Annotated in this window: 82 protein-coding genes, 4 tRNA genes, 1 rRNA gene, 7 pseudogenes and 2 riboswitches (2 of these 96 cut by a window edge); of the genes and pseudogenes, 30 read left to right on the forward strand and 64 right to left on the reverse strand. The window is 41.5% G+C overall.

The window, feature by feature from the left end; translation table 11 throughout:
- The 5 genes and pseudogenes from pulA to ACN6MY_RS01560 form a co-directional block, all read right to left on the reverse strand.
- Window positions 1-1,751 (reverse strand): annotated as a pseudogene (gene pulA / locus ACN6MY_RS01540) (type I pullulanase); its annotated part reaches 139 nt to the left of the window's first position; the annotation flags it as partial.
- A gap of 173 nt (window positions 1,752-1,924) precedes the next feature.
- Window positions 1,925-3,499 carry an MDR family MFS transporter gene (locus ACN6MY_RS01545; RefSeq protein WP_419882521.1) on the reverse strand — a complete coding sequence of 525 codons (1,575 nt, stop codon included), beginning with the start codon at window positions 3,497-3,499 and terminating at the stop codon, window positions 1,925-1,927.
- Between the two features lie 10 nt (window positions 3,500-3,509).
- Window positions 3,510-4,232 carry a hypothetical protein gene (locus tag ACN6MY_RS01550; RefSeq protein ID WP_419882522.1) on the reverse strand — a complete coding sequence of 241 codons (723 nt, stop codon included), beginning with the start codon at window positions 4,230-4,232 and terminating at the stop codon, window positions 3,510-3,512.
- Window positions 4,233-4,245: 13 nt separating this feature from the next.
- Window positions 4,246-4,989 (reverse strand): hypothetical protein, encoded by a 744-nt coding sequence (locus ACN6MY_RS01555; protein WP_419882523.1) that lies wholly within the window; start codon window positions 4,987-4,989, stop codon window positions 4,246-4,248.
- Entirely contained in the window at window positions 4,980-5,606 is a 627-nt protein-coding gene (locus ACN6MY_RS01560; RefSeq protein ID WP_419882524.1) for a YhbD family protein, read from the reverse strand. The genes ACN6MY_RS01555 and ACN6MY_RS01560 overlap by 10 nt, the downstream gene beginning before the upstream one ends.
- A gap of 187 nt (window positions 5,607-5,793) precedes the next feature.
- Here ACN6MY_RS01560 and ACN6MY_RS01565 point away from each other — a divergent pair, with 187 nt between their 5' ends.
- On the forward strand, window positions 5,794-5,913 hold the full coding sequence (locus ACN6MY_RS01565; protein WP_071352694.1) for a DUF4023 domain-containing protein: 120 nt from the start codon (window positions 5,794-5,796) through the stop codon (window positions 5,911-5,913).
- Between the two features lie 79 nt (window positions 5,914-5,992).
- Here ACN6MY_RS01565 and nagE read toward each other — a convergent pair whose 3' ends face one another.
- Both nagE and htpG read right to left on the reverse strand, forming a co-directional pair.
- On the reverse strand, window positions 5,993-7,462 hold the full coding sequence (gene nagE, locus ACN6MY_RS01570; RefSeq protein WP_419882525.1) for an N-acetylglucosamine-specific PTS transporter subunit IIBC: 1,470 nt from the start codon (window positions 7,460-7,462) through the stop codon (window positions 5,993-5,995).
- A 508-nt stretch (window positions 7,463-7,970) separates the two neighbouring features.
- The gene (htpG, locus tag ACN6MY_RS01575; protein ID WP_419882526.1) at window positions 7,971-9,851 is read right to left on the reverse strand and encodes a molecular chaperone HtpG; all 1,881 of its coding nucleotides are present in this window, start codon (window positions 9,849-9,851) and stop codon (window positions 7,971-7,973) included.
- A gap of 357 nt (window positions 9,852-10,208) precedes the next feature.
- Here htpG and ACN6MY_RS01580 point away from each other — a divergent pair.
- Window positions 10,209-10,575 (forward strand): annotated as a pseudogene (locus tag ACN6MY_RS01580) (NAD(P)H-dependent oxidoreductase); the annotation flags it as partial.
- A 62-nt stretch (window positions 10,576-10,637) separates the two neighbouring features.
- On the opposite strand, the gene ACN6MY_RS01585 reads toward ACN6MY_RS01580, so the two are convergent.
- On the reverse strand, window positions 10,638-10,943 hold the full coding sequence (locus tag ACN6MY_RS01585) for an ArsR/SmtB family transcription factor (protein WP_419882527.1): 306 nt from the start codon (window positions 10,941-10,943) through the stop codon (window positions 10,638-10,640).
- A gap of 23 nt (window positions 10,944-10,966) precedes the next feature.
- Window positions 10,967-11,731, reverse strand: a complete 765-nt coding sequence (locus ACN6MY_RS01590) for an SDR family NAD(P)-dependent oxidoreductase (protein ID WP_419882528.1) — start codon at window positions 11,729-11,731, stop codon at window positions 10,967-10,969.
- Between the two features lie 193 nt (window positions 11,732-11,924).
- On the opposite strand from ACN6MY_RS01590, the gene ACN6MY_RS01595 reads away from it, so the two are divergent.
- Together ACN6MY_RS01595 and ACN6MY_RS01600 are read left to right on the forward strand one after the other, a co-directional pair.
- Window positions 11,925-12,683: a TrmB family transcriptional regulator gene (locus ACN6MY_RS01595; RefSeq protein ID WP_419882529.1), complete on the forward strand. Its 759-nt coding sequence runs from the start codon at window positions 11,925-11,927 to the stop codon at window positions 12,681-12,683.
- A 127-nt stretch (window positions 12,684-12,810) separates the two neighbouring features.
- Entirely contained in the window at window positions 12,811-13,986 is a 1,176-nt protein-coding gene (locus ACN6MY_RS01600; RefSeq protein WP_419882530.1) for an MFS transporter, read from the forward strand.
- 61 nt (window positions 13,987-14,047) lie between these two features.
- On the opposite strand, the gene ACN6MY_RS01605 is transcribed toward ACN6MY_RS01600, so the two are convergent.
- Both ACN6MY_RS01605 and ACN6MY_RS01610 read right to left on the reverse strand, forming a co-directional pair.
- Window positions 14,048-14,893, reverse strand: coding sequence for a neutral zinc metallopeptidase (locus ACN6MY_RS01605; RefSeq protein ID WP_419882531.1), 846 nt, complete (start codon window positions 14,891-14,893; stop codon window positions 14,048-14,050).
- A gap of 264 nt (window positions 14,894-15,157) precedes the next feature.
- A complete protein-coding gene (locus tag ACN6MY_RS01610; protein WP_419882532.1) occupies window positions 15,158-16,504 on the reverse strand; it encodes an amino acid permease in 1,347 nt (448 codons plus the stop codon).
- Window positions 16,505-16,709: 205 nt separating this feature from the next.
- A riboswitch (glycine riboswitch) is annotated at window positions 16,710-16,789 on the reverse strand.
- Between the two features lie 529 nt (window positions 16,790-17,318).
- Here ACN6MY_RS01610 and ACN6MY_RS01615 point away from each other — a divergent pair.
- The gene (locus ACN6MY_RS01615; RefSeq protein WP_419882533.1) at window positions 17,319-18,470 is read left to right on the forward strand and encodes an amidohydrolase; all 1,152 of its coding nucleotides are present in this window, start codon (window positions 17,319-17,321) and stop codon (window positions 18,468-18,470) included.
- A 186-nt stretch (window positions 18,471-18,656) separates the two neighbouring features.
- Here the strand turns inward: ACN6MY_RS01615 and ACN6MY_RS01620 are convergent, their stop codons facing one another.
- A complete protein-coding gene (locus ACN6MY_RS01620) occupies window positions 18,657-19,025 on the reverse strand; it encodes a hypothetical protein (RefSeq protein ID WP_419882534.1) in 369 nt (122 codons plus the stop codon).
- A gap of 118 nt (window positions 19,026-19,143) precedes the next feature.
- Window positions 19,144-19,245, forward strand: a riboswitch (purine riboswitch).
- An 89-nt stretch (window positions 19,246-19,334) separates the two neighbouring features.
- On the opposite strand from ACN6MY_RS01620, the gene ade reads away from it, so the two are divergent.
- The 3 genes from ade (at window position 19,335) to ACN6MY_RS01635 (ending at window position 23,446) form a co-directional block, all read left to right on the forward strand.
- Entirely contained in the window at window positions 19,335-21,077 is a 1,743-nt protein-coding gene (gene ade, locus ACN6MY_RS01625; RefSeq protein WP_419882535.1) for an adenine deaminase, read from the forward strand.
- A 206-nt stretch (window positions 21,078-21,283) separates the two neighbouring features.
- The gene (locus tag ACN6MY_RS01630; protein WP_419882536.1) at window positions 21,284-22,015 is read left to right on the forward strand and encodes a GntR family transcriptional regulator; all 732 of its coding nucleotides are present in this window, start codon (window positions 21,284-21,286) and stop codon (window positions 22,013-22,015) included.
- A gap of 84 nt (window positions 22,016-22,099) precedes the next feature.
- Complete coding sequence (locus ACN6MY_RS01635) at window positions 22,100-23,446, forward strand: GntP family permease (protein ID WP_419882537.1); 1,347 nt, start codon at window positions 22,100-22,102, stop codon at window positions 23,444-23,446.
- A 48-nt stretch (window positions 23,447-23,494) separates the two neighbouring features.
- Here ACN6MY_RS01635 and ACN6MY_RS01640 read toward each other — a convergent pair whose 3' ends face one another.
- The 4 genes from ACN6MY_RS01640 to ACN6MY_RS01655 form a co-directional block, all read right to left on the reverse strand.
- Window positions 23,495-23,986: a methylated-DNA--[protein]-cysteine S-methyltransferase gene (locus tag ACN6MY_RS01640; protein ID WP_419882538.1), complete on the reverse strand. Its 492-nt coding sequence runs from the start codon at window positions 23,984-23,986 to the stop codon at window positions 23,495-23,497.
- Window positions 23,970-24,887: a DNA-3-methyladenine glycosylase family protein gene (locus ACN6MY_RS01645; RefSeq protein ID WP_419882539.1), complete on the reverse strand. Its 918-nt coding sequence runs from the start codon at window positions 24,885-24,887 to the stop codon at window positions 23,970-23,972. Before ACN6MY_RS01645 ends, ACN6MY_RS01640 begins: the two co-directional genes overlap by 17 nt.
- Window positions 24,868-25,443, reverse strand: coding sequence for a bifunctional transcriptional activator/DNA repair enzyme AdaA (locus ACN6MY_RS01650; protein WP_419882540.1), 576 nt, complete (start codon window positions 25,441-25,443; stop codon window positions 24,868-24,870). The genes ACN6MY_RS01645 and ACN6MY_RS01650 overlap by 20 nt, the downstream gene beginning before the upstream one ends.
- 756 nt (window positions 25,444-26,199) lie before the next feature.
- The gene (locus ACN6MY_RS01655; RefSeq protein WP_101591484.1) at window positions 26,200-27,069 is read right to left on the reverse strand and encodes a LysR family transcriptional regulator; all 870 of its coding nucleotides are present in this window, start codon (window positions 27,067-27,069) and stop codon (window positions 26,200-26,202) included.
- Window positions 27,070-27,191: 122 nt separating this feature from the next.
- Here ACN6MY_RS01655 and ACN6MY_RS01660 point away from each other — a divergent pair, with 122 nt between their 5' ends.
- Window positions 27,192-28,433, forward strand: coding sequence for a benzoate/H(+) symporter BenE family transporter (locus tag ACN6MY_RS01660; protein ID WP_419882541.1), 1,242 nt, complete (start codon window positions 27,192-27,194; stop codon window positions 28,431-28,433).
- Between the two features lie 410 nt (window positions 28,434-28,843).
- Here the strand turns inward: ACN6MY_RS01660 and ACN6MY_RS01665 are convergent.
- Window positions 28,844-29,056, reverse strand: a pseudogene (locus ACN6MY_RS01665) (glutathione-dependent formaldehyde dehydrogenase); the annotation flags it as partial.
- A gap of 717 nt (window positions 29,057-29,773) precedes the next feature.
- On the opposite strand from ACN6MY_RS01665, the gene ACN6MY_RS01670 reads away from it, so the two are divergent.
- From ACN6MY_RS01670 to ACN6MY_RS01695, 6 genes are all read left to right on the forward strand, one after another.
- Complete coding sequence (locus tag ACN6MY_RS01670) at window positions 29,774-30,097, forward strand: ArsR/SmtB family transcription factor (protein ID WP_419884043.1); 324 nt, start codon at window positions 29,774-29,776, stop codon at window positions 30,095-30,097.
- A gap of 20 nt (window positions 30,098-30,117) precedes the next feature.
- The gene (locus ACN6MY_RS01675; RefSeq protein ID WP_419882542.1) at window positions 30,118-31,083 is read left to right on the forward strand and encodes a TIGR03571 family LLM class oxidoreductase; all 966 of its coding nucleotides are present in this window, start codon (window positions 30,118-30,120) and stop codon (window positions 31,081-31,083) included.
- A gap of 25 nt (window positions 31,084-31,108) precedes the next feature.
- The gene (locus ACN6MY_RS01680) at window positions 31,109-32,116 is read left to right on the forward strand and encodes an LLM class flavin-dependent oxidoreductase (RefSeq protein ID WP_419882543.1); all 1,008 of its coding nucleotides are present in this window, start codon (window positions 31,109-31,111) and stop codon (window positions 32,114-32,116) included.
- A gap of 114 nt (window positions 32,117-32,230) precedes the next feature.
- On the forward strand, window positions 32,231-33,256 hold the full coding sequence (locus tag ACN6MY_RS01685) for an LLM class flavin-dependent oxidoreductase (protein ID WP_419882544.1): 1,026 nt from the start codon (window positions 32,231-32,233) through the stop codon (window positions 33,254-33,256).
- A gap of 164 nt (window positions 33,257-33,420) precedes the next feature.
- Window positions 33,421-34,542, forward strand: coding sequence for an NADH-dependent flavin oxidoreductase (locus ACN6MY_RS01690; RefSeq protein ID WP_419882545.1), 1,122 nt, complete (start codon window positions 33,421-33,423; stop codon window positions 34,540-34,542).
- A 269-nt stretch (window positions 34,543-34,811) separates the two neighbouring features.
- A complete protein-coding gene (locus tag ACN6MY_RS01695) occupies window positions 34,812-35,612 on the forward strand; it encodes an SDR family NAD(P)-dependent oxidoreductase (RefSeq protein ID WP_419882546.1) in 801 nt (266 codons plus the stop codon).
- A gap of 71 nt (window positions 35,613-35,683) precedes the next feature.
- Here ACN6MY_RS01695 and ACN6MY_RS01700 read toward each other — a convergent pair whose 3' ends face one another.
- The 10 genes and pseudogenes from ACN6MY_RS01700 to ACN6MY_RS01745 form a co-directional block, all read right to left on the reverse strand.
- Window positions 35,684-35,869, reverse strand: a complete 186-nt coding sequence (locus ACN6MY_RS01700) for a diguanylate cyclase domain-containing protein (protein ID WP_419884044.1) — start codon at window positions 35,867-35,869, stop codon at window positions 35,684-35,686.
- Window positions 35,870-35,951: 82 nt separating this feature from the next.
- Window positions 35,952-37,283, reverse strand: a complete 1,332-nt coding sequence (locus ACN6MY_RS01705; RefSeq protein WP_419884045.1) for an amino acid permease — start codon at window positions 37,281-37,283, stop codon at window positions 35,952-35,954.
- Window positions 37,284-37,831: 548 nt separating this feature from the next.
- Window positions 37,832-38,353 (reverse strand): DUF4386 domain-containing protein, encoded by a 522-nt coding sequence (locus ACN6MY_RS01710; RefSeq protein WP_419882547.1) that lies wholly within the window; start codon window positions 38,351-38,353, stop codon window positions 37,832-37,834.
- Window positions 38,354-38,583: 230 nt separating this feature from the next.
- Complete coding sequence (locus tag ACN6MY_RS01715) at window positions 38,584-39,030, reverse strand: hypothetical protein (protein ID WP_419882548.1); 447 nt, start codon at window positions 39,028-39,030, stop codon at window positions 38,584-38,586.
- A gap of 409 nt (window positions 39,031-39,439) precedes the next feature.
- Window positions 39,440-39,937, reverse strand: a complete 498-nt coding sequence (locus ACN6MY_RS01720; protein ID WP_419882549.1) for an LURP-one-related/scramblase family protein — start codon at window positions 39,935-39,937, stop codon at window positions 39,440-39,442.
- 199 nt (window positions 39,938-40,136) lie between these two features.
- Window positions 40,137-41,366, reverse strand: a complete 1,230-nt coding sequence (locus tag ACN6MY_RS01725) for a TerD family protein (RefSeq protein WP_419882550.1) — start codon at window positions 41,364-41,366, stop codon at window positions 40,137-40,139.
- A gap of 102 nt (window positions 41,367-41,468) precedes the next feature.
- Window positions 41,469-43,601, reverse strand: coding sequence for a DEAD/DEAH box helicase (locus tag ACN6MY_RS01730; protein WP_419882551.1), 2,133 nt, complete (start codon window positions 43,599-43,601; stop codon window positions 41,469-41,471).
- Between the two features lie 4 nt (window positions 43,602-43,605).
- Window positions 43,606-44,916, reverse strand: coding sequence for an ATP-binding protein (locus ACN6MY_RS01735; RefSeq protein WP_419882552.1), 1,311 nt, complete (start codon window positions 44,914-44,916; stop codon window positions 43,606-43,608).
- The gene (locus tag ACN6MY_RS01740; RefSeq protein WP_419882553.1) at window positions 44,906-46,036 is read right to left on the reverse strand and encodes a TerD family protein; all 1,131 of its coding nucleotides are present in this window, start codon (window positions 46,034-46,036) and stop codon (window positions 44,906-44,908) included. Before ACN6MY_RS01740 ends, ACN6MY_RS01735 begins: the two co-directional genes overlap by 11 nt.
- Before the next feature lie 277 nt (window positions 46,037-46,313).
- Window positions 46,314-46,400, reverse strand: a pseudogene (locus ACN6MY_RS01745) (LytTR family transcriptional regulator); the annotation flags it as partial.
- Window positions 46,401-46,525: 125 nt separating this feature from the next.
- On the opposite strand from ACN6MY_RS01745, the gene ACN6MY_RS01750 reads away from it, so the two are divergent.
- Both ACN6MY_RS01750 and ACN6MY_RS01755 read left to right on the forward strand, forming a co-directional pair.
- The gene (locus ACN6MY_RS01750) at window positions 46,526-47,554 is read left to right on the forward strand and encodes a zinc-binding alcohol dehydrogenase family protein (RefSeq protein ID WP_419882554.1); all 1,029 of its coding nucleotides are present in this window, start codon (window positions 46,526-46,528) and stop codon (window positions 47,552-47,554) included.
- Between the two features lie 455 nt (window positions 47,555-48,009).
- A complete protein-coding gene (locus ACN6MY_RS01755) occupies window positions 48,010-49,248 on the forward strand; it encodes an ATP-binding protein (protein ID WP_419882555.1) in 1,239 nt (412 codons plus the stop codon).
- A gap of 204 nt (window positions 49,249-49,452) precedes the next feature.
- Here ACN6MY_RS01755 and ACN6MY_RS01760 read toward each other — a convergent pair whose 3' ends face one another.
- The 3 genes and pseudogenes from ACN6MY_RS01760 to ACN6MY_RS01770 all read right to left on the reverse strand — a co-directional run.
- Window positions 49,453-51,843 (reverse strand): ABC transporter permease subunit, encoded by a 2,391-nt coding sequence (locus tag ACN6MY_RS01760; protein ID WP_419882556.1) that lies wholly within the window; start codon window positions 51,841-51,843, stop codon window positions 49,453-49,455.
- Between the two features lies 1 nt (window position 51,844).
- On the reverse strand, window positions 51,845-52,720 hold the full coding sequence (locus ACN6MY_RS01765) for an ABC transporter ATP-binding protein (protein WP_419882557.1): 876 nt from the start codon (window positions 52,718-52,720) through the stop codon (window positions 51,845-51,847).
- A gap of 382 nt (window positions 52,721-53,102) precedes the next feature.
- Window positions 53,103-53,189, reverse strand: a pseudogene (locus ACN6MY_RS01770) (LytTR family transcriptional regulator); the annotation flags it as partial.
- A 131-nt stretch (window positions 53,190-53,320) separates the two neighbouring features.
- Here ACN6MY_RS01770 and ACN6MY_RS01775 point away from each other — a divergent pair.
- From ACN6MY_RS01775 to ACN6MY_RS01785, 3 genes and pseudogenes are all read left to right on the forward strand, one after another.
- Window positions 53,321-54,349 carry a zinc-binding alcohol dehydrogenase family protein gene (locus ACN6MY_RS01775; RefSeq protein WP_419882558.1) on the forward strand — a complete coding sequence of 343 codons (1,029 nt, stop codon included), beginning with the start codon at window positions 53,321-53,323 and terminating at the stop codon, window positions 54,347-54,349.
- Window positions 54,350-54,680: 331 nt separating this feature from the next.
- Window positions 54,681-55,545, forward strand: a pseudogene (locus ACN6MY_RS01780) (helix-turn-helix domain-containing protein).
- A 52-nt stretch (window positions 55,546-55,597) separates the two neighbouring features.
- On the forward strand, window positions 55,598-55,975 hold the full coding sequence (locus ACN6MY_RS01785; protein WP_419882559.1) for a VOC family protein: 378 nt from the start codon (window positions 55,598-55,600) through the stop codon (window positions 55,973-55,975).
- A 106-nt stretch (window positions 55,976-56,081) separates the two neighbouring features.
- Here ACN6MY_RS01785 and rlmH read toward each other — a convergent pair whose 3' ends face one another.
- The 23 genes from rlmH to ACN6MY_RS01900 all read right to left on the reverse strand — a co-directional run bounded on the left by rlmH (window position 56,082) and on the right by ACN6MY_RS01900 (window position 75,548).
- Window positions 56,082-56,561 carry a 23S rRNA (pseudouridine(1915)-N(3))-methyltransferase RlmH gene (gene rlmH, locus ACN6MY_RS01790; RefSeq protein WP_419882560.1) on the reverse strand — a complete coding sequence of 160 codons (480 nt, stop codon included), beginning with the start codon at window positions 56,559-56,561 and terminating at the stop codon, window positions 56,082-56,084.
- A 105-nt stretch (window positions 56,562-56,666) separates the two neighbouring features.
- A complete protein-coding gene (locus ACN6MY_RS01795; protein ID WP_419882561.1) occupies window positions 56,667-56,825 on the reverse strand; it encodes a CxxH/CxxC protein in 159 nt (52 codons plus the stop codon).
- A gap of 204 nt (window positions 56,826-57,029) precedes the next feature.
- Window positions 57,030-58,244: a S1C family serine protease gene (locus ACN6MY_RS01800; protein ID WP_419882562.1), complete on the reverse strand. Its 1,215-nt coding sequence runs from the start codon at window positions 58,242-58,244 to the stop codon at window positions 57,030-57,032.
- Window positions 58,245-58,636: 392 nt separating this feature from the next.
- A complete protein-coding gene (locus tag ACN6MY_RS01805) occupies window positions 58,637-59,431 on the reverse strand; it encodes an MBL fold metallo-hydrolase (RefSeq protein WP_419882563.1) in 795 nt (264 codons plus the stop codon).
- A 5-nt stretch (window positions 59,432-59,436) separates the two neighbouring features.
- Complete coding sequence (locus ACN6MY_RS01810; RefSeq protein ID WP_419882564.1) at window positions 59,437-60,237, reverse strand: two-component system regulatory protein YycI; 801 nt, start codon at window positions 60,235-60,237, stop codon at window positions 59,437-59,439.
- 2 nt (window positions 60,238-60,239) lie between these two features.
- On the reverse strand, window positions 60,240-61,544 hold the full coding sequence (locus ACN6MY_RS01815) for a YycH family regulatory protein (protein WP_419882565.1): 1,305 nt from the start codon (window positions 61,542-61,544) through the stop codon (window positions 60,240-60,242).
- Entirely contained in the window at window positions 61,541-63,373 is a 1,833-nt protein-coding gene (gene walK / locus ACN6MY_RS01820) for a cell wall metabolism sensor histidine kinase WalK (RefSeq protein WP_419882566.1), read from the reverse strand. The genes ACN6MY_RS01815 and walK overlap by 4 nt, the downstream gene beginning before the upstream one ends.
- 5 nt (window positions 63,374-63,378) lie before the next feature.
- Complete coding sequence (yycF, locus tag ACN6MY_RS01825) at window positions 63,379-64,086, reverse strand: response regulator YycF (RefSeq protein WP_071349577.1); 708 nt, start codon at window positions 64,084-64,086, stop codon at window positions 63,379-63,381.
- A gap of 394 nt (window positions 64,087-64,480) precedes the next feature.
- Window positions 64,481-64,553, reverse strand: a tRNA-Phe gene (locus ACN6MY_RS01830).
- A gap of 5 nt (window positions 64,554-64,558) precedes the next feature.
- Window positions 64,559-64,634, reverse strand: a tRNA-Asp gene (locus ACN6MY_RS01835).
- An 82-nt stretch (window positions 64,635-64,716) separates the two neighbouring features.
- A tRNA-Glu gene (locus ACN6MY_RS01840) sits at window positions 64,717-64,788 on the reverse strand.
- 4 nt (window positions 64,789-64,792) lie between these two features.
- Window positions 64,793-64,868 (reverse strand) — tRNA-Lys (locus ACN6MY_RS01845).
- Window positions 64,869-65,103: 235 nt separating this feature from the next.
- Window positions 65,104-66,396: an adenylosuccinate synthase gene (locus tag ACN6MY_RS01850; RefSeq protein ID WP_419882567.1), complete on the reverse strand. Its 1,293-nt coding sequence runs from the start codon at window positions 66,394-66,396 to the stop codon at window positions 65,104-65,106.
- Between the two features lie 232 nt (window positions 66,397-66,628).
- Window positions 66,629-67,993, reverse strand: a complete 1,365-nt coding sequence (dnaB, locus tag ACN6MY_RS01855) for a replicative DNA helicase (RefSeq protein ID WP_419882568.1) — start codon at window positions 67,991-67,993, stop codon at window positions 66,629-66,631.
- A gap of 176 nt (window positions 67,994-68,169) precedes the next feature.
- The gene (gene rplI, locus ACN6MY_RS01860) at window positions 68,170-68,619 is read right to left on the reverse strand and encodes a 50S ribosomal protein L9 (protein WP_071349574.1); all 450 of its coding nucleotides are present in this window, start codon (window positions 68,617-68,619) and stop codon (window positions 68,170-68,172) included.
- Entirely contained in the window at window positions 68,616-70,586 is a 1,971-nt protein-coding gene (locus ACN6MY_RS01865; protein ID WP_419882569.1) for a DHH family phosphoesterase, read from the reverse strand. Before ACN6MY_RS01865 ends, rplI begins: the two co-directional genes overlap by 4 nt.
- A gap of 45 nt (window positions 70,587-70,631) precedes the next feature.
- The gene (locus tag ACN6MY_RS01870) at window positions 70,632-71,579 is read right to left on the reverse strand and encodes a YybS family protein (protein ID WP_419882570.1); all 948 of its coding nucleotides are present in this window, start codon (window positions 71,577-71,579) and stop codon (window positions 70,632-70,634) included.
- Window positions 71,580-71,882: 303 nt separating this feature from the next.
- Window positions 71,883-72,122, reverse strand: a complete 240-nt coding sequence (gene rpsR, locus ACN6MY_RS01875) for a 30S ribosomal protein S18 (RefSeq protein ID WP_071349572.1) — start codon at window positions 72,120-72,122, stop codon at window positions 71,883-71,885.
- Window positions 72,123-72,164: 42 nt separating this feature from the next.
- Window positions 72,165-72,689 carry a single-stranded DNA-binding protein gene (gene ssb / locus ACN6MY_RS01880; RefSeq protein ID WP_419882571.1) on the reverse strand — a complete coding sequence of 175 codons (525 nt, stop codon included), beginning with the start codon at window positions 72,687-72,689 and terminating at the stop codon, window positions 72,165-72,167.
- 60 nt (window positions 72,690-72,749) lie between these two features.
- Window positions 72,750-73,034, reverse strand: coding sequence for a 30S ribosomal protein S6 (gene rpsF, locus ACN6MY_RS01885; RefSeq protein ID WP_071349570.1), 285 nt, complete (start codon window positions 73,032-73,034; stop codon window positions 72,750-72,752).
- Between the two features lie 167 nt (window positions 73,035-73,201).
- On the reverse strand, window positions 73,202-74,302 hold the full coding sequence (gene ychF, locus ACN6MY_RS01890) for a redox-regulated ATPase YchF (RefSeq protein WP_419882572.1): 1,101 nt from the start codon (window positions 74,300-74,302) through the stop codon (window positions 73,202-73,204).
- A gap of 164 nt (window positions 74,303-74,466) precedes the next feature.
- Window positions 74,467-74,664 carry a DUF951 domain-containing protein gene (locus ACN6MY_RS01895; protein ID WP_071353230.1) on the reverse strand — a complete coding sequence of 66 codons (198 nt, stop codon included), beginning with the start codon at window positions 74,662-74,664 and terminating at the stop codon, window positions 74,467-74,469.
- A gap of 26 nt (window positions 74,665-74,690) precedes the next feature.
- Window positions 74,691-75,548 (reverse strand): mechanosensitive ion channel family protein, encoded by an 858-nt coding sequence (locus ACN6MY_RS01900; protein ID WP_419882573.1) that lies wholly within the window; start codon window positions 75,546-75,548, stop codon window positions 74,691-74,693.
- Window positions 75,549-75,877: 329 nt separating this feature from the next.
- Between ACN6MY_RS01900 and yyaC the strand changes: the two genes are divergently transcribed.
- Complete coding sequence (yyaC, locus tag ACN6MY_RS01905; protein ID WP_419882574.1) at window positions 75,878-76,504, forward strand: spore protease YyaC; 627 nt, start codon at window positions 75,878-75,880, stop codon at window positions 76,502-76,504.
- Between the two features lie 63 nt (window positions 76,505-76,567).
- Here the strand turns inward: yyaC and ACN6MY_RS01910 are convergent, their stop codons facing one another.
- The 11 genes and pseudogenes from ACN6MY_RS01910 to rpmH form a co-directional block, all read right to left on the reverse strand.
- Entirely contained in the window at window positions 76,568-77,281 is a 714-nt protein-coding gene (locus ACN6MY_RS01910) for a DUF554 domain-containing protein (RefSeq protein ID WP_419882575.1), read from the reverse strand.
- A gap of 101 nt (window positions 77,282-77,382) precedes the next feature.
- Window positions 77,383-78,242: pseudogene (locus ACN6MY_RS01915) on the reverse strand (ParB/RepB/Spo0J family partition protein).
- On the reverse strand, window positions 78,235-78,996 hold the full coding sequence (locus ACN6MY_RS01920) for a ParA family protein (RefSeq protein WP_419882576.1): 762 nt from the start codon (window positions 78,994-78,996) through the stop codon (window positions 78,235-78,237). Before ACN6MY_RS01920 ends, ACN6MY_RS01915 begins: the two are co-directional and overlap by 8 nt.
- A 355-nt stretch (window positions 78,997-79,351) precedes the next feature.
- Entirely contained in the window at window positions 79,352-80,209 is an 858-nt protein-coding gene (gene noc / locus ACN6MY_RS01925; protein WP_071353235.1) for a nucleoid occlusion protein, read from the reverse strand.
- Window positions 80,210-80,447: 238 nt separating this feature from the next.
- A complete protein-coding gene (gene rsmG, locus ACN6MY_RS01930; RefSeq protein ID WP_419882577.1) occupies window positions 80,448-81,164 on the reverse strand; it encodes a 16S rRNA (guanine(527)-N(7))-methyltransferase RsmG in 717 nt (238 codons plus the stop codon).
- Between the two features lie 29 nt (window positions 81,165-81,193).
- Window positions 81,194-83,080, reverse strand: coding sequence for a tRNA uridine-5-carboxymethylaminomethyl(34) synthesis enzyme MnmG (gene mnmG, locus ACN6MY_RS01935; protein WP_419882578.1), 1,887 nt, complete (start codon window positions 83,078-83,080; stop codon window positions 81,194-81,196).
- Between the two features lie 80 nt (window positions 83,081-83,160).
- Window positions 83,161-84,546, reverse strand: a complete 1,386-nt coding sequence (mnmE, locus tag ACN6MY_RS01940; protein ID WP_419882579.1) for a tRNA uridine-5-carboxymethylaminomethyl(34) synthesis GTPase MnmE — start codon at window positions 84,544-84,546, stop codon at window positions 83,161-83,163.
- Between the two features lie 290 nt (window positions 84,547-84,836).
- Window positions 84,837-85,457: an RNA-binding cell elongation regulator Jag/EloR gene (gene jag / locus ACN6MY_RS01945; protein ID WP_419882580.1), complete on the reverse strand. Its 621-nt coding sequence runs from the start codon at window positions 85,455-85,457 to the stop codon at window positions 84,837-84,839.
- Window positions 85,454-86,242, reverse strand: a complete 789-nt coding sequence (gene spoIIIJ / locus ACN6MY_RS01950; protein WP_419882581.1) for a YidC family membrane integrase SpoIIIJ — start codon at window positions 86,240-86,242, stop codon at window positions 85,454-85,456. Before spoIIIJ ends, jag begins: the two co-directional genes overlap by 4 nt.
- A gap of 159 nt (window positions 86,243-86,401) precedes the next feature.
- Window positions 86,402-86,770, reverse strand: a complete 369-nt coding sequence (gene rnpA / locus ACN6MY_RS01955; protein WP_419882582.1) for a ribonuclease P protein component — start codon at window positions 86,768-86,770, stop codon at window positions 86,402-86,404.
- Window positions 86,771-86,854: 84 nt separating this feature from the next.
- On the reverse strand, window positions 86,855-86,989 hold the full coding sequence (gene rpmH, locus ACN6MY_RS01960; RefSeq protein ID WP_083392281.1) for a 50S ribosomal protein L34: 135 nt from the start codon (window positions 86,987-86,989) through the stop codon (window positions 86,855-86,857).
- Between the two features lie 822 nt (window positions 86,990-87,811).
- Here rpmH and dnaA point away from each other — a divergent pair.
- The 9 genes from dnaA to ACN6MY_RS02005 all read left to right on the forward strand — a co-directional run.
- On the forward strand, window positions 87,812-89,161 hold the full coding sequence (gene dnaA, locus ACN6MY_RS01965; RefSeq protein WP_419882583.1) for a chromosomal replication initiator protein DnaA: 1,350 nt from the start codon (window positions 87,812-87,814) through the stop codon (window positions 89,159-89,161).
- A gap of 202 nt (window positions 89,162-89,363) precedes the next feature.
- Window positions 89,364-90,500 carry a DNA polymerase III subunit beta gene (gene dnaN / locus ACN6MY_RS01970; protein WP_090988423.1) on the forward strand — a complete coding sequence of 379 codons (1,137 nt, stop codon included), beginning with the start codon at window positions 89,364-89,366 and terminating at the stop codon, window positions 90,498-90,500.
- Between the two features lie 371 nt (window positions 90,501-90,871).
- Window positions 90,872-91,087, forward strand: a complete 216-nt coding sequence (gene yaaA / locus ACN6MY_RS01975) for a S4 domain-containing protein YaaA (protein WP_071353536.1) — start codon at window positions 90,872-90,874, stop codon at window positions 91,085-91,087.
- Window positions 91,088-91,103: 16 nt separating this feature from the next.
- Window positions 91,104-92,222: a DNA replication/repair protein RecF gene (recF, locus tag ACN6MY_RS01980; RefSeq protein WP_419882584.1), complete on the forward strand. Its 1,119-nt coding sequence runs from the start codon at window positions 91,104-91,106 to the stop codon at window positions 92,220-92,222.
- Window positions 92,223-92,234: 12 nt separating this feature from the next.
- Entirely contained in the window at window positions 92,235-92,483 is a 249-nt protein-coding gene (gene remB, locus ACN6MY_RS01985; RefSeq protein WP_419882585.1) for an extracellular matrix regulator RemB, read from the forward strand.
- Window positions 92,484-92,597: 114 nt separating this feature from the next.
- Window positions 92,598-94,517 (forward strand): DNA topoisomerase (ATP-hydrolyzing) subunit B, encoded by a 1,920-nt coding sequence (gene gyrB, locus ACN6MY_RS01990; RefSeq protein WP_419882586.1) that lies wholly within the window; start codon window positions 92,598-92,600, stop codon window positions 94,515-94,517.
- A gap of 148 nt (window positions 94,518-94,665) precedes the next feature.
- On the forward strand, window positions 94,666-97,224 hold the full coding sequence (gyrA, locus tag ACN6MY_RS01995) for a DNA gyrase subunit A (protein ID WP_419882587.1): 2,559 nt from the start codon (window positions 94,666-94,668) through the stop codon (window positions 97,222-97,224).
- A 129-nt stretch (window positions 97,225-97,353) separates the two neighbouring features.
- Entirely contained in the window at window positions 97,354-98,427 is a 1,074-nt protein-coding gene (locus tag ACN6MY_RS02000) for an HD-GYP domain-containing protein (RefSeq protein ID WP_419882588.1), read from the forward strand.
- A gap of 328 nt (window positions 98,428-98,755) precedes the next feature.
- Window positions 98,756-98,972: ribosomal RNA gene (locus ACN6MY_RS02005) — 16S ribosomal RNA — on the forward strand; it runs 1,334 nt beyond the window's last position.

Here is a 98,972-nt window from a genome sequence, read left to right on the forward strand (position 1 = left end):
AATTCAATACTCACTTCATACTGGTTTGCGTTATGAATGACGATGAACTTCTCTTTTTCACTTTCAATCATAAAAGCAACAGACTGGGCTGGGGCATCCATAAAGGTAAGCTGTTCTTGAATTTCCTGATAAGAACTCAGCCGGAATGCAGGATATGCCTTCCTTATTTCAATTAGCCCTTTCATATATTCTACTTCTTCATTAAATGCAGCACGTCGATTCCAATCCAGCTCATTCACGGAATCTGGTGATTTATAGCTGTCATGCTCCCCGCCTTTTGTCCGCATGAATTCCTGGCCTGCATGAATAAGCGGAATGCCCTGTGCAGTGAGAACGATGGAAGAAGCGAGCTTATGCATTTTTTTCCTGTCTTCCTCAGAGGACTCTGGACTTGCAATCTCAAGCTTATCCCATAACGTATGATTGTCATGGGCTTCTGCATACACAACCACCTGCTGCGGAGACTGAAAGGAAGCAAGCGAGGAGTCATAGCCCAATCCTCCTGCAATTCCTTTTTTTATCTCTTCCTCCAGGTGTTTTTTGCCGTTGATAAAGCCCTGGTCACTATCTTCTAATGCGCTTCCTTTGATAGCATCCCGGATATGATCATTAAAATGGGCAATCCCTGGCATGGACGCCGCATTTTTCTGGTTGGCCTTTTTGTCAGGGGGCAGCGGGGTATTGAGATCCCATCCCTCACCAAGAATGATGATGGAGGGATCAATCCGGCTAAGAGCACGGCGCACCTCATTCATTGTCTCTACATCATGGATGCCCATTAAGTCAAATCGAAACCCGTCGAGATGGTATTCCCTGGCCCAATATACAACAGAGTCGACGATAAACTTACGCATCATTTTCCGCTCTGAAGCTGTATCATTTCCGACACCCGTTCCATTCGAAAGGGTCCCGTCTTCACCTGTCCGGAAATAGTAGCCTGGCACCAGCCGGCTGAAGTGGGATTCAGCGGCAGAATAGACATGGTTATACACCACATCCATAATGACCCTCAGCCCCGTCTCGTGCAGGGCCCCAATCATTGTTTTCAGTTCGCGTATCCTGGTTTTCGGGTCAAACGGGTCAGTTGCATATGAGCCTTCAGGTGCATTGTAATTTTCGGGATCATATCCCCAGTTATAGGAGGGTTCCTGCAATTGGGTTTCATCTACCGTCGCATAATCGAAAAACGGCAGGATCTGGACATGGGTCACACCTAAATCCACAATATGGCTGAGACCGGTTTTCACGCCGTCTGGCCCCCTGGTCCCAGGTTCAGCTGCTCCAAGGTATTTTCCCTTATGCTTTATGCCGCTCTGAGGATGGATGGATAAATCGCGAATATGCATCTCATAGATAATTGCATCTTCCGGACCGGCCAGCAGCGGCTTTTTATCATTCCAATTTTCCGGATTCGTGCTTTGCAGGTCAACAACTGCCCCCCTGGTCCCATTGACCGTGACGGCACGGGCATACGGATCGACCGCTTCATTCCACTTTCCTTCCATATTGACTTTATACGTATATAGCAAGCCGTCCTGATTACCGGCTAATTCCGCTGTCCATGTTCCTTTTTCTGAACGCATCATCGGGATTTCCTTTTTATTAGAATCATCCCCAGTTCCATATGTCACAAGCATTGCCTCGGATGCCGCCGGCGACCACACCCGGAATTGTGTCTTATCAGCATCATACCGGCAGCCCAGATCGCTTCCTTCATAATAAAAATTCTTATCCAATTCATCAGCGCTTAAATGCCCTGCTTCGTTTCTGTATTCTATATCTTTCAAAAATACCCCTCCATCTTTAAGATGCCTTAGAGTAAATTAATTCCACATTTCATGCCTGTTAAAACACAGAAGTAAAACTTCGTGAGAAAAGGAAAGGCACAGTAGCTATAAAAAGTACTGTACCTTGTTCCATGCCATTATACGCCTTTGTCTGAGGCCGGTATCAGAGCTGTTTTTGCATCTCCCTTAGCACCTTGCTGCCTGTTTATAACCAGGCGCTCATTCCCCATTAAGAAAATGAACAGAAAGGCCATTCCGGCTGGCACGAGCGCCCAGAGGAAGGTATGGACAATCGAGCTTGACAGGGCATCGATAATATTATGCAGAACCTGCGGCGGCATCATGCTGCGTGCATGTTCAGACAATAGCCCATTCGGGTCAGCGGACTTGAAGCCGGGAGCGGCAGCATTTCCTGCACCTGCTCCAAGCTTCTTAAATCCCTCCTTTAAAAGGTCCTTGAACTCATTGTTCTGGATCGTTCCGTACACGGTGACACCAACTGTCATGCCAAGCGAGCGGAGGAAGTTGCTTGTTGAAGAAGCCTGGCCGCGCTGCTCCATTCCAAAGCCATGGATGGCTGACATGCCGAGCACGGAGAATGAAAAACCGACTCCAAGCCCAACCACAATCATATATAACGTGATTACAAGCCTGCTGGTATCAGGTGTCAGGGTGCCAAGCAGGATGATACCTGCTATTGTAATGACAGAAGAAATGAACATCACATTCCGGTAGCTCATCCGGGCAGCCAATATTCCCCCAACTTGTGCAGTTACCGTTGAACTGAGCATCATCGGCAGAAGCAGAAGACCGGAATTTGTTGCAGACCCCCCGTGCACACCCTGAATGAAAATCGGGATATATGTAGTGGCACCCATGAATGCAGCTCCGTAAAACATTCCAACAATGGTGCTCCCTGCATATAAACGATTTTTGAACATTTTAAATGAAATAATCGGTTCGGCGGCGTTTCTTTCAATAAAAATAAAAGCAATGATCAATAAAAGAAAGCCTGAAAATAAGCTTCTGATTTCAGTGGAATCCCAATCATATTTTTTGCCGCCAAGCTCTAACGCGAACATAAGACAGACAACTGCACCAACCAATGCAATGGCCCCGAGCCAGTCGATTTTTTGCTTGCTATGGACGCTTGATTCTTTATAAAATAAGGCAATTAAAATAAATCCAATGATGCCAAGCGGAAGATTAATATAAAAGACCCAATGCCAGCTGAGATTGTCTGTAATGTATGCCCCAAGGAGAGGACCGAATATACTGGACAGCCCGAAAACCGCCCCAAACAGCCCGCCCATCTTGCCGCGTTTCTCTGGCGGAAAAATATCAAAAACAATCGTGAATGCTATAGGTATCAAGGCACCGCCTCCGACTCCCTGTATAGCCCGGAAAATACTTAACTGTGTAATATCTGTTGCGATTCCGCATAATGCAGAACCAGCAAGGAATAAAATCATCCCCATCAAGAAGAAAATTTTCCTGCCGTACATATCCGACAATTTACCGAAAATCGGCATTCCTGCCATTTCAGCCACCATATATGCAGAAATGACCCATACGAAGCTGTCCAGCCCTTTCAAGTCGCCGACAATGGTCCCCATAGCCGTAACGACGATGGTATTATCCATTGAAGCCATTAGAATGGCCAGCAACAAGCCCGTCACTATCAGCTTTAATTTAGCGTTAGTTTGTTCCATGTGATCCTCCTCAGCTTTTCCGTTCTTCATGAACAATAGAATCTTTAGACTTCTTATATATTCCTTGATGCTCGATAATATTAATCTCACAGCCTGGCCCAATTTCAATATTTCTACCGCGGACGACTTCGGCTGTCGTGCATTCAAGGTAAATTTCATCCCCTTCAATAACTGAAGTCTTCATCTGCAGCATGGATTTTTTCAGCTGAAACATTTCGCCAAGACCTCCTTTGGCACGTATGCTAATCCTTTTTCCGCCAATTTCCCCTGCAAAACTGTGATCATATCTTAATGACACATTTACTTCTTCAGCATTGAGCAATCCGTCTATTTGGAATTGGCCCTGCGAGCTGAAAACTTCCGCTTCAACATCTCCTCTTACAGTAAGACCTCCTTTTACTTCAACCTGTTCCCCCTGATATGAGCCATTAATATCAAGTGAACCGCGCACTTTACTTTCTTTGATCACTGCATCTCCCTGAATCAGGCAAGAACCGTAAATCTTCACTTTTTCGGCTTTTAAATCCCCATTCAGTTCAGCTTCCCCATATACAGACAGAGTTTCCGCCTTTGTATTTCCTTCAACTTTGCTCCTACCCATGATTGTGAAAGCCTGGCATTCGAGATGGTCTGTAACGGAAGCCTCTCCGTTCACCTTCACTTTGCGGTATAATCCGCCCCCATAAGAACCAGATCCATTAATGGTTAAATTGCTTATTCCTGTCTCCATCATCCTGTCTCCTTTTTTAAACTTTTCGGGACTCTTTCACTTGCGAAGCTTCTTCCTGTTCAAAAACACCCGAATATTCAACAAGGCCTATTTCGCAGCCTTTTCCGATCTTCACATTTCTGCCGCGGACAATCCGGGCTTTCGTGCTTTCAAGTGTAATGTCATCACCTTCTATAATATCCGCAGTCAAAATATGATCAAAAAAAGGGTTTAACCATTGAAGGAAAAAATGATGATGGTATTTGACAGAAATGCTTTGGCCGCCGATTTCAGCAATTTGGCAATGCCCGAAAGGCTCGATGACAATCTTCTCTGCATTTAATTGCCCCTGGATTTTCACATTGCCCTGCACAAGGAAATCTTCTGCGTCACAGTTCCCTGCTATGGCTGCCCTCCCTTCAATCATGATGCTGTCCGCCCTGACATTCGCGCCGAATGTTCCATTGCCTGAAACCTTCAGGATCTCTACTTGTACATTCTTTTTTATTTTCGCATTTCCTTCTGCCTTCAGCTCATTCCCTGAAATTTCTCCGTGCATCGTGCTATGACCGCTTACACGCGTTTTCTTTGAAACAATGTTACCCTTGAAGGTTCCCGAGCCATTGCACTCCAGATATCCGCAATCGATATCTCCGTTCACAGTGCCTCTACCATTTACATGAACGCTTCTAAACACGCCTCCATTTGAGGAACCAAATCCGTTTATTTCAAGGATCCCTTTTTCTGCAAGCTCCACCGTAATCCCCTCCGTCATACCCATTTAATTTTTAGCTCCTCAGAGCATTTAGAAAAATCAATCGCTGAAATGATTTTTGTATCCTTTTCGAAATAAACATCCTCTGATTTTGAAACGAGCAAACATGATGATATACCAAACTTCCTGATGACCAGCAAAGACAATTCTTTATTTTTCCCCGATAACTCATACTGCTCATGCAGAAGATGAAGCACCATTTTTCCTTCATCAAGGCTTATATCCCCTGATTTAAGCAGTTTTTCAAGGATATATAGAACAAGCATGTTGTCAAATTGAAAGGAGTTTTCCTTAAATCCAGTATGCTCTAAATAAAACTGGACCGTATATTCAGAGGCCACTCCCCTCCTTATTATTTCTTCCTTATTCAGTAGCTTTCCGCTGCCTGGCGCAAACATATCTGCTAATTCATCAAGAGATAAATTTTCTTTCATCGTTTGAATTCTTTCTATGCGTTCAAGGATACGTGACTTCGGAAAAAAGGTTTCCTGCCCGGTAAAGGTGGATTTTCTTATAAACCAGTCCTCAGGTATCAGGTCTTTTCTCTTCCATCTATACAACTGTCCATATGAAATGCCGCTAATCTCCAGCAATTCCTTTTTGGATATCAAGTCTTCATTCATATTTGCCGACACTCCCTTTTATATTTTTTAATGTAACATAACACTGTTACGTTAATCAAATATTTTTTTGTTTTTTTATTGTAATACAGGGAATCGCCTGGAAGCATCCTATGAAATAGGCTTGCATGTTCTGCGGGTCAATGGGTGAATTTATAAACAAATCGGATAGAAGATGGAGGGATAACAGGTGGATAATACTGGTGAATTCGTTGAAAAGCTGCATGACAAACAGGAAAAGGATGAGGCGAACCGCAAACGTCAGGGAAAAGGAAAGCCTACTAAAAAACTTCCAAACAAGCAGCACTGAGGGAATTGAGCGCGCTCGTCTTGAAATATGACAAACCTAAAAGCCGTGATTTTTAAAATCACGGCTTTTAGGTTTGTTCTTATAATTTACGGATTTTCTCGATTTCGTCCGCCACAAATTGGACGGATGGTCCAATGATGACTTGAATGCTATTGGTACCGACTATGTTGATGCCCGGTATGCCTGTTGACCTGATTTTCTGCTGATCAACCGCAAACATATCTTTTACCTCGACTCTTAGGCGTGTGACGCAATTGTCTACGGATGTTACATTTGCATCTCCGCCTAATCCGTCATAAATAACAGCTGCCATTGCAGTGAATTTATCTTCCTTTGCTGTGCTTGCTGCGGAAGCCGCCTCGGCACTGGCTCCATCCAAATCGTCCGTTTCTTCTCTGCCTGGAGTCATCAGATTGAATTTGGTAATCAAAAAGCGGAAGATTGAATAATACAGGACCGCAAAGACAAGCCCTTGTACCAGCAGCATATAAGGGGCATTTGCCAGCGGCAGCTTTGAGCTCAGGACAAAATCAATTAAACCTGCACTAAAGCTGAAGCCAGCCGTCCAGTGGAACCATGCCGCTATGGCCAGTGACAGGCCTGTTAGAACTGCATGAACAAGATAAAGGAGCGGCGCAGTAAACATAAAGACAAATTCCATGGGCTCCGTTACGCCTGTAAAGAAGGAAGCGAACCCTGCAGCAAGCATCAGTGAAGCAACCTGTTTCTTCTTTTTTGTTTTAGCTGTGTGATACATGGCAAGGGCTGCCGCAGGCAAACCGAACATCATGACAGGGAAGAATCCTGCCTGATACATGCCTGTTACACCCTTCGTTCCCTTTCCTGACCAAAACTTTCCGATATCATCAATGCCTGCTACATTAAACCAAAATACGGAGTTGAGCGCATGATGCAGACCGGTAGGAATCAGCAGCCGGTTGAAAAATCCATAAAGCCCGGCGCCCGCAAAACCAAGCTTCGAAATCGATGTGCCGAATGTAACCAGCCATGTATAAACAACAGGCCATACAAATAACAGCACCAGCGATACAAACAGCATCGCAACGGCTGACATAATCGGGACAAGGCGCTTTCCGCTGAAAAAGGCCAGGAAATCTACTAATTTCACATGGCTGAACCGGTTATACATGATCGAAGCAACAATTCCTGAAATAATCCCGATAAAAGGGTTTTCGATTGTAATAAAAGCCGCGTTGACCTTTGCTACGTCCACACCCTGCAGCATAGCTACTGAACTGCTCGAGAGCAAAGTGGTAATCACCAGATAGGCCACAAGCCCGCTCAATGCAGCCGATCCATCTTTGTCCTTTGACATGCCAAGAGCCAAACCTACCGCAAACAAAATAGCAATATGATCAAGAATGGCAGATCCTGCTTTAATCAAAAAAGCAGCTACTTCATTTCCCGAACCCCATCCTGAAGGATCAGGGTCAATCCAATACCCGATTCCCATCAATATTGCTGCTGCCGGCAATACAGCAACCGGCAGCATTAAGGAACGGCCCATCCTTTGAAGATATTTCATCATCTGAAAAAACTCCCCTCATGTTTTAATAACCGTATGATGAAGAAAATGTAATCTTCCCCCCTTTTAACAGCAGAATGAAAAGAAAAAGTTATGAAGGCTTATACATTAATATTATATCAAGTCTGATTGGAAAAATATGCTGAATATTCTAATTTTTATATTTAAAACTCTGTTAAACTTGCCTGTTGATTTCCCCTCCAGACGCAAGACTCCGGGAGCGGCATTCGCCGGTCCTCCCCGTCGATAGCGCTAATCCCGAGGAGCCAAGCATCTTTCAATCCAATTAATCATGTACATTAACATAGCCGAGACTCCTGCGGGATTGGCGGGCCAGGCGAGACCCCGCAGGCACAGCTGAGGATGCTCACCGCCCGCTCCGCGGAAAGCGAGCATCCTGGAGCGGAAATCAACTACCTTGTTTCATAGCAAAAAGTTTTCGAAAATAGCCTCTTAAAAAAATACTGCAAAAAAAGCGCAGGATAATCCCGCGCATTTTTTTTTGCAGTATTCAGACCATGATTTTGCAGATTTCATTCGTGAATTCCACCGGATCCTGAATCGGAAGTCCTTCAATCAGAAGGGCCTGATTATACAGCAGATTGGTGTATAAGCCCAGTTTTTCCTGATCAGACTCAAAGGCGTTCTTCAAGGAAGCAAATACTTCATGATGGATGTTGATTTCTAAAATTTTGTCAGCTTTGACATTTTGGCTATCCGGCATGGCATTTAAGATCTTTTCCATTTCAATGGTCAAGTCACCATCAGCAGCCAGGCATACAGGGTGTGACTTTAATCGTTTGGATACCCTGACATCCTTCACTTTTCCGGATAAGATGTTTTTCATACTATCAAAAAGATCTTTGTTTTCATTTTCCTTTGAGCCGTCAACGTTTTGATTTTCTTCCTCTTCAATACCAAGGTCCCCGCTTGATACAGACTTGAATTCTTTATCTTTATAGCTCATCAGCATGCGGATTGCGAATTCATCGATATCATCTGTGAAGTACAGGATTTCGTACCCTTTTTCAGATACCATCTCGGTCTGCGGCAGCTTTTCAATTCTTTCAACAGATTCCCCGGAAGCATAATAGATATACTTTTGGTTTTCAGGCATCCGCGATACATATTCATCCAGTGTGACCAGCTTTTTTTGAGAAGATGAGTAAAACATCACCAGGTCCTGCAATACTTCTTTGTGGCTTCCATAATCACTGTACATGCCGAATTTCAGCTGTCTGCCAAATGAGTGATAAAACTCTTCATACTTTTCTCTTTCATTTTTCAGCATGCCTTGCAGCTCGCTCTTGATTTTCTTTGAGATATTCTTAGCTATCAGCTTCAGCTGCCGGTCATGCTGCAGCATTTCCCTTGAAATATTCAGAGATAAGTCCTCTGAATCAGCCATCCCCTTCACAAAGCTGAAATAATCAGGCAGAAGATCACTGCATTTGCTCATGATCAGGACGCCATTGGAATACAGCTCGAGCCCTTTTTCATATTCCTTTGTGTAATAGTCATAAGGCGTTTTTTCCGGGATGAATAAAATGGCATTATATCGGATCGATCCGTCCACATTGATATGAATATGCTTGAGCGGCTTGTCGAAGCCATAGTGCTTTTCAGAATAAAATTTCTCGTAATCCTCAGATGTAAGCTCACTTTTATTCTTTTTCCAAATAGGTACCATGCTGTTGATGATCTGCTCCACCAGAACTTGTTCATATTCATTTTCGCTGCCATCTTTCGGCTTGCTTTCTGTTAGGTCCATTTTGATAGGATAACGGATGAAGTCAGAGTATTTTTTAATGATTTCTTTTAATCTGTACTCGTCCAGGTATTCATCATAGTTTTCGTCTTCTGTATTTTGTTTTATATTTAAAATGATTTCTGTACCCACAGAGTCCTTTGTGCAGGTCTCAATCGTATAGCCGTCAGAGCCAGTGGATTCCCACTTATAAGCCTCATCACTGCCTATGGTCCTGCTGATTACGGTAACTACATCAGCTACCATAAAGGCTGCATAAAACCCGACTCCGAACTGGCCGATAATATCATGGCCATCTTTCAGTTCATTCTCGCTTTTAAAAGCCAAAGAGCCGCTTTTCGCAATAATCCCCAGATTGTTCTCAAGCTCTTCCCTTGTCATGCCGATGCCCGAATCCGCAATTTTCAGTGTGCGGCTTTCCTTATCTGCTGCAACTTTTATGTAATAGCTGTCTGGGTCGAAGCTTAAGGAATCATCTGTTAATGATTTATAATAGATTTTGTCGATAGCATCGCTGGCATTTGAAATCAGTTCTCTCAAGAAAACTTCCCGTTTTGAATAGATGGAGTTGATCATCATTTCTAACAATCTTTTAGATTCTGCTTTAAATTGCTTTTTTTCCATTTTCTCTTTCCCCTCTCAAAACCTTCTGGCAGAATGGACCAGCCAGTTAATCAGTACCTATTTCACTAATTAAATATCATATCTGCCGGAATGTGTCAATATTTAGAAATTACTTTCGGCTTATCTAAAGCAAAAGGACAGCTGAATGCCTCTTAAAAGGTTTATTTGATTTTGACGACAATTTTTCCTTTAACAAGCGTTCTGAAAGGCAAATTAGCGCGTCTGCAGTTTCTTCCAAAGAAATGTTTAGCATGGATACTCTTGATTAAATCCGGAAGCCGTCGAAATGACTGTTTTCCTGTCCAGCTTTGCCCGCTGTGGTACTGGCATATGGGAAAGTAGATGTTTTATTATATAATGCTTCTGCAGCACGATAGAGTCGTCTTTCAGTTTCCATTTTACTGGTACAGCAGCCCTTCTCTGCTGAAGGAGTGGCAGGATGCTGTGCTCCTTACGGATGGGCTTACGGCTCAGAAGGAACCAAATTGCATGGAAAAGAGTTAATTCTCGCCATTTCTACCGGCGGACCAGAAGAGGCCTATAAAGCAGGAGGGTATAATCAATTCACCATGGATGATTAACAAAGCCATTTCAGGCGACAGCCAACCTCACAGGCATGAAAATGCTGCCTCCCTTCTTTACACAGGGTGTGCGGCTATTGACTCATGAACAAATTCAGGAAAGTGCTGAAAAATTGGCACAGCATCTTCAAGCTGCTTATTAATAAACAAACAAGAGGATGAACGGTACCGTTCATCCTTTCTTTACATCCTTTAATCAGCCTAGTTACAGAAGGCACTCGCTCTCAACCACGCTGATCAGCTGCTTCAGCTGTGCCACGCTTTGGTCTAAAGAAAGCGAGTAGCATCGCTGTGTGCCTTTTTGCTCAATTTCAACAAGATGATTGTCCCGCATGATTTTTAAATGATGGGAAATGGCCGGCCTTGATAAATTGGACTGCTCAGCAATTTCATTTACGCTTAAGCGCTCCCTCTCTGCCAGCAAAAGGATGATATCCTGCCTTGCCGGGTCGCTCAGTGCATTAAATAGCGGTATACATGCCCGGAATACATCAATAGCTTTGGTTTCCATACTTTCCTCCACCTTTCATTTCCTTACTTTTCACCCGCAACATACTTGGCGACTTTTGCTGCCATGCTTCTGGGCATAAATTTAGCGCCAATGGCACCCGCCTTATTTAATCCGCCAGTCACAATGACGCGTTTTCCTTTCATCAGGGCAGCATATCCTTTTTTAGCCACGTCATCTGAAGCCATTGCCCTGCTGAACATTTTTGTGCCCTCAACATTTGCAACAGCCCCGAAGTTGGTGCTCGTTGCACCCGGACAGAGGGCTGTTACAGTGACACGGCTTCCGGCCAGCTCCTCAGAAAGTGCTTCTGAAAAAGAAAGCACAAAAGCCTTTGACGCATAATACACAGCCATCAGCGGCCCCGGCTGGAAGGCAGCTGTGCTGGCTACATTCAGGATTCGGCCGCTTTCCCGCAGCTTCATTCCGGATAATGCGTAATGTGTCAGTTCTGTCAGTGCCGCGATATTTAATGAAATCATGTTCATTTGCTTTTGGATATCGAGTTCATCGAACTTGCCCATCAAGCCAAATCCCGCATTATTGACCAAAACATCAATCGCAATTCCCTTCCTTTCCGTTTCCTCAAATACCTCTTTTGCCGCACCGGGCACACTTAAATCTTTAGCAATGACCGTCACTTCTATTTTAGGAAGGGATTTTTTGATTTCCTGAAGCCTTTGGCTGTTTCTTGCGACTAACACAAGATTATATCCATCTTTTGCAAACAATTGTACAAAGTCATAGCCCAAACCGCTTGTTGCCCCTGTAATAAGTGCTGTTTTCGTCATATTAAATCCCTCCATCTATTTATATTAGTTCGTATGTTCAAACGTTTAAACATATAATAAGTGAAATATCCTTTTAAGTCAACCTGGTTCCTTTTCACGCTGCCTTCATCTGCAGATATTTCTTGTTTCTGAATTCTGATAGTATAATACTTAGATGATAGAAAAAGGTCCCATTTTTGGTCAGGAGGGCAATATGTTACAGAAATTCGGCTATTCCCAATATGAAAGCCAAGTATATGAAACTCTTTTGTCGAGTCAGGAATCTATGGATGCAACCGCCATTGTCACACATTCACAGGTGCCAAAGGCTAAGGTATATGAAGTGCTGAATCGAATGATTGATAAAGGACTGATCATGAATACCGTTTCTGAAAAGAAGAAGCTGTACTACGCTGTCCCGCTTGAAGCAGTAATAAAAAAATTAACCTATGAGTTTGAACAAAGTGTTGAATCGCTAAAGCAGAAGAAAATCCAGCGTTCTTATACAGATGACCGTGTTTGGAGCTTAAAAGCCCGCTCTACAATTTTCGCTCAAATTGAAACGATGCTCCAGCAGGCACATACCTCTATTCTCATGTCATCCTGGAGTGAAAATCTGGTTCCTTATCTCCCTATCCTGGAGCAGAAGGAACGAGAAGGTCTCGAGGTCGAAATTCTCACCATCGGGAATATTGAAACCTCATTATCCCGTGTTCATACGCTTGTGCCATTAGATGAGCATGAGCGGCTGGAGAAATCCCACCTGCTTGTAATTGATCAGCAGGATGCCGTCTTTGCTGGTATCGAACATGATCAATGGAAAGCCATCAAAACCATGAGCCAGCCTTTTGTTAAGTTTTTTACAGATTTCTTTTATCATGATGCAGCTCTTACAACCATTACCGAGCGTTTCCATGATCAGCTTGTCCATGACGAAGTGACAAAGAAACTTTTGACTCGTTTGCGCTACTAAGAAGGTAAAATCAAGAAGCAAAAATGTTCTTCTTTAGAGCATTTTGCTTCTTTTTTATTTTCCACTTGTTATTCTTTTTGAAAAAGGTTACTATTCCTGTAGTAACTTTTCAAAAGGAGGATATAATGTGAATCCAAAAATTTATATTCTTGCCGTTTCGTGCTTCGTAATTGGAACCGTGGAGCTCATTATCGGCGGGATTTTAGATATCATTTCAAAGGACCTAGGGATTTCTGTAAGTACAGCGGGCAATCTTATTACGATATATTCTGTCTTCTTTGCTCTATCCGCCCCTATTCTTTTGAATGCAACAGCTAGGTTTGAGCGGAAGAAAACATATTTATGGACTTTATTTGCCTTTTTTCTCAGCAACATTTTGTCTGCCTTTAGCGTCAATTACGGAATGCTCTTTACAGGGCGGATTGTCGCTGCCATGAGCGGGTCCTTTTTAGTTGTCCTTTCGACCACAATGGCATCCCGCATGGTGGCACCGGAATTCAAAGGGCGGGCAATCGGCACTATTTTCATGGGAATCAGCGCTTCCCTGGTTTTAGGAATACCGATTGGCATTTTAGTGGGTAATGCCTATGGCTGGCGTGCGGTTTTCATTCTTATTGCCGTGCTGACTGCTGTCATCATGATTGGTGTTCAGGTCATGCTTGAAAAGGCCGCACCGCCTCCAGTCATCTCCCTGCGCGTGCAGCTTCGTTCATTAAAAGAAGCTAAAATTGTCGCTACCCAGCTTTCATCAGGGTTTTTATTAGCCGGACACCTGACTTTATATGCCTATTTAACTCCATTCTTGCGCACCGCCCTGCATCTGAATACCGCAATGGTCACAGCTATGTATCTTGTCTTTGGAATTGCGGCTGTTGCGGGAGGCGGAATCGGGGGCTTCAGCTCTGATAAGTGGGGTTCAAAGAAATCCATTTTAACCATTATTACTTTATTCTTCGTGATGATGCTCTTGATTCCGTTTAGTGTCGAGTGGCCCATATATCTGTTCACCGCAGTTATTATCTTATGGAGCGCTTTGAGCTGGGCAATTTCGCCTGCCCAAAACAATTTTATTATCCAAATGGCACCGCATAATTCAGACATCCTGTTAAGCTTGAACACGACCGCCAGCCATCTCGGCATTGCGCTGGGATCCTTCATTGGAGGCATTGTCATTGAACATACCTCGATTATATATAATGCCTGGGTCGGTGCCGTTTTCGTATTGATCGCTTTGCTATGTTCCATCTTCTCCGTTACACGGCATAGTGAATCTCAAAATGCCGAAAAGTATATTCACTCATAATAAAAAAAGCTGTCCTAAAAAGGTCTCATTTCAGCCTTTTCGGGACAGCTTTTTTCATGTGTCACAGATTTTTAGCAGAAAACGTATCTCCGCCTTCTATCGTGCCAGATTGGAAGCCTTTATTAAACCAGCGCTTCCTTTGTTCGGATGTTCCGTGTGTAAAGCTCTCCGGCACCGCATAGCCTTGAGCCTTTTTTTGAATATTATCATCACCGACCGCATTCGCTGCGTTTAAAGCTTCTTCAAGATCGCCCTTTTCCAGCAAATTCATATCCTTTGCATGGCTGGCCCAGACACCGGCCAGGTAATCTGCCTGCAATTCAAGCCGAACTGAATATTTATTATACTCGTTTTGGCTGACCTGCTGCCTATTCGGCATTTCCTTTTCTGTTGTTCCGAGCAGGGTCTGGACATGATGCCCCACCTCGTGGGCAATTACATATGCCATGGCAAAATCACCGGGAGCCTTGAACTTCTGCTTCAATTCCTCATAAAAACTGAGATCAATATACAGCTTCTGATCACCCGGACAATAAAAAGGTCCTACCGCTGATCCGGCTGTACCGCAAGCAGAATCAACACTGCCGGAATACAGCACAAGTGTTGGCTTTTTATAGGTAAGGCCTTCTTTCTTGAATACATCTGTCCAGACATCCTCTGTATCTGCAAGAACAACAGATACGAACTGTGAAAGCTCCTTCTCCTGTGCACTTTCCTCATACGGTGCATTTGTCCCGGATTCTGGAGCATTCATCATGCTATTTAAAAGATCACTTGGATTCCCCCCAAGCAAGGTCACAAGAAGCAAAATGACAATTCCGCCAATCCCGCCTCCAACAAGCGTTTTGCTGCCCATCCCTCTTCTATCCTCAACGTTGGAGCTTTCTCGTCTCCCTTTCCATTTCATGATATTTCCTCCTCTTACACGATTCACAATAAACGAATAAAAAAATTGCTCATCTTCCCTTAGTGTTATACCCGCGATTAACCAGTTTATTTAGCTTTCGTAGAAAATTCTTTTATTTAAGGCTTTGTCCCTGCCCGTTGCCCGTCAGGATTCCCTGCCAATTCGCCATAAAAAAATTCATTACAACCTGCAAAAAGCTGAACCTTAGGAAGAGAGCTCCTTCTGGTTCAGCTTTTTCTTTTGGGAGTGTGCCATCTCCCCGGGTTACTTTTTGCCAGCTGCTCTAGATAAATACACGATAATTAAGAACACAAACCATAAAGGCGTCAGCAATACAGGCAGGCGGGTTGCTTCAGCAAACAGCATGATGATTAAAATGCAAATAAACAATAGTAGAACAATGTAATTAATAAAAGGAGTAAAGGGTGCTTTAAAGCTTGATTTCTTTCTTAAATCCGGACGTTTTCTGCTGTATCTTATATGAGAAATCAAAATGATGCTCCACACCCAAATGAAGCAGATGGCACTAATAGTTGTCACAATGCCAAAGGCTTCGCCAGGTATAAGCTTGCTCAATATGGCCCCAACAGAGAGAACAGCTGCTGAAGTATATAGAGCGCGGCTGGGCACATGGTTTTTATTCAATTTAGCCAGTTTAGCAGGACCGGCGTTATGCCGGCTTAAATTATATAAAATCCTGCTCGTTGAAAACAATCCGCTGTTAAAGGCCGAGGCCGCGGAGGTTAATACCACGAAATTAATAATTCCCGCGGCAACGGGAATGCCCACTAAACTGAACGTTTTTACAAAAGGGCTATTGTCTGCAGACAATTGGTTCCACGGATTGATGCATAAAAGGATGATTAATGCTCCCACATAGAAAAAGAGAATTCTCAGCGGAATTTTGTTAATGGCTGACGGAATATTCTTTTTAGGATCTGCTGTTTCTGCTGCAGAAACACCAATTAATTCGACCCCCACAAACGCAAACACGGCCATCTGAAAGGAAAGCAGGAATCCGGATATCCCATGCGGAAATATCCCTCCAAAATTCCATAGATTTCCCGCGGAAACCGTTCCTGCATCTGTTTTGAACCCAATAATAAGCAAAGCGATCCCGATAAGAATTAAAGCAAGAATGGTAATCACCTTGATTAAGGCAAACCAAAATTCCAATTCTCCAAACAGCTTAACAGTCAACAAATTCAGCCCCAATAAAATGACTAAACAGACGACAGCAGGAACCCACTGCGGAATATGAAACCAGTATTGTACATATACGCCAACCGCTATCATGTCAGCCATAGCAGTCATGATCCAGCAAAACCAATAGGTCCATCCTGTCACAAAGCCAGCCCACGGGCCAATATACTCTTCGGCAAAATCCGTAAAGGACTGATATCCGGCATTAGACAGAAGCAGTTCTCCCAGTGCCCTCATAACGAAAAACAAAGCGACCCCTACGATGAGATAGGCCAGTACGATTGAAGGGCCAGCTAATTGTATCGCTTTTCCTGAGCCAAGAAATAAACCGGTCCCGATTGTGCCGCCAATCGCAATCAGCTGTACATGCCTATTTTTCAGATCTCTCTTTAACTCCTGCTGTTCCATGCTGCATTCCCCCGCTCATATTTAGTTAAAAAAACCTCTTTTAAACGTGCCTGCTGCTCTCCTTTATAACGCCATTCCAATCAGCAAAGCACAAAAATCAACCATGCAATGCCAATAAAAAAAGAGACTGGAGTTCTCCAATCTCATACCACAGAATAATAAATGTTTTTTTTATTATCTTTAAGAAAATAAAAAATTTACGCTTTATTAAACTTCTGTTCTTTTGCCTGAGATAGTGAACCCTTCGGCGCCGCAATAATGTGCGGTCTCTCCAGAAACTGCTCCTGCTAAAGTCTGATCCCCAGCAATCATAGCTTGTTAACTATTTAATTATAATTTCACATTCTATCAATATTTGTCAGACAGAACAAGGATAATTAGCTGGATTTAATAGAAAATGCATGCAAAGAATAGCCATCCGTGCAAATTAACCCTAACAGTTTGGAAAAATAACCCCGGTTTAAGGCTTTCATGTTCTGGAGAAATTATGTAAGGTAAGAAAGTTCCTGGCGTTTTTCACTGAGGCTAAAATTTTTTCCCAGGCGCACCGTCGCTGATATAACGCCCGCCATACTTTCAAAAAATTGTTTTCTTCATTGATTCATATTGAAACAAAGCAGATCATTCACTAATATGTATAATTATAGTGTTCTAAAAATTATTTCTTTTGTAAGGCTCTGTCTAAATTCCTAAAAATCCATACTCGATAACGGGCCTGTACCCTTTTCCCCATTACATTCAATTCTTCTTCATATCGCTCAAAAGAGTTAATACATAATAAGTATGACAGCAAGTAAAGAAAGGGATGGAACATTTGAACTCACAATCACAGCCTTTAACAAATATATTTAAAAAGAAAATATATGAAACTTTCAGCCATCTTCATAAAAACCCGGAGCTTAGCTGGGAAGAATGGAAAACTACAGAATATATTGAGGGCATTTTAAAGGATGCAGGCTGCCATAGGTTAACCACATTTGACGACTGTACAGGTGTGATTGGAGACATGGGGAATTTCAGCGGCAGCCGTCCAATCATTGCCATCCGGGCAGATATGGATGCCCTATACCAGGAAGTAAAGGGTAAAATGCAGGCCAATCACTCCTGCGGACATGATGCCCATATGACACTGGTGTTAGGAGTTTTATGGAGCCTGCAGCATAATGAACATCTGAAGAAACAAATAGGTGTACGCTTTATTTTCCAGCCTGCAGAAGAGGTAGGAGCCGGTGCGCTTAAATTAGCTAAAAAGGGAGTTGTTGCTGAAGCGGATTATTTATATGGAGTCCATCTCCGGCCGATACAGGAGCTTGCAGCAGGTTATGCCGCTCCTGCCATTCTGCACAGTGCGACACGTTCCATCGAGTTTGAAATCCATGGAGAAGATGCCCATGGCGCAAGGCCGCATCTCACACAAAGCGCCATTGAAATTGGCGCCTATATTATGAATGCGATTCACTCTCTATATTTTGATCCCAATATTCCGCATTCCGCGAAGGTGACACGATTTATCTCAGGAGGAAGAAATACAAATATTATTCCCGGAAAAGCTTCCCTTGCCATTGATATGAGGGCACAAACAAATGAACTTATGGAAAAACTCCATAACCGTGTGCTTGATGTCATCCATAATGCACAAGAAGTCTATAAAACAGATATTGAGGTTACCAGCGACCATGGAATAGTGGCTGCAGAATCAAGCCAAGCAGCGCAGGACATTGCAGATAAAGCCATACAGCATATTTTGGGACCTGCAAGAACCGCTCCTCCTGTCGTGACTCCCGGCGGTGATGACTTCCATTTTTATAAAGTGAAAATGCCGGAATTAGAAGCCACAATGATTGGTTTAGGATGCAATCTTCAGCCTGGTTTGCATCATCCTGATATGCATTTTGAGATTGATTCGCTATTTACCGGAATTAACATCTTTAACGAAATTTTGCGCCTGCATAGTCTGGCAGACTAAAGATCGGGGCAGCAGAATTGACGATCTGTCTGCTGCCCTACAACCAAAGAAACAGCCAGGCAACAAGGCTGATTCCGCGAAAAACCCATTCTCCAGCATGAATAACCATAATAAGAATATCACTCTTCTTTGTCCGGGGATCCTAAAAATCCTGTGTTATGAATGATGTATGTTAAGGAATATTCATCAAACACGTTCATAATCCAAATGCCGTCTGAAACAATAAATCAACCCATGTTTATCTACATAGGCATTGAAATTTCTGGTGCTCCCTGTCTGAAGGGTTGAGCCATAGGTTTTTATGAGATTGACTGCTTCGGGCTTCAGCTCATTGATGACATTTTTCTTATTGAATCTTTTCGGAAATGACATGACACCCTTTTTCGACAAAGTTGCAGCTGCTTTTACGGAGCTGGCATATAGCTGAGCTTGCCCCGTTTTGCTTGCTGCAGTGCTGCCTTCTGCTCCAGCTCCCATTGAACCTGCAAATAGTCTGCATGCTGCAATCGCCGAAATCACGATTGCTTTTTTAGATTTCCTGTTTAATATTTTCATAACAGTTACCTCCCATATAGATATATTCTTCCAACAAGTTGGCAAATTTTTAAAATTCCACATAGCCATTGACCTCTCCGCTGATGATAGTTAGAATGTAAAATAATAAATTTCCAACAAAAAAATGCATATAGTCACTCGTATAATATTGGAGATAGGGTCCAAAAGTTTCTACCAAACCGCCGTAAATGGTTTGACTACGAGAAGGATTTGAGTTTTGGCACTCTTTTTTTGCTATGACTCTATTTTTCCTTCTCCATGTTAAACCTTAGATAAATCTAGGGTTTATTTTTTTAGGGAGAGATGAAAATGACAGCTGAAAAAACAACATTAAAAAAACAAATATCCGCCGCCGGCAAACAGGCACCTGCAGATATTGTGATTAAGAATGGACGGATTATTGATGTTTTCAACCTTGAAATAATTGAAGCTGATCTTGCTATTTCAGAGGGTATGTTTGTTGGCATTGGAGATTTTGAAGGAAAGCAAATCATCGATGCAAAAAACCGGTATGTCTGCCCTGCTTTCATTGATGGACATGTCCATATCGAATCTTCAATGGTGAGCCCTGCTGAGTTCGCCAAAGTCCTGCTTCCCCATGGGGTTACAGCCGTTGTCGCCGATCCCCATGAGATTGCTAATGTATCCGGAAGTGAGGGCATACGCTTTATGATTGAAAACTCCAGCGGCCTTCCACTGGATACATTTTTCATGCTCCCTTCCTGTGTACCTGCCACTCCCTTTGAGAACTCAGGAGCCGTGCTGAAAGCAGAGGACCTGGAACCTTTTTATGCCCATAAAAGGGTGCTGGGATTGGCAGAGATTATGGACTATCCTTCTTTAGCTAATAGGGAGGATGCCATGATGGATAAAATTGCGGCTGCATTGAAGCACCGAAATCAGATAGATGGCCACCTGGCAGGATTGGATACCAATGCAATTAATATATACAGGGCAGCCGGGGTCAGCACCGACCATGAATGCAGTACACCTTCTGAGGCGTTAGAACGCTTAAGGCGCGGCATGTATCTATTGATTCGCGAAGGTTCTGTTGCAAAGGATTTAAAGTCACTCATTAAAGCAGTGAATATCCATAATGCTCGCCGCTGTTTATTTTGCACGGATGATAAGCATTTGGATGATTTGATGCAAGAAGGCAGCATTGACCATAATATCCGTTTAGCCATCCAATGCGGCCTTTCTCCGTTAACAGCGATCCAGATGGGCTCATTAAATGCTGCCGAATGCTACGGTTTGTCTAAAAAAGGGGCAATCGCTCCAGGCTTTGAAGCAGATTTCTTATTGTTGGATGAACTGGAGTCCATTGCGATTTCGGAAGTATTTAAATCCGGAAAGCTTGTTGCGAAAGATGGAAAATATACCGGGGAGTCCATTGTAAAGGAAAAACCGCTATCTCAGCTCACTGCTACCGTCCATATCCCTCACATAGAGGAAAAGGATATCCAAATTCCTATCGGGAAAACTGGCAGAGCGAACATCATTGAAATCATCCCCAATCAGCTGAGAACCAATAAAGTAATAGAAACCGTACATGTAAAGAATGGCTGCTTTTCTCCCTCTGGTGATGAGGACCAGCTGAAGATATTAGTGATAGAACGGCACAAATATTCAGGGAATATTGGAAAAGGCATCGTAAAAGGATTTGGGCTAAAAGGCGGAGCCATCGCGACAACCATTGCCCATGACTCCCACAATATCGTGGCAGCAGGCACTAATGACAGCGACCTTTTAACAGCAGTACAGGTCTTAAAAGAATTAAATGGAGGACTAGCCATCATCAAGAATGGAGAGATACTCGCCTCCATCCCATTGGCAATCGCGGGATTAATGTCCGATAAAGACTACCAATCAGTAAACGCGGAACTGGATCTGCTGAAATCTGCATTATCGCAATTAGGCTTTGCTGGAGCATTTAATCCTTTCCTTACCCTTTCATTCTTAACCCTGCCTGTCATTCCGGCATTAAAGTTAACCGACACCGGCCTGTTTGATGCAGAGAGTTTTCAGCATATTGACGTATCGATTACCTGACATAACGCTAAAAAGGCCGCTTTGAAAGTGGCCTTTTTTGCATGATGCATATAAAGATGACTCTATTATTCTCACATCATCTCTCACCTTAAAAAATTTGCAAGCCAAAAGAACTATTTTTTTATTAAAAGCGCTTGCATAATTTGAAATACCAGTTATACTACTTGTATACAAGTATACTTCGAAAAATTAAAGGGAGGGAGTTCATGGCCAAAGAGGAGTTTTTATATCCTGAAAAATGGCTTTTAAAGGCTTCAGCCGGCGAGAGAATCGCAAGTGAGCTAAGAATATCGATTATTTCAGGGATGATTGAAAGCGGTACCATACTATCTGAAAATAAAATTGCTGCAGACTTTTCTGTAAGCCGGTCTCCCGTCCGTGATGCATTAAAAATTCTGGCATCTGAAAACATGGTCCAGCTAAAGAGAATGGGCGCATCAGTCACTGGTTTAACAGATAAGCATATAGAGGAAATTTATGATGTCCGGCTGATGATCGAGTCGTTTGTATTTGAACGGATCGTAAAAGCAGATACCGGGGATTTAGTAAAAGAACTCAGCAAAATATTGGAAATGATGAAGGTTGCCGTCAAATATGGCGATGCAGATGAATTTTCCTGCCAGGATGTCATCTTTCATGAAACCATTATTCGTTTTATTAATCATTCCTACATTCTGATGATCTGGAATAACTTGAAGCCTGTTATGGAAAGCTTAATTCTCTTATCCATGCGTGTGCGTTTCAAGGAAAAGTATGACGACTTTCAAAGAATCCTGAAAAACCATGAGCTATATATTGAAGCAATTAAAACGAAAGAAAGAAACTTAATGATTCAGTCACTGCACCAGAATTTTGATGATGTCCAAGGAAAAGTAGAAGACCTGTGGATGTCTCAGCAGCTGCTGGCTAAAGGTGCGGGTCAGGGTGAACAGGCTTAACATGCATACACTTGAAACCGATTCCAAACAACCGGATTTAAATCAATTGCCATTTATAAATTTAACTTATAAGGAGAAATTATCATGCCATTAATCATTGTTGCAGCTGGTATTCTAGCATTGCTGCTGTTAATTATGGGCTTAAAGCTCAACACATTTGTTTCGCTGATCATCGTATCTTTCGGAGTGGCCTTAGCACTCGGGATACCTGTAGAAAACATCGTCAAAACCGTTGAAACAGGACTCGGCGCCACTCTCGGCCATTTAGCGCTGATTTTCGGCCTAGGGGCCATGCTCGGCAAGCTGATTGCTGACTCAGGCGGCGCACAGCGGATCGCTATGACTCTCGTTAACAAATTTGGAGAAAAGAATATTCAATGGGCGATCGTGATCGCTTCCTTCATTATCGGTATTGCTTTGTTCTTCGAAGTAGGTTTAGTTCTATTGATTCCAATTGTATTTGCGATTTCAAGAGAATTGAAAGTATCCATCCTGTTCCTTGGCATTCCGATGGCTGCTGCACTATCTGTTACACACGGCTTCCTTCCTCCGCATCCGGGACCAACAGCAATCGCTGGAGAATATGGAGCAAACCTTGGAGAAGTCCTTCTTTACGGATTTATCATAGCCATTCCAACCGTGATTCTTGCTGGACCTGTTTTCACAAAGCTTGCTAAAAAGCTCGTGCCAGAGTCTTTCAAGAAAACCGGCAGCATTGCTTCACTAGGAGAACAAAAAGCATTCAAGCTTGAAGAAACACCTGGATTTGGTATCAGTGTATTCACTGCCTTGCTTCCGGTGATCTTAATGTCCATTGCGACAATCATCACTTTGATTCAAAAAACAACAGGAGCTGCAGACAATCACATCCTTGTAGCTATCCGTTTCATTGGAGACGCATCACCTGCCATGCTGATTTCCCTTTTAGTAGCGGTCTACACAATGGGAATCGCCAGAAAGATTCCAATCAACAGGGTCATGGAATCCTGTACAACAGCCATCACCCAAATTGGAATGATGCTTCTGATTATTGGAGGCGGCGGCGTTTTCAAACAGGTATTGATTGACGGAGGCGTCGGAAACTATGTTGCCAAGATATTCGAACATAGCTCCCTATCACCCATCCTGCTTGCATGGCTGATTGCAGCGATCCTGCGTATTTCTCTTGGATCTGCAACTGTTGCAGCCCTTACGACTGCAGGACTGGTCATTCCGCTGTTAGGACATTCTGACGTCAACCTTGCACTAGTTGTGCTTGCAACTGGAGCTGGAAGCCTGATTGCTTCACACGTAAATGACGCAGGCTTCTGGATGTTCAAGGAGTACTTCGGTTTAAGCATGAAAGAGACATTTGCTACCTGGACCCTGCTTGAATCCATTATTTCTGTATGCGGGCTAGGATTCACTTTACTTCTTAGCTTGATTGTTTAATAAATTGATAGAATAGGAAGGCACCCTCGAAATTCTCGAGGGTGCTTTCTATTTAATAACTCCCATATTGAAAGATTTCTCATGCTGAAGCAGCCATTCCTTTCTCCATAGGCCTCCTGCATAACCAGTTAATTTCTTATTTGAACCGATTACTCTGTGACAAGGAATGATAATGGTTAACTTGTTTTTCCCATTCGCATTTCCTACCGCTCTATTCGCTTTTTCATTTCCAATAGACACGGCAATATCCTTATAAGACCCCGTTTCCCCATAAGGAATTTCTTTTAAAGCCTCCCATACAGTTTTTTGAAAATCAGTTCCTTCAAATTGATAAGAAAATGTAAATTCATGGCGTATTCCTTTAAAATATTCGTCGAGCTGGTTATAGCACTCTGCTAAAATCAGGGGAGTTTCAGCATGCAGCAGATTCACCTTTTTTTCCTCTTCAGAGAACATAATGGAACATATTGTTTTATCCGTACCGATTATTTCTATCACGCCAATCGGTGATTCATAATCTAATTTATATATTGTTGTCATATAAAGACCTCCAAAGATAAAAGACAGCATACGCCTGCCACCCTTCCCAATCTGCTGCATATGCTTCTATTTCTTCTATAGTCGGTTTTCTCTCAAGATCTAATAGATTCCTCAATGCATTATGAAGGCCGACATCTGCAACTGGGGAGGAAGAGGTATCATGCAGGCATTTCATCATCACATAATCTGCTGTCCATGGTCCGATACCCCTTATCTTCAATAACGACGAGCGTATTTTCTGATGATCTTTTTTCTGGAGCAATAATTCTTTTGTTAATTCGCAGTTTGTCATCGCCTTAGCAATGTCAATGATATACTCTGCCTTCCTGCCAGTAAATTGATGCTTCCTTAAATTATCTGCGTTTAATAAAGCTATATCTTCAAATGAAGGGAATAACCAAAACGTTTCACCTTCAAATGTCAGACTTTCTCCAAATTGTTCGACGAAGCGTTTCTTCAATGTGTAAGCAAATGTTAAATTAATTTGCTGTCCTATAATCGCCCACACTAACGCCTCAAATAAATCTGGAATACACATCATACGTAACCCATAATATTTATGAACAAGATTCTTTAAAACTTTGTCCTGATTTGCCATTTGATAAAATGCCCCTAAGTTCTGCTCCAAGTCATACCATTCCCAAATAAATTCTGCTGCTTTTTTGCGAAATTGAGCGGACGGGGATCCTAGTGGAAATTCAATTTTCATGACATTATTGATGAATCCAATCTTACATAATATCAAGGACTCGTTAACTTTTATTAGTTTATATACAGCCCCCTCTCTAATTTGATGAAGGACTTCAAGGTCAGATCGATTTAAAAGAATTAAACACTCTTCAAAGTTAAATTCCTCAGGAGGATAAATTTCTATATATGATTCATAATCCGTCCAATTCATTCATGTGTTCCTTTCGATATTTACTAGGTGAACAGTGTTTTAGGCTCCGGAATACTTTATAGAAGTTGGAAGGGCTCCTAAATCCCGCTTCATAGCAAATATCCAGGTTCGTCAAAGCCGTGTTTTTAAGAAGATGGGCCGCTTTATCGATGCGTATTTTATCTAAATAAGTACGCGGAGTCTCAGAGGTTTCTTGTTTAAATAAACGTTCCAAATAAAAGGGACTTAAACCGGCTTGATCGGCTATATCTTTTAAAACCAAATTTTGCTTATAACGGTTGATCAGAAACGTAATGACATTTTTAACAACCTCCATATGCGGGGATTGTTCAGCTTCAGGCTGACATCTTTTGCAGGCGCGAAAACCAGCTTTTTCAACTTCAGTGATATCATCGTAAAACTCTACATTCACTTTTTTCGGCTTTCTCGATCTGCAGGAAGGACGGCAGTATATTTTCGTTGTTTTTACAGCCGTAAAAAATAGACCATCATACATACGATCGCACGCAATGATTTTCTCCCACATCTCTTCGAAAGAAAGATTGATATTAGCCATGGCCCCACTATCCTTTCTGCACTAAAGTTAGTTCACATACAAGGGAAGTATCCATAAACTTCATTACTACACCAGCATTCTTTTCTAAAGAAGCAATCATTACACATGCTCATTGTTGTGGATCTTCCCATAGCCTGCTTCAATATCAGCGGAAACAAGGAATTCCACATTCTCTGCTAGGCTAAATTACTGTCAGAATCAATTCTCCATCTGAATATCCTATTGAGTTAGACCCCCCAGCTGTCCGTAACAAGATTGCTTTGAAGCCCGCTTTCAAGTGTAAATGCAAAAAGCGCATCCTAGGCGTGCCTGTGAGGAATGCATCTCAATAAATTTCTGGATCTTTTCATTTTATTTCTCCTGATGCTATTGAAACCATTTTAACAAGTATTCGACATCCATTTCGTCCTCATTCTTGCTCTTATGGTCTGTCTTTAAGAGGAAAAAAAGTGAAGCTAAATATGCTCCACTTTTTTTCCTCTTTCACTATACAACCATTCACTAACTATCTTATTTCTTCGTACTCCGTAGGTCAGTGAAGGGTGTTTAATTATTTATTATCAGAAATCATCAGAAATCTTATTACTTATAATACGGTTCTCCGTAACGAATCTAAATGAGGTTATAAAACCATAAATATATTTTATTTTTCATTTAAAGATCTACTTTACCACAGTCAAAATTAATACCTGTTTCATTTTATTTGCCATTTTTCAACGTTGAAGTCTTTTACTTTTGAGTAAATAATTTTGGTGTCTAAAAAAGTTTTAAAAATTCTTTTGCTGCTTTTGATAAGTAACTATTCTTCCTCCAAATTACTTTGGGTTCAGATATAAGGGTTTGATCCTTTAGCTGAATGACTCTCAATCCTCCCAATGAATGGAGGGATAATAACGAGAGCGGTAAGATTGTTGCACCAAACCCCGATGAAACGAGACCAAGTAACATAATTAAATCCTGACATTCGCACAGTATATTTGGTTCTAAATCTAACCGTTGAAATTCATTGACAATTTGTCCATACGCACCTAAACCATAGTTTGGTCGCAGAAGAATTAATGGCAAATCGATGATTTCCTCTAACCTGCATTGTTCTGATCCACTCCACGTCCATTTTTCAGGCAAAACAAGCACATATGGGTCACTTTCCAATGTCATTTGAGAGATACTTTTTTCTGTTATTGGACTATTTGTTATCGCAATCTCAATCTGACGTTTAGATAACATTTTTATGAGATGAATCGTTTCACCTTCCCATACTTTGAAAGTAAGACCAGGATTTTTCTCACGAATATCTACCACCTTGGAAAGAATTAAAGATGCACAATAAAGATTGGATCCAACAGATAAAATCCCACTGGCGTCTTTCCTCAATTCTTGAACTTCTACCATTGTTTCATCAAGTTTATTTAAAAGTTCTTTTGCTCGAAGAAGTAATCTTTCCCCCTCCAAGGTTAAATTAAGACTTTTGTTATCTCGATCAAATAAAATGACGCCTAGCTCTTCTTCCATTTGTTTGAGTTGTCTGCTCAAAGGGGGCTGGGCAATATTTAATTTCTTTGCAGCTGTCGTGATCTTACCTTCTTCTGCTATAGTGACAAAGTATTTTAACTGTCGAATATCCAAGATGAAACCTCCATCATACCTAAAAGATATAGTAAAAAGATAAAACAGATATTTTAAGTATTGATAAATTAAGTATACACTAAGGTGTAGTGTAATTCATAAGGTGAAGGGGAGTGACTTTGTTGTTCAAAAAAAATACCATACAATTTCCAAAGCTTTTATCGGTTGGGAATATATCGAATGGATTTGTGGCCTGGCTTTTTGGTTCAGCAGGACCATTATTAATTGTTTTACAAGCTGCTGCAAAAGGTCATTTATCTGGTAGCATAACCAGCTCATGGATTTTCGCCATTTATGGAATGGGTGGACTCCTAACGCTCATCGTCTCCTTATATTATGGGCAACCCATAGGCTATGCCTTTTCAATACCTGGAGCCATTCTTGTCGGCTCAAGCTTAACCCATTATTCTTTCAACCAAGTGGTTGGTGCCTATATTATAACCGGGATCCTTATTTTTCTTTTAGGATTAACTGGCCTTGTTACAAAATTGATGAAGGTTTTACCTATGCCAGTTATGATGGGGATGGTGTCAGGTGTCTTACTCCCTTTCGGAACTCAAATGATCGGCTCGGTTGTAAAAAATCCGTTACTCAACGGAATCCCGTTACTTGTCTTTCTTGCTCTTTCTTTTTTCTTACGATTTTCAAAAAAGTTTCCGCCTATATTAGGGGCGATCGTTGCAGCAATTCTTTGTCTTAAATTTTTGCCGAACGTATCGGTACAGCCTCTCCATATAGCAATGGGCATTCCCCATTTTATCATTCCATCATTTAGTTTTTCCGTTGTAGGGGAACTTGTCATTCCATTACTCTTAACGGTTATTGCCATTCAAAATGCCCAAGGGATTGCTATGTTAGAGACCCATGGCTATCGTCCACCGATCAATGCCATGACCAATTGGAGCGGAATCGGTACCATTATAAATGCTTTTTTTGGGGGCCACCCAGCCTGTATTGCAGGTCCCATGACGGGCTTACTTGTTAATAAAGATTCAGGCAAACTTGAACATAGGTATGTCGCTGCTATTGTATTAGGAGTATTATCCTGTTTATTAGCTCTATTCTCTCCAATAGCTTCGCAAATTCCATATGTCATTCCTGCCTCATTAATTCAATTACTAGGTGGCATCGCCATGATTAGTGTACTGGTTGACTCTTTGAAAATGAGTTTCTCTGGTCCATTCAAATCAGGCGCCCTCTTTTCCTTTATAATCACAATCTCCGGGATCTCTATACTCCATATTGGAGCGCCATTCTGGGGTCTGGTTGGGGGTACCTTGGCCACCGTATTCTTGGATAAACAAGATTTTAAATCTGAATCAAGTGACCCAAACAATGAAACTAAACTGAGTGAAGCTTCCTAACACAGTTTCTTTAGACCTCGGATACATCTCATGACAAAATAAATGACACCTAGACATAGTGCAGTCTAGGTGTCATTTATTTTTTTGTATAGAATAAAAACCTCAATTCTTATGATACGGTACCCCGTAATAAATCCTGCTATCCTTCAAGAAATTAAGGATATTCAACAATACCTTTAACCATAATGATTATCAGTAATTAAGAAATCATTGATTCAACAAAAAAGACGGTGAGATGATCACCGCCTTAAATGATTGTTTTATCTTTCTGTAAATGAAACAAAGGTAATCAACCTTTTGTTTTGTGGCCATTAGTTGTGATGCAAGTATTGCGGTGCAGACGTTGTTAATAGGACGCCACAAATTGCTATCCCAAATAATGACCTCTATTCATCTTAGATTTATTCAATTTAAGGTTTTAGAATGACTTTTATACAATTATCGTTCATTGTGTCAAAAACTTCGTATCCATGCTTTGCCTGGTCTAATGGGAGAACATGTGTAATTACATCACCAATATCAACCTTTCCTTCAGATATAAGATTGTAAAGAAAAGGCATATACGGAATAACTAGGGCCTGACCCGTTTTAATATCAACATTTCTTTGGAAAATGTCTCCTAATATATTACACAGGTAGATATTCAACCAGCTCGTCAGTTGTAGAAGAAAAGCTGCCTGTCACCTATCACACCGTAAACATTGTTATAAGTTATTCACTAACTTCTGAAACATTTTTAATAACGATTGTGAATCTTTCTGAGAACCATTGAACAGAATATAATAAAAGTTTCTCTCTCCATTTATGAAACAGCCTTTTGTTCTTGATGTGAATTTAATTCTATAGGGATTTGACAGGAATGCTTCTTTGAATCGGGTGAATTGCAGGTAGCATCAAAATCATGGATAGCATGTCCTTGACCAAGTATTTCATTTACCCTTCCATTCCCCTTCAACCCTAATCCTACGTAAATCACTTCCTAACCTACCTACTCGTTAATTGAAATTTCCTATAATATGCTAATTGGGCCAGTGCCTTCAGATGAAATTCGGCCAATTGTTGGACCAGCTTTCTCTTCCCGTATGCCAACCCAAACCATTTAAAAGATAGGCAAAATAATCCTCATCTCTCCGCCACCTGTTCTCTAAGCTAATTTGTGCAGTTCCTTTAAAGCCGTTTCCTAGCCCTGTCTAAAAGCAAGCATAAAATTTGATTTTGGGTTTAAAGGAAAGTAATATAGACATATCGCAAATTATCAATATCCTTTTGTTCGGTTAGTTTATACGTATTTCAAAATAGATTTCAGAAAGGGGCGGGCAGTGTTGAATCAGGAATCAAATATGATAAAAGACGAACAGGCAGTTGAAATTTTCAAGGCTCTGTCAAATCAAACAAGAGTAAATATTCTGCAAATGTTGAAAGAACCTGATAATAATTTTTCCCCGCAGGCCCATGTCATCAATGAAAAAGGCTTTGATGGCGGGGTTTGTGTTAGTGATATTCGAAGCAAAGTAGGACTATCACAGTCCACCACCTCCCAGTATTTGTCTATCCTATTGCAAAGCGGGCTGGTGGAAATGAAACGAATCGGACAATGGACTTATTATCGACGCAATGAAGAAACCATTAAACAGTTTGAAAAGTATATAGGCTTAAAAATATAACCTTTTAAGGAGGACCAAGAGTGAGTTTTCAAAATCATCGTGCCTATAACAGCATGTACCTAAAAGACAAAATGACACTCGGATTTATCCTCCCGACTGCCAGGATGTCTAAAAATCCGATTATGGAGAATCAGCTGGAGCTTGCCCGTAAAATTGAGGAATATGGCTTTGCTTCATTATGGCTCCGTGATATTACGATGCAGAATTTGAATATTGATGATAACGGCCAAAAGTACGATTTATGGATATATTTGACGTATCTTGCTGCCTATACGAAGCACATTGCGTTAGTGACAGGAAGTGTAGTTCTCCCTTTGCGCCACCCTGTCAGGGTAGCCAAGGAAGCTGCATCAATCGATCAATTGTTTCCAGGTCGATTGATTATGGGAGTGGCTTCAGGGGACAGGGAAAAAGACTTTACAGCTTTAGGGATATCTAAGCAAGAAAGCGGCCCGTTATTTAAAGAAAATTTCGAAATTCTCGATCAGCTGTTAAAAGAGGATCAGCCGACAATCCACAGCCACGCCGGGGTGATCGATGGTACAGATATGAGGTTAATCCCAAAGCCGGTATCTTCGATTCCAACCATGGTGACTGGATTTAGCAATCAGTCTATCAATTGGATAGCCAGGAATGGGGATGGGTGGCTTCAATACCCAAGAAGCATTATTCAACAGGCGCAGCTTATCCAGGATTATCGTGCTTTAACTGAAGTTCATGCTCCAGGAGTTTTTAAACCCTTCTCTCAAAGTTTGTTCATCAATTTATTGGAAAATCCCGATGAAATGCCTGTCCCCATACCCTTAGGCTATTCCGTAGGAAGAAACCGTTTAGTTGATCTACTTCATCAATTTCAAGCGATTGGTGTCAACCATTTGGCATTTGTTCTGTATTTTTCCAAGCGCCCTCCAGAGGAAGTAATCCAGGAACTTGGAGAGTTTGTTTTACCCTACTTTCCAGCCCATAAAGGTAGAGGCCAGCTTTAAAAATTGTATAAAAGGAGGAAGAATTATGACAAAAAAAATAGAACTTTCAGTACTAGATCCCTCCCCAATTGTCGAGGGAGGATCAGCCGAATCTTCCCTTCAAAACACGCTTGATCTAGCAAAGAAAACAGAACAGTGGGGATATAAACGGTTTTGGCTAGCTGAACATCATAATTGGGTAGGAATGGCGAGTTCAGCATCCCCGATCGTAATTGGACGAGTAGCCTCTGTCACTGAAAAAATGCGTATTGGATCAGGCGCAATGCTGCTTTCCCATTATTCTCCTTTTTCCGTGGCAGAGCAATTTGGAACATTAGAAACCTTCTTCCCTGGCCGGATCGACCTTGGGTTGGGGCGGGCACCTGGCACAGACCAATATACAGCAAATGTATTGCGGCAGCGGGTTGCTGGTGAACCTGAATTTGATGCCCGGCTTGAGGAGCTAATCGCATATCTTTATGGTACAGGAACAGCCACTAAGAATGGTTCATTTAGTTTTCACGCCATTCCCGGCGAAAAAACAAATGTGCCAATCTGGCTGTTAGGTTCAGGATTTTATAGTGCACAATTGGCTGGAATACTTGGGTTACCATTCTCTTTCGCGGGACATTTTGCTCCAGGTAACATGATGGAGGCCATAAAACTGTACCGGGATTATTTTCGTCCGTCTCAATTTTTGGAGGAGCCTTATGTACTGTTAGCCGTTCAAGTAGTGGCTGCTGATGAGAAACAGGAGGCACAAAGGCTTGCCACTTCGATGTATCAAAAATTTCTTTTGTTAACCCGCGGACAGCCCTCGCCCATTTTGCCTCCTGTTGATAATATGGACGAGCTTTGGAACGATAATGAACGCAGGGCGGTTGAAGAACAGCTTTTCACTTCCATCATCGGGGACCCTGCAGGTGTGAAGCAGCAGCTCCAGGAGTTAATAGAAAAGACTGACGCTGATGAAATTATGGCTCATACAGAGATTTTTGATCATAAGGCACGGCTGCGCTCTTATGAAATTTTGTCTCAGGCTGCAGTAAATTAGTCTAATAAAGGATGTATTTTCTGCAGATATTAAATCAGTTAAATTAATGTGATTTAGATTGAAGCAGTAAAAGAAGACAAAGAAAACAACCTATTAAAGAAAGAAGATGAGCATATGCCTGAAAATGATACAAAACAAATTACGGATATTCCATTCTCCGTCCTGGATCTCTCTCCAATTGCAGATGGAAGTACGCCGGCTGATTCTTTTCGCAATACTTTAGAGCTCGCCCGGCTCGCTGAAAAGCTGGGGTATAACCGATATTGGCTCGCTGAGCATCATAATATGCCATTTATCGCCAGCTCCGCAACATCGGTAGTCATTTCCCATGTTGCAGCAGGTACATCAAAAATCCGAGTAGGTTCAGGCGGCATTATGCTGCCGAATCATGCACCTCTTGTTATTGCTGAGCAATTTGGTACTCTGGAATCATTATATCCAGGACGTATTGATCTTGGCTTGGGCCGTGCACCAGGCACTGATCAGCTTACCGCACGTGCATTAAGACGTGACTTGAGAGGTTCAGGAGAAGATTTCCCTGAGCAGCTGGCTGAGCTCCGGAATTACTTTGACCCTTCCCTGGCACAAGGATATAGTCATGTTAAAGCAATTCCGGGTCAGGGATTAAACATACCTATTTGGCTGTTAGGTTCAAGCGGATACAGTGCCCAGCTGGCAGGAGAGCTTGGACTGCCGTTTGCATTTGCGAGCCATTTCTCGCCGGATAACACACTGCCGGCTATCCAGCTGTACCGCCGTTCTTTTAAGCCTTCTAAAGTACTGGACAAGCCGCATGCAATGGTAGGGCTAAACATCATTGCGGCCGATACAGATCAAGAAGCTGAGCGGCTCGCTACAACATTGCAGCAGCAGTTCTTGAATTTGATGCGCGGGAAGGAAGTCCCATTGCAGCCGCCAGTGGATAATATTAATGATATAGCGAGCGACTATGAAATAGCTGCCCTTAAGAATCAATTAGGAACTTCGATTGTCGGCAGTCCTCAAACCGTAAAAGAAAAGCTGGAAAAGTTTCTGGATGAAAGTCAAGCCGATGAAATCATGGCAATCGCCCAGGTTTATGATCAAAAGGCCCGCCTCCATTCCTATGAAATATTGGCAGAAATTACTCAGCTAAAATAGGTCAAAATTGGCAATCCTAATAGCAAGCTTTTAATGTATATCTAAAAATTTTTTGTTTAGAATATAAAAAAAGTGCCTGTCAAAGAAATTTTGTAGTCTATGTTATCCATTTGCTAATTAGTAACCCTTTAACAAAACTTGATGTATACAAAAGGAGAATAAAGATGAATCCAAAATATGAAGCTGCTTTTAAACCATTTACCTTCCGTTCTGGAGTTGAAATAAAGAACCGTATTGCAATGGCACCCATGACCAATACGGCGGCACATGAAAATGGTGAAGTATCAGACGAAGAAGTTACGTATTATCAAGAACGTGCCGGTGGTGTAGGAGCGGTAATCACCGCATGCACATACGTCACCAGGAATGGAAAAGGATTCCCGGGTGAATTTGGTGCAGATTCCGATTCCCTGATCCCTAGTTTAAGACGTGTGGCGACAGCTATACAGGAAAAAGGTTCAAAGGCGATTTTACAAATTTTTCACGGTGGCAGAATGTGCCCGCCTGAAGAATTGCTCGATCGTCAACCAATTGCTCCGAGTGCGGTAGCAGCGGAACGGGACGATGCCGTGGTACCTCGGGAAATGACAGCAGACGAAATCGATGAAATTATTAAAGCATTTGGTGAAGCAACCAGAAGAGCAATCGAAGCTGGGTATGATGGAGTTGAAATCCATGGTGCCAATACGTATTTGATTCAGCAATTCTTGTCTCCACACTCAAATCGCAGAACTGACAAGTGGGGTGGAACACTGGAAAAACGTATGTCTTTCCCGCTTGCTGTAGTTGATGCTGTTAAAAAAGCAGTTTCAGACCATGCAACCAAACCTTTTATCATCGGCTATCGGTTATCGCCTGAAGAAAGAGAGAATCCTGGCATCACCATGGAAGACACGTTGCAATTAGTGGACAAGTTAGCAGACCAGGACCTGGATTATCTCCATATTTCTGTCGGCGGCTTTTGGAAAGGATCAATCCGTGATGATAACGATCAGACATCCCGAGTTGTTATGATCCACGAACGTGTCGGCGATCGTGTTCCTGTGATGGGTGTTGGGATGCTGCGGACAGCCGATGAAGTGATGAAAGCATTTGAAACAGGTGTACCTTTAATCGCTTTAGGTAGGGAATTGATAATGGAACCTCAGTGGGTACAAAAAGTACAAGCCGGTGAAGAAGACAAAATCCGTACAACATTATCTAAAAAAGATCAAAAAGAACTGGCTATTTCTGATAAAATGTGGGAGTACTATACTAGCATCCCTGGCTGGCTTCCTATTGTATAAGGAGTTCACTTATCTCATTCCATCTCTGCTTCCATGAATTGTTCTACAAAAAATGGGAATCGTGATGATAATTGTCCTTGCTCAGCAAGTATAAGAATATAGCTTAAACTAAATAAGACAGAACATTTTAAAGGGAAACCATCTTAGTGGTTTCCCTTCTTTATTGAGTATTAGAGCAGAAAATCAGCCATAATTCATTTGTTTATGACTAGAAGTTATTGTTAATATATAATCAACAATAGACGCTTATAGAAAGGATTGGATCTAAAGTGAACCTGGGATTAAAAGATAAAACAGCACTCGTGACAGGCGGCAGTAAAGGTATTGGAAAAGCAATTGCCGTCGCGTTTGCCAAGGAAGGCACCAATGTTGTAATTTGTGGCCGTGGTGAAGAAGCATTAAAAGAAGCAGCAGCGGAAATTGAAAAGCTGGGAGGCAATGTGCTTGCCGTTCAGTCGGATTTAACGAAACAATCTGATGTGGAACATCTGGTCTCCTCTGCAATCGACCGCTTCAAATCAATCGATATACTCGTAAATAATGCAGGAATAGCCAGTGGATTTGATGATTTTGAAACATTGGATATAGAGGCCTGGCAGCATATATTTGATGTGAATGTATTTGGGACTGTCCGCGTAACCAAAGCAGTTATCCCTTTTATGAAAAAAGCCGGATTTGGACGCATCATTAATATTTCATCGGAATCAGGGCTTCAGCCTGATTCGTTTATGCCACATTATAATGCTTCAAAGGCAGCAATTATCAATTTTTCAAAGAGCTTATCAAAGGCGTATGCCGCACAGGGAATTCTGGTGAATACTGTGTCACCAGCATTTATCATGACACCAATGCTGGAAAATCTATTAAAAGATAATGCGAAGCAGCTGAATATAACCTATGAAGAAGCTACTCAACAATTTTTAAAGGAAAACCGTCCACATGTCGAAGTAAAACGGCCTGGAACAGTTGATGAAGCAGCGTCTGCTGTTGTTTATCTTGCTTCCAAACAGGCCTCCTTTATTAATGGTGTAAACCTTCGGGTAGATGGCGGTTCGGTTGCGAGTATATAAATTAAGCTAATTCTTAAGAAAAAAACTTAAACAAAAGCGGCTATCTTTTATCGATAGCCGCTTTTGTTTGTTTAGATTACACTTACCTGATTCCGCCCGTTTTCTTTAGATATGCATAAAGCTTTATCAGCCCGAGATAGTAAAGAATGCTTCCTGCCACCCTTTTTATATTCTGTAACACCAAAACTGCATGTGATGTTTCTTTGAATAGTCCTAGATAATAGTAAACATGCTTGGAGTTTACCGTTATTTATGATAGTTCTTTTCGTCTCATGTTAAAAACAGAGGCATTGTTGTAACTGCCCCTGTTGATTAATATATTGATATTTTCAAGAAGTCTTAAGAAACACGTTTGGTATGCACTCCCGCTGCGCGCTTTCCGATGCCAAACGCGTAATAGCTGATGGAAACAAGTGCGAGAAAAACAATTCCTACAACAAGCGATATGCGGGTATCCTTATTAAAACCCATTCCTATTAATATTAGAATCAGAAAAACGATTGTCAGGTAGTTTGATACAGGGGCAAAAGGCATTTTGAAAGGATGATTGTCCATTTTGTCCCCCTTCACTTTTCTGAATTGAATTTGGCTGATCAAAATGACAAACCACGGAATCATCCCCGGAAGTACACTGGCACTATATACATAGACGAATAAATTTTTTGGTGCAATATAACTTAAAATAATGCCCAATGCCAAACCAGCCAATACACCAATCGTGCTTAAAAGGGGTACCCCATTAGAAGACAGTTTTGTGAAGATTTTGGGTGCTTGTCCATTAACGCCCAATGTGTACAGCATTCGTCCTGCACTGTAAATCCCGCTGTTACACCCGGACATTGCCGAAGTGATGACAACAAAGTTAATAATTCCGGCTGCCGCTGTAATGCCAACTTTTGCAAAGGTTGCAACAAACGGGCTGCCAACTGAATGCAGCTGGTCCCATGGAAACACAGTCACAATCACAAATATTGCCCCTATGTAAAAAATTAAAATCCGCCAGATAATGCTCTGGGTTGCTTTTGTTAAGGTTTTTTGCGGATCTTCTGCTTCTCCGGCTGTAATCCCGATTAATTCGACACCTTGATATGCCCCAATAACAAGTGACAGAGCAAAAAAGAATCCTGTCCAGCCTCCTGTAAAGAAGCCGCCATGTTCCCAGAGGTTTGCGAATCCGGTTGGGGTTCCTCCATTGCCAAATCCAAAGAAAATGAGACCAAATCCGCCAACAATCATGATTAAAATAGTGGCAACTTTAATCAACGAAAACCAAAATTCAAACTCACCAAATGATTTAACGGAAATTAAATTTGCTGCCCCAAGAATTACAAAGGCAACTAAACCAGGAATCCAAGCAGGTAAATCTGGAAACCAATACTTCATGTAAGCCCCAACAGCTATAATCTCTGACATCCCGACAATCACCCATTGAAACCAGTTGCTCCATGCCGTTAAATACCCTGCCATAGGATGAATATACTTATAGCCGAATGTTGCAAAAGAGCCCGTACTTGGCTCCACATATAACATTTCTCCCATTGCCCGCATAATAAAAAAGATAAAAATCCCGGCAATCATATAGGCAAGCAGCACAGAAGGACCCGTCCATTGAATGGTTTTTGCTGAACCCATAAATAAGCCGACACCAATTGTACCGCCTAACGCAATCATCTGAATATGACGGGATTTTAAGCCTCTCTTTAATTCTTTCGTTGCCACTTTGACTCCCCCATTCCAAAAAATTGCTTTTTTTAACTTATCTGAATTATTATACAATTATAATACTACCACTCTAAAGATACAATTGTGTATTTCAGAAATACATCTATTTACCCAGCATTTTTAAAAATAGAGACAAAAGTATAAACACATTTTACATCTTGCAATAACTTTACTGTTATTATCTTCATTTGATTTCACTTACTAACTAAAGCAAATAATGACTTCATCTCGCTAAAAAACGCTCACCAAAGAAAAGATTTTGTTTTCTTAAAGATTGTTGTTTTTAATGAGTTCTGTGATGCGATCTCATATTAAATGAGGTGGATTGGAGCGCATGGTGCGAGACTCCTGGAAAGGAAAACAGCCTATATAATAAAAACAGCACCATCCACTAATTTGCGAAGGTGCTGTTTTTGTATACAAAAAAACTCAACTGCTTATGGTACTGTTTAAACGCTGACTGTAACGGCAAATTAAAGGCAATGACTTGCCTACCGTTACTTCATTGCAGAGATATTGAAGCCTCTTGTGATGAGCCAAACTGCCAGGATCATTTCATTGGCAAAGATCGGAAGCGCCAGGATCCCTCCCCATGCAGAAACTTGATCAATGACTCCAAACATTTCTAAAACGGCAGCTAGAAAAATGAGTACGGAACCTGACATACCTAATATTGAAATGAATCTAGGCACAAGTTTCGATTTATAAAAGATATAGCTATACATCATTGTGTTGATTCCCAGGAAGAAATTAGGCCCAAGTAAAAAGGTCCAGTCATGTACTGCTTTCAGCAAAATACCGGAAACTTGATAAGAGGCGAGATTTGAAGCTCCCGCGGCTATATAATGCTGGCTCAAGGTCAGCAGAGACAATACACTGATAACCCCGATCGTGATAATAATGGCCTCCATAAACCGGAAGCAAACATGCCATATAGCAATCGTTTTATTATATTTTTTCAAGAATGGGTACATAACGGTTGCAGTCCCGACCGCTGAAACAACAAGAACTAACTCCATAAGTGCACCAAGAACCACAAGATTAGAATGTGCGGGACCTTGAATTAAGTAGTCCGAATTTAACTACCGTTGGAAGAGGTATTCTTTTACGGAGACTATGCAGAAGAGGAGAGATGAGGAAATGGGTTTTTCAACGAGGACAGCATCAAGAATTGCAGGTGTTCTGTTTATTATAGCTGCTATTACAGCGATACTAGGTGATGTGATTGCCAACAAGAACTTTACCCATCTTAGACTCCTCTCCTGTAGTGATACAGTCTTGATAAAGAACCGGTTACGTCTGAAATAAATCCTGAAACGATTAAGACTAGAAACATTACCTTCAAGGTATGGTCGAGCACCAAGGAACCCATAGCCAGAAGAAAACCGGCGACAAATACGGCAAATGAATTCCGGAATGCTAACAGATCAATGCGCTGATCCAGTTCATCCGCGAATGAAGGTTCTTTTTCTCCTGTCATCATCCGGAAGACGATGTTGAAAATAATACTGATAACGATGTGAGCTGCGATGGAAACCAGCGTCAATATTAGTATGAATGATCCCCAGTAATGGAGCACTTCCCTTGAATTTGCTCCCCCGCCAGGATAATGCGGGTACCTGTACAAGCAGTACGCAGCAAAAATGAGAATGGAACTGATTAACGATGTAATGCTTTTCTTTTCTTGATAGGTCATGCACCATATCTCCCTCGAAGTAAAGAACTCTATACATAATGTAAAGTCAACTATTCTATACAAAAAAAACTATGACTTCCTTTCCAAGAAAAATTAGTAAGCGTAAACCATTCAGCAGCCCCGCTCGATATGGAACTCGCTGTAAAAGATTAATCAAATTAATAGTGCCATCTCCCTCACTATGGAGGGCTCTTAACTTTTGATGATTTTCAATGGAAGAGCAGTGAAGAAGCTCTGGAACAAAACTTTGAAGACATCAGAAGAAATCGCTGAGGTGTTTACTCTGCTGGTTATACAAAAGGAAGCACAGAATCCGTCCCTGTGCTTCCTTTATTTATACTGCGGTTTACCGCACCTATTCAAGCTGAGATTTTAAAAACTGTCAGCCTTTTAATTTTACAATTCTAAGTTAAATCGAAGCTGCTGAGGAAGAAGCCGATTGATCAGCCTTTACACAATCAATGGCTACAACAAGTGCAATAATGATGGTTTCTAACTCTTCATCAATTATTTGAACCTTATAGCTATCGCCCCAAGTGAACCACTCCTTGCTCACTTCACCTGCGAGTTTACCATGATGAAAAACTTGAAAATCCATATCCCACCAATTACCATGTACTTCGATGCCTTCTGCATCAATTGTGTAGCGTGCTTTTAAGAAGGAAAATTCCTTCTTTATGGTTATGACTTCCCTGCCATTCACATCAACGAAAAACTTTGGTAAAAAGCTGAACACCTTTTTTGTAATGAGTGCTACTTCGTCTCTTGCTGTATTCATAATGGAGAAAGTCTTTGGAACTTTCATAAAACTTCCCTCCACGTAATATATATCCTTTTCCTGCTGATCCTTTACTGTGAATTTCCCGCTAAGACTGAGTACCTTCTGCTTTATATAAAGCTGCCTCATACCATGCCTCCCAAGCTTAAGTTTTACATTACTTACGTTTGTAACGGGCATTCGTTTCATTTTATTCCTAAAACGCTAAATAATAACTAATTAAAAAAGCATCTTAAAAGAGCTGATGATCAAAAAAACCCCCTATAATGTCAGCAAATCAACAACCAAGCAACATTTGAGTTCTATTTGTTTAGCTATTAATTTTGGTCTACTTGTAATCATTTATTGGCCCAGAATCCATCAAAACTTCTACCGTATTGGAAGCACCCATCCTAAGTTTTGGCCTGAATTCAGAGTTCGGGGCACTATAAAGTTCCAATGGAGTTATCACAATGCCATCTTGCGTATTATGAAGAATTCCAGGCACACAGGTATAGATGCTATCATTGTTATTTGCATTTTTGGAGGATATCGTAACGGAGGTCCCTTTGTGATTATCTATACTCATGGACACTTTGTATCTGTAAAAGGATCCCGTTCCATTTGACTGAGCAGAGTAAACCACAGGAACAACAGCGAGAATATCATTATTTAACCTTAATTTAATAATCTCTGTCTTCATTGACCTATTATCTCTTCCCACATCTCCCATATGCTCAACCGCACCGTTGCCATAGCTTCTGAGGGGAGGAGTTCCTTGTGCCCCAAACATAGCAACATCTATCTGCTTGCCGTTCTTTGTATAAACTAAAGCATATATATCGTAATCGGTACCCGTCTTCCACGATACCGTAGCCGTAATTTCGGGCGTTTTTTCAATGATCACCGATTTTTGCCCTTTGTCTAGACTGATTTTACCTTTCACCTTTTCTAAGCTGATCGACGGAAGCATGTTTTTGTTTTCAGGAACTGCTGCAGCGGGAGCCTTGGACGGCTGCTGTTGAATAGTGTTAGGTTCAGAAGGCTTGTTTTGCTCATCTTCAACCTCAACACCAAAATGTTTACATAATCCATCAAGCCCTGAATCAAATCCGCGCCAAATGGATTTCGCCTTTGTCTGGCCATTTCTTACATATACCTCTAACGCAACAATCCCATTTTCATTTTTAAAACTGGATGGAACAAAATCGATAACAGTTCCCTCTGAACTTATTTGTGCCTTTAAGTTTTTTACATTAGCAAAGCCCGTGCTATTATCCTCCGTAAGAGTTATCGCTATTTTGGCAATACCTTGTGGAGCTTTACTCATGTCAAAATGAATTTTATGTACTTTTGTATGGCCTACTTCCTCCGTTGGCATAAGTGCCGCTACACCAGAGATAGTCGTTGGCTGATTATAAAAGATAACCCCGCTGTCTCCCTGTACCTTTTCTGAATCTGTTAAAAGAAAAGCTGTTAAGGAAATATCTATTAAATTAGACTTATCATAGCTGACAGTAACCGTACCTTTAGAGGAGCTTAACGATGTATTCGCTCCCATTTGAAGCAATTGGTTCATTTTACCCTCTCCCTATTCACCGATCCCTTAATCTGCTGATGGATCTCCATGTTTTTTTCTATAGTTACGATTAAATATCCTCTATCACACAAACATACATTTTCACCTTAACTCAACCACTTTAATCTCAAAATCCCTCAAATACTTCAATGTTTCCTCAATATCAATCTCATTTGCCACATGCATTTTCATACGGAGTTCTTCACTCAGATGCTCTGTATATTTTGTGAGAAAAAATTCATGTTTTAATACATGAGGTAGCAAATCTTCTGGTTTCCATTGAGTCTTTTTCATTTTTGCTATAATATCGATTAATCCTGCTGGCTTTTTTATTTGAATCCGTCCGACCCCGTCTTTTAGAGAAGCATCTACTCCATTAAAACGAAGCATCCAAATGAGGGTTTTTGTGATGGTTGTTCCTGTGAAAGTCTCAAATACGGCTTCGTCGCTTTCTAACCACACAACCCGCTGGTTTAATGTAATATTGCTATAAATATATTTTTTTCTTATATCGTTCAAGGTGAACACTGCTTTATCATCCACATAGTGATACTGTTTTGTTGAACAAAGGATTCCCATCATTCTTTCTCCAACTTTTTTATGGATATATCCTGGCGAACCAGTATAGGCCGGTCTTATACCACTCACAGCTTTGCTTACATATACTTTGTTCCGCTCGTAATCTATGTCCTTAATAGCCCAAAGTCTTCCGCCGAGAATGATATTGTCACCAATATTAATGATAAATGATTTATCCAGTCGTCCGATTTTTTTCGGACCCTCCATGACTTCAAATTCATCAGTAGTCATAAAGACAGAATAGAAGTCCTTGCTTCTTAAAAGCCGTTCTCCTTCAAGTCCAACGATAATATCGCCACTGCCCTTCACTACCTCTAGATATTCCGTATTGATCATATGCTCGATAAGTTCCTGAACATCTTCCTCACTTAAAACATGAAAGATATGATTCTCTTTTATTTTCCCCAATAATACTCTGTAACCTACTCCATTGAACTCGTGACAAATGGAAAGCAGCTGCTGGAACAGGACATCAAATGGCATTCTATATCCTTTTGAAGGTTCGACCCATTTGTCAATCACTAGCTCCATCACAGCCAGAGATTGAATTAAACTATCATCGGTGGTGGAGTATAATTGTAGTATTTGATCCGCATCAAGTTTCCGGCCAGACCTTCCCAGCCTTTGCTTTAGTGATGAGACAGAAAACGTGCTATCGATTTGGATAACGACTTCAATGTTTCCAATATCGATTCCTAATTCAAGTGAGCTCGTTGCCACAACACTTTTTGGAAGAGTTGATTCACTCATTACTTTTTCAACATATTCACGCTCTTTCTTATCGATTGATGAATGGTGAGGAAAATAAGTTTCACTCAATCCTTCTCTTTCTGCCAGGCGATTAAGCCCAACTGTCGTTTCTTCAACCTGCCCTCTATTATTGCAAAAAATAATCGATTTCTGATGGCGCGTTAAATCTCTTAAATCCTCTAAAAGCTCCATTGGAAGGCTGCTTGTTTCAATTGGTATATGCATTAAATGAAAAAGTAAACTCTTGTCGGTTCCTTTTACCTCAATAATTTCTACATTATCGGGATGGCTAAAGTTAACCCATTTTTTTACTAGGTCAAAATTATCAATAGTTGCAGAAAGCCCAACTAACCGAGCCTGAACCTTAGTATATCTTGAAAGACGAGAAAGCAAGGAGCGCAAATGAACACCGCGAGCATTATCAAAAAAAGAGTGTATTTCATCAATTACAATGAATTGTACATCTTGAAATGTTGCTTTCAAAAGGTTTGAACGGTTTACAAACAAACTTTCAATTGATTCAGGAGTAATTTGCAGGATGCCAGTTGGATTTTCCAAAAATTTTTTCTTTTTGCTTTGACTTACATCTCCATGCCATCGATGAATCGCAATATCGCTGAACTCACAAAGCTTTTCAATACGACCGAATTGATTATTAATCAATGCCTTTAATGGCGATATATAAATGATCTTCAAAGAATGTACGGCATCTTTTTCAACAAGCGAGAGAATAGGTAATAAAGCAGCTTCTGTTTTACCAGAAGCTGTCGCAGATGAAATGATAATATCCTTTGTCGTTTGCATAATAAGCGGAATTGATTTCTCCTGAATCGGAGTAAGCTGATCCCATTTCATATCCCATATCTTCTTTTTCATATTTGTCGATAAAAGGTCAAAAGAACTCATGTTATTAACCCTCCAGTCTTGAGAAACGACTGTTCACTTGTCCAGAGGCAGCTTTCACACCTCTATCCTCAAAAATTTCTGCACGGTTGTAATGCGGATTTTGATAGATAATGTTTACTGCACCCAAAAATCCTCGGACAACCTCTCCGACCGTTAAATTTTCCAATGCACCTGGCCTTGCATATTCTTTTTGAATAAATTGCATTATCTCCTCATTAGTTACCGTACTTTGGTAATTATAATGAATAGCATGTATGTCTCTTAGCTTCTGCAGCAATACATATGTTTCTTCATGCCTTAACTGCTTTAATTTAATGACAGGCTGAGATAAATCCCTGAATTCATTCGTTTCAAAACGATTCGTTTCAAGCCTTCTTTTCAATGCCCCGTAACTGAATAAACCTCGTCGCTCATCTTCAAGGAATTCCAGCGTTCCTCCGAATGAGATATAAAGTCCTTCCATATTTCCCTGCAAGGTGTCATTATATATTTTTAAAATTGTTTCATAGTTTTTCTCTCTTGCTTGGGAATGTGTGATTTTATACAAATTGATGGCTTCATCAAAGTTCACCACCAAACCAGCATATCCAATCTGCCGAACAAATTGAGAGACGATTTTTATATAATTATAATAGTTATCATCAGTGATAACATCCCTTACCCCTAAATCAGCCCGTGCTTCTGTCTTTGTCCGATATTCTCCCCTCACCCATCTTAACGCTTTGCGCTGCAGTTCTTGGTCGCCCTCGATAAAGCCATAGTAATACTGAGTTAAGATGCGGGCAAAATCGTATCCACCTGTAAATTCATCCATCTTTGATACAACCCTAGTAATCTCTAATTCCACATCAGTAACAAATTTTGGGTTATCCAACTCAACTGATTTATATCCTCTCATCTGTACGACTTGCTCCTGTACTTTCGTGATCCACATATCAAGGATTGTACTCAACGCACCTCCTTGCGGTACGGTAGAAATTGAGAGATTCTTCATTAACTCTGTATAAATTGCCACTGCCTTGTTGTCGTTACCATACAATCTACGTTCTGGTGTAAAATCTGCTTTTGTTACTACAAACTTCTCTTTAAGAGCAATTTGCTGAATCAATGCTTGAATAAAACTTTTACCGCTCCCAAAAGACCCGATAAAAAACTTTACAACGGATGAACCCTTCTTAACCTCTTCTAGATCCTTAAGAATTTGCGTAGCTTCTTGCGCCCTGCCAACTAATATATATTGAAGTCCCCTGCTCGGAACTACCCCGCCCGAAAGAGAATTTAAAATCGCTGTAGAATCTCGTCTTTTAATATTCATTTCCGACCCTCTCCTTTATATCTCCAATAACAGTTTCAAATTCTTCGAATACGGCAATGGATTCTCCTCTCTCCTGTAATAGATTGTCTCCAAGGTGCTTACTTGCCTTCTCATTTATAGCATTCAAAAATGTTGCTGGCATCACACCTCGTTGCCGTAAAAACTGATTAGCGTCTTGAAGCTGTATTTTCCCATTTACCATTAACTTTAAGAAAGATACTTCGGTATCAGTTAAGGAATGAATAAATTTCTCCATATCTTCTTCATCAGCATCATCAATTAAGTTTAAGTTTGGATTAAACTCTTCTGTTTGAGCCGCTGAGCTGTTTGTCCGGACACCTTGTTCATCAAAAAGATCTACAAGATTTGTACTCTGCTTTGATAACTCTTCAATTCTGCCCTGGTCAAACTGTACCACCGATGAACGTTTTAACAAAACGTGTTCTGTTGGCTGCTTTGGTATTACCTCACCTTTTCCCGTTTCCTCTCTCTCATGAACGACCTGGAAACGGTCATTCGGTGACGATGATCCTAAAGTTTCTTCCTGTGAAGCCACATTCTCTGCTTCAATGACCTCCACACCATATTCATTACACAAATCTGAAAGCCCACCATAAAAACCGGCTCCTACTGCATGAAATTTCCATTCCCCCGAATACCTATACAGAGTTCCCACAACAATCGCACTTTCCTTTGTGAAATCATAACTAATTGGAAAAACAGCTACTTCTTCTTGTAATCTACTGTTTATGATCCTAAGCTTAATTTCCGATACATCTGCAAATGTAAATCCTTTTGTTTCTGACTCATATATAGTTAAAGTAAATGAAATCTTATGGACTTCCTCTACAACCTCCGAAAGATTAATGATAAAGCGCTGTTTCTCAATCGTTGACAACGAATCCTCTAACCGGACAGATCCATTGCTGGAACTAGTTTGTCCATAGAAAACAAAATCCTCTTCCCTGACAATTTTCTCATCCTCCCCGAGCAAAAATGCAGAAACATCAATATCAAAATGATTGGATGTTTGCCAGTCCAATCCAACATGCAAGTAATTTAAGTTTTCTACATTTTTGGTGATATCAACCTTTTGACCTTTTACCAAAGTTACACTCATGGATTCATTGCTCCTTTCATTATTTAAGAATTTTATTTCTCTCTATAATTTTTTATTTACTGGATTATTCTTACTTTTATTATGCATTAAACCCTTGTCATAAGCACGAATTTTACCTAATTTAGGATAATGTTCATTAAGCAGCTCTAGGATTTTTTATACAATCAGTTGTAAGATCATAGCACGAAAAAGTGTATGCTCTAGTAAAAAAACAAGATATTACTGAAGTTTTTCGTACACACTTAGAAACAGCAGTCAATACGCTGATGTCGACGGATTTTGTATTAGAAACAACACTCGAAATTTCATTCGAAATTAATTCACCAATGACGTCCAGCAGTGAACTTAAGGTTATATCTTCCATACTATTAACACCTCATTCACATCTATTTAATACTAAATTTCAATGATGCTTAGTAAGGTTAATAGTAATTGTTTTAAGCCATTACTAGTAACGGGTATACTAATAGGGAAAGGATGTGGTTGATTATGAATACAATGAAGGCGGTAGGATTAACTCGTTACCTTCCAATTGACAATCCCCAAAGCCTGGTGGACGTAGTTGTAGAAAAACCAAAAGCAACGGGTCGGGACATTTTGGTCAAAGTTGCGGCCATATCAGTCAATCCTGTTGATACAAAGGTACGGGCTCCTAAGGAAAGAGTTGAGGAAGTTCCTAAAATTCTAGGTTGGGATGTAGCAGGAGTCGTCGAAGAGACAGGACCGGACTGTTCATTGTTTCGTCCGGGAGATGAAGTTTTTTATGCTGGCAGTATTGCACGACAAGGCGGAAACAGTGAATACCATCTGGTCGATGAACGAATCGTTGGGCGCAAACCTGTTTCCTTAAGTTTTGTGGAAGCCGCAGCTCTTCCCCTAACCTCCATTACAGCTTGGGAAGCGTTATTTACCCGAATGTCTATTTCCCAAGATCCGGGCCCTAACAAAGGAAAGGCTCTGCTGATCATTGGCGCAGCCGGGGGTGTGGGTTCCATTGCCACTCAGCTTGCAAAACAAGCGGGGCTTACTGTAATCGGGACTGCTTCCCGACCGGAAACTGTTAGCTGGGTCAAATCAATGGGCGCGGACTATACCATTAATCACCATGACCCGCTCCTTCCACAACTTCAAGCAATTGGATTTACAAACGTTCCGTACATTTTTTGCCTGAATGCTTTGGAAAAACACTGGGCCGGTATTAGCGAAGCTATTTCTCCACAAGGAGTTGTGTGCGCAATTGATGATCCAACCTCTCCACTGGACCTCAAATTGCTTAAGCAAAAAAGCGTCACCTTCGTGTGGGAGTTTATGTTCACTCGCCCTGTTTATGAAACAGATGATATGATTGAGCAGCATCTATTGCTTAATCGTATTGCTGATGCTGTGGACCATCAAAAATTAAAGACAACACTGGCCGAAGTCCTTGGACCGATCTCAGCAGAAAATCTCCGTCAAGCCCACAAATTTTTGGAGAGCAATAGGTCGATTGGTAAAATTGTACTAGAAGGTTTTGTTTAAAAACCTGTTTGCAGAGAGTATAAAAAACAATGAGGTTTCCCGATAAATCGGTGATTCGATAATTGCAATTGGATATAAATATAAAGCCGACTGCTGATCGCAGCCGGCTTTAATTACACAAAGAAATTTTCTTTGATTGGTTCTTTATAAATAGATTAAGTGTTTTTCAATGTTTAGATTCTTATATTCCCTCAAAAACCTCATTTACTTATGGTACGGTTCTCCGTAACGTATATAAATGAGGTTTTCTCATATTTATCTGGCTCATTTACGGCCCAATTTTTTCATTTTTATTTACTGGATTTTTTACATTAACATATGAGTATCTCATCTATGCCACCTAATATTTTTACATTCTATAGGTCTAAATCTTCGTATATGATAATTTGTGTTATTATGGTTAAATAGTTATAATTTTCATTTCATATTTTAAGTTAAACAACAAGGAGTTAATCATGAAGGAATTCTATTCTCAAATGAATAAAAAAATATATTATAAGGTAGTGTCCATCATAATCGTTCTTATTATGATAGGTCTGTTAGTAGATAATCCACGTTTTTATGAACTCGGTGTTGGCTATATTTTACATAGTATTCTCTCTATCATTCTAATTGCATGCTTATTGCTTTATCCTAAATATGAAAATCTGACTTTCAGAATTATCATTATGGCTGTGACAACAGCCTTCTTGTATGCAATCTTCTTTTTATATCAAGGGACTGTATCCAACTTTATTTTTCTATGTTTTATTCCTGCGATTTCTATTTTATTTTTTGACTCAAAGTTGTTTTACTTTTCTTTAATGTTAAATACACTATCAATATCGTTTACATTTAGTTATATCTTGCTATTTGACAAAGAAAATTTATATTTTTACTTCAAACAAGACTTAATAGGAAATTTGATCAACTTTATCGGGAGTCAAGCAATTATATATCTTATTTATCATTTATCGTATGTACGAATTAAAAAACAGCATTTATACTATGAACAATTACAACATTCAGAACGATTGAAGACCACAGGTCAATTAGCAGCAGCAGTTGCACACGAAATAAGAAATCCTTTGACAGTCGTTACAGGATTTTTGCAACTTTACAATGAAAAAGACACACCATTTAATAATGAAATCAAAGGACATTTTGACTTGATGATTGCTGAATTAAATAACGCAGAACAAGTAATTGCTCAATTTTTAGCTATTGCAAAGCCAGATAAAAATAAAAAAATGGAATTAGTGAATGTGAAGGTTGTTCTTCAAAGCATAACTGAGTTGCTTAAATCATATGGGCTATTGCATGATAATACGATCGATTTAAATGTAGATGAAGATTGCTTTATCTCTATTAACCACATAGAGTTTAAGCAATTAATGATTAATATTATTAAAAATGCAATGGAGGCCTCTAAACTAGGTGATTCTGTAATTATTAAAACGGTAAGAAAAAATCATTTCGTAGAGATAAAAGTAATAGACTATGGCTACGGTATGTCAGAAGAGGAACTTAAATCTCTCGGTACACCATTCTATTCTTTAAAAAGCAATGGTACAGGATTAGGTTTAATGATTTGCTACCATATAGTAGAAAAATATAATGGGACAATCAATTTTCAAAGTTCAAAAGATACCGGAACAACGGTTACTATTAAGTTTCCATCAAAAAATAATGTTGTTGCTGGGTTGCTATTATGATTTTCAAATATTTGAACGTCCTAATTACAGAATACTTTAATAGCAAATATTCTCGTGACTTTATATATAGACGCTTTAATTACGTTTGTAACGAGCATTTGTTTCAACCTTATGCATTAAATCCCAAATAATAACCCACTCAAACGCGTCTTTTTTTAGCTATTTTTTGTCTATAGGAATATTCTTCAAAAACGATCCTAAAGACTACTTAGATTTAAGCAGTAATGTTCCCATAGCCGACAACAGTATAATGGAAGTGCCTAGCACGATTAATCCATGGCTCCAGTCCAGCCGAGTCTGATTCAATAAGACTGCCAACTCTCCATTTATTATTTTAAAAGGATTGAAGTACGTAAACGGAGACAGATAGGCAACTTGGTCTGCGAGTTGTGTACTAGTAAAAAATCCGGCTAGAATGACTATAGCTGTAACCGCATAAACGGACAATGTATTCCTGCAAAATAATGCAACTATATTAGCTAAAACAATTGTAAAAAGTAACACCAGTCCGGATAATAGGGCTGTTTGTAAGAGGAAAACTCCTAAAGGAATAAAGTTAAACCCTCTGCCCTCTTCTGCATACTGAAGAATTGGATATTGCCAATCGCCAAATCGATTGCCAAAGGTACCAGTCAGAACTACTACGCCGATCAATCCAATTAAGCTGAAAGCAGAAATTACCGCACCGTAAATTAGTTTTCCCGCAAAAACTTGCCTAACAAAGAGCGGTTGTGTTCTTAGAAACCGCAATGTGTTCTTCTTCCCTCGTTCACCAGCAAGGCCTGCACCAAATAGGATTACAAGCAGTGCTATTAACACTAGTTCTAGATGATATTGAAAGAAATGGTACAAAGAAAACAAGCCGCTGTTATCCAGCTTTTCATTGGCTTTCAACCACTTCTTCTCTGGCCGATTTCCCTCCCAGTGGGAATGGATGGTCGGCACAAAGTCTCCTGAAATCACCGGTTGAATGTGATGCTTTAGGAGCCACTTCTTTTCCGCTATCCCAACCCCTAATGAAAATGTTCCCAATGTGGAAATATCAAAATCGATGTTCCCCGAATCAAGCTCTTTATTAGCCCAGCGATTTAGGAAGAGTTGATAGGCAAGCAGCGGCTGCCAATTCCCGTTGTTAAATGCTGACTTGGCCGCTTTCCCTTTTTCAAGCTGCTCCTTTAAAACTGTCAACGCCTTTATGTAACCCTCTTCACCAGCTACAGCTTGAGTTGACTTCTTTGTTTCATCGATTTGCATTTGTTGCGTTGGTATAATGTCTTTTTCCAATAAAGTGATAGTCTGGCTTAAATCTTTAAAATAATGTTGCTTCTTTTCAGCGGTTTGTAAAGATAACATGTAATACCCAATGAATATCATTAGAGACAGAAAAACCAGTGTATATCGCAGTAAGCCTCTGCGCCAGTTCTTTTGAACCTCAAAAACAAAGACTTCCCATACAAGTGAAAAGCTAACTGTGCGTACAGGGTACCTGAACGGCTTCATGTAATTGGAAAGTGAAATGCCGCCCAACAAAGATTTCGATGGCAACCAATTTGTTAAACCTGCTATAAAAAGTCCATACAACAAAGTGGTTAGAGGTACTTCATTTGGTAAACTTAAGAGCAATTCTTGAAACCGAAATACTCTAAAGGGATTCCATAGACTGCGGCCACCTGAATACAAAGTTCCAACCAGTACAAGAATGCTTGTCAAAAATAGAGCTAAATAGGTGTTTTTCAGCCACTTACTCACAAACAGCAGTATGCTAAATACAAAAATGCCTGCAGCGGCAAAAAGTACACTAGCTCTGTACACATAAGAAGCCGTTGTAATGACCGACACTTTTTCACCTGTTTGAATGACTTGCGGATAATCCCATAACCAAGTATGTGAACCAAAAGCCCATGAACCCACTAGTGACAGCACTATGATTGCTAGTATGTAAATAAATATTACTACTACTAAGCTTGCAAACTTAGCAAATCGTATTTTCCACTCTGCCAATGGCTGCGTGTTAAGAAATCTCCACGTTTGTTGCTCGTGTTCCATTGTAAAAGAGTTGCCAAAGAGTAAGACCAACAACACTAAACCCGCCAAAGCCCATAAAAATGCAGCTGCTTCCTTGAGGAACAAAGCTGGAACCAATGGATAGGTCTCATCTACATATGGCATGTGTTCTTTTAACAGCCATTGATTTTTGAGTAAGGCTTTTTCCCGGTCTGTTCCTGTCAGTGCATTGAATGTGCCTCCCTGCGCGGAATAACGCTGCAAAGTAACGAGGAAATCGTGCTCGTACTTGGGGATCTGTGCCCACTCTTCCTCTAGGATCGCTGCTTTCCAATTAAACAGAGCCTGACTCATTTCATTAACATGTTCCAGCTGCTGGGTTTCTGACGGTTTGTTTTGCAGACTCCGATAAAGTTCATCATTTTCTTTTTCAATAGGTTGAATGATTTTTAGGGCTCGTTCTTTCATTGCATCCTTTTGTAAATGGTTTTGAACCAGCATTCCGGTTAGACAAAGGAATACAATCAGGGTCATCCAGAGAAACAATTTTCTTCGCCAAAACTTCCTCAACTCAAATCGCACGATATTCATACTACTCACCATCGTCGAAGAAAATCCTCTTATAGCGATCCTCGGTCCCTGTTGTCACTTTATCCATATCCAATACAGCTATCTCTTGTTTTCCTAACTCTTGAAGAACTTCCTGAAGTCGATTTGACTCGGATAGAAGGAGCTGATTCTCCTTGATTTCTACTTCAAACCCAGTCTGTTTTAGCAGTTGGCGGGCCTTCTCAGCCTCTTGTACTTTTAGCTGGTAGTGAACTCTTTTCACATTAGATAGGTCCTCTTTTATTAATACTCCCTGCTTTAAGAACATGACCGCAGACGTAACCCGATCAATTTCTGCTAGATTATGAGACGACAGGAGGACGGCCGTTCCGCGTTCCGCTAGCTGAAGCAGCAACTCGCGCACATAAATGGCACTGCTCGGATCTAGGCCGTTCAGCGGTTCATCTAGTATGAGCAGCTTAGGTTCATTTACAATAGCAAGTGTTAAGAGAAGATGCTGCTTCATCCCAAGCGAATATTGGCTTACTTTCTTGTTTACGTATCCCTCAATGCCCACTAGCCTTGCCTTTTTCATTAGCTCTTCTTTAGTAATCCCGTGGACTCTGCCAACAAACTGAAGATGGTCCATTCCTGTTAAATAATCGTAAAGTACCGAATTGTCCTGCATAAAAGATACTTGCCGGAATATCTGAGGGTTTCGGTTGCTTTGCCCAAGAACCGTCACTTCACCCTGATCAGGGTGAATTAGATTGGTAATAATATTTAGCAGCGTGGACTTGCCCGAACCATTTGGTCCAACTAGAGCAACAATTCCGGGGGCTGCCATTTCAAACGTGACCCCTTTTAGCACCTTGTCACTTCTATAAGATTTATGAATCTGATTGACTGATAGAATCATTAAGGTCACATCCAGACTGAATAAAGAAATATTTGAAACCCTTTGAAACTTAACAGAGATGTCTCAACAGATTAAATATAGTACTATTGGAAAAACTTGTAAAGAAAAACTAATACAATAAATGATTCCTTTATTAACCACTCATTTGCGGTTATAAAAGAAAGAACGAGAGTATAAAATATTTTGTGTAAATGAATAAAGACGAAAAAAGGAAGACCTTTTCTTGGTAGAATTAAGTCACCACAACCAATCCTAGAAAGAGGTCTTCCCTATGAATCAGTTTACAACAGAAATCATTGATGCTCTAGTAAAAAAAACAAGATATTACTGAAGTTTTTCGTACATACTTAGAATCAGCGGTCAATACGCTGCTGTCGACGGATTTTGTATTAGAAACAGCAATCGAAATTTCATTCGAAATTAATTCACCAATGACGTTCAGCAGTGAACTTAAGGTTATATCTTCCATATTATTAACACCTCATTCACATCTATATTAATACTAAATTTCACTGATGCTTAGAAACTATAGGCTAATAGTAATTATTTTAAGCCATTACTAATAACGGGTATACTAATAAGGAAAGGATGTGGTTCATCATGAATACAATGAAGGCGGTAGGATTAACTCGTTACCTTCCAATTGACAATCCCCAAAGCCTGGTGGACGTAGTTGTAGAAAAACCAAAAGCAACGGGTCGTGACATTTTGGTCAAAGTTGCGGCCATATCGGTCAATCCTGTTGATACAAAGGTACGAGCTCCTAAGGAAAGAGTTGAGGAAGTTCCTAAAATTCTAGGTTGGGATGTAGCAGGAGTCGTCGAAGAGACAGGACCGGACTGTTCATTGTTTCGTCCGGGAGATGAAGTTTTTTATGCTGGCAGTATTGCACGACAAGGCGGAAACAGTGAATACCATCTGGTCGATGAACGAATCGTTGGACGCAAACCTGTTTCCTTAAGTTTTGTGGAAGCCGCAGCTCTTCCCCTAACCTCCATTACAGCTTGGGAAGCGTTATTTACCCGAATGTCTATTTCCCAAGATCCGGGCCCTAATAAAGGAAAGGCTCTGCTGATCATTGGCGCAGCCGGGGGTGTGGGTTCCATTGCCACTCAGCTTGCAAAACAAGCGGGGCTTACTGTAATCGGGACTGCTTCCCGACCGGAAACTGTTAGCTGGGTTAAATCAATGGGCGCGGACTATACCATTAATCACCATGACCCGCTCCTTCCACAACTTCAAGCAATTGGATTTACAAACGTTCCGTACATTTTTTGCCTGAATGCTTTGGAAAAACACTGGGCCGGTATTAGCGAAGCTATTTCTCCACAAGGAGTTGTGTGCGCAATTGATGATCCAACCTCTCCACTGGACCTCAAATTGCTTAAGCAAAAAAGCGTTACCTTCGTGTGGGAGTTTATGTTTACTCGCCCTGTTTACGAAACAGATGATATGATTGAGCAGCATCTATTGCTTAATCGTATTGCTGATGCTGTGGACCATCAAAGATTAAAGACAACACTGGCCGAAGTCCTTGGACCGATTCCAGCAGAAAATCTCCGTCAAGCCCACAAATTTTTGGAGAGCAATAGGACGATTGGTAAAATTGTACTAGAAGGTTTTGTTTAAAAACCCTGTCTGCAGAGAGTATAAAAAACAATGAGGTTTCCCGATAAATTGGTGATTCGATAATTGCAATTGGATATAAATATAAAGCCGACTGCTGATTGCAGCCGGCTTTAATTACACAAAGAAACTTTCTTTTACTTATGATATGGTTCTTTATAAATAGATTAAGTGTTTTTCAATGTTTAGATTCTTATATTCCCTCAAAAACCTCATTTACTTATGGTACGGTTCACCCAAATTCATTGGTAATATATATGAACATACTTAAAATCCCATTATTATGTATAATATTACTATAGAAAAATAAGTTAACTATTATGGAGATTGTATTATGACAAAAAATGATTCTACCAATTTCGTGTTGCATGCAAAAAGTGACGAGTTTTACTGGGAGGGTATTGGTCAACTATCCATTAAAACATTCTTCAATGGTAAAGCCCATTATAAGACTAATAAAGGCTTTTTTGCTGTTGAAGAGAGTAGATACCTACTCCTTAATGAAGGCGCATACACAATATCCATTGATGAAACTAAAATTGTAGAATCCTTTTGTGTTTTCTTTAAAGATGGGTTTGCAGAAGAAGTCTTTCATTCCTTAAAAGAAACAAATGATGGTCTTCTAAGCGATCCGTTTAAGGATACAAGTTCTATTGGTTTTTTTGAAAAAACCTATCATAAAAATAATACTCTATCTTCTCAACTGGAAAATTTTATGCAGATATTACCTAGTCTTGATATTGATTCCCTTGGTTATGAGGAACAATTTCATAAGATAATGTATTCTATTTTAAATGAACACTTTGATACATATAAAGAAATTGAATCATTACATGCAATTCGTAATTCTACACGTGAAGAATTATATAGAAGGGTAAGTATTGCACATGATTATATTAGATCATATTTTAATCAACCTATAAAACTAGAAGAAGTTGCTAGAGTTGCTTGTTTATCACCAAACCATTTATTAAGAACTTACTATCAAATATACGGTAGAACACCTCATAAGCATATTTCAGAATTTAGAATACAAAAAGCAAAGCAACTATTATCAAAAGCAGATAAAAATATGACTGATATAACCTTTATACTTGGATTTCAAAACCCTGTGTCCTTTAGTAAAATGTTTAAACAACATGTTGGTATATCTCCTATGGAATATCGAAAAAAAGGTGATATTGGATAAGAAAAATTAGAGGAAATTATTTATGCTTATATTGAATAAATATTTGAAAGGAGAAATGTATTATGGAAACGACAATAGTTCAAAAAGTTGGACAGATTGGTGTACCTGTTAAAGACTTGATTAGAGCATTAGATTTTTATAAAGAGAAATTAGGTCTCTCCCTTTTATTAAACACTGATAGTATGGCTTTCTTTGAATGTAATGGGTTGCGGCTAATGTTATCACTACCAGAAAAAGATGAATTCGCCCATTCAAGTTCAGTTATTTATTTTCAAGTAACTAATATTAAAGATACTTATGAGCGCTTAGTAGATAAAGAAGTTATCTTTATCGATGAACCACATGTTGTAGCGAAAATGGGACAAACAGAAACATGGATGGTATTTTTTAAAGATACAGAAGATAATACTCATGCATTTATGAGTGAAGTACAAGTTTAAGAAAATCAAAAGGAGACCGTCTAAATAACACAACGGTCTCCTTCAATTTAAATTAGCCTTTTTAATACTTCTTTATCCAGAGTAACTTCTACTCTCTGCTTTACCACTATTTGTGATACGGTTCCCCACGATTAATCCTAAACGCTCGGTATATCTGTTCTACAAGAATCAGCCTCATGAGCTGGTGCGGGAAGGTCATTTTTGAGAAGGAGAGGGATTCGTCTGCACGCTGCAGGACTTCTTTGCTGAGGCCGAGTGATCCGCCGATGATGAAGGCAACTTTGCTTTTGCCGTATGTGGCCAGTTTGTCCAGGGTTTCTGCAAGATCTTCGGATGATTTCATTTTGCCCTGGATTGCAAGGGCGATGACATGGGTATCACTGCTGATTTTTTGGAGGATTCTTTCTCCCTCTTTTTCTTTGATTTGTTCCATTTCTACTTCACTTAGTGTTTCAGGTGCTTTTTCATCCGGCAGCTCGATAATTTCAACTTTTGCATAAGCCGATAGCCGTTTCAGATATTCATCAATGCCCTGCTTCAGGTATTTCTCTTTTAGCTTTCCTACTGTTACAATACTGATATTCATTCTTCATCCCCACTTTACAAACAGGTTACAAACAGTTTACGAACACGTTATCCACAATACTTATCCACATATACACATTTTCTATCCACATGTTGTATGCGAATATTAGTTCCCTACCATATATACAGCCGTGTTTCGACAATATTCACAGCATGTTGATAACTGTTTTTCCATTGCTACTTCCAATAATACTGGTGCTGTTTCATGCTCCACTACCACTGTATTCAGGGCCATTTCTACGTGTTCCTTGCAGCAATAAATCATATAGGGCTGCCTCCTTTACCCATGATATTTTTCGACACATTTCTTGTTTTTTGCCTGTGTTTTTTTTATCCACAATTCTCTATAAATTGCCTTCGATTTATTTTATCCACACCATATCTATCCTAACAGAAATAAGAAAAATCGTCATTGCTGCACCTGAAAAAACGGGAAAGCATTTGCTTTCCCGCTGTGTCTTTGCCTTTATTACATCGTTTCAGCAGACAATCTGACTGTTGCTGATTCTTTTTTGCCGTCACGGTAAAAAGTTATTTTAACGCTATCGCCAATTTTCTTCTCATTGTAAAGGTACTTTCTTAATCCCACCACGTCTTTAATTTCTTTGTTATCCATGGCAATGATGACATCAAATTCTTTCAAGCCAGCTTTTGATGCTGGTGAATTTGGCTGCACACCTGTAATGGCAACCCCAAATTTGACTCCAGCAGGCAGCTTAAGCGTATTTTGCTGATGATACTGCGAAATTTCCTCTACAGAGCTAAGGTTAACTCCCATATAGGCTCTTTTAACTTCACCGTACTTTTCAATATCATTAATAATCGGAATGGCTGCATCGATTGGAATGGAAAGGCCGATACCCTCTACAGCGCTTTCGGCAATTTTCATGGAGTTAATGCCGACAACCTGCCCCGCCATATTTACAAGTGCACCTCCGCTGTTGCCCGGGTTGATGGCCGCATCGGTTTGGATGACCTCGGCATTCCAGTCCACTTCTCCATCTTCATTGATATCTACATCAATCGTACGGTTTAACCCAGACACAATTCCCTGTGTAATGGAACCTGAAAATTGAAGCCCCAGCGGGTTGCCAATTGCAATTACAGGCTCACCTGGCTTCAGCTTGTCTGAATTCCCGAATTCAGCAACCTTTTTGACCTTGCTTCCATCTACCTCAATAACTGCTAAATCTGTCCAGGGATCGCTTCCCCTAAGCTTAGCCGAGAGTTTCGTGCCATCCTTTAATGTCACCTCAAGTTCATTGGCACCTTCAATTACGTGATTGTTCGTAACGATGTACGCTTTGCCATTTGCCTTTTTATAAACTACCCCTGAACCTGATGCTGAGGCGGATTTGCCGTTATCCTGATCCCAGAAGCTTGATTTCTGGATATTTTCAATGCCGACAACCGCATCTCCTGTTTTATCTACTGCTTTCGTGACAGAGGTTGTAACATCCAGGTTCACATTTTCATTGACGCTTTTACCATTTTGAACTGTTGCATCCTGGGAAACATTACTTTCATCGTCGTTATTTTTGAAAACCCCAAGACTCGGCAAAATGCTCAATACCAGAATGGCTCCGATGATAACGCCCGCAAGCCCCGCAAGGAAATAACCGAGTTTGCTTCCTTTTTTTCTTTGTTTCCGATTTTCAAAATCATGGTCGTCGTAATATCCCAAGCCCTTCCATCCTCTCTTGTTTAAACATGCGATAATTGCAATTTCTAGTCTTTGTTTATACCCATAATTATACTCAAAGAACTCTTCATTTATAAAATAATTATACTTTTATTGGCTGATTAAGCAGATTTTATGAGTTCTGTAAGGCAATCCCATTGTTAAACCGAGTTGATTGGAGCGTAAGGTGCGAGACTCCTGCGGGATTAGCGGGACAGGTGAGACCCCGCAAGCGCAGCTGAGGGAGGCTCACCGCCCGCCCCGCGGAAAGCGAGCATCCTGGAGCGGAAATCAACCACCTTGTTCCATAGCACCAAAGTTTACAAAAACAGCCTAAAAAACGAAAAATAAAAAGGAATGAAAAGAAAATTTCCTTCTCATTCCTTCCTGCTACTCTACAAATGTACAAGCTCTGTAGGCTTTTTTGGGTCTGTATCATACAAGGAGAATTGCTCGCCGATTACTATGCCCTGCGTCTGCAGGGTTTGTTCCACAGACATTCTCGCCAAATCCTTCATATTATTATCAAGGCTTAAATGAGCAAGGTAGATCCGCTTGGTACGGTCGCCTGCCACGTCACTCATGGCAAGTGCGGCATCTTCGTTGGACACATGCCCGACATCGCTTAAAATCCTCCGTTTGATGCTCCATGGATACCTACCCATCCTCAGCATGGAAACATCATGATTGCTTTCGAATATATAAGCATCTGCATTAGATATGATGCCCTTCACCCTGTCACTGACATACCCGGTGTCTGTTATCAAAACCAGCTTTTTCTCACCCTGATGAAAGACATAAAACATCGGTTCTGCCGCATCATGTGAAACACCAAAGGATTGAATATCAAGGCTGCCAAAGGTTTTGACCTGTTCCATTTCAAATGAGAACTTTTGCTCCAGGGGAATAGCCCCTATGGAACGCTCCATAGCATCCCAGGTTTTCTTATTTGCATAGATTGGGAGATTGTGTTTCCTTGCAACAACGCCGAGGCCCTTAATATGATCGCTATGTTCATGGGTGACGAGAATCCCGGATAGCTTGGACATATCCCGGCCGATTTCGCTGAATAAACCCTCCATCGCTTTGCCGCTCAGTCCTGCATCCACGAGAAAGGATTGATCCTCTGTCTCGACGAAAAAGGCATTTCCCGTACTCCCGCTTGCGAGAACACTAAAATGCATAGTCATGAAACTCACTCCAATAGTATTTTTTCTTCTGTATTTAATTCAATGATTTCACCGTCAAAGGCATTTACAAACAAATCCTTCTTGTCATTCACAGTAATTTTCCAGGTCGGAATCAGCAGATTGGAAACCGAGGAGGACTGAAGTGAATTATAATAACCGAGTTCGGCTTTTACTTCACTTTTCGCTGGGATATCGCCATCGATGTATAAGTTTTCAATCGCCTGGCTTGCCGGCAGAATTTCCTTCTCCTTGTTTGACTGTTCATTGATTCCTTCAAGGAATGTTTGCTCGTATGAAGCAATTTCCCGATTATCATTGAGAAATAACTTCAGTTTTCCCTTGCTGTTATTAAAAAAGGTCTTATTGTCTGCATACTGATAATAAATGAGAACATTATTGGTTTTATCATATGACCAAAAGCGGTACTGGTCGCCGTTCAATATGTTCCCCTTCAGATATGTGTCCAGCTGATTGGACTGAAACTTGTCACTCAGGCTGATTTTGTTCTTGAACGTTCCCCTGATCTGGGTCCCTCCGCTTAAAATCTGCACCTTCTGATTTTGCAGCTCCTGAATATCTTTTTTTTCAAAGACCTTGCTCTTGGCAATAAGGAACTTTTCTTTCAAACTTTCCTTGGGCATATCTACGTATTTAATGTCATCCTCTTTAATCAAATCCTCTGTAGAGGTTTTTGACATGAGATCGTATTTGCTGCTGTTTCTTTTTTCAATAAATTGATACAGCAAAAAGATATCGAGAATAAGAAATACCATAATGAATATCGTTTTGGTTTTATTCCAATCCACACTTATCGCCTCCTGGTCCCGGGATCTTCATCGGGAACCATGATCCAATCATCGCCGGAACGATAATACCACTTGGGCTCCAGTGAAACTAATCTACTATCAGTCGGATCCTTCATCATCATATATCCGCAGGCAAGGTCCTGGACGGCATCCATATCGATATTCCTCATATTCCTGAGCCTTTGGTACACTTCTTCGCCAGATTGCAGGGTGATGGAGAGATCTTCCGGCAGAGGCACCTCCAGGAAGAAGCTTGGATGCTCATAGCGGTAAATATCTGCATTGCCCCAGATTTCATTAATGCTGCCAATATCATTAAACACAGGATATCCTTTGACAAATAACCGGAAGCGGACACTTTGTTCTTCCTCATTTAATCCGTCAAACAGATAGCGGTTATCTTCCCAGCCCGCGTGATTATTGATAAAATCAATGCTTTTTTTCAAAAGATCGCTTGAGCTTCCGAATACTTTGCTTTTTTGAGCCGGGTTCACAAAGGAAATCATCGAGCTTTCTTTATTAACAAGCATAAGCCTCAAGCCATCTGAATACTCATCGCCCTGGATCACGGACTCATGGCGGACAACATATTTAGGATCGCTGAATAATGCATCCTTGAATTTTTCGGTATTGATTCTTGTAATGCTGTACTTATATTGATTCATTTTTGAAGGATCTTTTGAAACATATAAGACATTGCGCTTGCCGTGCTCCTGGTACTCGGGATAATCGGCTGCCTTTTGATAAAAGGCCTGATTGAATTTTTTTATATAGGAAGAATTCACTTTAGCTTCGAATACCCTCTGCTTTTCATACGAAACAAAATAGACATTTGCTTCTCTGCGCGGAGAATCGGCAGGCTTAAATACAATTCTGTCGAATGAGATGGACGGAAGATTTTCTTCATCGATATCAAGGGTTTTTTTAAATAAATCAAGCGGCACAATATCCCTGAAGATGATTTCCGTATTTCCGTTCCCATGGACAAAATCCTTGAATTTTAAAGAGTTGACGGTTGAAGAAATGTCCCTGAAATTGTATAGAGTCCAGCCCGACAGCTCTTTTTGAATATTGTATATATCTGCTTCCTCAAAAGTCTGATAGTGCTTTCCATTTTTATGAAAAAGGACACTGTTTGGCTTTACAACATCATCAATACCCTTTTTGTCAATATCAACCGAATACGTATCGCCGCTTTGGCTGATTGGGTCATACTTCGGCTGATATGTCCAAATATTCCAGGTCAAAAATGCACTAATCATTATGAGAAGCGTCAGTATAATGCTCTTTGCTCCTTCTATATTCATGACCACTCATCCTCTTGTTCCGGTTCATAAGGAAGGGTAAAGAACACTGTTGTTCCTTTGCCTTCAACACTTTCAGCCCAGATTTTCCCGCCGTGGGCCACAACCATTTCTTTCGCTATGGCAAGTCCCAGTCCGGTTCCCCCAAGGTTCCTTGAACGTGCCTTATCCACCCGGTAAAACCGTTCAAAGATTTTATGGATGGTATTCTTCGGTATGCCCACTCCCTGGTCGCTGATGCTGATGATAATCTGCTTTTCTTCAGCACGCAGCCCAAAGGTGATCTGCCCGCCCTCCGGTGAGTACTTCATTGCATTGGAAATGATGTTGTAGAGAACCTGGGTGATTTTATCTTCATCAATTTCCACAAGGAAGGACTCTTTAGGAATTAGCCTTTTAAAGGTAATGTCTTCCTTCTTCGACATTTCAAAACGGTCTATAATATGATTAAAGAACTCGCCGAAATCAGCCCAATCCTTGGATAGCCTATAATCCCTGCTGTCCATTTTAGATAGCTTCAGCAAATCATTAACCAGTCTGATCATCCGCTCGGTCTCATTTTGGGTCACATTTAAGAAAGAAGGAGCAAGATCCTCATCCTGCCATGCACCCTCTGCCAGCGCTTCGAGATAGCTCCTCATCGTAGTCAGGGGTGTCCGCAATTCATGTGAAACATTCGCCACGAACTCACGGCGTTCTTCATCGATTTTTTCCTGATCGGTTATATCATGAAGAACCGTGATCAGACCATTAACAAAGCCAGTTTCTTTCTGGATCACGGAAAAATTCGCCCGCAGTATATAAGGCTTATTTTGTTTTCCGTAATCAAGAATTAAAGACTCCTGCTGCTCGAGCAAATCCTCGAATGTATACTCATCCTCAAGCCCCAAAAGCTGCAGAATGGGCTGGTTAAGCACTGTTTCACGTGAAACATCGAGAAGCCTTGCTGCAGGTTCATTGATCAGATTGACTCTTCCTCTGCGGTCGGTCGAAATTACTCCATCCGTCATATAGGAAAGGACAGAGGATAGCTTTCTCCGTTCGCCATCCGTGCTTGACTGGGAGTCCTGAAGCTTCTTCGTCAAGTTGTTAAAGGTAACAGCAAGCTGGCCGATTTCGTCATCTCCGTACACCTTAACCTTCCGCGAGAAGTTCCCTTTTGACATCGCAATGGCCTGTTTCCTCATATCGGTCATCGGCCTGGTGATGGTCTTGGCAAGGAAAATCCCAAGTATGGCTGTAATGCCTAATGCAATGGCAGTCCCCGTAATAAAAATACGGTTAATGACATTCATTTGCTGGTACACATTTTCCATCTGGGCAATGATATAGATGGCGCCAATCACCTTGCCTTTTGATTCAATAGGGGTGGAAAGCACCAGGATTCTCCGGCCGTTTTTTGGATCACGGAATATCTTATTTTCATTTGTGCCAAAAACAAGGGTCCGCTTAATCATGACTTCTGTTGTTTTCCGGCCGACAATCTTTTGATTGCCAGGATCAGATGTTGCGATAATTCTTCTGCTTGGCAAGTCAATGACCCGTACCTCTGATATATCATTGGAAGAGTTATTTTTTTCCGATAGAATTCTATTAATGTCCGTCTCAAGCGGCGGAGAATCCTTGTCTCTTTCCTTCGCCATTTCTTCGCCAACACTGTAGGCCAGAAGGTTAACATGGCCTTCTATAGAGTTTTTGAAGTTTCCGACAAGGTTTTTCTCCAGCTTCCCGACGAAATATACGCCAATGATCTGCATGGCAACAAAAATCAGCAGTACATAGATTAAGACAAACTTAAGCTGTATGGAACGGAATATTCCTACCTTTTTCATGCATCTTACTCCTGTTCAGGGTTACGGAGGTAATAACCTACCCCTCTTCTTGTTACAATCCAGCCTGGATGGCTTGGATTATCTTCAATTTTTTCGCGCAATCGCCTTACAGTGACATCCACCGTACGGACATCTCCGAAATAATCATAGCCCCAAACGGTCTGCAGCAGATGTTCCCGTGTCATAACCTGTCCGATATGCTTTGCTAAGTAGTGAAGCAGCTCAAACTCGCGGTGAGTCAGTTCGATGGTCTCGCCCCGTTTTGAAACGACATATGCATCAGGATGAATAATAAGAGAGCCTATTGTGATTTCTCTCGATTCATCTTCCGTTTCTGTAACCGCTATGGCCTGCTGGCGTCTAAGATTTGCCTTGACCCGTGCAATTATTTCCCGGGTGCTGAACGGCTTCGTTACATAATCGTCCGCTCCCAGTTCAAGCCCCAGCACTTTATCTATCTCAGAATCCTTTGCCGTCAGCATAATGATTGGAATTTCATATTTTTTTCTGACTTCCCTGCACACTTCCATACCGTCTCTTAAAGGAAGCATGATATCAAGCAAAATAAGATCAGGCTGAAGTTCTTCCACCATTTTCAGCGCTTCATTGCCGTCATACGCACACTGTACATCGAAGCCTTCTTTTTTCAGGTTAAATTGCAGAATGTCTGCAATTGGCTTTTCATCGTCCACTACAAGGATTTTCTTTTCCATATCTCCCGCTCCTTTGTTTACAATTCATTCTCTGTATTTATGAAAGAAAGGCTTGTATCATAATAGCAAGCCTTGTCACCGGTACTTATAAGCGCATGCGGCATGTCCCAAGCTTCTCCGCAAAACCATGCATGCTTCCCTCAAGCATCGCATATCTTGTCTATTCTACTTTATCATTTTATTACCGGTAAATCACCTTTTTACTTTTCAGCTCAACATTTACCAAATGCAATTTTGCCTGCATACTGTTTTTTTTAGCTGGAATATGGGCCTTTACTTCATTTATTGTAATAATCATTGCTCCTCATAAAGAAAGTCCCCGGTTTCAATAAACCAAGGGACTGGAACAAGATTATTAAGCAAACAAAAAAACGCCCTAAAGGCGTTTTAGAGATGGCTCAGGACGGAATCGAACCGCCGACACAAGGATTTTCAGTCCTTTGCTCTACCGACTGAGCTACTGAGCCAAATATGGCGGTCCCGACGGGAATCGAACCCGCGATCTCCTGCGTGACAGGCAGGCATGTTAACCGCTACACCACGGGACCACATTTGATTATTAAGCTAGCATCAAGGCAAGCTTTGGATGGGAGGAAAATCCTCCCCATCTTCCTGCTTCGCTTTTGCTAATGACCCATACGGGATTCGAACCCGTGTTACCGCCGTGAAAGGGCGGTGTCTTAACCGCTTGACCAATGGGCCGAAATGGTGAGCCATGAAGGATTCGAACCTTCGACCCTCTGATTAAAAGTCAGATGCTCTACCAACTGAGCTAATGGCTCGGCATAAAAGATTTTATCAATAAAACATTACAATCGGTGTGTGCCGTTCTTTGGCATCCCTGTCTGCTGTTTTATTCTCTCTTGTGACGACGCTTTTGATAATATCATAGAATCTATGACTATGGCAATAGTATTTCAGAATAAAATTTTATTTATTTTTTCACGGGACAATTTCCATCTGGATTTAAGGCAGAGAAAAGGCCTGCTGTATCTAATACAAGCAGGCCTTTTTTTCTTATACCTGGCGCCATGGGCTTCTGACAACATTAGTCTGCATGCGGTCAGGGCCGACTGAAAAAGTCGTTAAAGGAATCCCTGTAAGCTGTGAAACACGCTCAATATAGTGGCGTGCATTTACCGGCAGCTCATCAAGCGATTTGCAGCCCGTAACGTCCTCTTCCCATCCTGGCAGCTCTTCATAAACAGGCTCACATTCAGAAATGGTTTTCAGGCTTGCCGGGAATTCTTCTATGATGGTTCCTTTATGATTGTATGCTACACAAATTTTCAATTTCTCAATGCCCGTAAGCACATCAATGGAATTCAGAGATAGATCTGTAATCCCGCTCACACGGCGTGCATGGCGGACAACTACTGAATCAAACCACCCGACACGGCGCGGCCTTCCAGTCGTTGTACCATATTCGCGTCCGACCTCGCGGATTTGATGGCCAATCGCATCATCCAGTTCGGTAGGAAACGGGCCATCGCCCACACGGCTTGTATAGGCCTTGCATACGCCGACAACATGATTGATTTTAGTAGGGCCTACCCCTGATCCAATCGTTACGCCGCCCGCTACAGGATTGGAAGAAGTAACGAAAGGATATGTCCCCTGGTCAATATCAAGCATTACTCCCTGTGCACCTTCAAATAATACCCGTTTTCCGTCATCCAAGGCATCATTCAGCACCACAGAAGTATCGCAGACATACTGCTTCACCTGCTGGCCATAATCAAAGTATTCATCAAGGATTTCTTCCAGTTTGAAACCTTCTGTTTCATAAAAGCGTTCAAGAAGGCGATTTTTTTCCTCAAGATTGCGTGCAAGCTTTTCTTCAAAAATCTCCCTGTCCAATAAGTCCGCCATGCGGATGCCCATTCTGGCTGCTTTATCCATATAAGCTGGACCGATTCCCTTTTTCGTTGTTCCAATCTTGTTATCGCCTTTGCGCTCTTCTTCCACTTGATCCAGTTTTAAATGATAAGGCAGAATCACATGTGCGCGATTTGAAATGCGAAGATTATCCGTTGTTACGCCATGGTCATGAAGATAAGCAATCTCTTCCACAAGCGCCTTAGGATCTACAACCATGCCATTTCCAATCACACAGATTTTATCGCTATAGAAAATTCCTGATGGAATTAAGTGAAGCTTGTACGTTTCCCCGTTAAACTTAATCGTATGCCCAGCATTGTTTCCGCCTTGATAACGAGCGATGGCTTCCGCATTTTCAGATAAAAAATCTGTAATTTTGCCTTTGCCTTCGTCTCCCCATTGCGTACCGACCACTACCACTGATGACATATACAGCACCTCCAAAGATTTCACGTAATACCGGTTCTCATAACCGGTTCTTATCAAACAAACTCATTTTAACAGGTTAACGGGAAAGAAGTCAATAAAAAACCGAACAATAAACAACATAATTACTTTATACGTTCGTGAATGAGTACAATAGCCCGCTTTTACAGGATAACCAAAAATAAGGCCATTCTTCCCTAAATAGAAGAATGGCCCTAATTTATCTTGCATTATATTATGCGCCAGGCGGCATCTGCGAATCGTCAAGCCTTCGTTCCAGGTTTACGAATTTATTGTATTCCTTAACGAAGGCAAGAGACACCGTGCCTACAGGTCCGTTACGCTGTTTGGCTATAATGATTTCAATGATATTCTTGTTTTCGGATTCTTTGTCATAATAATCATCGCGGTATAAGAAAGCAACGATATCAGCATCCTGCTCAATACTTCCTGATTCACGGATATCCGACATCATAGGGCGTTTGTCCTGGCGCTGCTCCACTCCGCGGGAAAGCTGTGACAAGGCAATGACCGGCACCTGCAGTTCACGTGCAAGCGCCTTAAGGGAGCGGGATATTTCAGAAACCTCCTGCTGGCGGTTTTCACCTGATCTTCCGTTTCCTTGGATTAGCTGCAGATAATCAATCAAAATCATGCCAAGGCCATGCTCCTGCTTCAGCCGGCGGCATTTTGACCTTATATCCCCGATTCTTACCCCAGGGGTGTCATCAATATAAATGCCGGCATTGGAGAGGCTTCCCATTGCCATGGTCAATTTCCGCCAGTCTTCATCGGTCAATGATCCTGTCCGCAGATTCTGGGCATTGATATTGCCTTCAGCACACAGCATACGCATTACAAGCTGCTCAGCACCCATCTCCAGGCTGAATATAGCTACATTTTCTTCCGTTTTTGTGGCTACGTTTTGGGCGATATTCAGTGCAAATGCCGTTTTACCTACAGAAGGGCGGGCAGCCACAATAATTAAATCGTTCCGCTGAAAGCCGGCTGTCATCCTGTCCAATTCGGCGAACCCTGTTGGTATGCCCGTAACGTCGCCTTTGCGGTTGGTTAAAACCTCAATATTATCATAAGTGCGTACCAGTACATCCTTGATATTCTGAAAGGCGCCAGAGTTCTTTCTCTGTGCCACCTCCATGATATTTTTTTCGGCTTCGCCAAGAAGATTTTCCACTTCATCTTCCCTGCTGTAGCCTTCCTGGGCAATATTCGTAGCTGTGCGGATCAAGCGCCGCAGGAGGGATTTTTCCTCCACGATCCGCGCATAATATTCAATATTGGCAGCAGTCGGCACAGACGCTGCCAGTTCGCTTAAATAAGAGACGCCGCCCACTTCTTCAAGATTTTTTGCAGCAGCAAGCTCTTCTGTGACCGTAATTAAATCCACGGCTTTTCCTTCATCATTCAGGTTGAGCATGACATTAAATATTTTCTGGTGCGAGCTGCGGTAAAAGTCTTCTGGAATCAGCATTTCCGATGTAACCGTCAAAGATGATGGTTCCAGGAATATAGCCCCTAATACAGCCTGTTCCGCCTCCACATTTTGCGGCGGAATCCGATCCTGAAATAATTCGTTCATATGCAGCCTCCATTCGAGAGGATTTCTCTTGCTATAGTGAACTCTTTTCTTTAAAGAGTTTAGTAGGTGTAGAAATATATGTCCAAAAAGAAAAAAAGTGATGGACGCGAAAGACCTATCACTTTTTTCCCTAAGTTCTATTTTATCAAGTTTTCATAGATTTGAAAGAGCTAAAATTAGTTAATTTCTTTGACTTGTACTGTAAGCGTCGCTGATACCTCTGGATGAAGCTTTACAGGAACCTTTGTATGGCCCAATGAGCGGATGCCTTCACTCAGCTCCATTTTACGTTTGTCGATTTTGATTCCGTGCTTTTTCTGAAGCTCTTCGGCAATTTGTTTAGTCGTGATGCTGCCAAACAATCTGCCGCCTTCACCAGCCTTGGCAGACAGCTCCACAGTCAGCTTTTCAATCTTTTCTTTTAGTTCCTTCGCTTGCTGCAGCTCTTCTTCTGCAAGCACTTTTTCTTTGTTTTTCTGTGCATCCAATGTTTTGACATTGGCGTTAGATGCTTCTACTGCAAGGCCCTGCTTCAGTAAAAAGTTATGTGCATAGCCATCTGCCACGTTTTTTACTTCGCCTTTTTTACCTTTGCCTTTTACGTCTTTTAAAAATATCACTTTCATTCTTTTTGTCCTCCTTCTAAGTATTCATCTATAGCGGCCTTCAATTTAGCTTCCGCTTCATCTATGGAGCATACCTGCTGTGTTGCGGCATTGGTCAGATGTCCGCCTCCATTCAGCATTTCCATGATTACCTGGACATTGATATCCCCAAGTGACCTTGCACTGATCCCGACCATATCATCAGAGCGCTTGGCAATGACGAATGAAGCAATGACGCCTTCCATCGTCAAAAGGGTGTCAGCTGCCTGGGCAATCAGCACCTGATCCTTAATCTCGCCTTCCATTCCTCTTGCAATGGCAATGCCATCCTTATAGAAGGATGCAGATTCAATAAGCTTGGAGCGCTTAATATAGGTATCCACGTCTTCTCTCAGGAACTTCTGGACAAGCACGGTATCTGCACCATGTGCACGGAGGTATGAGGCAGCATCAAATGTTCTTGAACCTGTCCTCAGGGTAAAGCTTTTTGTGTCTACAATGATGCCGGCAAGCAGCGCCGTGGATTCGAGCATATCGATCTTGCTTCGTTTTGGCTGATATTCCAATAACTCTGTAACGAGTTCTGCCGTTGAGGAAGCATAAGGCTCCATATATACAAGCAGGGAATTATTGATGAATTCCTCACCGCGCCTGTGATGGTCGATGACAACCACTTTATCGATTCTGCCAAGCAGCTTCTCTTCAATCAGCATGGATGGCTTATGCGTATCGACGACAACGAGCAGAGTGTCTTCAGTCAGTATTTCAAAAGCATCTTCCGGGGTGATGAAACGGGAATGAAGCTCTGGCTTCGTATTTTTCGTTTCTTCCATCAGCTTGCGGACGGCTGTATCAATTTCCTGGAAATTAACGACAATATAACCTTCACGCTGGTTCATCTGGGCTACTTTTAAAATCCCGATGGCTGATCCGATTGCATCCATATCCGGATGCTTATGTCCCATTACGATGACTTTATCGCTGTCGAGGACAATATCCTTCAAAGCATGGGAAATGACCCTGGCACGCACCCTTGTCCGTTTTTCCATAGGGTTTGTTTTTCCGCCGTAGAATTTCACCTTTCCATTAGGCAGCTTAATGGCCACCTGGTCGCCTCCCCGGCCTAAAGCCAAATCCAGGCTGGACTGGGCCATAGATCCAAGTTCCGGCAGCGAGGAAACGCCAGAGCCCACTCCTATGCTTAATGTGAGCGGCACATTTTGCTTTGATGTTGTTTCACGGATTTCATCAAGAATGGTGAATTTCCCTTTTTCAAGCAGCTGCAGGATGCTTTCATTAAAAACGGCAATAAAGCGCTCTGATGAGGTTCTTTTTAAGAATGCACCATTGTCTTTAGCCCATTTATCCAGCAAAGAGGTGACAATGCTGTTCAGGCTGCTTTTTCTCTGGTCATCCATGCCCTGTGTCAGGTCATCATAATTATCCAGAAAGATAAAAGCAATGGCTGTACGCTCTTCTTCATATAACTTTTCAATTTCAATCTGTTCTGTCACATCAAAAAAATACAGCAGCCGTTCCTCTGTCTTATGAATCACTCTGAACTTCCGGCCATGAAGGGTCACCGTTTCCGATTCTACTTCCTGTTTGATCAGGGGCACGATAGATTCTGCAACATCATAGAGCGACCTTCCTGCCAATGCGCCTTCATCAAAGCAAGACGCAAGGAAGGGGTTGGTCCATTCAATATAATAGTCTTCGTTAATCAGCATAATTCCTATCGGCATTTCAAGCAGGGCTTCTTCCCCTACCTTCTTCAGCCTGTAGGAAAGTGTCGAAATGTACTCTTCCGTTTCACGCCGTTTAAGGGACTCAGCCCTTAATGTAAGAATAAGAATTCCGCCAAGCAGCAAGAACCCCAATGCTGCAGCCCACCAATTATAAAAGGCAAGGACGCCTAGAAATACGATGCTGATCACCAATAGTCCATATATGGATGAGCTTCCTGTCTTTTTTAAATAAGATGGCATATATTCAGCTCCTAAAAACATCTGCTGCAATGCAGAAAGTGTAAACTAGTTCTTTTTCCGGATGTATTCCCTAAAAGGAAAACCTAAATCTATTATACCTAATAATCTTACGGCAGACTGTATGATTGGAATGAAAAATGAAGCAATTACCAAAATGACCGGCACTGCTTTTGGCAGCTTCTTGATATTGCTGATATAAAAAAACAAGGAAAGACCCTGTATGGTCATAAAGAACTGCAGGATAGAAAACAGGTTCATCAGCACAATATACCAGGTGCTGCCTTTATCCGGATGTATGACTGCCAAAAGAATCATGGTAATTAAATAATACCACAAAATGCTTTTAGGAAGCTGAATCTCCCGGAATCGGGGCCAAGCTGTCTTTTTGGGGCTAAATCTTTTCAAAATCGGATGTGCTGCCCAAAGGAAAAGCAAAACCATGAATATGGAAGCAGTCACGATAAGGCTTGGCAGCAGGGTCATAATAAGTTCAGCTCTCTCTAAAAACTGATCTTTTAACTGCCCGGCCGATGTTTGTCCCATTGAGGATAGCAGTCCTGCTGACTTATCAATCTGGAGCAGGGCTTGTTTCATGAACTGTTTATATAATGAGATGAAGTTAAAATGAAAGAATAGTGCTGCACTGGCTGCCATAACGGCAAAGCCCGCTATAAAGACAAGGACCGTACGGATAAACATCAATATAGGAGATTTATCATGCTGGATATGATATCCGATTGTAATCCCGACCAAGCCTGTCACAAGCACCATCGGTATTTGTGACACCATCCCAAGGACAGCTGCTAGCAGGCTGGCCATGAACAGCATCCCAAAAGACCATGACAGCTTTTGTTTAATAGCTGCCAGTATAAACGGAGCCGGCAAAAAGAAAAATAAAAAAATCAAAAATGGCAGCTGAACCACCAATATTAATAAAATGCTATACAAAGCGAGGAGCACTCCGCCCTCGGCTACTTTTCTCCCATTATTCAATCCTTCACTTCCATTCATCAAAAATCAGCAAAGCCTGCTATATATATTCTTTCCCTATTGTAGCTGTTACAAAAAACAGATTCAAACGTTTGCTTTCAGATTGTTGGGCAATCCAATAATTATCCTCTAAAGTGCAGCAAATGTTTATTCAGCAGGCGTGCTGAGATCTTCTATTCGCATATAGGGCAAACGCTTTGGCCATCCGTGCAGTGTGCAGACATATAAAAACAGGCAAAAAAACCGTGTGTTTTCACGCCAAATAAAAAGCACACCAAGGCAAGCGCCTTGATGTGCTGAATTGGATTATTCACCAACAACGTATGGTAATAATGCCATTGTACGAGAGCGTTTGATAGCAATCGTTAATTTACGCTGCCATTTTGCGCTTGTACCTGTTACACGGCGTGGTAAAATTTTACCGCGCTCTGAGATAAACTTTTTAAGAAGATCTACATCTTTGTAATCAATTTTAGTGATTCCGTTTGCTGTGAAGTAACAAACTTTACGGCGTTTTGCACGTCCGCCTTTACGGTTTCCTGCCATGATTATTTCCCTCCCTGCAATTTAAAATTATCCATTCATCCATTAAAATGGAAGATCGTCATCTGAAATGTCGATGGTTTTGCCGTCGCTGGCAAATGGATCATCGTCTACACGAGTGTAGTTGTTGTTGTTGTTGTTGTTGTTATTGCGTTGATTCTGATTCTGATTTTGTCCAAACGGATTATCATTATTGTAGCTTTTCTGATTTCCGTAAGAACCGCCATCATTTCTTTCACCCGCTGAACTGCTTCGTGGTTCAAGAAATTGAACGCTCTCAGCCAGAATCTCTGTTACATACACTCGTTTGCCGTCTTGTCCTTCATAATTACGTGTCTGGACTCGTCCATCCACGCCAGCCAGGCTTCCTTTTTTAAGGAAGTTAGCTACATTTTCTGCCGGTTTACGCCAAACTACACAATTAATGAAGTCTGCTTCGCGTTCTCCCTGCTGATTCGTAAATGCACGGTTAACAGCCAAAGTGAACGTTGCTACAGGAACCCCATTCGGTGTATATCTTAGTTCAGGATCTTTAGTTAAGCGTCCTACTAAAATCACGCGATTCATCATCAGAATCAACCCCTAAGTTTCCAGATCTTTTTCAATCAAATATGCTTTATTATACTGGCATTAAGCTTCTTTAACAGCCATGTGGCGGATAATGTCTTCGCTGATTTTAGCCAAACGATCGAATTCCTGGATCGCAGCTGCCTCAGAGTTAACACGCACGATTTGGTAGTAACCGTCGCGGAAATCATTGATTTCGTAAGCAAGACGGCGTTTACCCCACTCTTTTGATTCAGAAACCTCTGCACCATTATCAGTAAGAATTGTGTTGAAACGTTCAACTAACGCTTTTTTAGCGTCTTCCTCAATGTTTGGACGGATGATATACATAATTTCGTATTTTCTCATCTCTGTCACCTCCTTTTGGTCTAAGCGGCCCTATTGGGCAAGGAGCAATTAAATTTAAATTACTCACAATGCAAAATTATATCACAGTGTCTGTCTCTTTGCAATGTCCGCTGCAGGGTTATTTTTAAATGAAACACCCTGCAGCCGATTAGCTGCAGGGTTACTTATTATACGTTAAAGCGGAAGTGGATAACATCTCCGTCTTCCACGATGTATTCTTTGCCTTCAAGGCGGACTTTACCTGCTTCTTTAGCAGCCGAATGGCTTCCTGCAGCAAGCAGATCATCGTAGGAGACGATTTCCGCACGGATGAACCCGCGCTCGAAATCTGAATGGATGATGCCTGCGCATTGCGGCGCCTTCATTCCTTTTCTGAACGTCCATGCACGCACTTCCTGGACTCCTGCAGTAAAGTAAGTAGCCAGGCCAAGAAGGCTGTATGAAGCACGGATTAATTGGTCTAACCCAGATTCTTCAATGCCAAGCTCACCAAGGAACATTTCTTTTTCTTCGCCTTCAAGTTCAGCAATTTCCGATTCGATCTTCGCACAAATGACAATGACTTCAGCATTGTCTTTTTCAGCGAATGCCCGAACCTTCTGAACATATTCATTATCGGCGGAATCTGCAATATCATCTTCTCCAACATTGGCAACATAAAGGATTGGTTTAATGGTTAAAAGGTGCAGGCCTTTTACGATTTTCAGCTGTTCTTCTGTAAACTCGACAGTCCGTGCCGGTCTTTCTTCTTCAAACGCCTCTTTCAGCATCGTTAAAATTTCATGCTCAACCATAGCTTCTTTATCTTTTTGCTTGGCCATTTTGCCGACGCGTTCGATACGTTTTTCTACAGATTCTAAATCTGCAAGAATAAGCTCCAGATTAATAACCTCGATATCTTCAATCGGGTCGACCTTTCCGGCCACATGTGTAATATTATCATCTGCAAAGCAGCGTACAACCTGGCAGATGGCATCTACCTGGCGGATATGCGAAAGGAATTTATTTCCTAATCCTTCTCCCTTGCTTGCTCCTTTTACAATTCCGGCAATATCCGTAAATTCAAAGGCAGTCGGAACCGTTTTTTTTGGCTGCACAAGCTCAGTTAACTTCTGCAGACGGTGATCCGGCACTTCTACTATGCCGACATTCGGGTCGATTGTGCAGAAAGGATAGTTGGCAGACTCGGCACCTGCCTGTGTAATTGCATTAAACAAAGTAGATTTGCCTACATTCGGCAGTCCTACAATACCAGCTGTTAAAGCCATGTATATGTCACTCCTCTTATACTCTCTATATCAAATATGTTTGTCCAAAAAAATTTGTATATTATTCCATCGGGCAACTTAAACCCTTCACAATTATAGATTTTGCGCGAAAAAAAGACAAGTCTGTGAAAAACTATCACCTTTTGTTTTGCATGCGTGATGGGCTATTCCTCGTGCTTCTTCAGTACTTTTTTCATTTTTTTCGAAAAATCTCTTCTTGGCAGCATGACACTGTGCCCGCAGCCTTCACATTTTATCCGGATATCCATTCCAAGGCGGATGATCTTCCACTGATTTACACCGCATGGATGAGGTTTCTTCATTTCAACCACATCATGTAATGCATACTCTTTTTCTTCCATTCCTCATCCCTCCTTCAAGGATTTTCCTACTCGCCTTCACTGCGGTTTACCATAACCATCCGTGGTACAGGGCTCTCTATGCCGTGCTCATCGAGTGAGGCCCGTATGTCCTTTCTAAGGATGCGGGCCATATTCCAGTGGCGCATTGGACTTGTTTCTGCCACGATTCTCAAAACAATTTCCGTCGGATTGAGCGACTGTATCCCTAATAGCTCTGGAGCTTTGATTAAATCCTCATACTTATCCGGCATGCCTTCCAGCAAATCATTAATGACCTTTTCGGCAAGCTCGACATTACCGTCATATGGAATGCTGACATCCACCACGGCCACACTATTTAATATAGATAAATTAGTGACCTCAGAAATTCCTCCATTAGGCATGACGTGCAATTCGCCTGTAGAGGTTTTCACCTTCGTTGTCCGAAGTCCTATTTCCAGCACTTCCCCTTCAAAATTCCCTATTCTGATATAATCCCCAACAGAAAATTGGTCTTCCAGAATGATAAAAAATCCTGAAATGATATCCTTTACAAGACTTTGTGCTCCAAACCCCACCGCAAGTCCTACTATTCCGGCACCAGCCAGCAGTGCTTTCACTTCTATTCCGCATGCATCCAAAATCATGACAAGCGAAATAAAATAAACGGCATAGGTAATCACATTTTCTAATAGCTTTAATAAGGTGGCTTCCCGGCGTTCAGAAATCCGCAGCGGGCTTTTCGAACGGACCAGAAAGAATTTTTTAATCAGTGCCTTAGAAACTCCGATGATAATCCGGGAGATGACTAAAATGGCAATAATCTTGAGCAAGCCTTCTCCAATATGAATCCATGTATCCTCATCATACAGTTTTTTATAAAATCTTCCTTTTATATTCCACAAATAAATCACCAGCTTTTCAAGAGGATTCTGCTTAAATACTATAATAACAACAATTATAGGTTTTTGTACAAAAAAACTATGGGTATATAGATAGAACAAATAAACCGTATGAAAGCAGAATAAAACCAGGCACGAAATACTTCATATATCGCGAAGATCCCAGCGCGTTTTTGGCATGCACATCATGCCTTTTGGTTCCTTCAATATATAATGTACAGCTCCCGGCTGTTTTATCTGAAAAAACGGAGGATAAGTTTCTTACCGCCTGCACGTATACTATCCCTGTTTTTTCCGTATACTGTTACTACTATTAAAGAGGAGTGGAACCGATGAACCTAAAACCCAGTTTTTTAGAAAATAAAAATCGAATGAGCCGGGTCATGCACGAAGATTTAGATGCCTCGAGACGGATTTCCCAAGAATTGCTCGCCCTGCTTCCTGCCTCTCAGACTCAGTCCATTGTTATTGTTTGCATCGGTACAGATCGTTCCACTGGAGATTCCCTTGGCCCTCTTGTCGGGACGTTCCTGAAAGAGAAAACGTTCGCTTCTAACTTTTCCGTTTATGGAACCCTTGAAGATCCGATTCACGCGATGAATCTCGAAGAAAAACTAACTGAAATCAAACTGAAATATGACCGTCCATTCATCATTGGAATCGATGCCTGTTTAGGCAAGCTGAAAAGCGTAGGAGTTGTCCAAATTGGTGAAGGTCCTGTCAAGCCGGGCGCCGGTGTAAATAAAGAGCTCCCGAGTGTAGGTGATGCCCATATTACAGGGATTGTCAATGTGAGCGGATTTATGGAATTCATGGTCCTGCAGAACACCAGGCTAAACCTGGTCCTTAAAATGGCCAAAACCATTTCAAACGGTATTCACCTGGCCTCAAGCCAGCTTAGCCGCCCCTCCAGCTTCACTCCATTCACCTGGAGCTATGAACAGGAAAAAACGCTATAGTATAGAAAAAAGGAAGGCAGCCGCCTTTCCCTTTTTTATGTTTGCCGATTTGAAAGCAATGGATCATAGCTTTATATCAAAATAGTAAAAAATAGTGACAAGCACAGCTGTCACAAGCACCCCTGGAAGAAGGTTCGCTGCTCTGATTTTAGTAAGGCCCATCAGATTCAGCCCGATGGCTGCAATCATCAGCCCCCCGGTTGCTGTCATTTCCATAATGAAGGAATGCATCAGCTCCTGAGGTACCCATTTATCAATTTGTGTAGCAAATAATGCAATGGCACCCTGGTAGAGAAATACCGGAACTGCGGAAAAAATGACGCCTATGCCAAGCGTGCTGGCTAAGATAATGGAAGTAAATCCGTCAATGACTGCTTTTGTGTACAGCACATCATGGTCATGACGAATCCCGCTGTCGAGGGCCCCGATAATAGCCATCGCACCAATTAAAAAAATCAGGGTGGCCGTGACAAACCCCTGAGCGATTGTATTGCCTTCTTTAGCCTTCATTTTTCTTTCGATAAATCGGCCAAGCGAATTAAGGCGTGCATCAATATCCGCCAACTCACCAAGCACTGCCCCTATTACTAAGCTTAAAATCACTATCAGGTATTGCTGGCTCTTGAATCCCATTTGAAGGCCAAGCACCGTTACCGCAAGGCCGATGCCGCTCATCACCGTATCCTTCATTTTTTCAGGAATATTCTGCAATACCCTGCCAAGGAGCGTTCCGGCGATTATACAAATAGCATTAACTATGGTCCCTAGAAGTATCATTTTCTTTTCACCTTTTAAATAAGCAAAACTGCCGTTTCATTGTCAGCTGCTTCTTTCCTTCTGATAATATTCAAAAAAATAAACCACCTGATCAAGATGGCTTAAAAATTTTGATTTTCTTGATCGATTATATCCAAAATTCTCTCCAGATTTCCTGTGAGAAGAACTCGATTTCAATTTTGCCTTTTTTCTTATTTTGTTTAATTGTAACGGTTGTTCCTAAACGCTCTCGTAAACTCGATTCACGCTCTTTAATGAAAACATTTTTTTTAGGCTTTGAAGGCTGCACTGTTTCACGTGAAACAGGCTGGTTCAAATCCTGGATATAGTTTTCAAGCTGGCGTACATTCATGGAGTCCTTAAAGATTTTTTCCGCCACAGAAGGCAGCAAATCCTTGTTTTTCAGGGCAAGAAGCGCCCTTCCATGGCCCATCGAAATTTTCCCTTCTGTAATTAGGCTTTGGATATCCTCAGGCAGGGAAAGCAGCCGGATATGGTTTGTGATATGAGGACGGCTTTTGCCAAGGCGCTTCGCCAGCTCCTCCTGCGTTACATTCAGTTTATCCAAAAGAGACTGATAGGCCACTGCTTCTTCAATAGGATTCAAGTCTTCTCTTTGTAGATTTTCAAGAATGGCGAGCTCCATCATCTGCTGCTCGGACAGCTCCCTGATGACGACAGGAACAGATGTCAGTCCCGCTTCCTTCGCCGCCCGAAAACGCCTTTCTCCAACGACAATTTCATATCCCTTAATACTTTTCCGGGCAATAATCGGCTGGAGGATACCGTGCTGCTCGATCGATTCCTTCAATTCGCTGATTGCCTCTGCATGAAAAATTTTTCTCGGCTGATAGGGGTTCGGCCGTAAATCTTTTATATTGATATTATGGATCGCATCTTCTTTTCCTGCCTCCATATTTGTAAATAGAGCATTGATTCCTTTGCCAAGTCCTCTAGCCATGTGATTCCACTTCCTTTGCCAGTTCTAGATAAACCTCCGCACCTCTTGACTTGGGATCATATATAATAATAGGTTCTCCGTGGCTTGGCGCTTCGCTTAAACGGACATTTCGCGGAATGATCGTTTTATACACTTTGTCCTGAAAATACTTTTTCACTTCTTCGATGACTTGTATGCCCAGGTTTGTTCTGGCATCCAGCATGGTAAGCAGGACCCCTTCAATTTTCAGATCCTGATTAAGATGCTTCTGGACCAGCCGGACTGTATTCAGCAGCTGGCTGAGCCCTTCCAATGCGTAATATTCACATTGAACAGGAATCAATACTGCATCGGCTGCTGTCAAAGCATTTAATGTCAGCAATCCGAGCGAGGGAGGACAATCAATGATAATATAATCGAATTGTTCCTGCACCTCTTCCAATGCTCGTTTCAAGCGTACCTCTCTTGAGATAGTAGGGACTAGTTCAATTTCCGCCCCGGCAAGCTGAATTGTCGCCGGTATGGCAAATAAATTCTCGACCTTTGTTTCCTTGATCACTTCCCGTGCCTCAATATCATCAACAAGCACATCATATACACATTGTTCCACGTCCGCTTTGTCAATCCCTGCCCCGCTGGTCGCATTGCCCTGCGGATCGATATCAACCAATAGCACTTTCTTGCCTATGTAAGCTAAACAGGCCCCCAGGTTCACAGAAGTAGTGGTTTTTCCCACACCGCCTTTTTGATTCGCAATGGCGAGAATCTTTCCCACAAAGTCACCCACTTTCCTAACAAATCTAGTTACAATCTATTAAAATGCCGCAAAAAATTTCATATAAAGGGTCTGTTAAACTTGCCTGCTGCCAATCAAAATGGAAGCATGGTATTTTAACAAAATCTATATTACAAACCTTATTCCAATTAATTGAAGTTTCGCTATCTATTTTATCATGAAAAAATAAAGTTGATATTATTTTCCGGGAAAAAAACTAAAGCATACGTGCTTTGCCAAAGAGCACGTCCAAGCTTCCTGCTCCCCTGAGACGGCTGCAGCGACCGTTACCGGTGATTCCCCGAAACAACAAGAAAGCCCGGCAATCCGCAGCTGCCAGGCGCAAAAAAATCTATTATGGCTTTTTCTTTGGTATTTTAATGGTGAACTGATAATATTCCTCGAATTCCTCTTCTTCTGAATCAAGGTTAATGCCATTATCGGTAACCATGCTTAAAGACTGTCTGATAGTATTAACGGCAATTCTCATATCCTTTGAAAATGCCTTTCTTTTCGGTTTTGGCTTCTTCTCCAGGCTGGTGAGCATTTTGACAACCCGTTCCTCGGTCTGCTTAACATTCAGGTTTTTTTCGATGATTTCTTCTAATAGCTTAACCTGCTTTTCAGGATCCTTCAGGGGAATCAGCGAGCGCGCATGCCGCTCTGTTATATGCTTTTGAAGAAGGGCATCCTGGATTTCCTGCGGAAGCTTTAAAAGCCTTAGTTTATTCGCTACTGTAGACTGACCGATTCCCAGCCTCTGGGCAAGTGCCTCCTGGGTAAGCTCATGAAGCTGGAGGAGCCTGCTGTAGGCCAGAGCCTCCTCTACAGGCGTAAGCTCTTCACGCTGCAGGTTTTCTATAAGTGCTACTGAAGCTGTTTCAGTATCATTGAAGTCTTTGATCAGGACTGGCGCAGTATCCCAGCCAAGTTTCTGAATGGCCCGGAATCGCCGCTCTCCAGCAATGATTTCGTACTTGCCGGGCTCATATTCCCGGACTACGATCGGCTGGATGATCCCATGTGTATGAATGGTCTGGGCCAGCTCCGTAATTTTATTCTCATTAAAAACCGTTCTTGGTTGATATCGATTCGGCACAATGTCAGAAATGGAGATTTTTTTTATTTCTTCGCTGCTAACTGGTGCCTCCATCTCTATTTGCTGTTCTTCTTTTTCGCCTAACCCAAAGAACCGCGAAAAAGGATGCTTCATCTCCCTACACCACCTTTAAGGAACTCCCATATAACATATTCTCTACAGAAATGACAAGTCCTGCTTAAATCTTGACAATATTAAACAATTCCTTTGATTCATGATCCGCTACCTTTAATAGTAAAAGAAAATCAGGGTTTGTGCTATAAGAAATTCAACCCAAACTATCAGCTTAAGCCTGCCCGGCGGCATTTCAGGATAAAAACCCCATGGGCCGGCCAATAATCAGGCAGCACTGCTATTCTATCGGTGTCTTATTTGGTGTCCCTGGCTTTCTTGGATACTTTTTCGGAGTCGGTTTCACCTTTTTAATTGTGATGATATTTCTTTCGCTATCTTCTTCAGGAAGCAGGAAAGGATGGATTTGTTCCACTTTTCCGCCCAAAAGGAAAATCGCTTTTTTTCCCTCTTCCATTTCTTCGCCAGTGCTTGCAGCTTTCATCGCGACAAAATGGCCTTCAGGCTTTACAAGCGGCAGGCACAATTCACTTAAAACGGACATTCTTGCCACGGCCCTGGCCATTACTACATCGTATTTTTCACGATGTTCAGGGTTTTGTGCAAAGCTTTCAGCCCTGTCATGGTAGAAAGATACATTTGAAAGATTAAGCGAGCTTGCAAGCTGTTCCAAAAAGGTAATCCGCTTATTCAATGAATCGACAATGGAAACATGCAGCCCGGGGAAGCAGATTTTCAGCGGAATGCTTGGAAATCCTGCCCCTGCCCCTACATCACATAATTTATAAGGCTTAGTAAAATCAAAATAAAAAGCAGCACTGATTGAATCATAAAAATGCTTGAGGTACACTTCCTCTTTGTCGGTGATGGCTGTCAGGTTCATTTTCTCATTCCACTCAACCAATAGGGAATAATATGTTTCAAATTGCTGGAGCTGCAGCTCACTCAGGTCAATTCCACGACCCTTGAGCTCTTGCTGGAATTGTTCAATATTCATAGGTTTTCAATCCTTTTCCGGAATTTCCTCTATTTAGAAACACGTGCGATTCTGCCTTGTTCTAAATAAACAAGCAAAATAGAAACGTCAGCCGGATTCACCCCGGAGATTCTGGAAGCCTGCGCTACTGAAAGCGGAGCAACCTCTTTTAATTTTTGGCGTGCTTCTGATGCCAGGCCGTTAATGGCATCATAATCAATATTTTGAGGGATTTTTTTATTTTCCATTTTTTTAAGCCTGTCTACCTGCTGCAGGGACTTTTCAATATATCCTTCATACTTAATCTGGATTTCTACCTGTTCAGTCACTTCTCCGCTAAGCATTGTTTCACTTGGAGCAAGAAGCTGAATGTGGCTGTAATTCATTTCAGGGCGTTTGAGCAAATCTGAAGCCCTTATGCCATCCTTCAATTCACTGCCGCCGCTTTCCACAATAATTTCCTGCACCTGCTTGGTCGGCTTGATAAAATGGCTATTCAAGCGCTCTTTTTCAGCTTCCACAGCTTCTTTTTTCGCGAGGAACCTTTGATATCGCTCTTCTTTTATCATCCCGATTTTATGGCCGGTTTCAGTCAGGCGAAGATCGGCATTATCGTGGCGCAGAAGAAGGCGGTATTCAGCGCGGGATGTTAACAAACGATATGGCTCATTCGTTCCTTTAGTTACTAAATCATCTATTAATACCCCAATATATGCATCCGCTCTTCCAAGAATCAGCTGCTCTTTATCCAGAGCATTCAGTCCGGCATTAATACCAGCCATCAATCCCTGTCCTGCAGCTTCTTCATAGCCTGAAGTACCATTTATCTGTCCCGCTGTATACAGGTTTTTCACTTTCTTGGTTTCGAGAGTCGGCCATAGCTGTGTCGGAACGATCGCATCATACTCAATGGCATATCCGGCACGCATTAATTGTGCTTTCTCAAGGCCAGGGATGGATTCGAGAATCTTTCGCTGCACATCTTCAGGCAGGCTTGTGGAAAGTCCCTGTACGTAAACCTCCTGGGTATTGCGTCCTTCCGGCTCCAGGAAAATCTGGTGGCGCGGTTTATCATTGAACCGGACTACTTTATCCTCAATGGATGGGCAATAACGCGGTCCTGTTCCTTTGATCATGCCTGAGTACATCGGTGAACGGTGAAGATTGTTATCAATGATCAGGTGTGTTTCTTCATTTGTATAAGTCAGCCAGCATGGAAGCTGGTCTGTAATGAATTTCGTCGTTTCATAGGAAAACGCTCTAGGCACATCATCTCCAGGCTGTATTTCCGTTTTTGAATAATCAATGGTTGAGCTGTTCACACGAGGAGGCGTCCCTGTTTTAAAGCGGACTAAATCAAAACCAAGCTCCTCCAGATGTTCTGACAATCGGATGGAAGGCTGCTGGTTGTTCGGGCCGCTTGAATATTTCAATTCACCAAGAATGATTTCCCCGCGCAGGAAGGTTCCTGTTGTAATAACCACGGTTTTCCCTTTATATACAGCACCTGTTTGGGTAATAACCCCCGTACATATGCCATCTTCTACAATCAGCTGCTCTACCATTCCTTGAACTAATGTCAGGTTCGGCTCATTTTCAATGGTCTTCTTCATTTCATTCTGATAAAGAAACTTATCCGCTTGTGCCCTTAATGCACGTACGGCTGGCCCTTTTCCAGTATTCAGCATTCTCATCTGAATGTGGGTTTTATCGATATTTCTGCCCATTTCTCCGCCCAATGCATCGATTTCCCTGACCACGATTCCCTTTGCCGGCCCTCCGACAGAAGGGTTACAAGGCATGAATGCAACCATATCCAAATTGATAGTGATCATCAGGGTCTTCGCGCCGACTCTCGCTGCTGCTAGACCTGCTTCACTGCCTGCATGACCTGCTCCTATGACAATGACATCATAGCTGCCTGCATCATATTGCATAGCTTTTTACCTCCACTTTCAAAATATATATTTATTTACAGCACTTTCTGGGCAATAACTGTCCCGCCCGGTGATTCACTTTACTTACCAAGGCAAAATTGGGAGAATAATTGGTCAATCAAGCTTTCATGGACGCTTTCTCCAATGATTTCACCAAGCAGCTCCCATGCCTTCGTGAAATCAATCTGTACCAAATCAACAGGTGTGCCCGACTCGATAGCATCAATGCTGTCTTCTATTGCTTGCAAGGCCTGTCCAAGCAATGCAATATGCCTCGAATTAGAAACATACGTCAAATCGCCGGCTTCAATTGCCCCTTCGAAAAACAGAGAGGATATGGCTTCTTCCAGTTCATCAATGCCCTCGTCTTCAAGCAAAGAAGTGGAAACCATTCTTTGTGTTGGTGCCAGCTGCTTCACCCGCTCTATGTTAATCTTACGCGGAAGATCTGTTTTATTAATGATGATGATGACATCCATGCCTTCAACGGCCTGAAAAAGCAATTCATCTTCCTCACTTAGCTCATCAGAATTGTTTAGCACAAGAAGGATTAAATCTGCATCCTTTAAAACAGCACGTGAACGTTCCACGCCTATTCTTTCTACAATATCCTCTGTTTCGCGGATACCTGCCGTATCCAGGAGCCTTAATGGCACTCCGCGCACATTCACATATTCTTCGATAACATCCCTTGTTGTTCCTGGTATGTCCGTCACAATCGCTTTATTTTCATGAACCAGGCTGTTCAGCAAGGAGGACTTGCCGACATTCGGACGTCCGATAATGACCGTGGACAATCCTTCCCTGAGGATTTTCCCCTGTTCAGAGGTCCTTAGGATTTTTTTAATTTCTCCGCGGACAAAATGGGCTTTCTCCATAAATAGCCGATGTGTCATTTCTTCCACATCATCATATTCAGGATAGTCAATGTTCACCTCGACCTGGGCCAGGGTTTCTAATATTTCCTGCCTTAGCTTCCGGATCAGCTGTGAAAGCCTGCCTTCCATTTGCCCCAATGCCACATTCATCGCTTTGTCTGTTTTGGCACGGATCAGATCCATGACTGCTTCAGCCTGGGAGAGGTCGATTCTGCCATTTAAAAAGGCGCGTTTTGTGAATTCGCCGGGTTCAGCAAGCCGCGCGCCCTGGGACAGGACAAGCTGAAGCACCCGATTTACAGAAACGATGCCGCCATGACAGTTAATTTCCACAACATCTTCCCGTGTAAAGGTTTTAGGTCCTTTCATGATTGATATCATGACTTCTTCCACTGTATTGCCAGTTTTAGGGTCCCTTAAGTGCCCATAATGTATGGTATGAGACTCCACCCCGGCTAAACGCTTGCTGCCAGGGCCCTTATATATCTTATCCGCTATCGATACTGCTTCTTCGCCGCTGAGCCTGACAATCGCTATTGCGCCTTCTCCCATGGGTGTGGATACAGCCGCAATCGTATCATATTCCATTCCTGTCACCCCGCAAATGTATCTTTTCATCTATATCAATAAAAAATTTCGTTTTTATACCCAAATAACTACAATAACACAATCAGCCATTGAAAAAAAGCACATAACCTTTGGCGCATGATGTTATCCACAACGCGCTGAAAATCACTTTCTTTACCGTTTATTTTAACTTATCCACATGTGAATAACAAGCAAGCCTGACCCTCCCTCATCATTCATGTGCTTTTGTCTGCCTCAATATTTTTGAGAGCACAGCAAAAATGCCCCCTGCTTATGCAGAGGGCATTTCATTATTTTATAGGCTTAATCACCAGATGGCGGTATGGTTCTGCACCGCTTGATTCGGTTTTGATTTTCCGTTTGCCCATCAGGGCGTTGTGAATCACCTTGCGCTCATTGGAAGGCATCGGTTCAAGAGCTACTTCTTTCCCGGTTTTCATGGCTTTATTTGCCATTCTTTCCGCGAGCTGGACCAATGTATCATTTCTGCGCTGCCTGTAATCTTCAGCATCTACCTCAACTGTCAAATACTGTTTGGAATACCGATTAGCAACCAGCTGTGTAAGATACTGGAGAGAGTTAAGTGTCTGTCCCCTTTTTCCGATCAGCAGCGCAATTTTATCGCCTGAAAGCTGAAAGGAAATATTTCTGCCATTACGTTTCACAGCAACTTCGGCACCGACACCCATTTTTTCGCTCACATTCTTCAAAAAACGAATGCCTTCCTCAACAGGGTCTGGAGGCAATGTGACATTTACCACTGCCTGCCTGGATCCGAAAATTCCAAAAAAACCTTTTTTTCCCTGATCAGCAATTTCAATTTCTACGCGGTCTCTTGTGGTGTTTAGCTGAGATAAAGCTGATTCTACTGCTTCTTCGACTGATTGTCCTGTAGCAGTTATCCTTTTCACTTTTTCTTAGCTCCTCCCGCATCACCGGAAGCTGTTTTTCTCAGATCCGGACCTTTAATGAAATAGGTTTGTGCAATCATGAAAATATTGCCGACTACCCAATATAGAGACAAGGCAGCTGGGAATCTTATCGCAAAGATAACGATCATTACCGGCATAATATAGAGCATCATTGTCATTTGCGTTGCCATTTGAGGGGTTGTCGTATTCCCTGCCATTGTAAGCTTTTGCTGAATGAACGTTGTGATTCCCGCAACAATCGGCAAAATGTACAACGGATCAGGAGTTCCAAGGTCAAACCACAAAAAGCTGTGGTGAGCGATTTCCCGCGTCCGGCTGATTGCATGGTAAAAGCCAATCAGGATAGGCATTTGTATTAATAGCGGAAAACAGCCCGCTAAAGGATTTACATTATATTTAGAAAATAAAGCCATGGTTTCCTGCTGCAGCTTTTGCTGTGTGGCAGCATCTTTTGAGCTATATTTTTCTTTCAGCTTGGCCATTTCAGGCTGCAGGGCCTGCATTGCTTTAGAGTTTTTTGTCTGTTTGATCATCAATGGCAGGATCACTAATCGGACCAGTATGGTAACCACTACGATGCCAAGGCCATAGTTATTTCCTAAAAACTTAGAGACACTTGTGATGAGCACCGATAAAGGATACACAATATAGTGATTCCAGAATCCTGTGCTGCTTGAATCAATCGGCTGCTTGATTTCCGTACAGCCGGAAAGAAGCATGATAATGGCAGCAATCCCCATAATGAAAAATATTCTTTTTTTCAAGCGTTTTTTCCTCCTATCTTCCGAAAGATCCTGAAGCTGCCTGCAAAGGCTTTTTTGCATGACTGTCCGGCCTATCTTCAGACCAAGGGCCAAAGCCGCCGGCAGGTCATGATCCTCTTTCGGTCACATATATTACGGTATGCAGGCTAAATGGTTTCATTATTTGGTGAATTTATTGCTTGCTTTATTTAGGGTTAATGATTTGGAACGTTTTAGAACGTGGATCAGACTGTTCTTCACTTCAAGAAAGTCCATTTGTGATGCAGGCTTGCGGGCAATTATGACATAATCCTTGCCAATTCCGATATTTTCTATAAGTTCCAGGAAGGATTGCCTTATGTACCTTTTAATTTGGTTTCTTACTACGGCATTTCCGATTTTTTTGCTGACAGAAAGGCCGATCCTGAAATGGTCCTGATTAGGCTTTTCAAGGACATACACTACAAATTGCCTGTTTCCGAATGATTCACCCTTCTTAAAAACATCCTGGAATTCATCATTCTTCTTAATCCTTAGCTTTTTTTTCATTCTTTACACCTACATTAAATGAAATTGGGTAACCCCAAAAACACCTTCTATTGAAAAAAAAGACCACTGAGACTTTTCAGTGGTCTATGCAGATAATACTTTTCTGCCCTTGCGGCGACGTGCAGCTAACACTCTACGTCCGTTTTTCGTGCTCATGCGGCTACGGAAACCGTGAACCTTACTGTGCTTGCGCTTATTCGGTTGATAAGTTCTTTTCATTATATGACACCTCCCTGAGGAATAACAGTTAAAGACAGTCTTCGTAATTATATAGATGGCAGGACTAAAAAGTCAACCTCTCTATAAAAAAAAATCAATTTCACATCAAAAAAAGCCAAGTGATCTTTTTGTTCGTATTCTCCTATTGTAAATCATTTTACTGCTTTGGAACATAGAAAATTTTGGCTCAGCAGTTTTTATGAAAGAAAACATGACTTTATTGTTAATCGCTGATCCTTCCTCACGGTTTTTTTTATTGGTTAAAGTACTCATAGAGAGCTCTTCATATTAAACCGCTTGTCCATTTATAAAGCTGACATTTCTAGCTGTGGATACTTTTTCGACATTTTTTTCAATATCCACAGCCTTCCAGTTATACTTTTGCACATAAAAAAGGACTGTGGAAAAGTTTTTCCCGCAGCGTGCGGTCTTGTGGATAAAGTTTTTAAATCCATTGCAACCAAGGCAAATATCTGATATTATATTTGTGTTTTCACTCTGAATAACTTTCAATCATTTTAGTAGTTATCCACAAATTGTGTATAACTTGTGGATAAATTATTCTGGCTGTGAATATAAATTTGTCCACAATCGGTGGATATTGTCGAAAACTGTTTTACTTCTTATTATATATTTTTTCCCCATTCCTGTTGATGCATAAAAATACTGCTTATGAATTTTAATGTATTTTTACTTATACAAATGTTGCACACGGATGGAAACAGGGTCAGAAACCAGAAAATGCGGAGTTAGAATACAATCCTGAACTTGCGTATTCATTTTCATTTTTTATAGAAATATCCTTAGCAAAGGAGGGATTAGATGGACAACATTGATAGTCTATGGAACCAGGCTTTATCAAAGATTGAAAAGAAGATTTCAAAACCAAGTTTTGAAACATGGCTTAAATCGACAAAAGCCCATATGCTGCAGGGAGACCTATTAACTGTAACAGCTCCCAATGAATTTGCCCGTGATTGGCTGGAAGAACGCTATTCCCGGCTTATATCAGATGTTCTGTTCGAGCTCACAGGTGAAGAATTAGAAGCTAAATTTATCATTCCCCCTAATCAGGGAGAAGATGACTTTGCCGATTCGCCTCCTGCCAAAAAGCCAAAGAAACAAGACGATGATCATAATGATTTTCCGCAGCACATGTTAAATACTAAAAATACATTTGACACTTTTGTTATTGGTTCAGGCAACCGGTTTGCCCATGCAGCATCGCTTGCAGTAGCCGAAGCTCCAGCTAAAGCCTATAATCCTTTGTTTATATACGGGGGAGTGGGCCTTGGCAAAACGCATTTAATGCACGCTATCGGCCACTATGTGCTGGAACATAATCCGCGGGCAAAGGTGGTATACCTTTCTTCGGAAAAGTTCACCAATGAATTCATTAATTCCATACGTGATAACAAGGCGGGGGACTTCCGCGACAAATATCGGAATGTAGATGTTCTTCTTATTGATGATATTCAATTTTTAGCTGGAAAAGAACAAACACAGGAGGAATTTTTCCATACTTTCAATACCCTCCATGAAGAAAGCAAACAAATTGTCATTTCAAGTGATCGTCCACCTAAAGAGATACCTACACTCGAAGACAGGCTGCGTTCCCGTTTTGAATGGGGACTGATAACAGATATCACACCGCCTGATCTTGAGACCAGGATCGCGATACTCCGCAAAAAAGCTAAAGCAGAGGGCCTTGATATCCCAAATGAAGTGATGCTTTATATTGCAAACCAGATTGATTCGAATATTCGTGAGCTTGAGGGGGCACTTATCAGAGTTGTCGCTTATTCGTCATTGATTAATAAAGATATCAATGCAGACCTTGCTGCTGAAGCATTGAAAGATATCATTCCAAGCTCAAAGCCTAAAATCGTTACGATCCTTGATATTCAAAAAACAGTCGGAGAGCATTACAGTGTTAAGCTTGAAGACTTTAAAGCTAAAAAGAGAACAAAGTCAGTGGCTTTCCCGCGGCAGATCGCCATGTATTTATCCCGCGAGCTGACAGATTTCTCTCTTCCTAAAATAGGAGATGAATTCGGAGGAAGAGATCATACCACCGTCATTCATGCACATGAAAAAATTTCAAAACTGCTTCAAACAGATTCCCAGCTGCAAAGACAGGTTAAGGAAATACAGGTCCAGCTAAAAGTCTGACATTCGAATAGTGTTGATAACTTCCTTACACTTACTCACAGTCTGTCCACATGTGGATAGACTGTTTTTCCTTATGTTTATCGTAGTTATCCACATACTAACAGGCCCTACTACTATTACTACTATCTTTTTTAAAAAAATAATAACTAAAACACTATGCTTAGCAGGCTGAAAATATCACTTAACGGGAGGAAAAAATAAAATGAGATTTATCATCCAAAGAGATCGTTTGGTTCATAGCGTCCAGGAAGTTCTAAAGGCTGTTACATCCAGAACGACAATCCCTATTCTGACTGGGATAAAAATCAATGTTACAAGTGAAGGTGTCACACTTACCGGAAGTGACTCGGATATTTCCATTCAATCTTTTATTCCGGCGGAAGATGAGGGCAATGAGATTGTTGAAGTCAAACAAAGCGGAGCAATTGTCCTTAATGCCCGTTTTTTCAGTGATATTGTTAAAAAACTTCCCATGGATACGGTTGAAATTGAAGTGCAAAACCATTTCCAGACAATTCTCCGTTCAGGAAAAGCTGAATTTAATTTAAATGGATTAGATGCTGAAGAATATCCTCACCTGCCAATGATTGAAGAAGAAAACATTTTTAAGATTCCAGCGGACCTTCTTAAAACTCTAATACGCCAAACCGTCTTTGCTGTGTCCACGTCAGAAACACGGCCCATCTTGACAGGTGTAAACTTGAAGGTTGAAACGGACGAATTAACCTGTATTGCAACAGACAGCCACCGCCTGGCAATGAGGAAAGCAAAAATAGAAAGCGGCATCCAAGGCTCCCATAGTGTGGTCATCCCCGGAAAAAGCTTAAATGAGCTAAGCAAGATTCTGGATGATACGAACGATCCGATCGAAATTGTAATTACAGAAAACCAGGTGCTTTTCAAAGCCCAAAACCTGCTGTTTTACTCCAGGCTGCTTGAAGGAAACTATCCTGACACATCCAGGCTGATTCCAAACGACAGCAAAACCGATGTCACCGTCCGCGCCAAGGATTTCCTGCAGGCGATTGACCGGGCGTCACTGCTTGCTAGAGAAGGAAGAAACAATGTCGTCAAATTATCTACCCATGATGGAAAAATCATTGAAGTATCTTCCAATACTCCTGAAATCGGGAAAGTCATTGAAGAAGTGCTTGCTGAATCCATTGAAGGCGAAGATCTTAAAATATCCTTCAGCGCAAAGTTTGTCATGGATGCTTTAAAGGCTTTGGAAGGCACGGATATTACAATTAATTTCACTGGCGCCATGCGGCCATTCGTCATCCGCTCGCTAAACGATGACACAATGCTGCAATTAATCCTGCCTGTAAGGACATACTAAAAAGCGAATAACATATTTCAAAGCTTTGCGGCTCAAACAGCGTAAAGGGCAATATATGTATTTTGTACTGTGAAAGTAAAGGTCTGTCCTGCGGGCCTTTTTCTTTTTATCATGCTTTACGATCAATGGCTTAAGGGAAATCGCCCAAAAGGAAGTACATATTTTCTAAGGGGTCATGGGGTATTGAATGCTATTGACAGTCTTAAAAAAGAGAAGTAAGTTGATCAGCCCAAAATCAAAATGACAGCTTTCATCACACATAAATAGCCGTCCTTGCGAAAAATGCCTTGCTGTATCCTCAATACTTTGTCTATTTGCGTTTTTTTTAGTAAAATAAAATATTAGAGACTACTGAGAAATGAGTGAGCGATATGCAAGAGATTCAGATTGGAACGGAATATATCACACTGGGTCAATTTTTGAAGCTGGCTGATGTCATCCAAAGCGGAGGGATGGCGAAATGGTTCCTGAGTGAGCATGAAGTATTTATAAACGGTGAATTGGATGTCCGGAGGGGCAGGAAGCTTAGGGAAGGTGATAAAATAGAGATCCCGCAGGTCAGCGGCCGTTTCTTGATCACATCCTAAGCAAAGGATAGAACATATGCATATAGAAAACATAAAACTGAAGAATTACCGGAATTATGAAGATCTTGAACTATCTTTCGAAAACAAGGTGAATGTTATCCTTGGAGAAAATGCCCAGGGCAAAACAAATGTCATGGAGTCCATCTATGTGCTGGCCATGGCAAAATCCCACCGGACATCCAATGATAAAGAACTTATTCGCTGGGACCAGGAATATGCTAAAATAGAAGGTAGGGTAAAAAAGAGAAATAATTCTATTCCACTTGAATTACTCATTTCCAAAAAGGGTAAAAAAGCTAAAAGCAATCATATTGAACAACAGAGGCTAAGCCAGTATGTCGGGAATATGAATGTAATTATGTTTGCTCCGGAGGATTTGAATCTGGTCAAGGGAAGTCCTCAGGTGAGACGCCGTTTTATAGATATGGAAATTGGGCAGGTTTCTCCCGTCTACCTTCATGATATGAGTCAATATCAAAAAATACTTCAACAAAGAAATCATTATTTAAAACTTCTTCAAATCCGAAAACAGACAGACACCACCATGCTGGATGTCTTAACAGAGCAGCTTATTGACCACGCTGCGAAGATTGTGCTGCGCCGGTATAAGTTCCTTCTTTTGCTGCAAAAATGGGCAGAACCGGTACATTCCGGGATATCAAGAGGCAAGGAAATTCTGAAAATAGAATATAAGCCCTCTCTCGATGTATCAGAATCTATGGATTTGTCGAAAATGATAGAAGAATTCCAAGAAAAATTTGCTAAAATAAAAGCAAGAGAAATTGAACGGGGTGTGACATTGACCGGACCCCATCGGGATGATCTGGTCTTTTATGTGAACGGACGGGATGTACAGACCTTTGGATCTCAGGGGCAGCAGCGTACCACCGCCCTTTCTTTGAAACTTGCTGAAATTGAATTAATACACGCCGAAATCGGCGAATATCCAATACTGCTGCTGGATGATGTTTTATCAGAGCTGGATGACTTCAGGCAGTCACATCTGTTAAATACCATCCAAGGGAAGGTGCAGACATTTGTTACTACCACTTCTGTAGAGGGAATCGACCATCAGACTCTGCGTGAAGCTGCAGCCTTTACAGTGAATCAGGGACATGTAACAAAGGTCAAATGATGAGGTGAGTTCATGTATCTGCATATCGGGGAGGATATACTTGTTAAAACGGATGATGTGATTGCCATCTTGGATAAACAGATTCTCCATTCTTCAGTCATTACCCAGGAATTCCTGGAGAAGAAAGAAAGCATTATCTCCAACCTGGCAAAAGGGTCAATAAAATCGGTTGTTATTACAGACAAGCACGTATTTTATTCGCCGCTTGCTTCAGGTACGTTAAAAAAAAGGTCGCAGCAGCTCTCCGTTTTGAATGACTGATGACCCGCTGCAAAGACATTATCAGCTAAAACTATCCTTTTTTCAGTCCTGGACTGAACAATTAACATACAAGCATAGAATGCCAATAGAAAAGTGTAGGTGATAGGCGTGTCAATGGAACAAAAAGAAGCTCAAAATCAAGCGTACGATGAGAATCAGATACAGGTATTAGAAGGCCTGGAAGCTGTCCGCAAACGTCCCGGGATGTATATTGGGTCAACTGCTTCAAAAGGCCTCCATCATCTTGTCTGGGAAATTGTTGATAACAGCATAGATGAAGCCCTTGCCGGTTTCTGTGATGAAATTAAAGTAACGATCGAAGAAGATAACAGCATTACTGTCGTTGATAACGGACGGGGCATACCAGTGGGAATACATGAAAAAATGGGCCGTCCCGCAGTCGAGGTCATCATGACAGTCCTTCACGCTGGCGGAAAGTTCGGCGGCGGAGGATATAAGGTATCCGGCGGACTTCATGGAGTGGGTGCTTCTGTAGTTAATGCACTTTCCACTATTTTGGAAGTATTTGTCCATCGCGATGGCAATATTTATTATCAAAAATTCATGCGCGGTGTACCACAGGAAGATCTTTCGATAATCGGAGAAACGGACCATACAGGAACAACCACTCATTTTGTTCCAGATGGCGAAATTTTTACCGAAACGCTTGTTTATGAATATGATGTGCTTGCTATCCGTTTAAGGGAGCTTGCTTTCTTGAATAAAGGGATCAAGATTATCCTTGAAGACAAGCGCGGAGAAGGACGCACGAATGCATACCATTATGAAGGCGGCATAAAGTCTTACGTCGAACATTTGAATAAATCAAAAGAAGTGCTTCACGAAACCATCTTCATGGAAGGCGAGAAAGATGGCATATCTGTTGAAATTGCCCTGCAATACAATGACGGCTATATCAGTAATTTGTTCTCTTTCGCCAATAATATTCATACTTACGAGGGCGGAACGCACGAGTCCGGCTTCAAAACAGCCCTGACAAGGGTTATTAATGATTATGCCCGCAAAAGCGGTATCTTCAAAGACAGCGATACCAATTTATCCGGTGAAGATGTAAGGGAAGGCCTGACAGCCATCATTTCCATCAAACATCCTGATCCTCAATTCGAGGGCCAGACTAAGACGAAGCTTGGCAATTCCGAGGCCAGGACTGTAGCAGATTCCATTCTTTCTGAAAAACTGGATTCCTTCATGTATGAAAATCCTTCGGTTGCCAGGAAGATTGTCGATAAAGGTTTAATGGCTGCAAGAGCACGTCTGGCAGCGAAAAAAGCCCGTGAATTAACCAGGAGGAAGAGTGCACTTGAAGTGTCAAGCCTTCCCGGCAAGCTTGCAGATTGTTCCTCAAAGGATCCTGCAATAAGCGAATTATATATCGTTGAGGGTGACTCCGCGGGCGGTTCTGCGAAACAAGGGCGTGACCGTCATTATCAGGCGATCCTGCCATTGCGCGGCAAAATTATCAACGTAGAAAAAGCACGCTTGGATAAAATTCTTTCCAATAACGAGATCCGGACCATTATTACGGCTCTCGGAACTGGTATTGGAGAGGAATTTGATATCGCAAAGGCAAGATATCATAAAGTCGTCATCATGACAGATGCAGATGTAGACGGTGCGCATATCCGCACGCTTATGCTGACATTCTTCTACAGGTACATGAGAAAAATCATCGAGCACGGATATATATATATCGCCCAGCCGCCTTTATATAAAGTATCCCAGGGCAAAAAGGTGCTTTATGCGTACAATGACCGTGAGCTTGAAGAAATTACGGCAAGCCTTCCGAGCCAGCCAAAACCGGGATTGCAGCGCTATAAAGGACTTGGCGAGATGAATCCTGAACAGCTTTGGGAAACTACCATGGATCCTGACTCAAGGACACTGCTACAGGTCAGCCTGAGCGATGCCATAGAAGCCGATGAAACGTTTGAGATACTTATGGGCGACAAAGTAGAGCCCCGCCGCAACTTTATTGAGGAAAATGCCATTTATGTAAAGAACCTCGATATTTAAATTCCAGCAGGATAGATGACCATTCTTCTATCCTGTTGTTTACATTTTTGTTTCCGGAAAATATGAGGGCCAGGGAGAATCACCTGTTATAGCTCTCATTATACTTTTTTACAAAAAGCTTTTTGCTTTATAAAAGGAGGTTGGCTCCATGTCAGAAAATCAGCATTCAAATGTAAAAGAGATTAACATAAGCACCGAAATGCGCACTTCCTTTTTGGATTATGCCATGAGCGTTATTGTATCGCGTGCCCTTCCTGACGTCAGGGATGGACTGAAGCCTGTTCACCGTCGTATCCTTTATGCCATGAACGACTTAGGAATGACAGCTGAGAAGCCATTCAAAAAGTCTGCCCGTATCGTTGGCGAAGTAATCGGCAAGTACCATCCGCATGGCGACAGTGCCGTTTATGAAACGATGGTGCGGATGGCGCAGGATTTCAACTATCGCTATATGCTAGTAGACGGACATGGCAATTTCGGTTCTGTAGACGGCGACCCGGCAGCAGCCATGCGTTACACAGAAGCCAGAATGTCAAAAATATCAATGGAGCTCCTTCGCGACCTCAATAAAGACACAATTGATTATAAGGAAAACTATGATGGTTCCGAAAAAGAACCGGCAGTTATGCCCGCCCGCTTTCCGAACCTGCTAGTAAATGGTTCTTCGGGCATCGCGGTCGGCATGGCGACAAACATTCCTCCGCATCAATTAGGAGAAGTCATTGACGGTGTGCTTGCTTTAAGCACGAATCCTGAAATTACTATCCCTGAGCTTATGGAAATTATTCCAGGACCGGATTTCCCTACTGCAGGAATGATTCTTGGCCGCAGCGGCATTAGAAAAGCGTATGAAACAGGACGCGGCTCCATCCTGCTTCGTGCAAAGGTTGAAATTGAAGAAAAATCCAACGGCAAGCAGGTCATTCTTGTTAAGGAGCTTCCTTATCAGGTTAATAAGGCCAAGCTGATTGAAAAGATAGCCGAGCTTGCCCGCGACAAGAGAATAGACGGCATAACGGATCTTCGCGATGAGTCTGACCGGAACGGAATGCGGATCGTCATTGAAGTCCGCCGCGATGCAAATGCGAATGTGCTGCTTAATAACTTATATAAACATACTGCTATGCAGACAAGCTTTGGAATCAACCTTCTTGCGCTTGTTGATGGACAGCCTAAAGTACTGAATCTGAAGCAGACTCTGCATTATTATCTTGAACACCAGCAGGTCGTAATTAGAAGAAGGACGGAATTTGAACTCAGGAAAGCTGAAGCACGTGCCCACATTTTAGAGGGATTGCGCATCGCTCTTGATAACCTGGATCGAATCATCAGTTTAATCCGCGGTTCACAGACTACTGAAATTGCCCGTGAAGGGTTAATGACGGAATTCTCTCTTTCTGAAAAGCAGGCCCAGGCCATCCTGGATATGCGTCTTCAGCGTCTAACCGGTTTGGAGCGGGAGAAAATTGAAGAAGAATATCAGGAATTGGTTAAGTTAATAGCGGAATTGCGTGCAATCCTGTCAGATGAAGAAAAAGTATTAGCCATCATCCGTGAGGAGCTACTGGAAATCAAGGAACGCTTTAATGATGAAAGACGCACAGAAATTGTTTTGGGCGGCTTTGAAAGCATTGAAGACGAAGATTTGATCCCAGAGGAAAATATTATTGTCACACTGACTCATAATGGCTATATCAAGCGTCTTCCTGCTTCCACGTACCGCAGCCAAAAGCGCGGCGGAAGAGGCATTCAGGGAATGGGCACTAATGAGGATGATTTTGTCGGGCATTTACTGACAACATCTACGCATGATACACTCCTCTTCTTTACGAATAAGGGAAAAGTATACCGTGCCAAAGGATATGAAATCCCTGAGTATGGAAGAACAGCGAAGGGGCTTCCAATCATTAATCTCCTTGAAATTGAAAAAGGAGAATGGATAAATGCCATCATACCTGTAAAAGACTTTGTGGATGACTGGTTCCTGTTCTTCACCACCAAGGATGGCATATCGAAACGATCTCCATTATCTTCTTTCGCAAATATCAGGACTAACGGTTTGATTGCCCTTGGCTTGAGAGAAGAAGATGAACTGATTTCAGTAAGGCTGACCGATGGAACGAAGCACATCGTTATCGGAACGAAAAACGGTATGCTGATCCGTTTCCCTGAAGAAGATGTCCGCTCAATGGGCCGGACTGCTTCAGGAGTAAAAGGAATCACACTGCGAAATAATGACGAAGTTGTCGGCATGGAAATACTGGAAGAAAGTGAAGAAGTGCTGATTGTCACTAAAAACGGTTACGGAAAGCGGACGCCTGCCGATGAATACCGTATTCAAAATAGAGGCGGAAAAGGAATTAAAACCTGCAATGTCACTGACAAGAACGGTGAACTTATTGCAGTTAAGACCGTTACCGGAGAAGAAGATCTGATGCTGATCACAGCAGCAGGTGTTTTAATCAGGATGGCTGTTGAGGATATCTCCAGGACCGGACGAAACACACAGGGCGTTAAGCTTATCCGCCTGGAAAACTCTGAAAATGAGTATGTATCAACAGTTGCTATGGTTGAGCGTGATGAAGAAAAAGAAGTCATTGAAGATATAGCTGAAACAACTCCTGTTGAACCATTTAAGGATGAAATAGGAGAAGAAGGAAGTCCACCGGAAGAAACACACGAAGACACTGAAAACGGTGAAGAGTAATAAATGCAAAAAGGAGGAGCATGGATGCCATGCCCCTCCTTTTTGCATTCTGAGAAAATATATAGTCTTTTCAGAAAAAGTGAAGTAATATTATGGTAAAAACAAAATTGCGTTCTAGAGGTGCACAAAGTGCGAGTAAAAACACATTATTTAGAAGAGGGCTGTATCCTTTCAAAAGATGTTATTGGAATGACAAAGCGCCCCATCATAACTAAAAAAACCATCATCACAAACGAAATGCTGGAAGTGCTGCAGGCCTTTTTGGTCACTGATGTCAGTGTTGAAAAGACATTGATTGACGGAAGCTGGTTTTCACCGAAGGAAATCATTGATGAGGAATCAGAAGAAGAGGGCAGCGATTCCACATTTTTAACTCAATATTTAAAAGCAGTACAAGCCTATAAGAAGCTTTTTAAGAACTGGCAGGCAGGAAGCATAGCAGATGTGGCAAAAGTCCGCAGCATCATTATTCCTCTATTTGAAAAGTTTTTGGAAAATCCTCAGGAGCTTGTTTCGCTTCATCATTATTGCAGCAAAGAGGACTATTTATATCATCATGCTATTTCAATGGGCATCATCTGCGGCTTTATCGCAAAGAAAATGAACTACGAACTGGCAGATATCATGCAAATTACGATGGGAGGCTGTCTGGCAGACTGCGGAATGGCAAAGATTCCTCCCAAAATACTCGATAAGAAAACGAGCTTGACTTCTGAGGAATACGAGGAGATCAGAAAGCATCCCATATATAGCCTGAGAATGCTACAGAATACCCCCATACTAAAAGAAACAGTAAAATATGCAATTGTTCAGCATCATGAAAGATTAGACGGAAGCGGATATCCCGCCGGAAGGAATGGTAAGGCGCCTCATTCTTTTTCAAGGATTGTAGCAGTTGCTGATGTATATCATGCAATGACTTCTGAAAGGATATACAGGAATAAACAATCGCCGTTTAAAGTTATGGAAATGATTCTTCAGGATGACTTTGGCAAATTTGATATTACAGTGGTTAAAACACTGCTTGAATGTGTGACAACCTACACCATCGGAAGCAGGGTAAGGCTCTCAAATGGCTACACGGCAGAAATCATTTTCATAGATGCCCATTCTCAGACACGGCCTCTCGTAAAAGCTGCAGACAGCGGAGAAATCATTAATCTGGGTAAAACCCGGGAACTGTTTATTGAGGAAATCCTGTAATCATCCCTAACCTAAACTTCAGGTAAAACGAAATATATGGATCATGGGCTGAAAACTATCAGTTGTGCAATCTATTAATCAGGGGGGAATCCCCCCTTGCTTTTCTTGTCCTTAGCCTTTATAATAACAAAGTTGCACCAGCAGCAGATTGCAGGAAATTAAATAAATATAAAAAGTTATTGACCTAGTAAATTATGCGTGGTATGATATTAAAGTCGCTTACGAGATAAACGACAGAGATTGCTCTTTGAAAACTGAACAAAACTAAGCGCCAACGTTTTAAAATAGTGAGCATACACTCTAAAAGCAAATGAGCAAGTCAAACATTTCTTCGGAGAGTTTGATCCTGGCTCAGGACGAACGCTGGCGGCGTGCCTAATACATGCAAGTCGAGCGAATGGATGGGAGCTTGCTCCCTGAAGTTAGCGGCGGACGGGTGAGTAACACGTGGGCAACCTGCCTGTAAGACTGGGATAACTTCGGGAAACCGGAGCTAATACCGGATACGTTCTTTCCTCGCATGAGGAAAGATGGAAAGACGGTTT

Source organism: Peribacillus sp. B-H-3, assembly GCF_048572925.1.
Lineage (GTDB): Bacteria > Bacillota > Bacilli > Bacillales > DSM-1321 > Peribacillus.

What these genes read in the sequence shown, in the direction of transcription:
- ACN6MY_RS01760 (WP_419882556.1), bottom strand. Translation starts at nt 51,843, where the DNA reads ATGAATATCGTGCGATTTGAGTTGAGGAAGTTTTGGCGAAGAAAATTG.
- ACN6MY_RS01585 (WP_419882527.1), bottom strand. Translation starts at nt 10,943, where the DNA reads ATGGAAACCAAAGCTATTGATGTATTCCGGGCATGTATACCGCTATTT.
- yycF (WP_071349577.1), bottom strand. Translation starts at nt 64,086, where the DNA reads ATGGAAAAGAAAATCCTTGTAGTGGACGATGAAAAGCCAATTGCAGAC.
- ACN6MY_RS01635 (WP_419882537.1), top strand. Translation starts at nt 22,100, where the DNA reads ATGCCATTAATCATTGTTGCAGCTGGTATTCTAGCATTGCTGCTGTTA.
- rnpA (WP_419882582.1), bottom strand. Translation starts at nt 86,770, where the DNA reads ATGAAAAAAAAGCTAAGGATTAAGAAGAATGATGAATTCCAGGATGTT.
- ACN6MY_RS01640 (WP_419882538.1), bottom strand. Translation starts at nt 23,986, where the DNA reads ATGACAACAATATATAAATTAGATTATGAATCACCGATTGGCGTGATA.
- noc (WP_071353235.1), bottom strand. Translation starts at nt 80,209, where the DNA reads ATGAAGCATCCTTTTTCGCGGTTCTTTGGGTTAGGCGAAAAAGAAGAA.
- ACN6MY_RS01670 (WP_419884043.1), top strand. Translation starts at nt 29,774, where the DNA reads ATGATAAAAGACGAACAGGCAGTTGAAATTTTCAAGGCTCTGTCAAAT.
- dnaN (WP_090988423.1), top strand. Translation starts at nt 89,364, where the DNA reads ATGAGATTTATCATCCAAAGAGATCGTTTGGTTCATAGCGTCCAGGAA.
- ssb (WP_419882571.1), bottom strand. Translation starts at nt 72,689, where the DNA reads ATGATGAATCGCGTGATTTTAGTAGGACGCTTAACTAAAGATCCTGAA.
- ACN6MY_RS01775 (WP_419882558.1), top strand. Translation starts at nt 53,321, where the DNA reads ATGAATACAATGAAGGCGGTAGGATTAACTCGTTACCTTCCAATTGAC.
- ACN6MY_RS01610 (WP_419882532.1), bottom strand. Translation starts at nt 16,504, where the DNA reads ATGGAACAGCAGGAGTTAAAGAGAGATCTGAAAAATAGGCATGTACAG.
- ACN6MY_RS01550 (WP_419882522.1), bottom strand. Translation starts at nt 4,232, where the DNA reads ATGATGGAGACAGGAATAAGCAATTTAACCATTAATGGATCTGGTTCT.
- gyrA (WP_419882587.1), top strand. Translation starts at nt 94,666, where the DNA reads ATGTCAGAAAATCAGCATTCAAATGTAAAAGAGATTAACATAAGCACC.
- ACN6MY_RS01605 (WP_419882531.1), bottom strand. Translation starts at nt 14,893, where the DNA reads ATGAAATGGAAAGGGAGACGAGAAAGCTCCAACGTTGAGGATAGAAGA.
- ACN6MY_RS01710 (WP_419882547.1), bottom strand. Translation starts at nt 38,353, where the DNA reads ATGGAGTTAGTTCTTGTTGTTTCAGCGGTCGGGACTGCAACCGTTATG.
- ACN6MY_RS01720 (WP_419882549.1), bottom strand. Translation starts at nt 39,937, where the DNA reads ATGAGGCAGCTTTATATAAAGCAGAAGGTACTCAGTCTTAGCGGGAAA.
- ACN6MY_RS01595 (WP_419882529.1), top strand. Translation starts at nt 11,925, where the DNA reads ATGTTACAGAAATTCGGCTATTCCCAATATGAAAGCCAAGTATATGAA.
- ACN6MY_RS01705 (WP_419884045.1), bottom strand. Translation starts at nt 37,283, where the DNA reads ATGATTGCGTTAGGCGGTACAATTGGTGTCGGCTTATTTATGGGTTCA.
- gyrB (WP_419882586.1), top strand. Translation starts at nt 92,598, where the DNA reads ATGGAACAAAAAGAAGCTCAAAATCAAGCGTACGATGAGAATCAGATA.
- ACN6MY_RS01740 (WP_419882553.1), bottom strand. Translation starts at nt 46,036, where the DNA reads ATGAGTGTAACTTTGGTAAAAGGTCAAAAGGTTGATATCACCAAAAAT.
- ACN6MY_RS01620 (WP_419882534.1), bottom strand. Translation starts at nt 19,025, where the DNA reads ATGAAAATATTAAACAGGAAATCTAAAAAAGCAATCGTGATTTCGGCG.
- yaaA (WP_071353536.1), top strand. Translation starts at nt 90,872, where the DNA reads ATGCAAGAGATTCAGATTGGAACGGAATATATCACACTGGGTCAATTT.
- ACN6MY_RS01590 (WP_419882528.1), bottom strand. Translation starts at nt 11,731, where the DNA reads ATGACGAAAACAGCACTTATTACAGGGGCAACAAGCGGTTTGGGCTAT.
- yyaC (WP_419882574.1), top strand. Translation starts at nt 75,878, where the DNA reads ATGAACCTAAAACCCAGTTTTTTAGAAAATAAAAATCGAATGAGCCGG.
- ACN6MY_RS01630 (WP_419882536.1), top strand. Translation starts at nt 21,284, where the DNA reads ATGGCCAAAGAGGAGTTTTTATATCCTGAAAAATGGCTTTTAAAGGCT.
- rpsF (WP_071349570.1), bottom strand. Translation starts at nt 73,034, where the DNA reads ATGAGAAAATACGAAATTATGTATATCATCCGTCCAAACATTGAGGAA.
- htpG (WP_419882526.1), bottom strand. Translation starts at nt 9,851, where the DNA reads ATGGAAAAAAAGCAATTTAAAGCAGAATCTAAAAGATTGTTAGAAATG.
- dnaB (WP_419882568.1), bottom strand. Translation starts at nt 67,993, where the DNA reads ATGAACGAATTATTTCAGGATCGGATTCCGCCGCAAAATGTGGAGGCG.
- ACN6MY_RS01685 (WP_419882544.1), top strand. Translation starts at nt 32,231, where the DNA reads ATGCCTGAAAATGATACAAAACAAATTACGGATATTCCATTCTCCGTC.
- ACN6MY_RS01545 (WP_419882521.1), bottom strand. Translation starts at nt 3,499, where the DNA reads ATGGAACAAACTAACGCTAAATTAAAGCTGATAGTGACGGGCTTGTTG.
- remB (WP_419882585.1), top strand. Translation starts at nt 92,235, where the DNA reads ATGTATCTGCATATCGGGGAGGATATACTTGTTAAAACGGATGATGTG.
- ACN6MY_RS01730 (WP_419882551.1), bottom strand. Translation starts at nt 43,601, where the DNA reads ATGAGTTCTTTTGACCTTTTATCGACAAATATGAAAAAGAAGATATGG.
- ACN6MY_RS01645 (WP_419882539.1), bottom strand. Translation starts at nt 24,887, where the DNA reads ATGAATTGGACGGATTATGAATCATATATAGAAATTTATCCTCCTGAG.
- rpmH (WP_083392281.1), bottom strand. Translation starts at nt 86,989, where the DNA reads ATGAAAAGAACTTATCAACCGAATAAGCGCAAGCACAGTAAGGTTCAC.
- nagE (WP_419882525.1), bottom strand. Translation starts at nt 7,462, where the DNA reads ATGATGAAATATCTTCAAAGGATGGGCCGTTCCTTAATGCTGCCGGTT.
- ACN6MY_RS01555 (WP_419882523.1), bottom strand. Translation starts at nt 4,989, where the DNA reads ATGGGTATGACGGAGGGGATTACGGTGGAGCTTGCAGAAAAAGGGATC.
- ACN6MY_RS01785 (WP_419882559.1), top strand. Translation starts at nt 55,598, where the DNA reads ATGGAAACGACAATAGTTCAAAAAGTTGGACAGATTGGTGTACCTGTT.
- ACN6MY_RS01795 (WP_419882561.1), bottom strand. Translation starts at nt 56,825, where the DNA reads ATGATTTATTGCTGCAAGGAACACGTAGAAATGGCCCTGAATACAGTG.
- ACN6MY_RS01560 (WP_419882524.1), bottom strand. Translation starts at nt 5,606, where the DNA reads ATGAATGAAGACTTGATATCCAAAAAGGAATTGCTGGAGATTAGCGGC.
- ACN6MY_RS01690 (WP_419882545.1), top strand. Translation starts at nt 33,421, where the DNA reads ATGAATCCAAAATATGAAGCTGCTTTTAAACCATTTACCTTCCGTTCT.
- ACN6MY_RS01725 (WP_419882550.1), bottom strand. Translation starts at nt 41,366, where the DNA reads ATGAACCAATTGCTTCAAATGGGAGCGAATACATCGTTAAGCTCCTCT.
- ACN6MY_RS01765 (WP_419882557.1), bottom strand. Translation starts at nt 52,720, where the DNA reads ATGATTCTATCAGTCAATCAGATTCATAAATCTTATAGAAGTGACAAG.
- ychF (WP_419882572.1), bottom strand. Translation starts at nt 74,302, where the DNA reads ATGGCTTTAACAGCTGGTATTGTAGGACTGCCGAATGTAGGCAAATCT.
- ACN6MY_RS01735 (WP_419882552.1), bottom strand. Translation starts at nt 44,916, where the DNA reads ATGAATATTAAAAGACGAGATTCTACAGCGATTTTAAATTCTCTTTCG.
- rpsR (WP_071349572.1), bottom strand. Translation starts at nt 72,122, where the DNA reads ATGGCAGGAAACCGTAAAGGCGGACGTGCAAAACGCCGTAAAGTTTGT.
- ACN6MY_RS01910 (WP_419882575.1), bottom strand. Translation starts at nt 77,281, where the DNA reads ATGATACTTCTAGGGACCATAGTTAATGCTATTTGTATAATCGCCGGA.
- rlmH (WP_419882560.1), bottom strand. Translation starts at nt 56,561, where the DNA reads ATGAATATCAGTATTGTAACAGTAGGAAAGCTAAAAGAGAAATACCTG.
- walK (WP_419882566.1), bottom strand. Translation starts at nt 63,373, where the DNA reads ATGAAAAAGGTAGGAATATTCCGTTCCATACAGCTTAAGTTTGTCTTA.
- ACN6MY_RS01850 (WP_419882567.1), bottom strand. Translation starts at nt 66,396, where the DNA reads ATGTCATCAGTGGTAGTGGTCGGTACGCAATGGGGAGACGAAGGCAAA.
- rplI (WP_071349574.1), bottom strand. Translation starts at nt 68,619, where the DNA reads ATGAAAGTGATATTTTTAAAAGACGTAAAAGGCAAAGGTAAAAAAGGC.
- ACN6MY_RS01895 (WP_071353230.1), bottom strand. Translation starts at nt 74,664, where the DNA reads ATGGAAGAAAAAGAGTATGCATTACATGATGTGGTTGAAATGAAGAAA.
- ACN6MY_RS01650 (WP_419882540.1), bottom strand. Translation starts at nt 25,443, where the DNA reads ATGGCTAATATCAATCTTTCTTTCGAAGAGATGTGGGAGAAAATCATT.
- ACN6MY_RS01755 (WP_419882555.1), top strand. Translation starts at nt 48,010, where the DNA reads ATGAAGGAATTCTATTCTCAAATGAATAAAAAAATATATTATAAGGTA.
- dnaA (WP_419882583.1), top strand. Translation starts at nt 87,812, where the DNA reads ATGGACAACATTGATAGTCTATGGAACCAGGCTTTATCAAAGATTGAA.
- mnmE (WP_419882579.1), bottom strand. Translation starts at nt 84,546, where the DNA reads ATGGAATATGATACGATTGCGGCTGTATCCACACCCATGGGAGAAGGC.
- ACN6MY_RS01680 (WP_419882543.1), top strand. Translation starts at nt 31,109, where the DNA reads ATGACAAAAAAAATAGAACTTTCAGTACTAGATCCCTCCCCAATTGTC.
- ACN6MY_RS01815 (WP_419882565.1), bottom strand. Translation starts at nt 61,544, where the DNA reads ATGAATATAGAAGGAGCAAAGAGCATTATACTGACGCTTCTCATAATG.
- ACN6MY_RS01715 (WP_419882548.1), bottom strand. Translation starts at nt 39,030, where the DNA reads ATGACCTATCAAGAAAAGAAAAGCATTACATCGTTAATCAGTTCCATT.
- ACN6MY_RS01750 (WP_419882554.1), top strand. Translation starts at nt 46,526, where the DNA reads ATGAATACAATGAAGGCGGTAGGATTAACTCGTTACCTTCCAATTGAC.
- recF (WP_419882584.1), top strand. Translation starts at nt 91,104, where the DNA reads ATGCATATAGAAAACATAAAACTGAAGAATTACCGGAATTATGAAGAT.
- ACN6MY_RS01805 (WP_419882563.1), bottom strand. Translation starts at nt 59,431, where the DNA reads ATGACTATGCATTTTAGTGTTCTCGCAAGCGGGAGTACGGGAAATGCC.
- mnmG (WP_419882578.1), bottom strand. Translation starts at nt 83,080, where the DNA reads ATGCAATATGATGCAGGCAGCTATGATGTCATTGTCATAGGAGCAGGT.
- ade (WP_419882535.1), top strand. Translation starts at nt 19,335, where the DNA reads ATGACAGCTGAAAAAACAACATTAAAAAAACAAATATCCGCCGCCGGC.
- rsmG (WP_419882577.1), bottom strand. Translation starts at nt 81,164, where the DNA reads ATGAATATTGAACAATTCCAGCAAGAGCTCAAGGGTCGTGGAATTGAC.
- ACN6MY_RS01865 (WP_419882569.1), bottom strand. Translation starts at nt 70,586, where the DNA reads ATGCCATCTTATTTAAAAAAGACAGGAAGCTCATCCATATATGGACTA.